At 29.9% G+C, this 115,343-nt stretch carries 99 protein-coding genes and 1 pseudogene (2 of these 100 cut by a window edge); 83 read left to right on the top strand and 17 right to left on the bottom strand.

What is annotated here, in order from left to right:
- The 5 genes from OCU47_RS12275 to OCU47_RS12255 all read left to right on the top strand — a co-directional run.
- Positions 1-871, top strand: the 3' portion of a protein-coding gene (locus OCU47_RS12275; RefSeq protein WP_261828890.1) for an ROK family transcriptional regulator. It extends 275 nt beyond the left edge of the window; 871 of the gene's 1,146 nt are visible here — the last part of the coding sequence; the start codon falls outside the window, past its left edge; it ends in the stop codon at positions 869-871.
- A gap of 58 nt (positions 872-929) precedes the next feature.
- Positions 930-1,577 (top strand): fructose-6-phosphate aldolase, encoded by a 648-nt coding sequence (fsa, locus tag OCU47_RS12270; RefSeq protein ID WP_261828889.1) that lies wholly within the window; start codon positions 930-932, stop codon positions 1,575-1,577.
- A 69-nt stretch (positions 1,578-1,646) separates the two neighbouring features.
- The gene (gene tkt, locus OCU47_RS12265) at positions 1,647-3,635 is read left to right on the top strand and encodes a transketolase (protein ID WP_261828888.1); all 1,989 of its coding nucleotides are present in this window, start codon (positions 1,647-1,649) and stop codon (positions 3,633-3,635) included.
- Positions 3,636-3,754: 119 nt separating this feature from the next.
- Positions 3,755-4,381, top strand: coding sequence for a DUF4867 family protein (locus OCU47_RS12260; protein ID WP_261828887.1), 627 nt, complete (start codon positions 3,755-3,757; stop codon positions 4,379-4,381).
- 88 nt (positions 4,382-4,469) lie between these two features.
- The gene (locus tag OCU47_RS12255; RefSeq protein WP_261828886.1) at positions 4,470-5,951 is read left to right on the top strand and encodes an L-fucose/L-arabinose isomerase family protein; all 1,482 of its coding nucleotides are present in this window, start codon (positions 4,470-4,472) and stop codon (positions 5,949-5,951) included.
- A 288-nt stretch (positions 5,952-6,239) separates the two neighbouring features.
- On the opposite strand, the gene OCU47_RS12250 is transcribed toward OCU47_RS12255, so the two are convergent.
- On the bottom strand, positions 6,240-8,252 hold the full coding sequence (locus OCU47_RS12250; RefSeq protein WP_261828885.1) for a methyl-accepting chemotaxis protein: 2,013 nt from the start codon (positions 8,250-8,252) through the stop codon (positions 6,240-6,242).
- Between the two features lie 733 nt (positions 8,253-8,985).
- Here OCU47_RS12250 and OCU47_RS12245 point away from each other — a divergent pair.
- The 4 genes and pseudogenes from OCU47_RS12245 to licT all read left to right on the top strand — a co-directional run.
- Positions 8,986-9,309, top strand: a pseudogene (locus tag OCU47_RS12245) (fucose isomerase); the annotation flags it as partial.
- A gap of 314 nt (positions 9,310-9,623) precedes the next feature.
- Positions 9,624-11,516 (top strand): beta-glucoside-specific PTS transporter subunit IIABC, encoded by a 1,893-nt coding sequence (locus OCU47_RS12240; protein ID WP_261828884.1) that lies wholly within the window; start codon positions 9,624-9,626, stop codon positions 11,514-11,516.
- Between the two features lie 49 nt (positions 11,517-11,565).
- Entirely contained in the window at positions 11,566-12,981 is a 1,416-nt protein-coding gene (locus OCU47_RS12235) for a glycoside hydrolase family 1 protein (RefSeq protein ID WP_261828883.1), read from the top strand.
- 114 nt (positions 12,982-13,095) lie between these two features.
- On the top strand, positions 13,096-13,929 hold the full coding sequence (gene licT, locus OCU47_RS12230) for a BglG family transcription antiterminator LicT (protein WP_261828882.1): 834 nt from the start codon (positions 13,096-13,098) through the stop codon (positions 13,927-13,929).
- 150 nt (positions 13,930-14,079) lie between these two features.
- On the opposite strand, the gene OCU47_RS12225 is transcribed toward licT, so the two are convergent.
- The gene (locus OCU47_RS12225) at positions 14,080-14,211 is read right to left on the bottom strand and encodes a hypothetical protein (RefSeq protein WP_261828881.1); all 132 of its coding nucleotides are present in this window, start codon (positions 14,209-14,211) and stop codon (positions 14,080-14,082) included.
- A gap of 235 nt (positions 14,212-14,446) precedes the next feature.
- Between OCU47_RS12225 and OCU47_RS12220 the strand changes: the two genes are divergently transcribed.
- The 14 genes from OCU47_RS12220 to OCU47_RS12155 all read left to right on the top strand — a co-directional run bounded on the left by OCU47_RS12220 (position 14,447) and on the right by OCU47_RS12155 (position 28,957).
- The gene (locus OCU47_RS12220) at positions 14,447-15,364 is read left to right on the top strand and encodes an ABC transporter ATP-binding protein (RefSeq protein WP_261828880.1); all 918 of its coding nucleotides are present in this window, start codon (positions 14,447-14,449) and stop codon (positions 15,362-15,364) included.
- Positions 15,365-15,366: 2 nt separating this feature from the next.
- Positions 15,367-16,254 carry an ABC transporter permease gene (locus OCU47_RS12215; protein ID WP_261828879.1) on the top strand — a complete coding sequence of 296 codons (888 nt, stop codon included), beginning with the start codon at positions 15,367-15,369 and terminating at the stop codon, positions 16,252-16,254.
- An 88-nt stretch (positions 16,255-16,342) separates the two neighbouring features.
- The gene (locus OCU47_RS12210) at positions 16,343-16,780 is read left to right on the top strand and encodes a LytTR family DNA-binding domain-containing protein (RefSeq protein ID WP_261828878.1); all 438 of its coding nucleotides are present in this window, start codon (positions 16,343-16,345) and stop codon (positions 16,778-16,780) included.
- Between the two features lie 11 nt (positions 16,781-16,791).
- Positions 16,792-17,232, top strand: coding sequence for a DUF3021 domain-containing protein (locus OCU47_RS12205; RefSeq protein ID WP_261828877.1), 441 nt, complete (start codon positions 16,792-16,794; stop codon positions 17,230-17,232).
- 264 nt (positions 17,233-17,496) lie between these two features.
- Positions 17,497-18,456 (top strand): AAA family ATPase, encoded by a 960-nt coding sequence (locus OCU47_RS12200; RefSeq protein ID WP_261828876.1) that lies wholly within the window; start codon positions 17,497-17,499, stop codon positions 18,454-18,456.
- An 8-nt stretch (positions 18,457-18,464) separates the two neighbouring features.
- The gene (locus OCU47_RS12195) at positions 18,465-19,586 is read left to right on the top strand and encodes a DUF58 domain-containing protein (RefSeq protein WP_261828875.1); all 1,122 of its coding nucleotides are present in this window, start codon (positions 18,465-18,467) and stop codon (positions 19,584-19,586) included.
- Complete coding sequence (locus tag OCU47_RS12190; RefSeq protein ID WP_261828874.1) at positions 19,583-20,857, top strand: hypothetical protein; 1,275 nt, start codon at positions 19,583-19,585, stop codon at positions 20,855-20,857. The genes OCU47_RS12195 and OCU47_RS12190 overlap by 4 nt, the downstream gene beginning before the upstream one ends.
- 67 nt (positions 20,858-20,924) lie before the next feature.
- Complete coding sequence (locus OCU47_RS12185) at positions 20,925-22,211, top strand: hypothetical protein (protein ID WP_261828873.1); 1,287 nt, start codon at positions 20,925-20,927, stop codon at positions 22,209-22,211.
- A 29-nt stretch (positions 22,212-22,240) separates the two neighbouring features.
- Positions 22,241-22,585: a DUF3784 domain-containing protein gene (locus OCU47_RS12180; RefSeq protein ID WP_261828872.1), complete on the top strand. Its 345-nt coding sequence runs from the start codon at positions 22,241-22,243 to the stop codon at positions 22,583-22,585.
- A 224-nt stretch (positions 22,586-22,809) separates the two neighbouring features.
- A complete protein-coding gene (locus tag OCU47_RS12175; protein WP_261828871.1) occupies positions 22,810-23,757 on the top strand; it encodes an ABC transporter ATP-binding protein in 948 nt (315 codons plus the stop codon).
- A 10-nt stretch (positions 23,758-23,767) separates the two neighbouring features.
- Positions 23,768-24,511 (top strand): ABC transporter permease, encoded by a 744-nt coding sequence (locus tag OCU47_RS12170; protein ID WP_261828870.1) that lies wholly within the window; start codon positions 23,768-23,770, stop codon positions 24,509-24,511.
- Positions 24,512-24,529: 18 nt separating this feature from the next.
- A complete protein-coding gene (locus OCU47_RS12165) occupies positions 24,530-25,486 on the top strand; it encodes an ABC transporter permease (protein WP_261828869.1) in 957 nt (318 codons plus the stop codon).
- A gap of 87 nt (positions 25,487-25,573) precedes the next feature.
- The gene (locus tag OCU47_RS12160) at positions 25,574-28,141 is read left to right on the top strand and encodes a LuxR C-terminal-related transcriptional regulator (protein ID WP_261828868.1); all 2,568 of its coding nucleotides are present in this window, start codon (positions 25,574-25,576) and stop codon (positions 28,139-28,141) included.
- Positions 28,142-28,156: 15 nt separating this feature from the next.
- Positions 28,157-28,957 carry a RelA/SpoT domain-containing protein gene (locus OCU47_RS12155; protein ID WP_261828867.1) on the top strand — a complete coding sequence of 267 codons (801 nt, stop codon included), beginning with the start codon at positions 28,157-28,159 and terminating at the stop codon, positions 28,955-28,957.
- An 83-nt stretch (positions 28,958-29,040) separates the two neighbouring features.
- On the opposite strand, the gene OCU47_RS12150 is transcribed toward OCU47_RS12155, so the two are convergent.
- Positions 29,041-29,613, bottom strand: a complete 573-nt coding sequence (locus OCU47_RS12150; protein ID WP_261828866.1) for a hypothetical protein — start codon at positions 29,611-29,613, stop codon at positions 29,041-29,043.
- A gap of 175 nt (positions 29,614-29,788) precedes the next feature.
- Entirely contained in the window at positions 29,789-30,631 is an 843-nt protein-coding gene (locus OCU47_RS12145; RefSeq protein ID WP_261828865.1) for an AraC family transcriptional regulator, read from the bottom strand.
- Positions 30,632-30,766: 135 nt separating this feature from the next.
- Between OCU47_RS12145 and OCU47_RS12140 the strand changes: the two genes are divergently transcribed.
- The 7 genes from OCU47_RS12140 to OCU47_RS12110 all read left to right on the top strand — a co-directional run bounded on the left by OCU47_RS12140 (position 30,767) and on the right by OCU47_RS12110 (position 37,928).
- On the top strand, positions 30,767-32,236 hold the full coding sequence (locus tag OCU47_RS12140; RefSeq protein WP_309297469.1) for a UDP-N-acetylmuramoyl-L-alanyl-D-glutamate--2,6-diaminopimelate ligase: 1,470 nt from the start codon (positions 30,767-30,769) through the stop codon (positions 32,234-32,236).
- 62 nt (positions 32,237-32,298) lie between these two features.
- Positions 32,299-33,534, top strand: coding sequence for a dicarboxylate/amino acid:cation symporter (locus OCU47_RS12135; protein WP_376778037.1), 1,236 nt, complete (start codon positions 32,299-32,301; stop codon positions 33,532-33,534).
- Between the two features lie 171 nt (positions 33,535-33,705).
- On the top strand, positions 33,706-34,179 hold the full coding sequence (gene msrA / locus OCU47_RS12130) for a peptide-methionine (S)-S-oxide reductase MsrA (protein ID WP_261828862.1): 474 nt from the start codon (positions 33,706-33,708) through the stop codon (positions 34,177-34,179).
- 177 nt (positions 34,180-34,356) lie between these two features.
- On the top strand, positions 34,357-35,028 hold the full coding sequence (locus OCU47_RS12125) for a Crp/Fnr family transcriptional regulator (protein WP_376778036.1): 672 nt from the start codon (positions 34,357-34,359) through the stop codon (positions 35,026-35,028).
- A 34-nt stretch (positions 35,029-35,062) separates the two neighbouring features.
- Positions 35,063-35,389 (top strand): rhodanese-like domain-containing protein, encoded by a 327-nt coding sequence (locus OCU47_RS12120; protein ID WP_261828860.1) that lies wholly within the window; start codon positions 35,063-35,065, stop codon positions 35,387-35,389.
- Between the two features lie 195 nt (positions 35,390-35,584).
- Positions 35,585-36,133 (top strand): TetR/AcrR family transcriptional regulator, encoded by a 549-nt coding sequence (locus OCU47_RS12115; RefSeq protein WP_261828859.1) that lies wholly within the window; start codon positions 35,585-35,587, stop codon positions 36,131-36,133.
- An 88-nt stretch (positions 36,134-36,221) separates the two neighbouring features.
- Complete coding sequence (locus tag OCU47_RS12110) at positions 36,222-37,928, top strand: MFS transporter (RefSeq protein ID WP_261828858.1); 1,707 nt, start codon at positions 36,222-36,224, stop codon at positions 37,926-37,928.
- An 81-nt stretch (positions 37,929-38,009) separates the two neighbouring features.
- On the opposite strand, the gene OCU47_RS12105 is transcribed toward OCU47_RS12110, so the two are convergent.
- The 3 genes from OCU47_RS12105 to OCU47_RS12095 form a co-directional block, all read right to left on the bottom strand.
- The gene (locus tag OCU47_RS12105; protein ID WP_261828857.1) at positions 38,010-38,909 is read right to left on the bottom strand and encodes an Atg14 domain-containing protein; all 900 of its coding nucleotides are present in this window, start codon (positions 38,907-38,909) and stop codon (positions 38,010-38,012) included.
- A 36-nt stretch (positions 38,910-38,945) separates the two neighbouring features.
- Positions 38,946-39,197 (bottom strand): hypothetical protein, encoded by a 252-nt coding sequence (locus OCU47_RS12100; RefSeq protein ID WP_261828856.1) that lies wholly within the window; start codon positions 39,195-39,197, stop codon positions 38,946-38,948.
- 353 nt (positions 39,198-39,550) lie between these two features.
- Positions 39,551-40,429 carry an aldose 1-epimerase family protein gene (locus tag OCU47_RS12095; protein ID WP_261828855.1) on the bottom strand — a complete coding sequence of 293 codons (879 nt, stop codon included), beginning with the start codon at positions 40,427-40,429 and terminating at the stop codon, positions 39,551-39,553.
- Between the two features lie 185 nt (positions 40,430-40,614).
- Here OCU47_RS12095 and OCU47_RS12090 point away from each other — a divergent pair, with 185 nt between their 5' ends.
- The 9 genes from OCU47_RS12090 to OCU47_RS12050 all read left to right on the top strand — a co-directional run bounded on the left by OCU47_RS12090 (position 40,615) and on the right by OCU47_RS12050 (position 49,589).
- Positions 40,615-41,943: a TolB family protein gene (locus OCU47_RS12090; protein ID WP_261828854.1), complete on the top strand. Its 1,329-nt coding sequence runs from the start codon at positions 40,615-40,617 to the stop codon at positions 41,941-41,943.
- A gap of 382 nt (positions 41,944-42,325) precedes the next feature.
- Positions 42,326-42,757 carry a DUF6323 family protein gene (locus OCU47_RS12085; protein WP_261828853.1) on the top strand — a complete coding sequence of 144 codons (432 nt, stop codon included), beginning with the start codon at positions 42,326-42,328 and terminating at the stop codon, positions 42,755-42,757.
- 18 nt (positions 42,758-42,775) lie between these two features.
- Positions 42,776-44,209 carry a DUF6179 domain-containing protein gene (locus OCU47_RS12080; protein ID WP_261828852.1) on the top strand — a complete coding sequence of 478 codons (1,434 nt, stop codon included), beginning with the start codon at positions 42,776-42,778 and terminating at the stop codon, positions 44,207-44,209.
- Positions 44,210-44,265: 56 nt separating this feature from the next.
- Positions 44,266-45,333 carry a MerR family transcriptional regulator gene (locus OCU47_RS12075; RefSeq protein ID WP_261828851.1) on the top strand — a complete coding sequence of 356 codons (1,068 nt, stop codon included), beginning with the start codon at positions 44,266-44,268 and terminating at the stop codon, positions 45,331-45,333.
- 363 nt (positions 45,334-45,696) lie between these two features.
- Positions 45,697-46,611, top strand: a complete 915-nt coding sequence (locus tag OCU47_RS12070) for a CAP domain-containing protein (RefSeq protein ID WP_261828850.1) — start codon at positions 45,697-45,699, stop codon at positions 46,609-46,611.
- A gap of 418 nt (positions 46,612-47,029) precedes the next feature.
- A complete protein-coding gene (locus OCU47_RS12065) occupies positions 47,030-47,317 on the top strand; it encodes a CD3324 family protein (RefSeq protein WP_261830627.1) in 288 nt (95 codons plus the stop codon).
- A 234-nt stretch (positions 47,318-47,551) separates the two neighbouring features.
- Entirely contained in the window at positions 47,552-48,373 is an 822-nt protein-coding gene (locus OCU47_RS12060; protein ID WP_261828849.1) for an AAC(3) family N-acetyltransferase, read from the top strand.
- A 149-nt stretch (positions 48,374-48,522) separates the two neighbouring features.
- Positions 48,523-49,170, top strand: a complete 648-nt coding sequence (locus tag OCU47_RS12055; protein WP_261828848.1) for a TetR/AcrR family transcriptional regulator — start codon at positions 48,523-48,525, stop codon at positions 49,168-49,170.
- A 14-nt stretch (positions 49,171-49,184) separates the two neighbouring features.
- The gene (locus OCU47_RS12050) at positions 49,185-49,589 is read left to right on the top strand and encodes an FMN-binding protein (RefSeq protein ID WP_261828847.1); all 405 of its coding nucleotides are present in this window, start codon (positions 49,185-49,187) and stop codon (positions 49,587-49,589) included.
- A 132-nt stretch (positions 49,590-49,721) separates the two neighbouring features.
- Here the strand turns inward: OCU47_RS12050 and OCU47_RS12045 are convergent, their stop codons facing one another.
- The gene (locus OCU47_RS12045; RefSeq protein WP_261828846.1) at positions 49,722-50,582 is read right to left on the bottom strand and encodes a PHP domain-containing protein; all 861 of its coding nucleotides are present in this window, start codon (positions 50,580-50,582) and stop codon (positions 49,722-49,724) included.
- A gap of 221 nt (positions 50,583-50,803) precedes the next feature.
- Between OCU47_RS12045 and cooS the strand changes: the two genes are divergently transcribed.
- The 5 genes from cooS to OCU47_RS12020 all read left to right on the top strand — a co-directional run bounded on the left by cooS (position 50,804) and on the right by OCU47_RS12020 (position 59,309).
- Complete coding sequence (gene cooS, locus OCU47_RS12040; RefSeq protein WP_261828845.1) at positions 50,804-52,714, top strand: anaerobic carbon-monoxide dehydrogenase catalytic subunit; 1,911 nt, start codon at positions 50,804-50,806, stop codon at positions 52,712-52,714.
- A 320-nt stretch (positions 52,715-53,034) separates the two neighbouring features.
- Positions 53,035-54,669 (top strand): sensor histidine kinase, encoded by a 1,635-nt coding sequence (locus OCU47_RS12035; RefSeq protein ID WP_261828844.1) that lies wholly within the window; start codon positions 53,035-53,037, stop codon positions 54,667-54,669.
- A gap of 430 nt (positions 54,670-55,099) precedes the next feature.
- A complete protein-coding gene (locus OCU47_RS12030; RefSeq protein ID WP_261828843.1) occupies positions 55,100-55,939 on the top strand; it encodes a linear amide C-N hydrolase in 840 nt (279 codons plus the stop codon).
- A 371-nt stretch (positions 55,940-56,310) separates the two neighbouring features.
- Positions 56,311-57,174 (top strand): P-loop NTPase family protein, encoded by an 864-nt coding sequence (locus tag OCU47_RS12025; RefSeq protein WP_261828842.1) that lies wholly within the window; start codon positions 56,311-56,313, stop codon positions 57,172-57,174.
- Between the two features lie 101 nt (positions 57,175-57,275).
- Entirely contained in the window at positions 57,276-59,309 is a 2,034-nt protein-coding gene (locus OCU47_RS12020) for a thioredoxin domain-containing protein (protein ID WP_261828841.1), read from the top strand.
- A 235-nt stretch (positions 59,310-59,544) separates the two neighbouring features.
- On the opposite strand, the gene OCU47_RS12015 is transcribed toward OCU47_RS12020, so the two are convergent.
- Positions 59,545-60,774, bottom strand: a complete 1,230-nt coding sequence (locus OCU47_RS12015) for an NAD(P)-dependent oxidoreductase (RefSeq protein ID WP_261828840.1) — start codon at positions 60,772-60,774, stop codon at positions 59,545-59,547.
- Positions 60,775-61,010: 236 nt separating this feature from the next.
- On the opposite strand from OCU47_RS12015, the gene OCU47_RS12010 reads away from it, so the two are divergent.
- The 16 genes from OCU47_RS12010 to OCU47_RS11935 all read left to right on the top strand — a co-directional run bounded on the left by OCU47_RS12010 (position 61,011) and on the right by OCU47_RS11935 (position 78,615).
- On the top strand, positions 61,011-61,682 hold the full coding sequence (locus tag OCU47_RS12010; RefSeq protein ID WP_261828839.1) for a response regulator transcription factor: 672 nt from the start codon (positions 61,011-61,013) through the stop codon (positions 61,680-61,682).
- Between the two features lie 2 nt (positions 61,683-61,684).
- Positions 61,685-62,929 carry a sensor histidine kinase gene (locus tag OCU47_RS12005; protein ID WP_261828838.1) on the top strand — a complete coding sequence of 415 codons (1,245 nt, stop codon included), beginning with the start codon at positions 61,685-61,687 and terminating at the stop codon, positions 62,927-62,929.
- A 137-nt stretch (positions 62,930-63,066) separates the two neighbouring features.
- Positions 63,067-64,026 carry an efflux RND transporter periplasmic adaptor subunit gene (locus tag OCU47_RS12000; protein WP_261828837.1) on the top strand — a complete coding sequence of 320 codons (960 nt, stop codon included), beginning with the start codon at positions 63,067-63,069 and terminating at the stop codon, positions 64,024-64,026.
- Positions 64,027-64,040: 14 nt separating this feature from the next.
- Positions 64,041-64,712, top strand: coding sequence for an ABC transporter ATP-binding protein (locus OCU47_RS11995; RefSeq protein WP_261828836.1), 672 nt, complete (start codon positions 64,041-64,043; stop codon positions 64,710-64,712).
- A 2-nt stretch (positions 64,713-64,714) separates the two neighbouring features.
- Complete coding sequence (locus OCU47_RS11990) at positions 64,715-65,878, top strand: ABC transporter permease (RefSeq protein ID WP_261828835.1); 1,164 nt, start codon at positions 64,715-64,717, stop codon at positions 65,876-65,878.
- Positions 65,879-66,057: 179 nt separating this feature from the next.
- A complete protein-coding gene (locus tag OCU47_RS11985) occupies positions 66,058-67,227 on the top strand; it encodes a sensor histidine kinase (RefSeq protein WP_261828834.1) in 1,170 nt (389 codons plus the stop codon).
- A gap of 54 nt (positions 67,228-67,281) precedes the next feature.
- Complete coding sequence (locus OCU47_RS11980) at positions 67,282-67,935, top strand: response regulator (RefSeq protein ID WP_261828833.1); 654 nt, start codon at positions 67,282-67,284, stop codon at positions 67,933-67,935.
- A gap of 97 nt (positions 67,936-68,032) precedes the next feature.
- Positions 68,033-68,695 (top strand): ABC transporter ATP-binding protein, encoded by a 663-nt coding sequence (locus OCU47_RS11975; RefSeq protein WP_261828832.1) that lies wholly within the window; start codon positions 68,033-68,035, stop codon positions 68,693-68,695.
- Complete coding sequence (locus tag OCU47_RS11970) at positions 68,695-69,813, top strand: FtsX-like permease family protein (protein ID WP_261828831.1); 1,119 nt, start codon at positions 68,695-68,697, stop codon at positions 69,811-69,813. The genes OCU47_RS11975 and OCU47_RS11970 overlap by 1 nt, the downstream gene beginning before the upstream one ends.
- The gene (locus OCU47_RS11965) at positions 69,814-70,929 is read left to right on the top strand and encodes an ABC transporter permease (protein ID WP_261828830.1); all 1,116 of its coding nucleotides are present in this window, start codon (positions 69,814-69,816) and stop codon (positions 70,927-70,929) included.
- Between the two features lie 138 nt (positions 70,930-71,067).
- Positions 71,068-72,945 (top strand): S8 family peptidase, encoded by a 1,878-nt coding sequence (locus OCU47_RS11960; RefSeq protein ID WP_261828829.1) that lies wholly within the window; start codon positions 71,068-71,070, stop codon positions 72,943-72,945.
- On the top strand, positions 72,932-74,647 hold the full coding sequence (locus tag OCU47_RS11955; protein WP_261828828.1) for a S8 family peptidase: 1,716 nt from the start codon (positions 72,932-72,934) through the stop codon (positions 74,645-74,647). Before OCU47_RS11960 ends, OCU47_RS11955 begins: the two co-directional genes overlap by 14 nt.
- A 219-nt stretch (positions 74,648-74,866) precedes the next feature.
- A complete protein-coding gene (locus tag OCU47_RS11950) occupies positions 74,867-75,760 on the top strand; it encodes an NUDIX hydrolase (RefSeq protein WP_261828827.1) in 894 nt (297 codons plus the stop codon).
- 18 nt (positions 75,761-75,778) lie between these two features.
- Positions 75,779-76,576: a ribose-phosphate diphosphokinase gene (locus tag OCU47_RS11945; RefSeq protein WP_261828826.1), complete on the top strand. Its 798-nt coding sequence runs from the start codon at positions 75,779-75,781 to the stop codon at positions 76,574-76,576.
- Between the two features lie 18 nt (positions 76,577-76,594).
- Complete coding sequence (locus OCU47_RS11940) at positions 76,595-77,149, top strand: cysteine hydrolase family protein (protein WP_261828825.1); 555 nt, start codon at positions 76,595-76,597, stop codon at positions 77,147-77,149.
- Positions 77,146-78,615: a nicotinate phosphoribosyltransferase gene (locus OCU47_RS11935; RefSeq protein WP_261828824.1), complete on the top strand. Its 1,470-nt coding sequence runs from the start codon at positions 77,146-77,148 to the stop codon at positions 78,613-78,615. Before OCU47_RS11940 ends, OCU47_RS11935 begins: the two co-directional genes overlap by 4 nt.
- An 83-nt stretch (positions 78,616-78,698) precedes the next feature.
- On the opposite strand, the gene OCU47_RS11930 is transcribed toward OCU47_RS11935, so the two are convergent.
- Positions 78,699-79,907 (bottom strand): FprA family A-type flavoprotein, encoded by a 1,209-nt coding sequence (locus tag OCU47_RS11930; RefSeq protein WP_261828823.1) that lies wholly within the window; start codon positions 79,905-79,907, stop codon positions 78,699-78,701.
- A 281-nt stretch (positions 79,908-80,188) separates the two neighbouring features.
- Between OCU47_RS11930 and OCU47_RS11925 the strand changes: the two genes are divergently transcribed.
- From OCU47_RS11925 to OCU47_RS11905, 5 genes are all read left to right on the top strand, one after another.
- Positions 80,189-80,344: a hypothetical protein gene (locus tag OCU47_RS11925; protein ID WP_261828822.1), complete on the top strand. Its 156-nt coding sequence runs from the start codon at positions 80,189-80,191 to the stop codon at positions 80,342-80,344.
- Between the two features lie 1,130 nt (positions 80,345-81,474).
- On the top strand, positions 81,475-84,339 hold the full coding sequence (locus tag OCU47_RS11920) for a cohesin domain-containing protein (RefSeq protein ID WP_261828821.1): 2,865 nt from the start codon (positions 81,475-81,477) through the stop codon (positions 84,337-84,339).
- Between the two features lie 183 nt (positions 84,340-84,522).
- The gene (locus OCU47_RS11915) at positions 84,523-86,100 is read left to right on the top strand and encodes a glycoside hydrolase family 9 protein (protein ID WP_261828820.1); all 1,578 of its coding nucleotides are present in this window, start codon (positions 84,523-84,525) and stop codon (positions 86,098-86,100) included.
- A 125-nt stretch (positions 86,101-86,225) separates the two neighbouring features.
- Positions 86,226-88,442 carry a glycoside hydrolase family 48 protein gene (locus OCU47_RS11910; protein WP_261828819.1) on the top strand — a complete coding sequence of 739 codons (2,217 nt, stop codon included), beginning with the start codon at positions 86,226-86,228 and terminating at the stop codon, positions 88,440-88,442.
- Positions 88,443-89,112: 670 nt separating this feature from the next.
- Positions 89,113-89,256 (top strand): cyclic lactone autoinducer peptide, encoded by a 144-nt coding sequence (locus OCU47_RS11905; RefSeq protein WP_261828818.1) that lies wholly within the window; start codon positions 89,113-89,115, stop codon positions 89,254-89,256.
- Between the two features lie 22 nt (positions 89,257-89,278).
- Here the strand turns inward: OCU47_RS11905 and OCU47_RS11900 are convergent, their stop codons facing one another.
- A complete protein-coding gene (locus OCU47_RS11900) occupies positions 89,279-89,755 on the bottom strand; it encodes a GHKL domain-containing protein (protein ID WP_261828817.1) in 477 nt (158 codons plus the stop codon).
- A gap of 409 nt (positions 89,756-90,164) precedes the next feature.
- On the opposite strand from OCU47_RS11900, the gene OCU47_RS11895 reads away from it, so the two are divergent.
- Entirely contained in the window at positions 90,165-90,464 is a 300-nt protein-coding gene (locus OCU47_RS11895; protein ID WP_261828816.1) for a hypothetical protein, read from the top strand.
- A gap of 139 nt (positions 90,465-90,603) precedes the next feature.
- Here OCU47_RS11895 and OCU47_RS11890 read toward each other — a convergent pair whose 3' ends face one another.
- Together OCU47_RS11890 and OCU47_RS11885 are read right to left on the bottom strand one after the other, a co-directional pair.
- Positions 90,604-91,338: a LytR/AlgR family response regulator transcription factor gene (locus OCU47_RS11890; protein ID WP_261828815.1), complete on the bottom strand. Its 735-nt coding sequence runs from the start codon at positions 91,336-91,338 to the stop codon at positions 90,604-90,606.
- A gap of 19 nt (positions 91,339-91,357) precedes the next feature.
- Entirely contained in the window at positions 91,358-91,957 is a 600-nt protein-coding gene (locus OCU47_RS11885; protein WP_261828814.1) for an accessory gene regulator AgrB, read from the bottom strand.
- A gap of 197 nt (positions 91,958-92,154) precedes the next feature.
- Between OCU47_RS11885 and OCU47_RS11880 the strand changes: the two genes are divergently transcribed.
- The 4 genes from OCU47_RS11880 to OCU47_RS11865 all read left to right on the top strand — a co-directional run bounded on the left by OCU47_RS11880 (position 92,155) and on the right by OCU47_RS11865 (position 97,707).
- On the top strand, positions 92,155-92,697 hold the full coding sequence (locus tag OCU47_RS11880; RefSeq protein WP_261828813.1) for a CPBP family intramembrane glutamic endopeptidase: 543 nt from the start codon (positions 92,155-92,157) through the stop codon (positions 92,695-92,697).
- A gap of 99 nt (positions 92,698-92,796) precedes the next feature.
- Complete coding sequence (locus OCU47_RS11875; RefSeq protein WP_261828812.1) at positions 92,797-94,059, top strand: HD domain-containing phosphohydrolase; 1,263 nt, start codon at positions 92,797-92,799, stop codon at positions 94,057-94,059.
- Between the two features lie 302 nt (positions 94,060-94,361).
- Positions 94,362-96,272 (top strand): ribosomal protection-like ABC-F family protein, encoded by a 1,911-nt coding sequence (gene abc-f / locus OCU47_RS11870; protein ID WP_261828811.1) that lies wholly within the window; start codon positions 94,362-94,364, stop codon positions 96,270-96,272.
- Positions 96,273-96,372: 100 nt separating this feature from the next.
- The gene (locus tag OCU47_RS11865) at positions 96,373-97,707 is read left to right on the top strand and encodes a C40 family peptidase (protein WP_261828810.1); all 1,335 of its coding nucleotides are present in this window, start codon (positions 96,373-96,375) and stop codon (positions 97,705-97,707) included.
- A gap of 61 nt (positions 97,708-97,768) precedes the next feature.
- Here OCU47_RS11865 and OCU47_RS11860 read toward each other — a convergent pair whose 3' ends face one another.
- On the bottom strand, positions 97,769-99,085 hold the full coding sequence (locus tag OCU47_RS11860) for an aspartate kinase (RefSeq protein WP_261828809.1): 1,317 nt from the start codon (positions 99,083-99,085) through the stop codon (positions 97,769-97,771).
- 242 nt (positions 99,086-99,327) lie between these two features.
- On the opposite strand from OCU47_RS11860, the gene OCU47_RS11855 reads away from it, so the two are divergent.
- From OCU47_RS11855 to OCU47_RS11795, 13 genes are all read left to right on the top strand, one after another.
- Complete coding sequence (locus tag OCU47_RS11855) at positions 99,328-99,933, top strand: TetR/AcrR family transcriptional regulator (protein ID WP_261828808.1); 606 nt, start codon at positions 99,328-99,330, stop codon at positions 99,931-99,933.
- Between the two features lie 306 nt (positions 99,934-100,239).
- Entirely contained in the window at positions 100,240-100,605 is a 366-nt protein-coding gene (locus tag OCU47_RS11850) for a P-II family nitrogen regulator (protein WP_261828807.1), read from the top strand.
- Positions 100,606-100,842: 237 nt separating this feature from the next.
- Positions 100,843-102,174: a type I glutamate--ammonia ligase gene (glnA, locus tag OCU47_RS11845; protein WP_261828806.1), complete on the top strand. Its 1,332-nt coding sequence runs from the start codon at positions 100,843-100,845 to the stop codon at positions 102,172-102,174.
- A 15-nt stretch (positions 102,175-102,189) separates the two neighbouring features.
- Positions 102,190-102,750 carry an ANTAR domain-containing response regulator gene (locus tag OCU47_RS11840; RefSeq protein ID WP_261828805.1) on the top strand — a complete coding sequence of 187 codons (561 nt, stop codon included), beginning with the start codon at positions 102,190-102,192 and terminating at the stop codon, positions 102,748-102,750.
- A gap of 181 nt (positions 102,751-102,931) precedes the next feature.
- On the top strand, positions 102,932-103,573 hold the full coding sequence (thiE, locus tag OCU47_RS11835; protein ID WP_261828804.1) for a thiamine phosphate synthase: 642 nt from the start codon (positions 102,932-102,934) through the stop codon (positions 103,571-103,573).
- Positions 103,574-103,632: 59 nt separating this feature from the next.
- A complete protein-coding gene (locus OCU47_RS11830) occupies positions 103,633-104,046 on the top strand; it encodes a DUF3785 family protein (protein WP_261828803.1) in 414 nt (137 codons plus the stop codon).
- 345 nt (positions 104,047-104,391) lie between these two features.
- Complete coding sequence (locus OCU47_RS11825) at positions 104,392-105,960, top strand: hypothetical protein (protein WP_261828802.1); 1,569 nt, start codon at positions 104,392-104,394, stop codon at positions 105,958-105,960.
- A 484-nt stretch (positions 105,961-106,444) separates the two neighbouring features.
- A complete protein-coding gene (locus OCU47_RS11820) occupies positions 106,445-108,163 on the top strand; it encodes a peptide ABC transporter substrate-binding protein (protein WP_261828801.1) in 1,719 nt (572 codons plus the stop codon).
- 84 nt (positions 108,164-108,247) lie between these two features.
- Positions 108,248-109,201 carry an ABC transporter permease gene (locus OCU47_RS11815; RefSeq protein WP_261828800.1) on the top strand — a complete coding sequence of 318 codons (954 nt, stop codon included), beginning with the start codon at positions 108,248-108,250 and terminating at the stop codon, positions 109,199-109,201.
- 10 nt (positions 109,202-109,211) lie between these two features.
- A complete protein-coding gene (locus tag OCU47_RS11810; RefSeq protein ID WP_261828799.1) occupies positions 109,212-110,129 on the top strand; it encodes an ABC transporter permease in 918 nt (305 codons plus the stop codon).
- A 13-nt stretch (positions 110,130-110,142) separates the two neighbouring features.
- Positions 110,143-111,183, top strand: a complete 1,041-nt coding sequence (locus tag OCU47_RS11805) for an ABC transporter ATP-binding protein (protein WP_261828798.1) — start codon at positions 110,143-110,145, stop codon at positions 111,181-111,183.
- Complete coding sequence (locus OCU47_RS11800; RefSeq protein WP_261828797.1) at positions 111,183-112,160, top strand: ABC transporter ATP-binding protein; 978 nt, start codon at positions 111,183-111,185, stop codon at positions 112,158-112,160. Before OCU47_RS11805 ends, OCU47_RS11800 begins: the two co-directional genes overlap by 1 nt.
- Before the next feature lie 26 nt (positions 112,161-112,186).
- Entirely contained in the window at positions 112,187-112,543 is a 357-nt protein-coding gene (locus OCU47_RS11795; protein WP_261828796.1) for a hypothetical protein, read from the top strand.
- Between the two features lie 227 nt (positions 112,544-112,770).
- Here the strand turns inward: OCU47_RS11795 and OCU47_RS11790 are convergent, their stop codons facing one another.
- The 3 genes from OCU47_RS11790 to cdr form a co-directional block, all read right to left on the bottom strand.
- Complete coding sequence (locus OCU47_RS11790; protein WP_261828795.1) at positions 112,771-113,568, bottom strand: TPM domain-containing protein; 798 nt, start codon at positions 113,566-113,568, stop codon at positions 112,771-112,773.
- Positions 113,565-114,131: a LemA family protein gene (locus tag OCU47_RS11785; protein ID WP_261828794.1), complete on the bottom strand. Its 567-nt coding sequence runs from the start codon at positions 114,129-114,131 to the stop codon at positions 113,565-113,567. The genes OCU47_RS11790 and OCU47_RS11785 overlap by 4 nt, the downstream gene beginning before the upstream one ends.
- Positions 114,132-114,238: 107 nt before the next feature.
- Positions 114,239-115,343 carry the 3' portion of a CoA-disulfide reductase gene (cdr, locus tag OCU47_RS11780; protein WP_261828793.1) on the bottom strand. The gene runs 1,382 nt beyond the window's last position, so only the last 1,105 of its 2,487 coding nucleotides appear in the window; the start codon falls outside the window, past its right edge — the gene reads right to left on this strand; the stop codon is at positions 114,239-114,241.

Raw genomic sequence — 115,343 nt, 5'->3', positions numbered from 1 at the left:
AATATCCCTAGTAAATTTAAAAAAGAAGATAGTAGAAAGCATGAGGGTTAGACATAACAATGAGGGTATGGAAAATATCATAAACCTTATTAAAGAAAATATAGAACAAATGTTAAAGGAAAAAAATATTAGTACAGATAAGCTATTAGGAATTGGTTTTTCCATTCCTGGTATAGTGGATTCAGATACGGGAGTAATAAAATATTGTTATTTCCTTGGAATAAAAAGCTTTGACTTAAAGCAGCATTTTGAGTATTTGAATACTCCTATATATGTAGATAATGAAGCAAATCTATCAGCTTTTTATGAGTTTTTAGATAAGAAACATGTTCAAGACAATTTGCTATATGTATCAATTACAGATGGCTTAGGTCTCGGTATAGTAATAAACGGTAAGATTTATCGTGGTAATAATAATGCTTCAGGTGAAATGGGACATATGAAAATAGAGATTGATGGTAAGCAGTGTAAATGTGGTTCCAGAGGATGCTTAGAAGGATATGTTTCTAAAAATGCTTTAGTAGAGGGTTATAATGAAGCTGCCAAAATTAAAATTTTAGATATAGATGATTTTGAGCAAAAGTACTTAAGTAAAGATGATTTAGCAATAGGCATATTACATAAATACTTAAAGAATTTAGCCCTTGGAATATCAAATTTAATAATGATTTTAGATCCTAATAGTGTAATTATCGGTGGAGACATTAATGATTTACTTAAAGATAATATGGATGATTTAAGAAAGTTTATTTACAAGGACAATCTTTTCACAAACGAAAGTAATTGTAATATAAAGGTGGCAGATTTTACTGAATCTTATCTATTAGGAGCAGCAATGTTGCCTATAGAAGAATTCCTAGAAATAAAGTAGGACTGGGATTTATAAGATTCTTCAAAATATATAATGTAATTAATAGGAGATGTTAAAAATGAAATTATTTTTAGACACAGCCAACGTTGAACATATTAAAGAGGCAAATGAAATGGGAGTTATTTGTGGTGTTACTACAAACCCATCACTTATTGCTAAAGAAGGCAGAGATTTTAATGAAGTTATAAAGGAAATTACTGATATAGTTGATGGTCCTATAAGTGGAGAAGTTATCAGCGAAGATGCAGCAGGAATGATCAAAGAGGGAAGAAAAATTGCTACTATTCATAAGAATATGATAGTAAAGATTCCAATGACTGTAGAAGGATTAAAGGCAGTTAAAGTTTTATCTAAAGAAGGAATAAAAACAAACGTAACATTAATATTCTCAGCTACACAAGCACTTTTAGCAGCTAATGCTGGAGCTACTTATGTAAGCCCATTCTTAGGAAGAATTGATGATATATCAATGGATGGTATGGAGCTAGTAAGAGTTATAGCTGAAATATTTGAAATTCATGGAATAGATACAGAAATTATTGCAGCTAGCGTAAGAAATCCAATCCATGTTATAGAAGCAGCAAGAGCTGGAGCACACATTGCAACAGTTCCTTATAACTTAGTACAACAAATGGTTAAGCATCCACTAACTGATCAAGGATTAGAAAAATTCAAGAAAGACTGGGAAGCAGCTTTCGCTAAATAGGGTATATCTTAGTAGATAAACCTATAGAAGAATTTATAAGCATATAAACATAAAAAGGTGAGGTAGAAAATGAGTAGAGAATTAGATAAATTATCTATAAATGCAATCAGAGTTTTATCAGCAGATGCTATAGAAAAATCACAATCAGGCCACCCAGGATTACCACTAGGTGCTGCAACTATGGCATTTACGTTATGGACAAAGATGAATCACAATGGAAAGAATCCTAAATGGGATAATAGAGATAGATTTATATTATCAGCAGGACATGGTTCAATGTTAGAGTATTCATTATTACATTTATTTGGATATGGAATTACTGTTGAAGATATAAAGAATTTTAGACAAGTAGGTAGTTTAACACCTGGACATCCTGAATATGGTCACACTAAAGGTGTTGAAATCACAACAGGACCACTTGGACAAGGTATCTGTAATGCTGTAGGTATGGCTATGGCTGAAGCGCATCTTGCAGATAAATTTAACAAACCTAACTATGATGTAGTAGATCATTATACTTACTCAATAGTAGGTGATGGATGTCTAATGGAAGGTATTTCAGGAGAAGCTTCATCTTTAGCAGGTACTTTAGGTCTTGGTAAACTTATAGTTTTATATGATTCAAACAATATTTCAATAGAAGGAAATACTGATATAGCTTTTAGGGAAGATGTAGCTAAGAGATATGAAGCTTATGGATGGCAAGTATTAAAAGTTGCTGATGGAAATGACATAGATGCAATATCAGAAGCTATAGAAGCTGGAAAGAAAGAAACTTCAAAGCCAACTCTTATAATCGTTAAGAACCAAATTGGCTTTGGATGTCCTGCTAAACAAGGAAAAGCTTCAGCTCATGGAGAGCCTCTAGGTGCTGATAATGTTAAGGAATTAAAAGAAAACTTAGGTTGGAAGGTTGAACCTGCTTTCTATGTACCAGATGAAGTATATTCTAACATGGATGAATATGTTGAAGCAGGAGTTAAGAAAGAAGAAGCTTGGGACAAGTTGTTTGATGAATATAAGAAGGAATATCCTGAATTAGCTGAAGAATATTCAAAATGGTTAAGTGGAGAAGTTGATAAGGCAGCTTTAGATAGTGAAGAATTTTGGAGTTTTGATAATAAGTCAATGGCTACAAGACAATCTTCAGGAGAAATAATAAACAGATTAGCTGATATAATACCAAACTTCTTTGGAGGATCTGCAGACCTTGCACCTTCAAATAAAACTCACATGAATAAGAGAGGAGATTTCTCAGCAGAGGATAGAAGTGGATCAAATCTTCACTTTGGAGTAAGAGAACATGCTATGGCAGCTATTGTTAATGGTATCTGTGCTCATGGTGGATTGGTTCCATATTGCTCAACCTTCTTTGTCTTCAGTGATTATATGAAGGGTTCTATGAGATTATCAGCTCTAATGAACTTACCTGTAACTTATGTTTTAACACATGATAGTATAGGTGTTGGAGAAGATGGACCAACTCATCAACCAATAGAACAATTAGCTGCTTTAAGAAGTATGCCAAACATGACAGTATTTAGACCAGCTGATTCAAAGGAAACTGCTGCAGCATGGTATTATGCAGTAACTAATGGAACTACACCAACATCTTTAGTGCTAACAAGACAAAACCTACCTCTATATGCTGAAAGCGGTAGAGAAGCATTAAAGGGTGGATACATTCTTAAGGATTCTAAGAAAGCTCAACCAGATGTAATTCTTATGGCTTCAGGTTCAGAAGTAGAGTTAATCTACAAAGCAGCTGATGAATTAGCTGCTAATGGAGTAGATGCTAGAGTTGTAAGCATGCCATCATTAGATTTATTTGATGCTCAATCATCAGAATATAAAGAAAGTGTATTGCCAAACTCAGTAAGAGCTAGAGTTGCTGTTGAAGCTTTAACTTCTTTTGGATGGCATAAATATGTAGGTCTTGATGGAGAAGTTATTTCTCTAGATACATTTGGAGCGTCAGGAAATGCTAGTGTATTATTTAAGCAATATGGATTTACCGTAGAAAATGTTGTAAACAAGACATTAGCTTTATTAAAGTAATTAAGCCTTAAATGATTAATGATAAGGTGAAAACTTCACCTTATCATTAATTTAAAATATCAAATCAATATTCTATATTAAATAAAATAAAACTAAAATTTAAGAGAGGTGTGCTTATTATGGTTATAAAAAAGGTCACAGATCCAGCTTTCAAAAAGTATGGACAAATTCTTAAAAGCTATGATTGTTCCGAAATTATAGAAACAATGAAGAACTCTACACCATTACCAAGTGATGTTGTGTATGAACCTTCAGTTAAGGTGTTAGAATCTTTAGATATATTTAATGAACTACAAAATAGAGAATATGGTGGATTACCAATACAAATAGGATATTGCAATGGTAATAACTATATGTTAAATGCAGTAGAATATCATCGTTCATCTGAAATAAACATTGCAGTGACTGATCTTATACTACTTATAGGTTCTCAACAAGATATTGAAGACGATTACTCATATGCTACTTCAAATATAGAAGCATTCCTTGTACCAGCAGGAACTGCTATAGAAGTTTATGCAACTACTCTTCACTATGCTCCATGCAATGTAGAAGATACAGGATTTAAGTGTGTAGTTGTTTTACCAAAATATACCAATCTTCCTTTAGAAAAATCAGTGGAGAAAACTGGTGAAGATGCATTATTATTTGCAAGAAACAAATGGTTAATTGGACACAAAGATACTGATTTAGGATCACAAGGAGCCTTTATTGGATTAGTTGGAGAAAATATATCTCTTAAATAATGTTTATATATTTAAATATAAAACAATTAATATATTCAAATATGAGGTGAACAACCTATATAAAATTAAAAAAATGGAGGAATTAATTATGAATAATATACCAGAAGTTAAAATAGGAATTGTTGCTGTAAGCCGTGATTGTTTCCCAATGTCACTATCAGTTAATCGTAGAAAGGCTGTAGTTGAAGCTTACAAAGCAACTGTTGGTGATATTTATGAATGTCCAACTGCTGTAGAAAATGAAAAAGATATGGTAAAAGCTTTAGCTGAAGTTAAAGAAGCAGGAGTAAACGCATTAGTAGTTTACCTAGGAAACTTCGGACCAGAAACTGCTGAAACTCTACTTGCTAAAGAATTTGGTGGCCCAGTTATGTTTGTTGCTGCAGCAGAAGAAGCTGGAGATAAATTATTAGATGATCGTGGAGATGCTTACTGTGGAATGCTTAATGCAAGCTACAACTTAGCTCTTCGTGAAATCAAAGCTTACATCCCAGAATATCCAGTAGGAACACCAGCAGAAGTAGCAGAAATGATTGGAGAATTCATTCCAGTTGCAACTACTTTACTTGGATTAAAAGATTTAAAGATAATTTCTTTTGGACCTCGTCCACAAGATTTCTTAGCTTGTAACGCTCCAATTAAACAATTATATAACCTAGGAGTAGAAATTGAAGAAAATTCAGAACTAGATTTATTTGCAGCATTTAATGAACATGCAAATGATCCAAGAATTCCAGAAGTTATAGCTAGTATGGAAGCAGAACTTGGCGAAGGAAACAAGATGCCAGGAATATTACCAAAGCTTGCTCAATATGAACTTACCTTATTAGATTGGATGGAAGCTCATAAGGGATCAAGAAAGTATGTAGTATTTGCTAACAAATGTTGGCCATCATTCCAAACACAATTTGGATTTGTTCCTTGTTATGTAAATAGTAGATTAACAGCAAGAGGAATTGCAGTATCTTGTGAAGTTGATATATATGGAGCATTAAGTGAATACATTGGAACTTGCATAAGCAAAGATGTAGTTACTTTACTTGATATCAACAATACAGTACCAGCAGATATGTACAATGAAGAAATCAAAGGTAAATTTGACTATACATTAAAAGATACTTTCATGGGCTTTCACTGCGGAAATACAGCAGCATGTAAATTATCTTTCTGTTCAATGAAGAACCAAAAGATTATGGCAAGAGCTTTAGAGCCAAATCAAGAGCCAAACATTACTCGTGGAACATTAGAAGGAGATATAATGCCAGGAAAAATTACTTTCTTCCGTCTTCAAAGTTCTGCAGATGCTAAGTTAAGAGCTTATGTAGCAGAAGGAGAAGTTTTACCTGTAGCTACTCGTTCTTTTGGAGCAATAGGAGTATTTGCAATTCCTGAAATGGGAAGATTCTACCGTCATGTATTAATTGAAAGAAACTATCCTCACCATGGAGCAGTTGCTTTTGGACACTACGGAAAAGCAATCTTCAATCTATTCAGATACTTAGGAGTAGAAGAAGTTGGATTCAACCAACCAAAAGGAATGTTATATAAAACAGAAAATCCATTTGCATAAGAATTTAATGTAAACAGCTAAAAACAAATAGAAAGTTCAAATATTTATTAATAGGTGATATCAAACTGAATATAAAGTTCGATATCACCTTGTTTTTTATTTGTATACAATTTTATTCACTTTAAGCTATTAAAGGACATTGTTAAAGATCTTGTTGCCCATAAGGTAAAACGATTTGCAATATTTGTTGTATGAAAGTATGATGTAATTTCAACTTTTAAAGTTAGGATTATGCATATTGGTTATTTCTAAAATATAAAAATATACGAGGTATTTGATGTTTGATTGCTATAGGTTAAACTTGTTTACTAAGTCAGACAACTTAGAAGATTTGCTCCTATTTTCTGCAGAGTTATTTAATATAGATTCTTTCTTTGAATTAATGTTGTTCATATTTTCTGCTATAGTGATTGAAGATTCAGAAACAACAGAAATAGCTTCTGTAAGTTCTTCAATATTAGTAGCAATAGTGTCTATTGAATCAGAAATTTCACCTGAAATATCTGAGAAGTCTGATGCCATATGTTTAACATTAATTCCTGCTGATTTGTAAGATAATGCAACATCACTCAATTTTTTATAATCATTTAATATATCTTTTTCTACTACTGATAACAACTCTTCTGAAGTGCTAGATAGATCTTTGACAGCATTTAAAGCTTTATCTACATTTTGTTGTATGTTGATAACAGTAACAGATGATTCCTCAGCTAATTTTCTTACTTCATCTGCTACAACAGCAAAACCTTTTCCATGCTCTCCGGCTCTTGCGGCTTCTATTGATGCATTAAGAGAAAGCAAATTAGTTTGTTCTGAAATATCTAATATGCTATTTGTCATTGAGGATATATTCTCAACGATTGAGATTTTATCTAATGCCTCTTTTAATTTCATACTGCAATTTTTGTAGGTTTTTTCAATATTCTCTTTTGATATAGTAGTTTCAGAATGGATGAGAGTTGCATCCTCTTCAATTTTTTTTGCCAGTTTAACACTTTCATTAGCTTTGTTTACCATAATTTTCGTGTTATTACTTATTAACTGTGAAGTTGAGTTAACCTCATGCAAGGAGGCATTACATTCTTCCATACTAGCTGATATTTCTTCTGTTGTTGCTGCTGATGTTTCTAGTTCAGAGGAAATTTCAGATAACATCAAATCTATTTGTTCACTGCTAGAGCATATTTCATTACTGTTAAGCTTAACTTCTTTGATTGTTGAGTTTAATGTTTCAACCCCTGAATTTAAAGCCTCTATAACTTGTCCGAATTCATTATTAGTTTTTACTTTTCCTCTATAAGACAAATTATATGCAGATAATTCTGATGAATACTGTTTTACATTATTTATTTCTGACGAAAGATATTTTCTCATAAATATAGAAATTACTATGCCAACAATTATAAATAGAATTGTCAAAATTAATTGTTGCACTGCAATTTCACTAATTCCACTTAAAATATCTTTTTGAGAAACAACAAGGCATACTGACCAAGGTGTATTTTTTACTTGAGTATGAGAGATAAAAATACTAGAGTCTTTTAAATTAAGTTTTTCAACTGATGTTGTAGTAGAATTTATTTTACTTAAAATATCTTGAAGATTTTTACTGATTGTTTTATCTGAATTTTTATTAAAATAATTTGTGAAATTAGTTCCGTTTATGACAACATCCATTTTTTGATGTGCAACAAAATTACCAGAACTATTTAATAAAAATGCATATCCATCATTGCCCATTTTTACAGACTGAACAATTTTATTTATATCATCTAATTTTATAGTACCACATAGATAACCAACTATAGCATTTTTATTATTTTTAATTGGGGTAACAATGGTTGTTATAGATTCTTTCTGTTCTTTCCTAATAAAAGGTTCAGTAATAAAAGATCCTTTTTCTTTCATTGTTTTAAAAAAGCTGTCTTTGGATTGATCTTTGATTTCAGATGTTGCAGCGTAATATCCCTTTCCATTAGTATCCATAATGAACATTCCATCATAGTTCCACTTTTTTATTTCATTTAATAGTAGTGGCTGTTGTAAACTCCAATTCATTGATTGTATTTCTGATAATGAAGCAATATAATTTAATTGTTCTTGTCTATGATAGAATTCTCTTTCTATTGAAGATGCACTATCTTTTGTTCTCTCTATTAATGTATCATTCATAGTATTCAATATATTTGTTTTTGTTTTGTAGTATGATAGTAGAGAGGATATGCAACATATACTTACTACCAAGGCTATTATTTGGAGCATTATTTTATTTCCAACACTATAAAGTTTTCTTATTTTCATATTTTGTTTCCTCCTGATTTATGTATTTTATCTTATGTGTTAAAATGGCAGTTTTCTTATGAATTAAACTATAAAATATTTAGTGATATAGTAGTGGTGTAAGTGTTTATTTCTTACAATTCATATGAATAACTTAATGGTTATAAATAATTTTAATTGATTGTGCTATATATAGATAATTTTCATATGGTTTAATTGGATACTTATGGGCAATATCACAAGAGCTACAAGCCAATATGTTATAGTAATTTTGAATCATAAATATTTCAATGAACTTTAAGATAGTTTTTATATTTTAAGTTTCTATAATAGCTAAGTAAAAGTTGTTTAAATGTTTAGATGAGTTTTAATACTTATCTTCTTAAACAATAAGGTTAAAAAGCTAATTATAGCATAATTACTTGGACATAAGCCTTTAATAAAAGCATAAGTATAGCGAATAATTTTGTTATAGAGTCTGTTATTATTAAATAGCACAACGAATAAAATTATAGTATATATATCGATACATTCATGAGATTCTTTATTCAATTTTAGAAAAGGAAAGTTTTTCAATGGTATATGATTGTAATAACAAATTTTCTTAGCTTGTAACGCTCCAATTAAACAATTATATAACCTAGGAGTAGAAATTCAAGAAAATTTAGAACTAGATTTATTTGCAGCATTTAATGAGCATGCAAATGATCCAAGAATTCCAGAAGTTATAGCTAGTATGGAAGCAGAACTTGGCGAAGGAAACAAGATGCCAGGAAAGATTACTTTCTTCCGTCTTCAAAGTTCTGCAGATGCTAAGTTAAGAGCTTATGTAGCAGAAGGAGAAGTTTTACCTGTAGTTACTCGTTCTTTTGGAGCAATAGGAGTATTTGCAATTCCTGAAATGGGAAGATTCTACCGTCATGTATTAATTGAAAGAAATTATCCTCATCATGGAGCAGTTGCTTTTGGATATTATGGAAAAGCAATCTTCAATCTATTCAGATACTTAGGAGTAGAAGAAGTTGGATTCAATCTACCAAAAGGAATGTTATATAAAACAGAAAATCCATTTGCATAAGAATTTAATGTAAATAGAATCACAGCATAAATATATCTATCAAGAGTAAGTCCTAGAATTAATCTAGGACTTTTTTTGACATAATGCACATTAAAAAAATAAAATTCTACAAAATATATTGCATGTGTAGATAAAGTATGATATTATTCATATATAGAAGTAAATGTTTTCAATTAAATATGTTTTAACACATTTTGTTAAGGCGTGTTACTGGTAATGCAGGCAAGACCTAAATAAAAGTGCACTTATCTAATTATGATAGGTTCATTTTATTTAGGTCTTTTTTATATTAAAAAATAGGAGGAGTGATAAAAATGGATTATAAAAAAGTAGGACTTCAAATTTTACAACTTGTGGGTGGAGGTGAGAATATAAGACGGTTGACTCATTGTGCCACAAGACTTCGATTTGAATTTAATGATATGTCTAAAGTTGAAGTGAAAAAAATTGGTGAGTTACCTGGAGTAATTAGCGTTGTTGATAAAGGTGGACAATTTCAAGTAGTTATTGGAAATGAGGTACAACAAGCTTATAGAGCAATAATTCATGAAACAGGAAATTTAGAAGGAGCTAATAAAGCATCAAATAAAGATGAAAAAAAAGAAGGGATAGTATCTCATTTAATTAGTATAATATCTACTACATTTACACCAATGATTCCCGCTATCACTGGGGCAGGTATGATAAAAGCTCTTCTTGCAATTTTAACATTAACTGGTGTAATGACTGATAAAAGTCAAACTTATCAAATATTAAATATGATTGCTGATTCAGCATTCTATTTCATGCCAGTATTATTAGCTTATGGAGCAGCAATAAAATTTGAATGTAGTCCAATTCTTGCAATGACATTAGCAGGAGTATTATTACATCCAACTTTAGCTAAGTTCATGGCAGCAGGAGGTCCAGTTCATTTATTTGGTATCCCTGTAACTTTAGCTGATTATTCAGGCTCAGTATTACCTATTATTATAACTGTATGGGTGATGTCTTATATTGAAAGATTTGCAGATAAAGTATCACCATCAATTATAAAATTTTTCACAAAACCACTAATAATATTATTACTTACAGCACCACTAGCATTAATTGTAATCGGACCAATTGGAACATATCTTAATGATTTAGTAGCTGCTGGAGCAGAATTCATAAACTCAAGAGCTAGCTGGTTAATTCCTTTATTAATGGGTGCATTCCAACCACTACTAGTAGTAACAGGAACAGCTTGGGCAATGACACCAATTGCAACTATGCAACTTTCAACTAAGGGTGCAGAAATGATCAACGGACCAGGAATGTTAGCTTCTAACATAGCACAAGGTGCAGCAACAGTATGTGTAGCTGTTAAATCTAAAAATAAGAACCTAAAACAATTAGCAGGATCAGCAGGTATTACAGCACTTATAGGTATAACAGAACCATCACTTTACGGAGTAACTTTAAAACTTAAAAAGCCGTTAATAGCATCTATGATAGGTGGTGGATGTGCAGGTATTTATGCAGGAATTACAGGGCTTGTACGTTATGCATTTGTATCACCAGGGCTTGCAGCACTTCCAGTATTTATAGGTAAAAATCCGATGAATATTGTTCATGCATTAATCACTTGTTTAATTGCTTTTGTAGTTACTTTTGCACTAACTTGGATTTTAGGATTTGATGATCCTATAGAAGAAAATCAATTAGCTAATGAAGATAGAGATTCAATTGATCTATTTACAGAAAAAAATTATGATGCTACTAAAGCTATAAATGAAACATTTGAAGTAGTTAGCCCATTATCAGGTGAGATAATTTCTTTAAGTGAAGTAAATGATGATGTATTTGCAAGTGGATTGCTAGGACAGGGAGTAGCTATAATTCCAAATGAAGGCATAGTATGTGCACCAATTAATGGTGTAGTTGCTACAGTACTAGAATCAAAACATGCAGTAGCAATTAAGGGAGATAATGGTGTGGAAATGTTAATACATGTAGGTATTGATACTGTGAATCTTGAAGGAAAACATTATAAAACTTATGTTAAAGAAGGAGATAGAATTAATATAGGAGACAAATTATTAGAATTTGATGCAGATGAAATAAAGAAATTAGGATATGATACTGTTACTCCAGTAATAATTATTAATTCAGATAAATATGAAAGCATAGTTGGAGAAAAAAATAAATATATATCATTTGGAGAAAAGATTATTACAGTTAAATAAATAATTATTTCATGATAGAATATTTAACATAGAAAGAGGAGATTTAAAGATGATTTATACTAATACAAAAGATTTTCCTAAAAGCTTTTTATGGGGAGCATCAACTTCAGCATATCAAGTTGAGGGGGCATGGAATGAAGATGGAAAAAGTCCTTCAATAATAGATATGTGTAATCATCCTGAGGGAACAGCAGATTTTAAAATAGCAAGTGATCATTATCATAGGTATAAAGAAGATGTGAAATTATTTGCAGAAATGGGATTAAAGGCGTACCGCTTTTCAATTGCATGGACCAGAATTATCCCTTATGGAGTAGGAGAAATAAATGAAAAAGGAATTAATTTTTATAATGATTTAATTGATGAATTAATTAAAAATAACATAGAGCCAATAGTTACTATGTATCATTTTGATTTACCATATGTGTTAGAGCAAAAAGGTGGATGGGGCAATCGTGATACCATTAATGCGTTCTTAGGATATGCTAAAGTTTTATTTGAACGTTTTGGTTCCAAGGTTAAGTATTGGCTAACAATAAATGAGCAAAACACAATGATTCTTCATCCAGGAGCTATAGGAACTCCAAAAGGTTCTACATTACCTAGTAAAAAAGAGTTGTATAAACAAAATCATCATATGCTCTTAGCTCAAGCATTGACTATGAAGTTATGTCATGAAATGTGTGCTAATGGGAAAATTGGTCCAGCACTTAATACAACAGCGATGTATCAAGATACATCTAATCCGGATGATGCTATAGCTGCTCATAATTGGGAATCTATACGATGCTGGAATTTTTTAGATGTTGCAGTAAAAGGAGTATATAATCCTTTAGCATGGAGTTATCTAGTAGATAGAAAATTAGCTCCAACTATACAAGATGGGGACATGGAAATTTTGAAAAATGGGAAACCAGATTTTGTAGCTATTAATTATTATTCCACAGCAACTATAGCTGCAAGTAAAAACGATGCGTCTGATGTAAGTGCGAGAGCAGGAGATCAGCAAATAATGCTAGGAGAGCAAGGTGTTTATCGAGCTACTGAAAATCCATATGTAGGAAAAACAAAATATGGATGGGTTGTGGATCCAGTAGGTTTAAGAATGACTCTTAGAAAAGTATATGAAAGATATAACTTGCCTATTTTAATTACTGAAAATGGAATAGGTGCACCTGATGTATTAGAAGAAGATGATATAGTAAATGATGATTATAGAATTGAATACATAAAAAAGCACTTAGAGCAATTACAGTTAGCTATAACAGATGGCGTTGACGTGATGGGATATTGCCCTTGGTCAGCAATTGATGTTGTAAGTACACATCAAGGTTATGGTAAGCGTTATGGGTTTATTTATGTAGACAGAGATGAATTTGATTTAAAGGATTTAAGAAGAATTAAGAAAAAGAGTTTTTACTGGTATAAAAATGTTATAGTAACTAATGGTAGTGATTTAGCTTAATATTTTATTTATGGCTTTGTTTAATTAAAGGTATTTGGGATTAAACGATGTATCTTAATACTAAAAATAGCAAAGCCTAATTTATAAGGAAAATAATATTGGAGTGAATAAGATATGAACATAAGAAAAATACTTAATAATAGCCTGATTTTAGCAGAAGATGAAAATAAAAAAGAAATTATTGTTATGGGAAAAGGGCTTGGTTTTAATAGTAAAGTAGGAGATGTCTTAGAGAAAGAAAAAATTGAAAAAATATTTGTTCTTAAAAATGAAACTACTATGAAAGAATATGTTAGACTTATTGAACAAACTCCAAGTGAATATGTTGAAATAACCAATTATATTATAAATTATGCAAATAGAAATTTAGGTAAAAAGTTAAGTGACCAGCTTTTTATTACATTAATAGATCATATTTCGTATGCAATTGAGAGGTATAAAAAGAATATTACTATACAAAATCGTTTAATATGGGAAGTTAAAAAGTTTTATCCCAAGGAATTTGAAATTGGTATTTATTCAGTAAAGTATATCAATGAAAAATTAAATATAGAATTATTAGAAGAAGAAGCTGCCAATATAGCTTTTCATATAGTAAATGCTCAAACAGACGAGGGAGAAATGCAAAATACCTTACTAACTGTAAAACTTTTGAAAGCTATATTTAATATAGTTCAATATAATTTAGGAATAAAAATTGATAAGGACTCAATAAATTATTCGAGATTTTTAACTCATCTTCAGTTCTTTATACAGCGGTTGCTTGATGGAAAAATTATTGAATCAAGAGATAGTTTCATTTTCAATCAAATTACTAAGGAATATCCTGTAGAATTTAAGTGTGCAAAATTAATTGAAGAATATATTAAAAATGCATTAGATAAAGAAATTTCTTATGAGGAATTACTTTATTTAACAATCCATATAGTAAGAATAAATCAGAAATAAAAAACTAACAAAAACAAATGCTGTATAAAACAGATAACCGATTTAAATAAGAGCATCCTAGAGATATATTAAGCACTATGAAATTATAAATAATATTGTTTATAGAATTCATAGTGCTTGAAAATCTCTAGGACTTTTTTAATAGAATAGTTATTTCTTTTTATCATCTGGTTCTACAGCTAACAATATAAAGTCCTTACCAGTTTCAGCTTTTAATGATTCTTCAGCTTTTTGTATTGCTTTAATTTCTGCTTCATTCATATCTGCCATTTTATAGTTCATTTTGTTCATCTCCTTTAATGCTTTGGTTAAAAATTAGTTTTTCAATTATAGATAAATAATATGCAATTTCAGATATGTAAAATAATAAGATAAAAATCAGTAACATATATGCTTATATATGTAACTCACACACTCACTAATGCAACCTACAATAAATGGTATTGTAGGTTTTTTGTTATGCAAATATACTTGATTTGTAGCCAAGGTTAACAAAGAAAAAAGGAGAATATAGAGTATGGAAACTATAATAAAGGTTAAAAATTTGAGTAAAAGTTTTGGTAATGTAAAAGCAGTTAATGATATTAGTTTTGAAGTACAAAAAGGAGAATTGTTTGGCTTCTTAGGGGTTAATGGTGCTGGTAAATCTACAACCATAAATATGATCTGCACCCTAGCACAAAAGACTTCAGGCAATGTACAAGTGTGTGGGATGGAACTTGGAAAGAAAGATAAGGAAATAAGAAATAAAATAGGAGTGGTGTTTCAAGAAAATTCTTTAGATGGATTATTAACTGTAAAACAAAATCTAATTTCAAGAGCCTATTTATATGAAAGCAATACAAAAAAGATAAAAAAGAATTTGGACAACGTATGTGAGATATTAAAAATAGGAGATTTGTTAAATAGACCTTTTAAAGAGTTATCTGGTGGACAGAAGAGAAGTTGCGATATAGCAAGAGCACTTATGAATACTCCAGAAATTTTGTTTTTGGATGAGCCAACTACAGGGCTTGATCCTAAAACTCGTCAGAATTTATGGAATAGTATAGAGTATTTAAGAAAAGAAATGAAAATGACTGTATTTTTAACAACTCACTATATGGAAGAGGCAGCAAAAGCACAACATATTTCTGTTATGGATGCAGGGAGAATTGTAGCTAGTGGAACTCCGTTTAAATTAAAAGAAGAGTATTCTATGGATAAGCTAAAAGTGGAACCAGCTAATAAGGAGACGGTAAAAAGTATTTTGAAATCAAATAGCATTAAATATAAGGAAGACACTAATAGATTGAATATAGAGATCCCTAATAGCCTATTTGCAATATCTTTGCTTGAAAAACTTCAACAGCATATAAATTCTTTTGAGGTAGTACAAGGAACAATGGAAGATGCATTTTTAAATATTACAGGAAAGTCATTAAGGGAGGCTTAGAAATGAAAACAGTAATGATGTTAACAAAAAGAAATATACTTCTATATTTAAAGGATAAAACCACTGTATTTTTTTCTCTATTATCAATGTTTATAATTATAGGACTAATGGTGATTTTTTTAGGAAAAATGAACGTAGATAATGTTTTAGGATTAGTATCTGTTGAAAGAGTGAAGGCAACATTTCTAGTGAATTCATGGGTTATGGCTGGTATAATTGTTGTGAATTCTGTAACTGTTACTCTTGCAGTAGTTGGAATTATGATAGAAGATGAAGATAAAAAGAGAATGGGTGCTTTTTGGGTTTCACCAGTAAGTAAATTTAAGCTTACATTAGGATATATATTAGCTGCCTTTGCTATGGGCTGTGTATTATGCTTCATAACTATAGGAGTATCAGAAATATATATAGGATTAACGGGAGGATCGTTATTATCATTAAATGCTGTATTTAAAGTTATAGGTATTACTGTAGTAAATGTTTTTGCCTCATCTTGTTTTATATATTTTATATGTGTTTTTATTCATACATCAAGTGCATTTTCTGCAATGAATACTATAGTTGGAACATTAGTTGGATTTATTTCTGGGATGTATCTTCCTATGGGAATGTTACCAGAACTTGTTCAGAAAGGTGTAAAACTCTTTCCTATAGTTTATGGAACATCTTTAATGAGAGAAGTCTATGTTAAGGATGCCATAGATGTTGTTTTTAAAGGCGCTCCTGCAAGTGCTATAAATAAGTATAAAGAATATATGGGGATATCAGTATCATGGGGAAGTAATTCAGTAGATAGTTTTGAAAAAATATCAATATTAATAGGAAGTAGTTTTTTATTTATATTATTAGCACTTTTAGTATTACAAAAGAGAAGGATAAGAGATAGATAGCAATATAATCAATAAATAGTGGAATAGTTATTAAGTTACATTTAAAATATAAGATATAGTATTGTTGTTATTGTGTATGGGGGGATATATGAAAATAGTCATAGAAGATGTAAAAGAAGGACAAGAAGATGAGATTATAATTCGCTGTAATAGATTAGATGAGTCTTTGCTACAAATGATTTATGGTGTGAAAATGCAGCAAAAGAAGTTGGTTGGAATAAGTGATGGTCAAATGCATATGATAGATGCAAATGATGTATATTATTTCGAAGCTGTGGATAATAAGATTTTTATTTATTGTGAAAAAAGAGTATTTGAATCTAAGTTAAAACTTTATGAAATTGAAGAAGAGTATAGTAATACTGATTTTTTTAGGGCCACTAAATCAACAATCATTAATTTAGCCAAGATTCAAAAATTAAGTCCTGCATTTAATGGGAGATTTGAAGTACTTCTTAATAATAAAGAAAGGGTAATAATCTCAAGACAGTTTGTACCAGAATTGAAGAAAAAATTAGGTCTGTAGGAGGAGTATGAATGAAAAAAACATTTAAAGAGTTTGTTGTTTTATTTTGCACTATAAATACAGGTGTTATGTTTGCAACTGCAATCTATATATCATTATTTGAAAAAGAAGCATCTTTGCATGTAAGCATTTTGTGGCAAATGTTATTGGTTACATTCCTTACATCTCTATCGGATTTATTATATTATTCAAAGAAAGAACTTAGTAAAAAACAAGCTATTATTAGGACATGCATTCAATTTATTTTAGTAAGTACTATAGTAATAGTATGTGCATATCTATTTGATTGGATAGATCCAACTAAACCGTTGTATTATATAGTATCTCTTATAGTTCTCATAATCATAGTGTATATTTTAGTTAAAATTATTTCATATAAGAAGGATATGAAGATGGCTGAAAAGTTAAATGAGAAGATAGCAGAATACAATAGAATTAAAAAAAACAACTAAGGTTGTATTTATATTTTGAAATAAAGATGGGAAGCTAACCTAATTTTTAGGTGCTTACCATCTGTTTTTTATACTATTTATATTAAATTACCATTTTACAATAGTATAAGGGAGTAAAAAAAACTACATAATGAATTTTATAGTATTTTTATAAAGATTTAAGAAAATTTAGTGAGAGAAAACGTTTTGATTTTCGTGAAAATGAGTATATAATATAGTTAAACAATTAAATGGTAAAAAGTACTGAGAATGGAGAGAAAAGTTATGGAAGTAAAAGTATTAGCTGAAAAAATTAAAACAAATGTACAAAAGGTTATTATAGGAAAGGATACAGTTATTAATATTATAACTACATCACTAATTGCAGGTGGACATGTTCTACTTGAAGATGTGCCAGGTACAGGTAAAACAGTATTGGCGAGAAGTTTAGCTAAATCAATAAATTGTGATTTCAAAAGAGTACAATTTACACCTGATTTGATGCCTTCTGATTTAACTGGTATAAACTACTACAATCAAAAAGAAGGAGAATTTACATTAAGAAAAGGACCAGTTTTTACAAACATACTATTAGCAGATGAAATTAATAGAGCAACTCCAAGAACTCAATCAAGTTTATTAGAGTGTATGGAAGAAAAACAAGTTTCTATAGATGGGACAACCTATAAGTTAGATAGTCCATTCTTTGTAATTGCATCTCAAAACCCTGTAGAATCTCAGGGAACTTTCCCATTGCCTGAAGCACAATTGGATAGATTTTTAATTAAAATAAACATGGGACATCCAACTTTAGAAGAAGGAAAGCAAATCTTCAAACGTTTTATTGAGGATGATCCGCTAGAAGAATTACAAAGTGTATGTGGCAAAGAAGAAATAATTGAAGCAAGAAAAGTGTGCAGAAAGATTTTTGTCAGCGATGATGTTCAAGAATTTATATTAAAGATAGTTGAAGCTACTTTGCATGATGATAATATAATTTTAGGCGTAAGTCCAAGAGGATCTCTTGCTATGCTTAAGGCAGCTCAAGTGTATGCAGCAATAAATGGAAGGGATTTTGTAACTCCTGATGATGTTATAACTTTAGCACCATATGTATTTGGACATAGACTTATAGTAAAGAATGCACTAAAAATTAAAGGAAATTTTAGTTGTGAAGAGATAGTTAGACAAATAGTTAGAACAGTTGAAGTACCAACAGAGTCTTGGGGTAAAGAAAGAAATTAGGTGAGAATATGGAAGTAATATTGATTATAGTTATAATCCTGATATTCTTTAAATTGCAAAATAAATTATATTTAAAACATGCTTTCAAAGATGTAGAATTCCTAATGGAATTTCAAGATGAAGCTATATTTGAAGGTGAAGAAACAAAGTTAAAACGTACCTTTATTAATAGAAAATTTATGCCTCTATGGTGGCTTAGAACACAATATGTGCTATCAGCTAATCTTGAATTTGATGAAACTCAAGATGATAATAATATATCAAAATTAGATCATAGAAGTGAAGAATTATCTTTATTTGGACATGAAAAGTTAGAGAGAGAGATAGCTATAAAGGGAAAGAAGCGAGGTTTTTATACAATAAACAATGCAGAATTAATAACTACAGATTTGTTTGTTACCAATAAATTCGTTAAAAGATTTGATGTTGCAAATGAGTTATATGTGTTCCCTAAGCTATTATCAAACCTAATAATAGATGTTAAGTTTGAAAAACTTTTAGGTGAAGTTATTACGAGAAAGCATTTAGTTTATGATCCATATGAGAAGAAAGGAATTAGAGATTATTCCACATATGATAGCATAAAAGATGTAAACTGGAGTGCTACAGCAAGAACTGGAGAACTAAAAGTAAATGTTTATGATTATACTTCAAGTCAGGAAGTTATTATATTCTTAAGTTCCCAAAAAGATAACTCGTGGGTAAGTGATGATGTTATTGAAGAAGGAATAAGAATAGCTGCCACACTATACAATGAATTCACTACACAAGGAATAAAAGTTGGGTTAATAACTGATTCAGTAGATCGTGAAACTAACATTAATATTTCACAAGAAGCAGGATGTGAAGGAGATCATGGCATTTTATTTAATAGGAATTTAGCTAGAATTAGTATAACTGAAAATAATGAGAACAATATTGGAAGTTATATTAATGAGGAAGTTTTAAAAGGTGAAAATCAACCGTTATGGATTGTAATTTCAAACAACAGGGGGAAAGATATTGTAGCATCAATTGAAAATGCTAAAGCAAACAAATTTGATGTGCAATGGATAATTCCTAAAGAATATGATGTAGATGCATTAGTGGAAAATTTAGATGAAGTAATATTATGGGATGTGAACTTATGAGTGAGAGAGTAGATATTTGTGAAATTACAGAAGAGTATATAAGTCATAAGTATGTAAAAAATTTAATGCATGAGTTAGCAGAGGATGTTTTACACTACTTGTGTATATATCCTTTGGTTGCCTTTTTCAATAGAGCTTTAACTGGAAATTCATCAATGACTTATTTGGGATTAATGTTACTAATCCCTATATTAATTATGACATGTTTTAGAGTGAAAATAGCAAGAAAAAGTAAATTTCTTTTAGGTGTGCTAGGAGTATTTTTAGTATCTACACTGATATTAATATTAAGTAAACAGTATTTATTTGAAATTCTTTTACTTTTGTGGACGTATATTTGCTTTAATAAAAGTTCTAAAGTGCAGTATTTTAAGTTTACAATGGGAAAGGTATTCCAGTATGAATTTGGATTGATGTTTCAAATCTTGCTTCCAGCAGTTTTCGGTTTAGATGACATACAAAATCTTACATTGATAGTGGCTATACTAATTATGTTAGTTGGGATTACTTATGTATGTAAGGCAAGAAATACAAAGTTATTTTTGATTACTAAGGAGGGTAAAGGATATAAGAATAAGAATGGTAATATATTCTTAATTCAAATAGCTGCGTTAATAATTATAAGTATGATTTCTTTATTCGGACTTGGAGTATTTGAAAATGCACATTATATAACTCAAGATTTAGCTAAAGGGGCAATGACCATTTGGCAAAGAGCCAATCCTAATGATACTTCATCTAATAATGCTAAGAAGAAAAATGAGGTGCCTAAATTAAATCTTGCAAAAATTGATATAAATAAGTATGCAGGCAAGCAGTCAAAGGTATTTCTTGTATTAGGATATATATTTAGTTTCTTATTTAAAGTTATAGCTATTCTAATTTTACTGGCTATAAGTTATATGGTACTAAACGGATTTTTATTATATATAAAGAAGTTCATGAACGATGAAAAGGTAACTTTTGTTTTTGATAAAGTAGATAATGGGGAAGATACGAAAAAAGCAGTGAAAGAGAGAAAGAGAATATTACCGACTTTCCGTCCAGATGAAAAGGGTAAGGTAAGAAGGGCGTATAGGAATAGAATCTTAAAGTATAGAAAGAAGAATGTATTTATTAATGAGTTTTATACTGCAAATGAGATAAGACAGGAAATATTTAATACAACTGCAGATAATCTGGATAAAATAACGGCTATTTATGAAAAAGCTAGGTATTCAAACAATAAAGTTACAAAAGAAGAGATAGAAATAATTAAGGGCAGTAAATAGAGAAGAGTTATAGTTTATTAATTTAGATTATTTTATATTGTTAAGATATATTAATATGGGTGAAATTATGAAAGATGAAGTAGAAGTTTGCTTAGTTAATGAAGGATATATGATGCATGATTATGTAAAAACATTATATCATGAATGGGTAGAGGATTTATTAATGTTTTTTTGTATATATCCGAGTGTAGCTTTATTAAATAGAGCATTTAATATGAATTCATCAATGACTCTGCTGGGATTTTTGCTAATTATCCCTATTTATGTGATGACTTATTTGAGGGTTAAAATAAGTAGGAAAAATACATTATATATAGGCCTTTCTATAGTTATGTTAATTTCAACTATAGTGATTGTTGGGATAGGAGGACAATATCTGCTAGAATTTGTATTGATTATTTGGGCAATACAATGTATTAGAAAGAGTAGGCATAAGCAGAATTATATATTCGATGTTACTAATTTGATAACTTATGAAGAGGCGTTAGTGCCTCAGTTAATACTTCCAGCTGCTTTTGGATTTAAGGATATACAGCTAATGGTATTAGTGAATGCTATTGTTATAATGATTGTTTCTACAATATATATTTGTAAAGCTAGGAACATGAAGCTAATTCTTGATAATAAAAAGAATGGTAGCTATAAAAGTAAATCAAGTAATATTTTTTTAGTTGAGATTATTGTATTGATAGGAATTAATTTGTGTATTCTGTATGCTTTAGGTGTGCTACAAGAAGCTTGTTATTTAACCCAAAAGTTTTCAGCGTGGGGAATTAATTATTGCTTCGAGTTAACAAAGATGCAAGCTCCAGGTTCAGTAGTAGAAGCAGCGAATGCTGCTTCAGGTGGAGTGAGATCGCCTTTTGGAATGGCTAATTCTTCAAATGGTGGATTTCTAATGAAATTATTAAGCATACTTATTTTCGCTGGAATAATTATAGTTATAATGATAGTTGTGGGAAGTCTTTTAGCAGCAAGCTATTTTATTATTAATTATATATTCTTAACAATAAAGATATTTAGGAATAAAGAAAAGGTAACTTATGTTTCCAATAAACCTAATGAGGATGAGGAAAAGCAAAAAGTATCCATGAACAAATGGCATATAAACAGAATTATTTTTGTGAATGATAAAGACAAAGTTAGAAAGATATATAAAGACAGAATATTAAAATATAGAAAAAAGAATATATTTGTTAATTCTAGATATAGCGCTAATGATATTAAAAATGAAATTTTTAATGTTACTACGGATAACTTAAGTGATATTACAAAAATATACGAAAAAGCCAGGTATTCAGATCAAATTATTACTAAAGAAGAGTTGAGATTAATTAAAAAGAGTGATAAATAGGTGTAAGGCATCTTAGGAAGTGAAAATTAGTGAGAGAGTATAGTTGGACAATTTTGGGATTTGTTATATCATTTATTTTTGGATTACTTGGAATGATATTTTTAATTTTTAAAGAAAAATCATGTGTGCTTATATCAGGATATAACTCTAAGACAAAGAAAGAGAGAGAAGAATATGATGAAGTTCGTTTAAGTAAAGATGAACGTAATTTTTTCTTTAAATGTGCAATTGTTAATTTGAGTGGAGCCATATTATCCATATTTATTGGAGCGGCATCTGTTTGGATTGCTTTTGCAGTGTGGATTATATATTTTTTAAAGAATTTACATTTTGATGCTGAAAAAACATTTGCTAAATATAAAAAACAAATATAATTTTTAAGGGGCTGTCGCACAACTAATTATAAATTAGTTGTGTTATAGCTCTTTTTTGTACAAAAAAATAAATTATTGAAAAATAAACAAGAAGAGGAGCTTGACGTAAGCAGTTTTTAACTGCTTATGCGACAGCCCCTTTATTTTTGTTTAAAACAAATCAACCTTTTGGTTGATTACTTCTCCTAAGACTAGAGAGTAATATAGTGTTTGAGGTGATGGATATGGAAAAAATATTAGAAATTAAGGATTTAAAGAAATATTACAAGGATAATAAGGCTGTGGATGGATTAAACTTTGATTTATATGAAGGAGAGATATTGGGACTTCTTGGACCTAATGGTGCAGGTAAAAGTACAACTATAAATATTTTATCCACTATTTTAAAAGCAGAAGGGGGAACAATAAAATATTTTGGGAAAAGTCTTGATAGCAATAGAAAGTATGTAAAATCCCAACTTGGCATAGTTCCTCAAGACTTAGCTCTTTATGAAGACATAGCAGCATATAAGAATGTGGAGTTTTTTGCATCATTGTATGGAATTAAAGGAGAAGAACTTAAATGTAATGTTTTAGAAGCATTGAGATTTGTAGGACTTGAGGATAAGAAGGATAGCAAGCCTAAAACCTTTTCAGGTGGAATGAAGAGAAGGCTTAACATTGCTTGTGCTATAGCCCATAAGCCAAAGATTTTGATTTTAGATGAGCCTACTGTTGGAATAGATCCCCAGTCAAGAAATCATATTTTAGAGTCAATAAAAAAACTTAGAAAACTTGGCACTACTATTATATATACAACTCATTATATGGAGGAGGTTGAGGTGATATCAGACCGGATAGTTATAATGGATAAAGGTAGAAAGATTGCAGATGGAACGATCTTAGAGCTTTTAGAAAACTATAAGAACACAAGGGTTTATAAGATATTTATTGACAATAAAAGTGGTCAATACAATGGAAAATTTGATTTTTTATTTAAAATCGAAGGCATTCAAAAGGTAAGTAAGGAAGATAATGCTCTTTGTATAACAACAATAAAGGATATAGATAATTTAGATAAAATTATACTAAAGCTTATTGAGAATAAGATAAAAGTAAGTCATATGACCAGTGAAGAGGGAAATCTAGAAATGGTATTTTTAAAGCTAACTGGCAGAAACTTAAGAGATTAGGAGGTAAAAAATGAATATAGGAGTATTGATTAAACAAGATTTTAAGAACTTGATTACAAATGTTAATATTGATTTTTTCTGCTTTGTTTATCCATTTATTGTTGTTGGATTATTCGGTTTTTTATTTTCAGGTATTTACGGTTATCATGGCGTGACATCTTATGATTATTACGGGGTATCAATGATGATATTTTTAATTATCAGTGCAGCAACTATAACCCCAAACACTTTTATGGAGCAAAGAATAAAGAGTGCTAACTTAAGAATAGCTTATTCTCCAATATCAAGGTGGGAGATATATGCTTCAAAGCTTTTATCTTCATATTTGTTTATGGGAGTTATATTTTCATTAGATTTAATAATATTTAATGCATTAGGGATAGTGAATTATGGAGGGAAGAACTTTATTTATGTATTAATATTATTTATGGCGTTGCTACTTTTTTCTACAACCTTTGGTGGAGCAATCTGTGTAACCTTAAAAAGTGAAGAATTAACAAATAAAATAATATCTTTAATAATGAATTTATTTGCATTGCTATCAGGCTTATTTTTTCCTATTGATGGTTTAGGAGACTGGGCAAGCAAGGTTGCTAATTTATCACCATTAAAATGGGTATTAGATAGTATATTCAAAATAATATACGATGGAAATTTTCAAAACTTCAGTTTAACAATAGGATCTTTATTAGGAATATCACTTTTGCTAATTGTAGTGGTTCATGTGAATTATAGAACAGAGGATTATATTTAGAAAGGAGGATATTAAACTATGCTTAGAATGATAAAAGGAATATTATATAGAATGATTAATAATAAAGTTTATCTAGTTGTACCAATTATATTAACACCTATTATGATATTTGCTGCAATTTATTTTAGTAATAATTTAAGCATTAAAGGAAATATAGCAGTGGTTGGAATGGATAATGTTAATCTAGCTATAAAAGAGGTTAAGGTAACAAAATTAAAGACAGTACCTCAATTATCAGAGTTAGTACAAAATAAATATGATGGTGTAGTTATATACAAGAATGGAAAGTTTAAGGTAGACACGGTAAAGGGTAATGAATTCAAAGAAAATATAGAAGCTTGCATTAATGGCAAGACTCCAAATTGGGACAGGGAAGCTAAGAGAGGAGTTGCAGCGAACATTATAGGATATATTACTATGTTTGTATTGTTTCTTGGGATGATGCTGTATAGATTTTATTATGAAGAAAAAGGTGGGATATCAAAGAGAATTTTGAGCGGTAGCATCAGTTATGTGCAATATGCAACAGCACATGTTATTTCAGTATTTTTAATGATATTTGTACCAACTACAGGAATAACTCTAATTACTAAAGAAGTTTTAAATATAAATACCAAGGTAAGCAGCTTAGAAGTAGCATTTATATTATTTGTACTTTGTTTATTTGCTTCTGCTTTTGGTTTTTTAATATCTTCAATAATCAAAGAAGATGAAAATGCAACTTTGGTAGGATCAATGACAATTTTAGTAACCACTTTGTTATCAGGAAGCTTTTTTTCCGTAACAAAAAATGGATTTATAGATAAGATTTCTAATTTATTCCCACAGAAATACTTATTAGATTTTACAATATCATTAGAAAATAATAATAGTGCAAATTATATGAAAATGGGAGTTGTTTTAGTTATAACGGCTACAATATTAACTTTAGGTATATTTATTGGCAGCAGAAAACTTAAAGGAAATAATTGTTGATTCTCAATTAATAGAGTAAAATTATATTATGATGAATAAATTATTATAATAAGTTTAATGTTAATAATATTTCCTAAGGGGAAGAGTATGAAGAATATTGTATATACAAGATTGATAAGACCAAAGAATAAGAAAAATAATATAGTTAGAAATCTGCTTAATAATAAAATAAAAGAGATAGTAAACAGTAGAGTTACTATTGTAAAGGGTGGACCAGCAGCAGGCAAGACCACCCTCATTTCTGCGTATTTACAAGAAAAGACTAATTATAGCTGGATATCTTTAGATGAAGAAAGTGATGATTTAACTTATTTTTGGGTTTATGTTGTACATGCATTGAAAAGTAAGTTGAAAAACTCAGAACTATATATAGACATGTTAAAGCCGCTAGTTAATAGAGAAGATATATTTAATATTATTGGTTATATAATAAATGAACTTATGAATGAAGAAGAGCTTATCTTTGTTTTGGATGATTTTCACTATATAAAAGATAAGTTTTTATGTTCAACTATAGAATATTTTATTAAAAATTCTTCTGAATCTATTCACTTTATTCTTGTATCTAGAGAGGAGATACCTATTTATCTAAGTGATATTATGATGAATGGAGAGTTAATAAATATAGAAGCAGATGAGTTTAAATTATCTTTAGATGAGGCATCAGAGTTTATAAGAGTTTCATTGAAAAAGAATATAGAAGATAATATAATACAGCAAATATATGAAAAAACTGAAGGCTGGATAGGTGGTATTCAATTAATTTTAACAATAAGTAAAGAGCTAGATAGAATTATATCTATCCCTAAGGAAAATAAGTTTTTTATAGACTATATAAGTAAAGAAATAATTTCATGGTTAAGTTCAGAAGAAATAGAACTGTTAGTTAAAACCTCGCCTTTAAATTATGTAGATCAAAATATATGCACCCTACTAGTTGGAGATAATGGAGCAAAATTAATTCAAGGTCTTATTGAAAAAAATATGCTTATTATAACCATAGATGAAGAAAATAAAATCTATAGGTATCATAACGTTTTAAGGGAGTTCTTGTTAAAACTTTTTAATGAAATATCTGGAGTAACACAAAATGAAATCATAAAAAGACTAATAGATTATTTAATTCAAAAAGAAGATTATGATGAGGCTTTAAGATTAGCTATTGAATGGAGATTATATGATATTGCCTTAAAGCTTATTGAAAAATACGCTCATCTTATTTCTTCTACAAAGATATTAGGAAAAATACCGTTGGAGTACTATAGAAAAAGTATAGATTTAGCTTTTATAGCAGCATTTAATTATTATTTCAATTTTGATTATGAGCATGGGGCTGAAATTATCTCAACAATCGCAGATAAATTGGAAGATGGTAATTGGAGATGTATGAAAATATATAAAATGATAACAGAAGAGGATATAATTGATTTAGGTGAAGATGATATTAATTTTGAAATGATTGGAAATATGAATCCGTTGACTAAGGTAGTGTATTGTATAATAGCAGCTTGTGGATATAGATTTATAGGGGATTATAGAAAGTCTTTGGAGATTGTTGAGTACGCAGATAAGGTTAATAAGCAGCTTAATAATAGATATATAGATATATTTTGTATATATAATAAAACAGCGAATTTAGAGGATATGGGAAGATTAAAAGAAAGTGAGCAGGGATATATTAAATTAAAATCTATTACTCATAATAAAGAGTACAATATGTATTTTTCTATTTTTGGAGAGATAGGACTTCCTGGCATATACATAAAAAAAATGATGTTAAATGAAGCAGAAAATCTTTTGATAATGGCTGAAAAAAATTCAGAGCAATTTCGTGATAAGAGTGTATTTATTACTCTTAATAGAGGAATAAAATATAATTTGGCAGAAGTAAAGTTTCTTCAAGGCAATTTTAAAGAGGCAGAAAATATGCTAAGTGTATTAGTAGAAGAGAATAAGGATAATGTAACATATCTATCCATGGTGGCCCTAAAAATTAGATTATTATCAGTAGAGGACAGAATAGAGCCAGAAGAATATACTTATTTTATTCAACAATATAAGCAAGAATATAAAGCTAATTTTGATCTTGCAGAAATGACAAAGATAGCTTATGTTATTTCACTATTTAAACTTGAGAAATATGAAGAATGTGAAGCCTTAATTGATGAAATTATCTTTATATGCAGGAAAAATCTTATAGGGTATAGTTTAATTTATGCATTGCTATGGAAGATTATAATCATGCAGAATATAAATAAAAATCAAGATAGAGAATATATAAATTATTTGAAAGAAGCAGTTTTTTATAGTAGAGATGATGATATTGTATTACCATATTATCTTCATAGAAAATACTTAAAAGATATTTTGTTAAAGTATGAAAAAGATTTATCTAAGGATGAAGGAAATGAAGAATTTTTAAGAAAGGTGCTTGATTTAATTTCTGAACAAAAAAAGATGGATGTTCTCAGTGGAAGAGAAATTGAGGTTCTCACAGAGATTTCTAATGGATTAAGTAATAAAGAAATTGGAGAAAAGTTATATATTTCAGTATCTACAGTTAAAACTCATATTATTAATATCTATTCTAAGCTTGGTGTTAAGAATAGACTTGAGGCTGTAAATAAGGCTAAGTTAGATCAGATTATTTCTTAGGATAGGGGGATTTAGATGCAAAAAAAATTTAATATAGAAGATTTTTTATCAAGATATTCATATGTGGAAGAAGAAATTGAAAAAAATTATATTGATGTACAAAACCTTAAGGAAATATATGAGGATTATATAGAATACAGAGATTCTTATGAAAATCAGGCAAATTTTATTTCAAACATTTTACGTTCTCAAAAGATGGTTCATTCTGTAAAGTCAAGAATTAAAGATGTAGACAGATTAATTGAAAAGATTATAAGAAAAACCCCAGAAAGGCGAGAAAAATACGGCAAGGATTTTCAATTTACTAGAGATAATTATAAGAATGAAATAAATGATTTAATAGGTATAAGAGTTATTCATATATTCAAAGATCAATGGCAGGATATACATGAATTTATAATTAACACTTGGAAGGTAATTGAGATTACAGCGAATGTCAGAGAAGGGGACGATACTAAAGTCTTTAATGAGCTTGATATAGAAGTAAGAAGAAGGGTATCTGGATATCGTTCAGTTCATTATTTGGTGGAGTTTTATCCTACAAACCAAAAGGTGATCGCAGAAATTCAGGTAAGGACAATATTTGAAGAAGGCTATGGAGAGATAGACCATAGGTTGAGATACTCTCATAATGAGATACCTGAAATACTTAAATCTAACCTTCTATTATTTAACAGAATAGTTGGTAGTGCTGATGAAATGGCATCACTTATAAATAACTTAAGTAAGGAATGGGGAGATAAAGAAAATAAGTATAAGGAAATAATAGAGGAGCAAAGAGAAGAAATTTCTAGGCTTAAAGAGAAAAATTATTAGAAAATAAGAGTGTCGTATTAGGTGAAGACTGCTAATGCGACACCTTATCTATATAAAGTGCGTTTATAATTCATACAAATAACTTAAAATATAGGCTCAAGTATATTAACATTAAAATGGATATCTTTTTTGCCACTATTATCTTCATATGAAAGAGTGAAGCTTTCTGAGCCGGATCTATAAGCATCAAAATATATATTTTCTCTATCATAGCTTTGATCAGTATTATTTTTTAAGAATATAGGGTTAGGAATATCAGTTTTTGATTTTTTCATGAAAGCCAAATAATTTTCAGAGAGTCCTTCTACATTCCATGAGGAATCTGTTTTTGAAATTGCAGGTAAAGAAATAACTAGTTGAGAGGTTTTGTTAATAAGCAAATCAATGTTATCGTTTTCTTTTATAAGGTATTGTTGTGCTGAAGCTTTTTGATTTCTATAAACTATAACTGTAATATACTTTTTATCTGTAGCGGTAGAATAAGAATATTTTTGTTTGCTTAGCTTAGCGTCTAATTTCTCTACATTTTTGACAGTAAAATCATAATCTTTAATGCTATCTTTACATTCATTAATATAAACTTGCTTTGAGAATAAAATCATAAGGATTGAACCAACAAGCAAAAGAATAACAGAGCCTAATATTATTTTTTTCACTTACACCACCCCTTTTGATGAGTAAACCAAAGGTTACTAATATTATATTTTTCACTTAGTACTTTAGTTACTTACCCTTTACTATATTATATCAAGTTAGTGTTAAAAAAAGTATATAATCCTATAATATAGATATTTATTTTGAGATATAATATGACAAGTTTCTCAAGATACTTTATGAAAAATCTCTAGGAGGCATATTGAATAATTTCTTAAAGGAACGTAGGAAGCTTGAATAATCTTTAAATCCACAATCAATAGAAGCTTTTATTATAGGTTCTCCAGTTTTGATAAGGTCTCTTGCTGCTATAAGCCTTTTTTGAAGCACATAATTGTGAAGAGTATAACCTGTTTCCTTTTTAAACTTATGCATAAGATAGTACTTGCTAATATAAAATTTTTCAGCAAGGGTTTCAACTGAAAGATTTCCTGATATATTAGAATTTATATATTTTAATACTTCTTCTATTTGTCTATCATATCTTAGTGAATCTTTATCTGTAACATACATATTGTTAAGATGTATTCTGTTTAAATAAATGATCAATTGTATAAACAATGAATTACTTAAAAGTCGGCTTGCGAATGCAGAGGAGTTTAAAGAATCCTCTAATGAAGCAATAATAGATTTTAATGAATTTTGCAGTTCAGCTTCAAGTCTTATGAGATTGAAGCTTTTTTCGTTTGCTAGTTTAAAGCATGTAGACAAGTCGCAATTATTATAATTATGTTTTTCTATAAACTCAGAATTGGCCCATATTATAATTCTTTCATAAGTTTCAGAAGAATTTATAATAGGTCTGTGCACATCATGATTATTCACTAGTAGAATGTCCCAAGGTTTTAAATAATAAGCTTTTCCTTCAATTAAATATGTTACATTTCCAGAAAGAAAGATAATGATTTTATTAAAGTCATGGTAATGAAATTCAAATTCCTTATTAGTTTTATCTTTTATATGAAATAGCTGAAAATCAGTATTTAAATATCCAGACTTATTTCCATAATTATTATTCATTTTGCAATCATCCTTTTCTATTAATTGATAAGAGTATAAAGCACTTTTTGCAATATAGCAAGCAATTTATGCACTATTTATAGCAAATACAATGTATATAATAATATCATCAGGATTATTTTGGAGGGATAAATGATGAAATTAAACAGATTATTAAGAGATATACAATTTGCATTATTAAAGGGGAATATAGATAGAACGGTAAGTGGAATATGTTATGATTCAAGAAAAGTAAAGCCTAATTATTTATTTGTATGCGTAAAAGGTACCAAGGTTAATGGTCATAGTTATGTGAATGAAGCTATAAAAAATGGGGCCACTGCAGTTGTCATAGAAGAAAATATTCAATATGAAAATTTAGAGCAGGATGTAACAGTTATTATGGTTAAAAATACTAAGGCTGCTTTGGCTTGCACAGCTAATATATTTTATAATGAGCCTTCAAAGGAAATTAATTTAGTTGGAGTAACAGGAACCAATGGAAAAACTACAGTCATACATTATATAAGAAATGTGCTAGAAGGATACGGAAGAAAAGCAGGACTTATCGGAACTTTAGGGTATGAACTTCAGGGAGAGAAGATTGAGATAGACAAAACAAATCCAACTACTCCAGAATCTTTAGAATTACAGGAGGTATTGAGAGAGTTTATAAATAAAGGAGCAGAAGATGTGGTTATGGAGGTGACTTCTTCAGCTTTGGCAAAACATAGAGTAGATTATTGTGATTTCAATATTGGTGTATTTACAAATTTATCTCAAGATCATCTTGAAGAGCATGGCACCATGGAGGCTTATAAAAATGAGAAGATGAAATTATTTTATAAATGCAATATCGGCATAATTAATGCAGATGATAAGATTTCCAAGGAAATAGTGGAAAAGGCCACCTGTGCTATAGTTACCTATGCTATTGATACAGAGGCAGATATAAAGGCTTTTGACATTCAATATAGTAATAATTCAGTTAGTTTCAAGGTAAACATTAAGAGTTTTATAAGATCAGTTACAGTTAATATACCAGGTAAATTTTCAGTTTATAATGTGTTAGCTACAATAGGAACTTGTTATGCTTTAGGGTTAAATATAGATGAAATTTTGAAAATAATTGCTGAGGTTAAACCAGTCCCAGGAAGATTGGAGATGGTTGAAAATAATGTTAACAGGCATGTAATAGTTGATTACGCACATACTCCAGATGCTTTGGAAAAGTTGCTATTAATGGCAAAAGAAATAACTAAAGGAGGGTTAATAACAGTGTTTGGTTGTGGAGGTGACAGGGATAAGACAAAGAGGCCAATAATGGGAAGAATAGCAGGAAGCATTGCAGACCACTGCATTATAACATCTGATAATCCAAGAACTGAAAATCCTAAGTCTATTATAGAGGATATAGAAATTGGCATAAAGCATACAGCTGTTTCTTATGAAAAGATTACAGATAGAAGGATGGCTATAAGCAAAGCGTTAGAACTATTAGAAGAAGAGGATTTATTAATTATAGCAGGAAAAGGACATGAGGATTATCAGATAATAGGAAATACAAAAATACATTTTGATGATAAAGAAGTAGTAAGTGAAATTTTGAGCCGAAAAGTTATTTGAAGCAATGTTTGAGAGAAAGTAAATGGAATTTGAATAAAGAAATAAATTGGGAGAGGATGTTATTGAAAGTAAAGTTTTTAAATAATTATAAGTCATCCATAATTTTATTAGTGTCTATTTTACTAGGTGGAATTATAGGATTAATAATGGGAGAGAAGGCAAAGGTATTTGAGCCTATAGGAAACCTATTCTTAAATTTAGTATTCACCATATTAGTACCAATAGTGTTTTTTAGTATATCTTCAGCTGTATCTAACTTAGAAAATTCAAAAAAACTAGGAAGAATACTTGGGATATCAGTAATTGTTTTTGCTGTAACAGCTATTATTTCAGGTTTGATTGGAGTAATAAGTTTTAAATTGTTTAACCCAGCTAGTGGATTAGATCCAGCAGCGATTGGTAGTTTATTAAAGGATAGCACAGTTAAAGGAGCAGAGGGAGTAGGTGTTTTAGATAAGATAGTATCTGGTATTACAGTAGGCGATTTTTCGCAGCTTCTATCTAGAAGTAATCTGCTAGCATTAATGGTGTTTTCAATATTGGTTGGACTTGCTACTATGTTATGTAAGGAAAAAGGTAAAGCTTTCTCAGAATTTTTAAATAGTGGTACTGCAGTATCAATGAAGTTGATTAGTTTAATTATGTACTTGGCACCAATAGGATTGGGAGCTTATTTCGCAAATGTAGTTGGACAATTAGGTGGACAGATTATAAAAGGGTATGCAAAGATCTTTGGATTATATGTGGGAGTATCTATAATATATTTCTTTGGATTCTTTACAATATATGCTTATGTTGCAGGAAGAAAGGAAGGAGTATTGACTTTTTGGAAGCATTCAGCTGAGCCATCATTAACTGCTTTGGCTACATGTTCTAGTGCAGCTTGCATCCCAGTTAATATTGAATCGGCAAAGAAAATGGGAGTATCAGATTTAATTGCCAATATAGTAATGCCAATAGGTGTAAATATTCATAAAGATGGATCTGTTATTGGTGGTATATATAAGATAATGTTTCTATTTGCTATTTTTGGCAGGGATTTTGGTGATTTTGGAGTGTTGATAAGTATTTTAGCAGCAGGTTTATTAATTGGTGCAGTAGTTGGTGCGATTCCAGGAGGTGGAGCTATAGGAGAGATGCTTATATTAAGTATCTTTGGTTTTCCGCCAGAAGCTTTAGCCATGATGCTAGTGATAGCTACAATAATTGATGCTCCAGCAACTGTATTGAATTCAGCGGGTAATACAGTTTGTACAATGATAATTTCTAGATTTGCTGATAAGAAAAAGTATGACTAAAGCGATATAGTATCTATTAATAATCTAGTATTTTGATAGGAATATAATAAAATGTATCATTACACTTGAAAAGTAAATAAAATAAAGTATAATTAGCATATAAACCTTGGTATATATGCTGATTTTTTTATATTAAATTAGTATACGGCAAGGAAAAAAGGATGTGGAGTTATGAAGAAAATAGTTTTTGGCGGCGGTTGCTTTTGGGGAGTTGAAAAATTCTTTTCTAGAATCCCAGGAGTAACTGAAACAGAAGTTGGATATGCAAATGGAATAACTGAAAATCCAACTTATGAAGAAGTTTGTAAGGATGATACTAATTTTGTAGAGGTATGTTATATTACATATGATGAAGCAGTGGTTTCATTAGATACTATATTAGATAGATTTTGGGATATAATCGATCCTACAACATTAAATAAACAAGCTGGAGATGAGGGAACTCAATATAGAAGTGGAATATATTATATAGATTCAGCTGATTTAGATACAATTCTTGAAAGCAAGAAAAAGATTCAGGAACAATGTACTCAACCTGTAGTAACTGAAGTAAAACCACTTGAAAAATATTATTCAGCAGAAGAATATCATCAAAAGTACTTAGAAAAGAACCCTACAGGATATTGTCATATACAATTTGATTAGTAAGTAGTTATTATAAAAATAAATAGTAACATATATTAAAAAGACGTAGAGATATTTATCTAATATCAGTTTAGAAGCATATCTCTATGTCTTTTTGCATAATTTTATTATTATGTGATTAAGTCACATAGTATGGTTTAGAAATAATATATAATATACTATATGAAGGAGAGAAAGATGAACGAATCCAATAAAAAAATATTTTTAGATGATTTATATAAACAGTATCCAATATTAAAACATATTGATGAAAAAAATAATGGATTAGTTAGTGAGAAAATGATTCTTAGAAAGTTAGCTGCAGATGAATATTTAAATTCAGCGGGAGAAGGCTGTAATGGAATTATCTTTGTAATAAAAGGAACAATTAAAATACAAAGAATTAATGAAAATGGAGAAGAAACAAATCTTTATAACATAAGTCAGGGTGAATTATGTCACGAGGCTTTGAGTTGCATTGTCAGCTCTAAATCGTTAAATATTATTGGCAAGGCTCTTCAAGATTCAGAGGTTGGTGTATTTCCCTTAAATTTAGTAAAAAAGTTTTTATTAAAAGATGTAGATTTTTTAGAAGTTATGTATAAAGATTTATATAAAAAATTTGCATCAATTATAGACAATAAAGAAGAAAGAATTCATGAATCTTTAGAAAATAGACTTATTAATTTGCTAATAAGTAAAAATAGTAATGTAATTTATGCTACTCATAGTCAATTAGCTTTTGAAATTGACTCAGCAAGAGAAGTAATTAGCAGAAAGTTAAAAAGTCTTGAAAAAAGAGGATATATAACAATAACAAGAGGAAAGATACAAATAAATAAAAATTTAAAAGAGTTAATAGAAAAATAATAACTATAAAAAATAAATACATAGGAGGAAATAGATGCTTAATTTTTTAAAAAGAGATAATGCCAGTGTAAAAGTTATAAGTGTAAATGATATGGATAATTTAATTGGAAAGGTGGATTTAATAGATATAAGGGAGCCTTATGAGTACAATAGTGGAAGTTTAAAGAGCGCTAAAAACATTCCTATGAATGAGCTTTTAAATCAACCAGATAAATATTTAAATAAAGATAAAGAATATTATATTATGTGTCAATCTGGAGGAAGAAGTTCAAAAACTTGCAGTAATCTCTCTAAGCAAGGGTTCAAGGTAACAAATGTAGCAGGTGGTTATGGTTCTTATGTAGGAACTCAAAGGAAGTAGAAATATAAGTGAAGTTTATTGTCACCGTATTAATATTAAAAAATATATTACTTAGTGACAATAAATTTCTTAATTACCATATTGAATTTTTATATAAATAGTATATAATTAATAATGATGATAAGTTAATAATCATTATTGATTGTACGACGTTTATCTAATCTATAGATAGATATTTTAAGAGAAGGAGAAGTTATGCCTAAGATTTTAATTAACCCTAGAGAGTTAATATTACAGGAAGCAGTAGAATTGTTGAAAGAAAAAGGTTATAAAAACTTTAGCATTAGAGAATTAGCTTCTAGATGTAATATCGCCACTGGAACAGTGTATAATTACTTCACAAATAAAAGAAACATAATAAGTGTTATTTTCAAAGAGCGATGGGGAAAGTTGCTTTCAGAGGTGAGGCAGATTAAGTCTCAAGATATTTCTTTTGAAGAAAAGATTAGATTGATATATCTAGAGTTAGAGGAATATTTAACTTTTCATAAGGAGATATTTTTAGAGCTATATGGAGAAGAAAATTGCAATAAATCACACTCAAGAGAACAGCTTTTAGGAGACTTATATACTATAGTTGATGATATAATTGATTTTCATAGAGAGAACAAAGAAATAATGATGCCATTAGAAACAAGAACACTTACTGTATTTATTATAAGTAATATGATTTTAATTATAGTAGGAAAAGATTATTTTACATTTGATGACTTACTAATTGTCTTAAAAAATAAATTAAATTAATCCACGTGTAATTTTTATGAATTTATATGAACAAGGTTCATATAAAATAAATAAGCTTATTTGAACAAAGTTCAGAAAGGAGAAAAGTATGAAAAATAAATCACAAAACTTTATTTTAATTATGTTTTTATTAGGAATTTTCATTGGTGCTATGGATACAGGAATAGTGTCACCAGCTAGAGCGGTAATAGGAAGTGGACTTGGTATTGATGCTAGTGTATCCATATGGATTATTACAATTTATACTTTAGCATATGCTGTAATAATGCCTATATCAGGTAAGTTATCTGATAAGTATGGTAAGAAGAAAATATTTATATATTCTATAATTATTTTTGGGATAGGATCAGCACTTTGCGGTATTTCAAATTTTTATGGAGGATTTAATTTAATCCTTATAGGAAGATTAATTCAGGCTGTGGGTGGTGGTGGAATAATGCCGATAGCCACAGCTTATATTGGAACTAGCTTTCCTGTTGAAAAGAGAGGAACAGCATTAGGCATGGTAGGTGCAACTTATGGTATTGCAACCACTATAGGACCAACTATAGGATCAGCACTTTTGAATTTTGTTGGAAATGAAAATTGGGGCACAGTATTCTTTATAAATGTGCCAATATGCATAATTGTTGTATTGATGTCATTAAAATTCAAGGATGATGAAGTTGAATTATCTAGTATAAAAATGGACATTAAAGGAAGTATAGTTATTTCAGGAATGATTTTATCATTGATGTATGGTTTAACTAATCTTAAGTTCCACGACTTTATTAATTCAATAAAAAGTATAGAGGTATATCCTTACCTAATTATTTTTATAGTTTTATTGCCAATATTCTTATATATAGAAAAAAGAGCAGAGAGCCCAGTGTTAAACTTAAATTATTTTAAGGATAGGAACATTGCTATAACATTGCTACTTAGCTTTATAGTAGGGGCTGGACTTATGGGAATTGTATTTGTACCACAGTTTGCCGAGAATGTATTAAGGATAAAAGTTGGTACAGGTGGATATCTAGTTACTTTAATGGCAATATTCTCAGGTATAGCAGCTCCTATTGGAGGAAAAATTATAGACAAGTATTCAGCTAAGCTAATATTGCTTTTAGGGTTTGGTTCTACTATTTTAGGAACACTAACCTTAGGGTTATGTGTATCTCAAAACAATAATAAAGTAGCTTTATTTATTGGTCTTGCATTGATGGGAATAGGAATGGGATTTACAATGGGAACTCCACTAAATTATTTAATGCAAACTTATGTTGATCCAAGTGAAGCTGCCACAGCTCAATCAACCTTATCATTAATAAGAAGTATAGGTGTTGCTATATCTCCGAATATATTAGTTAATTTTGTTTCAGAAGCTGGAAAAGAATTGCCTACAAAACTAATGAATGTAATGCCACCTGTTCAAGGAGCTCCATCTAATATTATGAGTGGAGGTGGTTCACTGCCAGCAGATACATTAGCATCTCTTCAAAGCGCTGATGTTACTTCTATAGTAGATGTATTAAAAAAGTTTGCATCCACAATGTTTAATAAATTTTCACCAATGCTTGAAAAAAGTATAGGTTCCAAATTACCACCACATACTTCAGCTTCAACAGTAGTAAATGGTATTAAGGATAAATATTTGACTAGTGTAGAGGCATCACGAGGTACTATAGAATCTACATTTCAGCAAACTATGAATAATGGATTTGCAAAACTATTTATTGCAGCAGCAATAATTGCTTTAATAGGCTTTGTATTTTCAATTTTAATTAAGAAAGGCAAAACTGAAACAGCGAGATAAAAACAAACAGCAGTGAGTAAATCCTCACTGCTGTCTTTATAACTAAGAAAATCTAAGGCGACTAATAATTTATTAGTTGTATTAAGGGTTAGTTGTAGTGTCAGTAGTTGGTGTAGTAGTACCAGTACTTGGAGTAGTTGTAGTGTCAGTAGTTGGTGTAGTAGTACCAGTGCTTGGAGTAGTTGTAGTGTCAGTAGTTGGTGTAGTAGTACCAGTGCTTGGAGTAGTTGTAGTGTCAGTAGTTGGTGTAGTAGTACCAGTACTTGGAGTAGTTGTAGTATCAGTAGTTGGTGTAGTAGTACCAGTGCTTGGGGTAGTTGTGCTATCAGTAGTAGGTACAGTTGCTAAATTAGCAATTTGAAGTGCTGAATCTAAATCAGCATTTAATTTATTTAGAGAATCTAATCTTGCTTGCATTTTAGCAATAACTTTATCCATAGCTGCTAGTGCATTAGTATAATCTGATGCTTTTACTTTTCCTAAAGCTTTTTCTACATCATCACTTACTTTTGCAGTTGTTTTAACTTGGTATGCATCAGTTTTGATTTTATCTGATAGTGCAAGTAATGAAGTTAGCATATCTTGGGAAAGTGTCTTTTTACCTGCTTGTATATCATTTAAAATTGATGTAAGCTTATCCTTCTTTTGTCCAACTAGAGGCTGAACTTTTTTGATTTGGGCCTTTATTTGATCTAATTGACTTTGCTTAGCTTTCATTTGAGCTTTAAAGTCTGCTATTTTATCTTTCTTAGCAGCTATTTGTTGCTTCTTTTCTTCTTTCTTTACTTCTTTTTGTGTGTTTTTAGCTTTTGTTGCTACAGTACTTTTTTTGTTTTCAGTCTTACTTTTAGGAGTCTCCACTTTCTTTGAAACAGTTTTAGTATCTTTCTTAGCAGTAGTAACAGGTTGTTTTGCTAATGCTGTTGTAGATGTTAAAACTAAAAGTGATAGTGTAATTGATAAGATCTTTTTGCTTTTCATAAATAATCCTCTCCTTAGTATATACTCTATTTATTATTAATTTATAGAATCTACATTAATATCACTAGGATCTTGAAGTGATTTTAAGGCGTCATCTATATCATTTAAAGCTGGTTTTATTTTTGATTTAATTTGATTTTTTTGTTGAGTTGATAATTCAGGAATAGGCTTTTTGTTTGAGTTTATGGAACTTCTAATATTATTTTCAACGTTATTACTAACTTTACTTGAACACCCGTAAAGGAATATTGTTGAAATAATAATCAGTCCAAGTAGTAACTTGTTCATAAAGCAATCACTCCTTCATTAAAACTAAGATTTCAATTATATTGTCGAAAAATGTAGTAAGAACTTTAATGATTTTTTTAAAGAAATTAAAAAAAATTTTTTCTTTTTAGAAATGCTGACATAAAGAATATGTTTAATATGCCTTGAATTCAAGTGCTGAGTTGAATTGATGAAAGAAAATGAATAAAGGGTATATATGGAAAAATGCAATAATGTTCGACAAATGTTGTTGAACATTATTGCATTTATGTTATATGTACTATAGTGAGTTTGCTTTAATTAAACAAACACGTCTAAAAAATAGAAAAGGTTAAATAAAACCTTTTCTAGCAACAAGTATAATATGATTATCTTTACTCAGTAATAGTAATGGTATAGCTACAGTTAAATTCTTTGTTGGTTGGCAGGCTAATTACACCTTCCTTGTCTTTAAATTCACCATGAAAATCTTCATAATCTGCATGTCCAAACCAAGGCTCTATACAGATAAATGGTGCACCAGTAGGGGGAGCCCATATACCTAGATAAGGGAAGTCTCCAAATTCTACTGATAAAGACTTGGTGCAATTTCTAGATTTTATAGTGATTTTGTTAGACTTCAAATTATCAAATATCAAAACATCATTTTTGAATGTGTCTTTTGATAGCTTAATTTCAGCAGAATTATTTAGATATTCATTCTTTTCATGAGTAAGAAAAACTTCTTTTGTTGGAACAAAAATTGAAGATGTTTCTTTTTCATTAAATTGTAGATAATAATCATCTAAGGACTCGTTTTGGTTTATAGGACACATAAATGCAGGATGTGCTCCTATAGAAAATAGGATATCTGTAGTGTCTAGATTCCTAACCTGATAATTTACAGTAAGTGAATTATCAGAAAGCTTATAAGTGCTTATCAATGAAAATTTAAATGGGTATACCATTAAGGAGTCATCTGAATATTTTAATTCAAAGCTAATTGAGTCTTCAGTTTGAGATAATAGATTAAATTCTGAAGTTCTTGCTAGGCCATGTTGAGGCAGTTCATAGATTTTGCCATCTACTTTGTATTTTAAATCTGTTACCTTTCCTATAATAGGGAATAGTATTGGGGCGTGATACTTCCAATATGTTGGATTACCATCCCAAAGGTATTCGGTACCAGTATCTTTGCCTGTTATTGAATGAAGTTCTCCACCATGAGTACTAGCGGTAATTTTAATCTTAGAATTTTCTAAGCTATAAATCATTTATATCATCCTTTCGTTAAATAATTATTTTCATAGATAAATAGTAGCATAAAATAGAATATATTACAGCTAACAAAAATTTTTAAATTGTTAAACGTAAAATTATTAACGAATATATGTGTTTTAACAGGTAAGAATAAATTTATATTTAATAGAAAGTGTTTTTAATGATGTGGAGGTGGCTTATGAAAAAGATAAATATGTTTATATTGACTGTTATATTATTTTTTATACCTACAAATATATTTGCTAAAGACAATAAATTAGATTCATCACTTAATGAGGATGAATTTGTTGTATATGTAGCAAAAGACGGTTTATATATTTCAACACTTCAAGAGAATTCAATAACTATGCTTGATAAAGGAAATAAAATTAAGAACCCCTTAATATCTAAGAATGGGGATAAGGTGGCATATATAAAGAATGATGATTTATATGTATGTGATATAAAAAAAGCAGATATAGTAAAGGTAGACTCTAGTGCAATGTCATACACTTGGAATAATGCAGGAGAATTAGTGTATTCTACAGAAGATAAAGGTATGTCATTATATAATTCAAATACAAAGAAATCTGAAAAAATTATTAATAATGAGTACTATTATTATAATATTAATTTTAATAGTAAAGATTTAATTTATGCAAACAAAAGGCCAGAGTATGGAGCAAAATCTACATCTTTACAGGATATGGGCATAATTAGTTACAGTTTGAGTAATAAGGAAGAGAAATTGTTGCTTTCAGGTGTACCAACAACCATTATTGCAATAGGGAGTACGCCAAATATATCTAGGATATCAAGGGATGATAAGTATATTTATATATGGAATAAACCAAACTCAGCATCTATGTCAGCTGATGTTAATGAATTTGCCGTATATGACGTTGTAAATAATAAATTTATCCAATTTAATAGTGGTGAGAAAAATTTTGATTTAGATAATAATAAAAACATGAATGCTTTAGCATATAAAAATAATATTTCTCCTAACCCAGTAGATAGCAATATAATTGCTATTATAAAAGGTGGGGGACGAGAAATGTTTGCCGATAAGACTTTAGGAATATTAGATATTAAGACGGCTAAATTTACGGAAGTACCATTTAAAGATAAAGTTGAAATGATGCCTTGTTATTCTGAGGATGGGAAAAAAATATTATTTTCTGTAACTAAAAGTTTAGAGTATGATATGGAAAAGGGTAATGTACCAATCTTAAGAATATGGCAAAATCAACCTCATTATATTTATGAGGTTGATGCAGAAACACTTAATAAAAGACAAATAACTAGTAGTAAATACTTTGATTTCATGCCAAGATATATAAAGTATGATGAGATATTATTTGTAAGAGCGATTGGAGATTCATTTAGCTTATGGAAAACTAAAAATGGTATTGAAACAAAACTTGCGGATAACTTAAGTTTTGGTGTAGAAGATTATACAAGTAGCTGGTACTATGGACATTACAAAACAGAGAAAGTTATAGATTTATTTATTAAGGATAGATAATGACAGATTTAACAAATTACAATTAACTATATCTTAGAGTTAGTGCCCACTCAGATTTGAAAATAGAATAGATACATTGATTTTTACTGCTAGTATTATTGGTAATTAGAATTTTATAGTATTTTAATTATAGTACTAATTTCAATGAAGTGCACATAAAATGGCAATAATTTTATAGAACATTAGTGGTAACTAAAAATATATAAAAAATTAAGCATTTGAATAACAGAAAAGGCTGTATGAAAATCATACAGCCTTTTGAATTTAAAAAAATTGACAAATTTATAGAATTCCTTTAATATATTATATCTAAACTATAATATTTTATTATATCATACATTGGATGAAAAGTCAATAAGAATATTTCGAAGGAGAGAAAATTATGAATTTGCCTAATATTTTTAATTTTGATCTAACAAGATTAAGTGAACCCTATGCTAATGAACTGCTAAAAATTAATGAGCAAATAAATGAACAGGGGTTAGTAATAACTTTAGAGGATGCAAAGCAAATAATTAATACAAGAGATAAGGTATTGAATAATTATGGAAGAGTTGAACTGAGCTTGCAGGCTACAGAAAAAATAATGAAACTTTTTAGTTATTCATCATTTATAAATCAAAATAATTATGTAAGGAGTATAAATGACTTACAAGAAACGTTCTACTATTTGCGAAATGAAACTAAAGACAAAATTTCTGATGATAAACTTATTGAATTGATGAAAGATTTGTTTGAAAATTCTTGTGAAGGATCTATAGAATTATTAAACAGTTTGTTAGAAGAGTTTTCTGTTAATTATAGGAAAGGTTAGAATGGAGAGGTATTAGTTATGAATTTAAGTGATAAAAATAATCTTTTAGAAACTAACAAATCAGAAGTAAATTTAAAAGCAGTGAATAAAAATCAATATCTAATCTCGATTATTAATGAAGGAAGAAAAAGTAGGCTAATTAGTGAGGAGGAAATATTCAATATTCAATTGAAATTAACGGAATTATTAAAAGAGCTGATTCTGAGATATACAAAGGGAGAAAGTACTTCTGTTACTGTTGAAACTACTGAGAACTTACTTAACTCCATTCTATATGCTATAGATTTTCATTTACTTGAACTTAATAGTGTAAAAGCTGCAATTGGTGAGCTAAAGCAAAAAGAATTAAAGCATATATATGAAGCAGGGATAGAACAAATAAGAATATGTGTTATTGAAACTAGAAAACTGTACAAAAAAATAAATAAAAATAGATTGCAGTTAGATTTAGAGTCGTATAATATTACTCTTGATGAGGGCATACCATATTTTTTCGAAAAATATAATATAATTTTTGAAAATCATTATGCATTAGCTAGCATTGATTATCCTTTAGTTTTTGATGATATGAAGGTAAGAGGTGTTTCATATATAAAAAATTATCTGGAGCATTTAGATATTGAGACAGAGTTTTGCAGGTTTTTCTTAATTGAGAACATAAAAAAGCTTTTAATAGGGTATGAAAAAATGTGTAGATTAAATCACAATATAGAATTGATAAATATATTTGAAATAGTAATAAATAATTCTATTTTTTCTGTTCTATCAGGGAATAAAGCAGCTGAACTTTTTATCAATAAAAATCAATTTAAGTTCTTAGAAGAAAAGTTAGGTGTTAATAATAAGAAAGCCATATATTCTTTTATTAATATAGCAGTCCAAACAGTTATTGATGAGTTGAAAATTATTAATCCTTTTCTCTTAGATTATATAGATAAATATAAAGAGCAGTTGAAAAAAAGGGTGATAAATGTTGTAGATAATAATTGTTTAAGAAGCATTATGGTAGTTGAAGAGGAAGAAGTACAAAAGTTTAATTTTACATTTGATGAAGGGAAGAGGATGAGTGAACAAGATTTTAATTTGATTATTAGTAAAATAATAGAGAAATCAGATGTTAAAGATAAAGTTGAAATAATAAAAACACAAGTTTATTCTCTACAAGATTTTATAGATATTCTTAATTCAGACTGCCTTTTTGGTGAAGAGTATAAATTTATATTTGAAACATTAGGAGAAATTGAACTTACAATAATAGTGAAACTAGTATTTTATGAGGAACTTAGAGATGGTGAAGCAAATCTATCAGAAATTATTGAAAGTAAAAAAGAAATGGAGTTTGAATGGCAGGAATATTTTATCCAGTTTATAGATAGTTTAAATAAGCAAAGAAAGGATATAATTGCAGGATTACTTAATGAAGTTGACTATGAAGAGATTAAATTTTATTAGATAAAGTATTGACTCTACCCAAAGGGTAGAGTTTATACTTTTATTGGGGTGATTTAATGAATACGAATGAGGTATGTAGAAATCTTAATTTAACAGTTAAGTCCTTAATTGTTTATGAAAGTTATGGAATAGTGATCCCTAAAAGAGAAAAAAATAATTATAGAAATTATAGTGAAGAAGATTTAAATAAGTTAAGAACTGTAATCTTACTTAGAGAATTAGGATTCTCATTAAAAGATATAAAAAAGCTTATGGATAAAAGTGATAATGAAAATCAAGAATTTACTAGGGGACTGTACCTTCAACTTAAAGCAGTAGAGAGAAAAATTTTTGAATTGAATAATGTAAAAGATACACTGATAAATAATATAGATAAATTATTAGAAGCTGATACAGAGACAGATAAGAAATCCTTCCTAGATAATGTTGATATAAGTATAAAAGACAATAGGACAGAGAGAATAAGGTGGATAAATATGTTGGAATTTGATAATAAGGCAGTTAAGTTTGACAAAATGGTTAGAGATAGGTTAGATGATGAGCTTGGTTTATTTGAGAAATATGATGAAGTGCTATCCTTAGTAAGAGAGAAGATAACTAAGAGTAAAGCTAAAACTGTAGTTGATATAGGCTGTGGCACAGGAAATCTATGCGGTGAATTAAGCAGTGAAATAGATATACTAGGAATTGATCAGAGTCTAGAGATGATTTTGCAGGCAAAAAAGAAATATAAACATTTAAAATTTAAATTGGGTAATTTTTTAGACAAACCTATAGAAAAAAGTTATGTTGATGTGTTAGTTTCAACATATGCTTTTCACGGCTTAACTTCCGATGAGAAGAAAGAGGCATTGGAAAATATGATGGAGTATATAAAAGATGATGGGAAGATAATCATTGCAGATTTTATGTTTTCTAATAATGAAGAAAGAGAAAAGTGTAGAAAGAATCTTTTGGGAAAAGGTAGGCAGGATTTATGGGAGGTAATAGAATCTAAGCATTATACAAACTTAGTTGAATTAAAGGCATATGTATATTCATTAAATTATAAGATTTACAGTGAACATATAGTTAATTTTACATGGATAGTTGAGATTGAAAAAAATAAAGAGCAGAAGGATTAATTTTATGCGTTTATCATTATTAAAAAAGTATTAGAATTTGGCTTTAGATAAGGTCTCCAATAATAGTGAGATTGAATTTGATGAAAAATCTTAATATTCTGAACAAGTATCTGATGGATTTAGTGGTTTAATTTACTAAGAAATTAGGCCTAAAGTTTTGCTCAAAATATACGCGTAATGTATTGATATGTAATGGTTTTGAAATGTTTTTCTATAATTTGGTTTCCTATAATTTCCTTAGATAATTTACGAATTGAGGAAATATAATTCATATAGTACCAATAAACTCCTTTGAACTCATGCATAATTCTATGTTAACTTATAGGCACAGGCTATTAAAACAGATCTGAGGAGGAATTAATTATGAAAAATAATAAAATCATAAAAGTATTAGCTACATCAGGAGTAATTTTAAGCCTAGGTATGGCTGCTTTCGGAGTTTCCAAGGTTAATAATACAACAGCAGCTAATTCAGCTGTGCAAACGAAGGCACAAGCTCTAAATGCAAATAATACAAATTTAGTTGGTACAACAGCAAATACAAAAGATATTAAAGATTTAAATATAGCCCAAAATTCATCAACTAAAAATGGTACAAGCAATTGTCCAGCATCTTCAAATGCAGCAACAGTAGCTAATAATTCGAAAGTTGGTGTACAAGCTGCACCAAATAATGGAACAGCAAATAAGGTTACAATATTTTCAAATGATCAAGCAGGAAACTGTAGTAATTCAGCAAGTAATTGGACAAGTTACTTTAAATCAAATACTACAAAACAAACGACTAATGGTTCTACTGCAAAATCACCAAGTACTAGTACATCAACTGCTACTAAACCAAGTACAACAACTCAAAGTACAGCTTCAAGTGATAAATTTATAGCAGAAATAGAACAACTAATATTTAATAAGGTTAACCAAGAAAGAGCAAAAGCAGGTGTTCCACAATTAAGTTACAATTCAACAATGGAGCATTATGCAAGAATTAAATCTCAAGACATGGGGGATAGAGGTTACTTTGACCACAAAAATCCTGAAGGTAAACTTATGGCTGACATAATGAAGGCTGATGGAGTTAATTACATGGCTTGGGGAGAAAATATAGCTTACATTGGTGGCGTGACAGGAAACTCTACTTTAGCTGATAACTTTATGACAAACTGGATGAACTCACCAGGACATAGAGCTAACATATTATCAACAAACTTTAGTAGTATAGGAATTGGAGTTTATAAGATAGGCGACACATACTATGCAACTCAGGAGTTCTATAAATAATTAAATTAGGCTTTAAAAAAGTATAATATGAATGCCATAGAGGTGAGATATTTTGTACGAAAGTGTGAATTTTGTATGAAAATCTCAATTTCTATGGCTTTTCAATTTTGTGAATAATTACAGGATTTATTTAAGCATATACTTATTTATGATATAATAAATTTACCAGATTATATTAAAAGATATAATTACTTTAAAATATAATTACAAATATTACAAGTGTAACATAAGGGGGAAAATATAATGTTTATACATAAGTGTTCTGCACCAAAAATGCTCCATGCAAAGACTATGATAAATAGTAAGTAATGTTTTGTTTGGAGCCTAATCTATTAAAAATATTTAGGTAGATACATTTGCTTGCTTTATAATAGTCTTTGCCTCAAATGAAAAAGGATTTGAGGAGGGGCAATACATGATGAGGTATGTTAAGGCAAAAAAGGTGTTACCAAAAGAAATAATTGAAATAATTCAGGAATATGTTGATGGAGAATATATTTATATTCCTAGAAAAAGTGGCAATGAGAAGGCTTGGGGTGAAAAGAACGGTACAAGAAGTAGCCTAAAGCAACGGAATTCTGAGATTTATATCAAATATATAAATAATATTAGTATTAAAGAACTTGCTAGATTATATTTTCTTTCAGAACATAGTATACGAAGAATAATAAACCAAGAAGGTTCATTGCGTACAAGTTCTATATAGAATTGTTTTTGAAATTGAAAGTTTAAAGTTGTCATGTTATGTTTATATTGTCAGAGTTTTGATAATATATACATTTATGAATCAGTAAAGTATAAATATAGATAGTTTTTAATTTGTATTTAAGAATGTTTTATCTTATCAGAGAAATGATGGGTAAAGCATTTTTTTTGCAAAATATAGGGAATAGCATAGAATCGAAATGAATTATTTATGCAGATATAAAGGAGTATGAAAATGGGACAAAAAGAATTAATAGATAATACGCCAATACTAAGAACAAGAGAAAGCATAGTTGAAGATTTGAGAAAATTAGGATTGAAGGAAGGAATGACAGTTATTGTACACTCATCATTAAGTTCTATGGGGTGGGTTTGTGGAGGCTCAGTTGCAGTCGTCCAAGCCTTAATGGATGTTGTTACACCAAATGGTAATATAATTATGCCAGAGCACTCAGGGGAGTATTCAGATCCATGTGATTGGTGTAATCCACCAGTTCCTAAGGAATGGTGGCAGGCAATAAGAGATACAATGCCAGCCTTTGATCCAAAGTATACCCCTTCAAGTTTTATGGGAGTGATAGCAGAAACTTTTAGAAATTTTCAAGGGGTAGTTAGAAGTAATCATCCAGCTGTATCATTTGCAGCTTGGGGGAAGGATGCGCAGTTTATTGTTGAAAAGCATTCTCTAGATTATTCACTTGGGGAGAATTCTCCTTTGGCAAGAATTTATGACTTAGATGGATATGTACTATTACTAGGAGTAAGTTATGAAAATAATACATCTTTTCATTTGGCTGAGAATAGAGTGATAGATAAAAAGATTTGTAAAGCAGGGGCACCAATAATAGAAAATGGGAAAAGAGCATGGAAAGCCTATGAAGATATAGATTTTGATACTGATTTATTTGAGGATATAGGGAAAGATTTCGAAAATAAACATAAAGTTGATATAGGAGCAGTTGGGTCAGCTAAATGTAGAATTTTTAAACAGAGAGCTGCAGTAGATTATGCAGAAGTGTGGATACAAAATAAGAGACAAACAATGCATATAGAATAGGTAATCATAAAAAAGTTATCTTATTGCTTTTAATGAGCGATAAGATAACTTTTTTGCTAATATTGTATTGACATTTGCTTAATTGTAATATACTCTAGGTTTATAAAGTAAACTATTAGTATAATACATAAACTAGAGGTGAATTTATTGTGGGGATAACAGAACGTAAAGAAAAAGAACGATTATTTAGAAAGAATCTTATATTAAGGGCGGCAGAAGATATCTTTGCAGAGAAGGGATTTGAAAACTCTACAATGGAGGATATTGCAAAGGCAGCTGAATTCACTAAGAAGACTGTGTATTCATATTTTAATAGCAAAGAAGAATTATATTATGAAATAATGTTAGAAGGATTTAAATCGTTAAATACTATGCTTGATGAGGCGATAAATCAGAATGAAAGTTTAAAAGAAACAGAAAAAATCAAGAAACTTGGTCAAACTTTTATTGAATTTAGTAGGGTATGCCCTGCATATTTTAGGGCAATTTCAGATTATCAAAATAGAGAATTTGATTTTTCTCACAATACTGATAATGAACTAATTAAGGAATGTTATGTAGCAGGGCAATATTCCTTTGAACTTCTTAATAAGTGCTTAGCTGATGGAATTGATAGAGGAGAAATATCAGATAAGGTTGATGTTACTACTGTTTCGTTAATACTTTGGGCAAATGTACTGGGGATTATAACATTGATAAACAAAAAGCAAAAATATATAAGAGAATACTATCATATAGAAATTGAACAGTTAATAGAAAATGGATTTGAAATGTTATTTAGTACAATCAAAAAATAAATGGGGTGAATATTATGTGGAATGTAAAAAAGGTAGTAATAAGTGCAGGGTGCATAGCAGTATTGGCTATAGGAATGTGGGCAGGAAAGTATTTGATTACTGTACAAAAATATAAGGATACTATAAAAAAATTAGAAATTGGTACTGTGGATCTATCAAAGGTTTCTGATGGCAAATATACAGGTGGATGTGATGCATTATTAATATCTGCTAAAGTTGAAGTTACAATTAGTAATAAAAAGATTAAAAATATTGTGTTGCTAAATCATAAAAATGAAAGAGGAAAACCAGCTGAAGTTATTACAGATAGAGTTGTAGAGGCTCAATCACTTCAAGTCGATGCAATTTCAGGGGCAACAAATAGTAGCAAAGTAATATTGAAGGCTATTGAGAATGCACTAAAAGCAGGACAAGCGTAATTAATAATATATTTAATATAGAAAGTTATCTGAAAATAAATAAGTAAGTCCAAATATACGTGAAATATTTGAACTTACTTATTTTGCGAAGATGACTTAATATTCGATTAAAGCAATAAGATAGCTTTTTTACTAAGATGAATAGGCTGGTTTTATGCTAGATGAATAAAGTCCATTTAAGTTTAGTTTTTCAATAGGTATATTCATTTGACCAATTTCTGTAGATTGAAACTCTCCATGACAATCTGAACCACAGGTTATAAGTAAATTCTTATCTTCACAAACTTCAATACATATTCTTGTAATATCTTCTGTATGAGCTGGATAATAGCATTCTATACCATCTATACCAAAATCAATTACTTCTAATAAGTCTTCTTTAAAAATATCCATATCATTTGTAGGAATAACTTTACCTGGATGAGCTAAAACAGCCTTTCCTCCAGCCTTATGAATATAATCTGTAATTAGCTTTATTGAAGGAAATTCTACACAACTATGAGGTGTTTCATATTTATCATACAATTGGAGTCCTTCAAATACATCTTTAGCTATTCCCTTTTCAATTAAGTAATGAAGAGTTTTCCAACCACCTAATTTTCTGTCATAAGTATAATATAAGTAATCTTCTAAAGATATGTTTTGATAGTCCTTAGACATTTTTTCAATAAGAGTTATATTAACCTTTTCTAATAGAATGCGATTTTGTTTTATAAAATTGGAGAAAACCTCATCATTTAAATTTACTCCATAAGCTAAAATATGATAATTCAGTCCATTATGAATTGCATCAATCTCAACACCAGAAATACACTGAATATTTTTGTTTTCACAAAGCTTGACTAGTTCAATTGAACCATCAAGCATATCATGATCAGTTATAGCTAAAAGACCTATATTTCTATTAATTGCTTTTTCTAAAATTTCTTCTGGAGACATTGTTCCATCAGAATAAAATGAGTGAATATGTAAATCTGCAATTTTACCAAACATCAAGATATCCTCCTATTATTATCATGTAATTATTAACTGCCAGTTTATTATCTAGTAATGTATATAAATATATTCATAATATAACATGTTTTGATAACTTACAAGTTTATAGTGTATTTTCTAAATAAATAATTTATATGCTTATAAATAAAAAAATGAATATCTTAATCCAATTTAGGTAATTTTATTATTGATATCTATAATTAAAGGAGCGAAGTTTTATGAGTGAAAATAAACTTGAAGGTAGAGTAAGTTATCATGATTCTGTAGAGGAAATGCTTAAGAGAATCAGAGAAGATGGAATGTCCAATGTATTTGATAGATTTGCTCTACAAGAAAAAATCAGATGTAAGTTTTGTCTTGAAGGATTGAGTTGCCAATTATGCTCAAATGGACCTTGTAGAATTAGTGAGAAAACTGGTCAAACTAAAGGGGTATGTGGTATAGCAGCTGATGCTATGGCAATGAGAAATTTCCTTCTAAAAAATATAATGGGGGCAGGTACATATAGTCATCATGCTTATGAAGCTTTTAGAACACTAAAAGCTACAGCAGAAGGAAAAACTCCATTTCAAATTAAAGATGTAGAAAAACTTAAATGGATGTGCGAAAAAGTTGGAATCAATGTAAGTCAAGACACAAATAAGATGGCCATTGAATTAGCAGATTTACTTGAAGAGCAACAGAAAATTGATGTTGAAGATAAAAATATTATGGTAGAAGCTTTTGCGCCTAAAAAGAGAAAAGAACTTTGGAAGAAGCTAGCCATATATCCAGCTGGTACCGTGCATGAAGAACAAAATTGTGTAGCTAGTTGCCTTACAAATGTAGATGGAAGCCATGTTTCTTTAGCTATGAAAGCTCTTAGACTTGGTATAGCTACAATTTATAATTCTCAAATAGGTTTGGAAATGGTTCAAGATATTTTGTTTGGAACTCCAAAACCACATGAGGTTAATATGGATTTAGGAATTATGGATCCAAACTATGTAAATGTAGTATTTAACGGTCATCAACCTTGGCCAGGGGTTGCTACAATATTAAAAGCAAGAACAGCAGAAGTTCAAGAAAAAGCGAAAGCTGCAGGAGCTAAAGGTCTTAGAGTAGTGGGATCAATAGAAACCGGTCAGGAATTACTTCAAAGATTTGAAATGGATGATGTTTTTGTAGGTCATATGGGAAATTGGCTTACAATAGAACCATTACTAGCCACTGGTACAGTTGACGTGTTTGCCATGGAAGAAAACTGCTCACCTCCAGCTATAGATATGTATGCAGAAAAATATCAAGTAACTTTGGTATCAGTGAGCACGATCATCGATTTACCAGGACTTGATGCGAAGATTCCATATGATCCATCTGAAGTGGATGCCATGGCAGATAAATTAATTGAACTTGCTATAGAAAATTTTAAGAAGAGAAAAGAAAGAAAAATAGAACCTAAGGTTCCTAATAAGTTACAGAAGGCTATAGCAGGCTTCTCAACAGAAGCAGTTTTAGCTGCTCTTGGGAACAAACTTGATCCTCTAGTAGATGTAATTGCTGCTGGCAAGATTAAAGGGGTAGTAGCACTTGCAAACTGCTCAACTCTAAGAAATGGACCACAAGATTCTATGACAATAAATCTTACAAAAGAACTTATAAAGAAGGATATACTAGTAGTTGCTGGTGGTTGTGGAAATCATGCTCTTGAGGTTGCAGGGTTATGTACTGTAGAAGCAGCTAATGAGCTTGCAGGAGAAGGTTTGAAAGAAGTGTGCAACATGCTTAAGATTCCACCAGTATTAAGCTTTGGAACATGCACAGATACAGGAAGAATTTCAATGCTTGTTAGTGCTTTAGCAGATCATTTAAATGTAGATGTATCTGATCTTCCTATAGCTGTTACAGCCCCAGAATGGATGGAACAAAAGGCAACTATAGATGGAGTATTTGCTTTAGCATATGGAGCATATACTCACTTATCACCTACACCATTTATGACAGGAGCTCCTCAACTTGTAGAATTATTGACTCAAAAAGCTGAAGATGTAACTGGCGGTAAGATTGCATTGGGTGATGATCCTGTTGAGGTGGCAAATAATATAGAAGCTCATATAGTTAAAAAGAGAAAAGGCTTAGGATTAAGTTAATTTAAATAAAATAGAAGCAATGAAGTGCAACACATATCATTGCTTCTATTTATATGAACTCAATACATTATTTTAGAAGGTATTAAAAATATAATAATTGTATAGAATAGTTGCTTAATTTAATAAAATATATAGTTGTATTTTAATGGAAAATCAAAAAATGTGGACATGTTGTTTCAAATTGAAGAGATAAGCAGAATAATTGTTATGCAAATATAGAATTTAAGTAAAATTACATATATAATGTATATTGGTGTCGAATGGGTTAGAATAAGATTCATTTTGTATAAATACATTGTGTAGGAAGTGGATAGTTGGTTATGGATTTAAGTAATGAATTTTGGATAGATGAACTTCAAAAAATTGGAAAGGTAGGAATATTCAGTTTTGATATGAGAAGTCATACAGTGACTGCTTCAGAAAAAGGATATGAGTTGTTTGGAATTAGCGGTAGGAAAATGGAAGGTACAAAGGATTGGTTAGAGGTAATTCATCCAAGTCAAAGACAAGAACTAAGTTCATATTTCATGGAAGCAATTAAAACAGGCAAAGACTTTGATAAGGAGTTTAAAATAGTAGAGGAAAACAACGAAACAGAAAGATGGGTAGAATTAAAAGGCAAGGTTTTTTATGATGATCAAGGTATGCCGGAAAAATTGTCAGGCACTATTCACGATGTGAGTGAAATTAAGAAAAGTGAGGAAAAATATAAAAAACTTTATATTGAATTTCAAGAAAAGGAATCACTTTTAGTCTCTCTTATTAATTCAATCCCAGATTTAATTTTTTATAAAGATATTAACAGTAGATACTTAGGCTGCAACAAAGCGTATGAAAACTATTCAGGAATGAAAGAAGAAGATATTGTTGGACATAGCGATTTTGATATTTTTGATGAAGAAGAAGCATCATTTTATAGGGAAATGGATGCGAAAATGATTGAAAAAGAAGAGAAAGTTAGCTATGAACAGTGGATTAAGTATCCAGATAGTAGAGAAGCGTTGTTAGATACAATAAAAACACCGTATTATGATTCAGAAGGTAATATTTTGGGGATTATAGGAATATGTAGGGATATTACTGAAAGAATAAAAAAAGAAGAGCTACAAAGAAAAATGGAAGAGGAAACAATAAGGTTAGATAAATTAAAGGAAAATGATAGAATTAAAACTGAATTTTTTGCTAATATTTCTCATGAGCTAAGAACTCCAATAAATGTGATTTTTTCCGCCTTACAGATGCAAGAAATTTTATTTAAAGAAGATAAAAATGAGAATGCTTCTATAGATAAATTTAAATATATAAAGATGATGAAACAAAATTGTTATCGTCTGCTACGACTTATTAATAATTTAATTGATATAACAAAGTTTGATAATGGTTATTTTAGTATAAATGAAAGGAATCAAGATATAATACAATTAGTTGAGGATGTAGTTTTATCTGTAGCGGACTACATTGAGAAGAAAGGGATTTCAGTTACTTTTGATACTGATGCTGAAGAAAAAGTAATTGCAGTTGATACTGAAAAAATGGAAAGGATCATTTTGAATTTATTATCAAATGCAGTAAAATTTACTCCTAGTGGAGGAAAAATAGATGTTTATATAGAAGATAACGATAGTGATGTATGTATAAGAATAAAAGATACAGGAATAGGCATACCACAAGAAAAATTAAATATGATATTTGAACGTTTTGTACAAGTCGATAAGTCACTTACCAGAAATCACGAGGGAAGTGGCATAGGTTTATCAATTGTAAAGTCATTGGTTGAACAGCATGGAGGAAACATATCAGTAAAAAGTGAAGAGGGAAAAGGTACTGAATTTATAATACATATTCCATGTAAACTTGCTGTATGGGAAGCGTCTACTAAAAATACAGGAAATACTCAAATAAGTGATGATTTTATTGAAAAAATTAATATAGAATTTTCAGACATATATAACTAAGAATTAAATAATTCAATTTAAATGGCCAAGTATCCCAATATTCTATAAGCGGGAGACTTGACTATTATTATTTTATGTTTCAGACACAAAAAGTAACTTTTTTATAAATTACTTTTATGTATGAACTTATATTTTTATAGGGTTATAGACAAAATAAAATTATCTAATTTAATCTACTGAATTATAATAAGGTGTATAAGCAAAACAATTCAAACAACACGTCAAGAAGTTACTCTACTAATTTTGTAAAACTAGTGGCGCATTTTTGATTCTGAAAAATGTTGTAGGTTGAACCATCGAGATGTCTGGTGATATCATTTAAATATAAGTTTAAGAAAGTGGTGAAACCAATGGTAAAATAGCTAAATGATTCTCTAAATACTCTAAGCATATTATATGTCAAAATTATAAATTAAAAGGAGATTCTAAAATGTGTACAAGTTTTGCAGTATACGGTCAAGAAAAAACTATTTATGGTATGAATTTTGATACTGATGAAATTGATTTAAAACTGAAAATTAATAGTTATAATGATAAAAATATTTTTAATTTTTCAGCCTTAATGGAAAATAAATACGTTGATATCGCTGGTGTTAATAGTGATGGTCTTTTTATTTGTACTCAAGCAGTAAAATATGGTCCAGGTTTTAAATCAACTTGTGACGAAAATGATTGGTTTGCTTTTGATATTTTTGATGATGCGCTAAAGAAAACAAGAAAAACATCTGAATTTTTTGAAATTCTTAATAAAAGAGTAATCGCGTATCCTAGAAATCCATTATTTCCAGATTTAGGGCTACATACTATTATCGCTGATAAAAGTGGTGATGCATTTATTCTGGAAGAAGGAAATGGTACAAATATAGTAAGTCCTATTCATAATGATTTTATTATAATGACTAATTTTCCAAATGGGGATTTTAAGGAAACAAATTATAATAATGTATATGGTATAGGTGCTGATAGATATATTTGTGCTCATGAATATATCTGTAATAATATTGATAACTTTGGAATAAATGAAGCTTTTGAGGTTTTAAAAAGAACTTCTCAGGATACAACTTCTCAGTGTCCAACTTTGTGTTCAATAGTATATGAACCATTAAAAAATGAAATTTATATTAGTTTTAAAAAAGATTTAAGCAAAAGATGGAAAATTTCTATTATGGAAAAAACAATCCAATCATTGGATGGATTTTTAGGCAATAATAAAATTCAATTTACAAATGAAGAAATACTTGTGAATGACCTTATTAGCTTATATAAGTGAAAACCATTTAAATTGAGTATATAGACTATAAGTATGTTGAAAATAGTTTGATGATTGAGATTAAGTTTAAATAAAATTTAGTGACTATGTGGTGTACATAGTCACTTTTTATTTGGATATAACAAGGATGTATTATTAATATGCCTGTTGGTATGAGTTAGTGCTTTAGTATCTATTTAACAATAATGAGTTGTGTGTTACAATATTTAGGCGATACCAAATTAAGGCATAGGTTAGTATATTGAGCGTGCCGAACGTGACACGGTCAAAACTTTATGGACAAGTAACATGTGCTTTATGTAGAGAAAATAAAGAATTAGAGCTAAGTAATATAGATCCAAAATTCGTAATTGTTGAAGGAGGGAAAAATAATGAAGACAAGATTCATTGATTTTGAAGGTATTCACGGTAGTGGGAAGTCCTCATGTGCATGGAATCTGTATAACAACTTAAATGAACAAGGGAAAGATGTTAATGTATATTTTGAATATGATTTGGATAATGCAAAAGAAAGTCCTTGTGACCTGAAATTCCTAGCAGTGTTAAAGAAGAGTGAATTAGATTTTATATTAGAAAAGTTTAAAGAGCATAGAGAACGTATCATGAGTAGTATTAAACAATATGGAAAATATTATTGCATTTTCTTTGCTGCTTTTAAGGATGTGCCAGAGTTATTTGATGAGTTGCAAGAATACGAAGCTTATGAAGGAAGATTGGATGCTGATGATTTCATACAATTGGTTAAAGGCCGAATACAGCATTTTGTTAATATTGCATTGGAGAATGAATGTATTTATGTTTTTGAAAGTGTGATATTCCAACATATTTTAAATGAGTTAGTGCGATTCTCTGATTGCACATCTGAGTATATTGTTGACTCTATTTTAGAAATAGAGAAAATCTTAAGGCCTCTTAATCCTATGATTTTTTACTTAAAACCTTATGATTTAAAGGCACAAATTGATAAGGTTGCAAAGGAACGTTTATCAGACAATTATGAGCTTTATCCAGATTGGATTGATTGGATGGTAGAATACGTTAAGAAATCAAAATATGGAGAACGGAATCATATAAAAAATCGAGTAGATTTAATGAAATACTTTATGTATCGAAAAGAAATTGAAGAAAGTGCATTTAAATCATTAACAATGAACAAACAAGAAATTATTGTAGAACATATAGATTACGAAGCTGAAAATCATTTCATATATAAAGAAGTAGTTATGCATATATAAAAAATTTACAATCCCTAACCTCACTAAATTTTGTGGGGTTTTTATTTTTAGAAAAATGAGCATACTAAGTATAACTTAATTATGAAAGGAAGGCGATGCCTGTGCCTACTATTAATAAAGTAGCAAATAGACTAATAAATGAAAAGTCTCCATATTTGCTCCAGCACGCTAACAATCCTGTGAACTGGTACCCTTGGGGAGATGAAGCTTTTAACAAGGCAAGATCAGAAGATAAGCCAATTTTTTTAAGTATAGGCTACAGCACTTGTCATTGGTGTCACGTAATGGAGCACGAATCATTTGAAGATGAAGAAGTAGCTCAATTAATGAATGATAATTTTGTGGCAATTAAGGTGGATAGGGAAGAAAGACCTGATGTGGATAGTGTCTACATGACTGTTTGCCAAGCATTAACTGGTCATGGTGGATGGCCATTGACTATAATAATGACTCCAGACCAAAAACCTTTTTATGCAGGAACTTATTTTCCTAAATATTCTCGCTATGGAATGCCAGGTGTTATGGATATTTTACATTCTGTATCTGAACAATGGGAAGGTAATAAATCAGATATTTTAGATTCTACAGAAAATATAGTATCTCAGCTTGGTAACTACTTTAATATAGGTACAAATCAAAATAGGTTGAATCCCAATATATTAACTAATGGATTTACTCAACTTTGGGATAATTTTGATGAAAAGTACGGTGGTTTTGGAAGTGCACCCAAGTTCCCAACTCCTCATAAATTAATGTTTTTGCTTAGATACTATGATGAAAATGGCGAGAAGATAGCTTTGGATATGGTAGAGAAAACTTTAGAATCTATGTATAGAGGTGGATTATATGATCATGTAGGTTTTGGATTTTCAAGGTACTCTACAGATGAGAAATGGTTAGTTCCTCACTTTGAGAAGATGTTATATGATAATGCATTATTAGTTATGACTTACTTAGAAGCTTATGAGGTTACCAAAAAAGAATTATATAAAACTATTGCGGAGAATGTATTAGACTATGTTTTTAGGCAAATGGTAGGAAAAGAAGGTGGATTTTATTCAGCAGAAGATGCAGATAGTGAGGGAGAGGAAGGCAAATTTTATGTTTTTAATCCTGTAGAAATTAAAAGAACATTAGGAGATGAAGAGGGGGATATATTCAATAAATATTTTGATATAACTGAAGAAGGCAATTTTGAAGGCAAGAATATTCCTAATCTAATTAATAACAAGAATTTTCAAAAATATGATTCTAAGATAAATGAATCACGAAAAAAAGTTTTGGAGTATAGAAATCTTAGAATGAATTTGCATAAAGATGATAAGATTTTAACAGCATGGAATGGATTAATGATTGCAGCAATGGGAAAAGCTTATAGAATTACTGGTGAAGAAAAGTACATTGAATGTGCAGATAAGGCCGTAAATTTAATATTTAATTCATTAGTTGATAAAGATGGCAGATTGCTTGCCAGATATAGAGATGGAGAGTCATTATATAAAGGATATTTGGATGATTATGCATTTTTAACTTGGGGGCTTATAGAGTTATATGAAGGAAGTTTTAAATTAGAATATTTAAAAAAAGCTATAGAATTAAACAGAGAAATGATACGGTTATTCTGGGATGATGATAAAGCTGGCTTTTTTATTTATGGTAAGGATGGAGAAAAATTAATTGCAAGACCTAAAGAACTATATGATGGAGCTATGCCATCAGGCAATTCTGTTGCTGCATATAATTTAATTAAGCTTTCTAGATTTACTGGACAGAAAGAGTTAGAAGAGTTAGCTGAAAAACAACTTGATTTTATCACAAGTAATTTGTATGGAGGAGAAATAAATCACAGTTTTTATCTTATGGCAGCATCTTTTGCATTGAGCAAATCTAAAGAATTGGTATGTGTTGTTGAAAATGATAATGATTTAGAAAATTTAAAAGTCCAATTAAGAAAAAAGCCTAATTTCAATTTAACTGTTTTAGTTAAAACAAATAAAAATGAGAAAGAGTTAGAAGAAATAGTTCCTTTTAGCAAGGATTATACGACTATAAATAATAAAAGTACTTATTATTTATGTGAGAATAATACCTGCCAAGCTCCTGTAAATAATTTTGAAGATTTGTTTGATAAATAAATTCATATAAAGTTTTTTTTTTGAACACAACTTATTCATAATTATTTTTTATAATAAAAATGTAGAGTGTGTGTGAAAAAAATAGTTTCAATTAAAATATTAGCTTTTAATATTTGCATCCCCCTGTGAATATTAAAAGTCAGTTTATTTTATTGTGTGAATTAATAAAGGCTAAAGGATATAGATTTATACCCTTTAGCCTTTTCTTTTACATGTTCGAAATTTTATACTTTTATTAATTGTTTAAGCAGTATTCTTCCATAGCATCAGCTACAATCTTAGCTTTAGCTACAGCTTCTACTACAGTTTTTCCGCCAGTTACTACATCACCAGAACTGAATACACCCTTTTTTGAAGTAGTACCTTTTTCATCAATTATAACAAAACCGCGGTTGTTAGTTTGCAAATCAGCAGAAGTAGAAACTATATTAGTTTTAGGTAATTGACTTACTGCTATAATGGTTGAAGTACATGGAAAGAATTCTTCTTGTCCTTCTAATATTTTAGTGGATACTCTACCATTTTCATCAATTACATTTTCAGTGTAAGCAAGCTTTATTCCATCTTCAGTGATTTCAAGAGGAGCTCTAAAGAATTTGAAGATAACTCCATCTTCTCTCGCTTCTTTAATTTCTTCTCTAGTAGCACTCATATCAGCTTCACTCTTTCTGTATATTACGTAAACTTCTTTTACTCCAGAACGTTTAGCAGTTCTAGCAGCATCCATGGCTACATTTCCAGCACCAATAACAACTACCTTATTACCTAAATTATAAACTTCAGGTGATTTTAAATAATCAATGGCGTAATGTGTAGTGCCAAGAGTTTCACCTTTTATATTTAAAGGTTGAGGATTCCAAACACCTGTACCTATGAATATAGATTTATAACCATCACTTAATAGTTTGTCTAAAGTTATAATTGGTCCAATAAGAGTGTTTGGCCTAATTGTTACTCCAAGTTGTAGAAGTTTATTTTCGATATCATCAATAAGCTTGTTAGTCAATCTATATTCTGGTATACCATATCTTAAAACACCACCTATTTTAGGATTAGCATCAAAAATAGTTACCTTGAAGCCTTTTCTTGCTAGTATAAGTGCGATTGTAATACCAGCTGGACCGCCTCCTATAATAGCAATTTTATCTTTGTCCTTAGGTGTATTTTCAAAATGAAGTTTCTTAAAATAATCCTCAGAAATTTCAGTTTCTATATCATGGAATCTAATTGGTTCCCCTTTTAAGCCTCTTACGCAGTTGCCTTTACATTGATTTTCATGTGGACAAACTATTGAGCAAACTAAAGAAAGAGGATTGTTTTGGAATAAAACTTCGCCAGCTTTTTCTATTTCTCCATTTCTATATAAACTTATTATCTCAGGAATAGGAGTATTAATTGGACAGTTTTGCTTGCATCTTGGAACTTTACATAATAAACATCTTTCTGCCTCATCTAAGAATAGCATATTCACACCTCATTTTTTTGAATTTTATAGGGTATCTCTCACTTAAAAATTTATGAGAGAAAAATTAATATATTTCATAAATTTATTATAAAATTATTATTAGATTAATACAAATTGATTAAAAATACAAGTTTTAAATTTGTAAGAACTCATATATAGTAATATGATACAATTATGTAATAACAACAATATTACATAATTGTACAGTAGTAGTTCTAAAATCAGGAGGTAGTAATTTGAAAATTCTTATAATTGAGGATGATAAACTTTTAAGTGAGTCAATAGCAAAAGGACTAAAGGATGATTTTAAGTGCGAACATGCATATGATGGAGAAGAAGGATTGTATTTAGCACAAAGTGGAGTATATGATGGAATAATTTTAGATATAATGTTGCCAGAATTAAATGGCTATGAAGTACTTGAAAGATTAAGAAATAGCAAAATAAATACCCCAGTATTATTATTAACTGCTAGAGACAGCATAGACGATAAAATTAATGGATTTAAAAAAGGTGCAGATGACTATCTTGTAAAACCATTCTATTTAGAAGAATTAAAGATGAGGATTTTTTCATTATTGAAGAGAAATGGAGCATTCGAAGAAAATGAAATATTAAGTTTTAAGGATTTAAAGATTAATTTAAAAACTCATGAAGTAACAATTAGGGATGAAAAACTTATGATAAAGGGGAAAAATTATGAACTTTTAGAATATCTAATGAATAATAAAGGTGCTATTCTTACAAAAGATCAAATTTTTGATAGATTATGTGGATTTGATTCTGATACAGCAGTAAATGTAGTGGAAGTTTACGCAAGCAATTTAAGAAAAATATTAAAAGATTATGATTATGATAAGTATATAAAGACCATGAGAGGTTTTGGATATATGTTGGTTGAGGTGTAAATATGGTTAAGCACAATAAGTTTAGACTGATAGTAATAAATGCTACTATAATTATGACTCTTTTTTGGATATTTTCATTTGCCATTTTCAACTTAGTTAAATCTGCTCAATACAAAAGTGTTGATAAAGAACTTCTAAATGTAAAGAATCGTATGACTAATGGATTTTACCTAAATAGAATTAGGATAGCCCCTAGGATGACTGTACTTATTAAAGATTCTGATGGAAAAATACTTAATAATAATAGTGTGCCTAAATTTTATTATGAAAACCAAGATATATTAAATGAAAAAACACTGAATGAAGTAAAAACTATAGAGGTTGATAGGAATTATTTTAGAACTATTTGCTTTAATGTAACCAGCGCTGATAACAAAACTAGAGTGATTCAATTATTGGTGGATATAAATTCTACAGAAGAAGTAATAAATAATTTACTTTATATGCTTTTGACGGGTGGAGCTATTATGGTAATTGTATCAATTGGTGTTAGTTGGTTTTTAGCAGGAAAAAGTATGGAGCCAATTATGGAGTCGTGGAAAAAACAAAAGCAGTTTGTAGAGGATGCTTCCCATGAACTTAGAACTCCACTAACCACTGTAAAATCAAGATTAGAATTACTTCTTAGAGATCCGGAAAGTAAAATAATTGATAAATATGATGATATAGAACCTGCTTTATCAGAAGTTAATAGATTAAACAGATTGGTAGCTGATTTATTAACCTTAGCAAGATCTGATTCAAATGTTATAGAGATAGAAGAGAATACAATAGATATAAAGTCTATAGTTGAAAATATAATAGAACCTTATGCAGAGATTGGAGAAATGCAAGAAAAGAAAGTATATACTGAATTATCTCCCGCAATAATTTGGGGAGATGAAGGTAGAATAAAACAATTGATAATAATACTTTTAGATAATGCAATAAAGTATACTCAGGCTGGTGACTACATTAAGATTTCAACATTAGAAGTAGATAATAAGGTCCTTTTGTCAGTAGAAGACAGTGGAATTGGAATTAAGCAGGAGAATAAGGCGAAGGTATTTGAAAGATTTTTTGTAGAAGATAAATCAAGAACAAAAGCAAATGGGGGTACAGGATTAGGATTATCTATTGCACAATGGATAGTGACCAAGCACAATGGAACAATAGAAGCAAAAGATAATATGCCTAAAGGTACGAAGTTTATAGTTACAATACCAATTAAGGCATCTTCAAAAAGAATAGATAAGTCTGCATACTAGTTTATTTGAAACTGCTAACTACTTTAGGTGTTTAAAAATAAATATTTAACGCAAAAAGCTTAAAATCATTTTTAAGCTTTTTTTAAGGTTCATATAATATCATCTAACTGTAAATTAGATTTGAAAGGGATGGTATTGTGAAAAAGAAAGTAATTAGTGTAATTTTAGCAGTTGTACTTATAGCAGGAGGGATAGGAGCAGCTACTTATTTTTATAAAAAATCAAATAAGAGTAATGTTTCAGCTGTGCAATATACATCAATAAAGGTTACAAAAGGATCATTAGAGAATGCAATAACAGGTTCAGGTAGTGTGGAGTCAGCTAATGTGTACACTATAAGATCTGGTTATAAAGATACAATAAGTGAAATTGATGTTTCCAATAATTCTATTGTTAACGCAGGAGATACATTGATAAAACTAAGTAGTGGAAATGTAATAACAGCAGGACAAGCAGGGATTGTATCTAATTTAAGTCTTTATGTTGGTGAGAATATAAATATTAACCAAGAATTGATGAATATAACTGATAATAAGACGTTAACAACAAAAATACAAGTAGATGAAACTGATTTACCTAAGATAAAATCTGGGCAAGAAGCGACTATTACTTTGACAGCTTTTCCTAAAGAAACTTTTAAGGGAAAGATTTCTCAAATTAGTAACATTGGAACTTATAGTAATGGGGTAACTACCTTTGATGTTACAATATCTTTTGATGATATAAAGAATATAAAAATAGGAATGTCTACTAATGCAAAGATTGTTATTGAGAAAAAAGATAATGTGAATATGCTACCAATAAGTACAGTAAAGAGTAATAATAGAGGAAAGTTTGTAATGGTGAGAGATGCTAATGGCAGTGTAACTATGAAAAATATAGAAACAGGAATAAGTAACGAAACTTATGTGGAGGTAACAAAAGGACTTGAAGAAGGCGATGAAGTATTAATTGCAAAGGTTGCAACAAATACTAGCAACAATTCAATGAAATCTATGATGCAAGGTGCAGGTGGAAATAGAGGAAGCTTTGGTGGAAGTGGTTATGGAAGAAATGGAAATGGTGGAACACAAAAATCTGGTTCATCATCTAAATAGTGAGGTGTTAGTGTATGATTGAAATAAAGAATGTTATTAAACACTATACAATGGGTGATGAAATAGTTAAGGCTTTGGATAATGTATCTATAACCATAAAGGACAATGAATTTGTATCCATTGTAGGACCATCTGGTTCAGGAAAATCTACTTTAATGAATATCTTAGGATGTTTAGATACACCTGATAAAGGAGAGTACATTTTTGGTGGTGTTAATGTAGAAAAATGTAAAGAAAATGCTTTGGCAGAAATAAGAAACAAGAAGGTTGGCTTTGTTTTTCAGAATTTTAACTTGCTTTTAAAGCTTACAGCCTTGGAAAATGTGGAGGTTCCCCTATTATACAGAGGAATTAGTGCAAAAGAAGCTAGAGAAAAAGCAATGATATATCTAAAAAAGGTAGGATTAGAGGGTAGAGAGAACCATAAACCAAATCAGCTCTCAGGTGGACAGCAGCAAAGGGTTGCCGTTGCAAGAGCGCTGGCTGGAGAGCCAGAAATAATACTAGCAGATGAACCTACCGGAGCTTTAGACAGTAAGACATCTGCAGAAGTAATGGAAATGTTAAAAGAAATCCATAAAGGTGGGCAAACAATTATATTGATTACCCATGATAACAATATCGCTAACCAAGCTGAGAGAGTAGTCAAAATAGTAGATGGAAAGCTATATGAAGAGAGGGGATAACTGTGAGATTTTTACAAATAATAAAGATAGCATTGAAGAATATTAAAAGTAATAAATTAAGATCTTTGTTGACTATGATTGGGATCGTAATAGGTATTTCCTCAGTAATTGTAATGGTGGCTATAGGAAATGGTTCATCTAAATCCATAATGAGTCAAGTTCAATCCTTAGGAAGTAATTTAATAACATTGAGTGTTAATGCGTCAAAAGGGGTGACTCCAGAGGATATTACAGCAATTAAGGCTATGGATGGAGTGAAAAATGCGTCTCCTATAATTTCTGCAAGTGTACAGGTTAAAACAGGAACTCAAACAACAAATTACTCTGTAAATGGAGTAAATGAAGATATTTCTGAGATAAGGCAGCTAAACTTGAATTATGGAAGATTTATTTCTCAAATTGATGTGGATAATAGAAGTAAAGTAGTTGTTATAGGAGATACAGTTGCTCAAGATATATTTGGAAGATTAAATCCAATAAATCAATATATAAAGCTTAATGGTGATGAATTTATGGTAGTCGGAGTACTTAAAAGTGTAGGTTCATCTATGGCTGGAAATATAGACAATACTATAATTATGCCAATTTCTACTGCACAGTTCATAGCACAAAACACTAAAATATCTACAGTATATATAGAAGCAACCAATGAAAGTTCTGTAGATAGTGCAATGGCTTCTATAGATTCCTATATGACAGGCAAGCTAAGCAAGTATGGCGCAAAACCTTATAATCTAATGAGTCAACAACAGCTATTAGATACAATGAGTTCAATTACTAAAACATTAAGCTTATTGCTTGGAGGAATTGCAGGCATATCATTAATAGTTGGTGGTATAGGAGTTATGAATGTAATGCTTGTATCTGTAACAGAAAGAACTAAGGAGATAGGTATAAGAAAAGCCCTTGGAGGTAAGCAAAAAGATATACTAAAGCAATTCTTGATTGAAGCTCTTGTATTAAGTTCAATCGGTGGAATACTTGGTGTAGCTTTGGGAATTGGAGTTGGAGATTTATTAAATTCCTTTGGTGTTTCAGCAGTATTCTCACTAAATATTATTTTGATTGCTTTTGGATTCTCGATGGCTATAGGAATAATATTTGGATTGTTCCCAGCTTATAAGGCTTCAAAATTAAAGCCTATAGATGCGTTAAGATATGAATAGAAAATCTGCTTAAAGCTATAAAAAAGAATTTTTAACTGTTAAGGTTAAGAATTCTTTTTTTTTGTATATAAAGTTATATGTATTGTAAGATATAATAAATATTAAGGCATATAGACTTATGTATTTTTAGATGCCGAATGTAGCATCTAAGGCAAATTCTATGATAAAGGTGAAATAAGATGGATAAATTAAAGGATAGAGCATTTAATGCAAATTATATGATTTTAATTACTATTTTTATTATTTCTGCATTACGAAATATAGATAATCCGTTTATACTCATGTTCCTTAATAGCATGTTGATATTTTCAATATGCATAAAGGATATATATTTTTTTAGAGAAGATAACCATAAAAAATGGCTGTTTTTATGGTTGTTAGGAGATATTATATTTAGTATATTTATTAATTACAGCTATAATGGAGTTGTGCTAAAGTTATATTACTTCAGCATAATTTTTCTAATAAACATGTATTATACTAACTTGGCAGCACTTATTTTCACTGTGATTATTGCTGTAAGTGATGGGATTTTTGTAGGTGCATATAAAAATCATCAGAATTTTGGAGAGTTTATTAATTGGTTAATTATTTATGTAGTATTTTTTCTTTTGCTTTATATTTTAAGACAAGCTATTGAACAAAATGATAAAATAAATGAGATAAAAGAAAGTCTATTAATGAAAACTGTTGATGGTGTAAATTATAATAGAAAATTAACTAAGGCATATGACAAAGTTGAAGAATTGACAAGAGTAAATGAAAGAATTAGTATATCTAGGGAAATCCACGATACTGTAGGACATACTCTAACCACAGCTTTGGCAGAATTGCAAGCTGGGCTTTTGGTAGTAGATGGGGATTTGAATGGTGGGAAACAAAAAATATCTGAAGGAACTGAGCAGGTCAGAAAGGCTCTTAGAGAAATGAGAAAGGCTGTGAGAAGTTATTCAGATGAAGAGAGATGCAATTATTATGATGAATTATTTTTGTTAATAGAAGAAACAAAAAAGTTATGTGATTTAAAAGTTATTGCATCAATTGAAGATTTCTCTAGAGAATCTAAGATAATTCAAAAAACTGTATATAGAGTAATTCAAGAGGCATTTACTAATGGAGTGAAGCATGGTAAAGCTAGTAGTTTTATAATAACCGTAAAATATGTACATGAAGTTTTAAACTTATTTATTGGAAACAATGGTGAAGGTGTATCAGTAATAAATAAAGGATTTGGCTTGTCTTCCATGGAAGAAAGAGTGAAGATAGCTTCAGGTGAAATTAGTTTTGAAAGCTGCAAGGGTGAAGGTTTTAATATTTATGTTAAGTTTAAAGCTTCTGAAAATAAATAACAATGGCAAAAAGATATAAAGCTATTTGTTTTTAGGTGTCTAATGGAGGGAAATATGATTAAGGTAGCTATAATAGATGATCAAGGATTAATGAGAGATGGGTTAAGTACAATCTTATCTACAGATGAAGATATTAATGTGGTGGCCTGTGGGAAAAGTGGAGAAGAAGCTATAGAGATTGTAGAAAAGTATAATCCTAATGTACTACTTATGGATGTGAGGATGACAGGTATGGGAGGTATTGAAGCAACAAGAATTATTAAAGAAAAGTATTCAGATGTAAAAGTACTTATCCTTACTACCTTTGATGATGAGGAATACATTTTAAAAGGACTAAGCTATGGAGCCTCTGGATATGTATTTAAGGATATAGAAAGTCAAAAATTAATTAGAATAGTGAAAGAATGTTATGAAGGCAATCTTATGCTAGAGAATAAGGTTGCAAAGGTTTTAGCTGATTCTGCAATTAAGAATAGTCATATTAGAGAAATGCAGCCCTATGACTTTAAGCAGGAAGACAAATTAAATATGCTTTCAGAAAGGGAAAAAGAAATTGCAAGACTTGTAGCTGAAGGGTTTACTAATAAGCAAATTGCTCAATCATTATTTATTTCAGATGGAACTGTTAAAAATTATGTATCATCTATATATAGTAAGACAGGGATAAATGATAGAGCAAAGCTAGTTGTGTTCATAAATTCTAAGTAATAGTAACCATGGTCATATAAACATATGACTGTGGTTACTTAATTTTTTTACTTAATCAATATAAAATAGAATCAATGAACGAAGAGGAGTGAAGATAATGTTAAAAGGTGAAGGATTAAATTATATATTTGATATAGGAAAACCATCAGAGTTTCAAGCTTTGAGAGATGTTAGTGTACAGTTTGGAGATAAGAAATTATACGGTATTTTAGGACCATCAGGAAGTGGAAAGAGCAGTTTGTTGTATTTATTAAGTGGTCTTAGGAAGCCTACAAAAGGAAGGGTATTATTTGACAATAATGATATATGGAGTTTAAAAAGTAATGAATTAGCTGAATTTAGAAATAAGAATTTTGGTTTTGTTTTCCAAAGACATTTTCTAATTAATTATTTAACAGCTCTAGAAAATGTATTGGTTCCTGTTAATAAGGACTTTAAGAAATATGAGGGGAGAGCTAAAGAATTATTATGTGACTTAGGTCTTGAAAGCTGCATAAAAAAGAAGCCTTTTGAAATGTCAGGAGGTCAACGCCAAAGAGTTGCTATTGCAAGGGCTCTCATTAATGAGCCTAAAATAATTTTTGGGGATGAGCCTACGGCATCTTTAGATCATGAAAATGCTATTGCAGTAATGGAATTTTTAAATAGTTATAAGAATCACGCTACTATAATTGTAGTTACTCATGATCAATCAATATTAAAAGAGGCTGATGGTCAGATTCGTATTATAGATGGAAGCTTAAAGGAAGGTGACTTATAATGAGTCCTCTAAGTGTATGGAAATATCTAAAGACTCATAAGAAAAAAGCTATCAGTTCTTCAATTGTTATTGGACTTTGCATATTTATAGTTTTATTTATGCAGCTTATTGTAAGGAATATGGTAGATGGATTTAGTTTATCTACTGGAAGATTAAATTATTTTTCAGAGGCTATAAGTAAGGATGATAAAATACTAGATAAGGTAGTAAATGATTTGAATAAAGCTGATAGTATTGAAAAAATAATTCCATCAATCATTATGACCAGCAGCACAAAAAATACTATTGGCATGGATTCAGGATTTGTAGTATATAAGATGGAAGAAAAGGATATCAACTTTACTATGAATAAGTTAGGATTATCTTTGCAGGAAGGAAAAATTGACACTTCTAAAGAAAATTCAATAATTTTGAGTGACATGGTAGTTAGGAATAAGAAGTTAAAAGTTGGAGATAAGATATCTAAAGATACAGATCCATATTTTAAAATATCAGGTGAGTATGTTTTAACTGGAGTAATTAAAGGAGATATTAACTTAGGTTTTGTTCCTATGCAGTCAAATAAACATAATTTAACTTCAGCTAAAAATTATCTATTTTTTTGGAAAGATGGCTTCAGAAAAGAGCTAGACTCAGAACTTTTACAAAATAGAAGTAAGAATTTTGATGTTACAAATTATGATATAGATTGGAGTGATAGTCAAAATTTTAATTCTTCTTTTACCTTCATGTGTAATCTGTTAATTATCATTATAGTTCTAGTACAAGCAGTTATTATAGGTTTTACAAATTATTCAGAATATTTTCAGAGAAAGGAAGAGTTTGGTATTGAAAAGGCATTAGGTTTTAAGGTGAAGAACATTTTAGCTAGAGTCTTCAATGAGATATTCGTTATTAATATATTAGCGTTTGTGGTTGGTATAGCTTTAATTGTATTATTTATAGGAATAGAAAGTTTTAGAGTTACTGCAAGAGGAGTTCCGGGGTATAGACTAATAGTATCAGATGTTTTAAAGGTAGCTATATTTCCTGTTGTAACCACTATATCTTCTGTTTTTCCTGTAGCCAAACTTATAAGAAATGCAGATACAATAAATATAATAGAGGGGGGACATTAGATGGAACCATTAAGCACATTGAAATATATAAAGAATAATTCAAATAAGATAGTGGCTCAAATTATTTCATTATCTTTAGGAGTAGCTATAATATATTTTTTCTTTGCTTTTGGTGGGGGCTTTATAAAAAATATTAATAGATTGATGCATTCCCCTTTTGAAAACAAAGCAATATATATGGCCAATAAACCTGAAACAGCACTAAAGGATTTAAAACAATGCCGAGAAGAAATTGAAAATGCAGGTGGTGTAGAAAAAGTTTTAGATGCAAGTATAAACTCCACTTCTATGAAAACTGTTTTAGGTACCGTTGGATGTAGGGCAGTAGGGCTTAAAAAAGATGATATTAAATATATTTTTAAAAATGACAATCTAAAGCTTACACAAGGCAGGATGCCAGAAAATGATGGAGAAATATTAGCAAATGAGGATTATGCTAAATCTAAAGATTATAAACTTAATCAGTATATAGGTAATGATATAAATATCTTGGAAGGTATAGAAGGTAAAAAGAAAATAGTTGGTTTATTCAAAGCAGATGAAATTATGGTATTTTACGTTGATAAAAGCCTTGAAGATAAACAGAATGTTAGGGGATTTATTACAATCTTCAATGACTACAAACCTGTAAAAATAGTTGATGAAAAATACAAAAAATCAATAACTATTATGGATGTGGCATGGACAGAAACTTTTACTAAATCTTTTGAAGCAGCTTTTATAGGGTTTGGAATATTTATTGTGTGTGTCATGATAGCTATAGAATGGGTTATTTTAAATAACTTGATTTATATAAACTTAATATCTAGAAAAGAATCAATAGCATTGATGTGTGCTGTGGGAATGAGCCAGAAAGAAGTTAAAAAAGTTGTACTAAGAGAGCAGTTAGCTGTAATAATTATTGGATTTATTTTAGGAACAATAGTTGGTATTTTAGGAGTAGAAATATTAAACTTTGCTTATTTGGATCCTCATGGACAGACTATAAATATATTCGAACCAATATATTTATTAGGCTCCATATGCTTATCTATAGTAGTATTTTTAACTTCTAGAGTGCCTCTTAGGAAATTCTTTAACAGAACTGATATAATGGCAATATTAGAAGGAAGATAAACAATTTTTTGGAGGCGTATGCCTCCATTTTTCATGTGTTGAGATAGTTAGAATTTATAATTCAATATGTTTCTTTTTATGAATAATTTGCATAATCCTTAAATATTACTAAGTATGAGTAATATTTAGGGGTATATGGTGGCGAACTTTAAAAATTGTAAGCTTTATTATACAGATTCACCTGATTTTTTAGTAGAATACAGAGGTAATTTTAAAGAAGAAATATCTAAAATTACTTATGCTTGTGGTGACGTACTTACTAATACATTAGCTGTTATTTCTACGCCTTATGAAAACTTAGCTAGGCTCCAACAAGATGTGCCATCAATTATATATATAGATCAAAGACGTATGTTTATTGCCCAAGATATATCGCCTTCTGATGTAGACAATATAAATAATATTAAAATTAATCCATATTTAAATTTAACAGGTAAAAATGTATTGATTGGAATGGTTGATACTGGTATAGATTACTTAAATCAAGAATTTATAAGAGAAGATGGTACTTCACGGGTAGAGAACTTATGGGATCAATCGATTGAAGATTATAAAGATACTTCAGTATATGTAGGTGTTACGTATACTAATGAGCAAATCAATAGTGCTATTAATGCGAAAAAAAATAATCAAGATCCATATGCAATTGTTCCTTCAAAGGATATAGAAGGACACGGAACTAAAATAGCAGGGATTATAGGAGCGAGGGGGTATAATGGCCAATTTCAAGGAATATCTATAGATAGCAATTTTGTTATTGTAAAATTGCTAGAATCAACTAATTTTAAGAATAGATTAGCAGCTAATGGAGTTGATTATGTTCCGATTTATAACAATTCTGAAGTTGTAGCAGCAATAGAATACTTAAAAAATTACTCCATAAAGGTTCAAAAGCCTATGGTAATATTTATAGGAGTTGGAACTACAGAAGGTAGCCATGATGGGAATAATCTGGTGTCTAGATATATAACAGCTATAGGAACAATTAGGGGAATAGTTGCAATATCAGGAACAGGAAATGAAGGAGCTTCAGAAGGACATGCTTCGGGATCTATCTTGAATCAAGGCGATATTTCTACTGTGGAATTAAGAATATCCAAAGAAATGCAACTTTTTACTTTTGACGTGTGGGTGAGAATCCCTAATACTGCTTCAATAAATGTAATTTCTCCTAATGGGGAGGAATCTAAATTTATTAAGTCTAAAATAGATAAGACAGTAACAATCAAATTTATTTTTTTGAATACCACAATGACCGTAGCTTATTTCACACCAGAGCACTATACAGGACATGAGATGATACAGCTTTCTTTTACTAATATGAGACCCGGTATATGGGTGTTGCAATTAAGAGGAGAGTATATAACAGATGGAAGATATGATATATGGCTCCCTCCTGCTAAAACTCTACCACCAGGCACAAAATTTCTAAATTCGGATCCTAATACCACATTAACAATTCCATCCACTGCAAGAAAGGTTGGAACCATAGCATACTTTGGGAATAACAGTGCTCTCATCCCTACATCAGGAAAAGGGTTTAATGCAGATGATGTTATTATCAATCCTGATATTGCAACCTTGGGTGTAAATATATTGACAACGCAGCCTAGTGGAGGAGTTACTACAGTTACTGGAAGTTCAGCAGCAGCAGGCATTGTGGCGGGAGCTTGTGCATTATTGCTTCAATGGGGAGTTATAAATGGAAATGACACCACTATGTATTCTACAAAAGTAATAACATATTTAATTCATGGAGCTGATAGAAGTAATCCAGCGTATAGATATCCAAATAGAGAAATTGGATATGGAAAATTTGATTTGGTAGGAACCTTTGATATAATAAGCAGAAATTATAGGGTGGATAAATCATTAAGTGGAGAGAGTAGGCAGAGTGTAGATGATTTGATATCTTGGAAGGATGAGAACCATTGTCGTTATTTTGAATTTTATTTTAATAATTTATTTATAAGAATTCCAAAAGAAAATATGGAGGAGTATTATGAAAAAAACTAATGCACCAAAGGATATATTTGTGAATAGAAATTTGGATCATTATATGGTTCAATACCAAGGTGATATTGAAGCAGAAATTTCTAAAGTTCCTGGTTATTATGTAACAATAATAAATGATAAATATGCTATTGTATCTGTGCCTAAGAATGTTGAAATAAATATTGATAGACCATATATAAAATCAATTGTATATGTTATGCCAGCAGATATGCTTACTTTACAGGAAATTTCACCAGTTCAAGCTACTCAAGTTGATTTTTTGCAGCAACAGCTACCTCTAAATTTAACTGGAGAAGGTGTAGACGTTGCTATTGTTGATTCAGGGATAGATTATTTAAGTGATGAATTTATGAATGAAAATGGAGAAACAAGAATTCAATGTATTTGGGATCAAAGTATTTTAGCGGAGCCGCAAGAAGATGAAATTTACGTATCATTTGGAGCCATTTATAGAAAACCTAGCATAGATCAAGCAATCAAGGCAGGTACACAAGGAAAATCACCTTATGATATTGTGCCTACAAGAGATACTATTGGCCATGGTACTAATATGGCTGGAATAATTGGAGCTGCAGGGAAAAATCCAATGCTGAAAGGAATGGTACCTAAGTGTGATTTTGTTGCAGTTAAACTAATAGAGGATTATTCATATGAAGCTCAATTTAATATAAAAATACCCATTTTTAATGTAACATCAATTTTTGCTGCTTTAGAATTTTTATTTGAATATGCACTTACAAGTAAAAAGCCAATGGTAATTTATCTTCCGCTAGGAAGCTCTTTAGGAAATCATAAAGGCAACGGGATTTTAGAGGAGTTTATTGAACAAATTGCTGGAACTAGTGGGATTTTAGTAGTTTCAGGAGCAGGAAATGAAAGAGATACAGGTGGACATACTTCTGGTATTATTACAGAACCTAATGCAGTTACTGCAATGGAATTGCAGGCATCACCAGAGCAAAAGTACTTATGGATAGATGTATGGATTGATTTACCTAATATTATGACTATTGATATAGTATCTCCTTCTGGTGAAAGTAGTGGGGTTTTTCCTATTGTTATTAACGAAGTCAAAACTCATACCTTCATTTTTGAGCAAACCTCATTAAAAATTAATTATTATTTTCCAGAAGAAAATACTGGGGATGAATTAATAAGAATTAGATTCTACAATTTGCAGCCAGGCATTTGGATACTTAGATTACATGCAAACTATATTTTAAACGGAGTATATAATGCTTGGCTGCCACAGCGTGGAATAACTGTAGGAAATACAAAATTTAGTGCTTCAGATCCCTATGGAACTTTAACAAACCCTGGAAACTCTGTTTATGTGATAACTGCAGCAGCCTACAATCAAAATAATAATAATGTGCTCGATTATTCTGGAATGTCTTTTCGAGAAAGATTTATTGGTAGAGTTGATGTAGCAGCAGGTGGTGTAAATGCCTTAACTGTGGCACCTAATAATACTACAGCTGTTGTAAATGGTACAAGTGTTTCAGCTGCTGTTGTAGCTGGAGCCTGTGTGATGCTATTTCAATGGGGTATGGTTCAGGGGAATAATCGTAATATGTATTCTCAAACTGTTAAGGCATATCTTTGTAGAGCAACAGTTAAAAGAATAGGAGACATTTATCCAAATGCACGGTGGGGATACGGAATATTAAATGTGCTTCAAATGTTCGAGAGTATGATATGAGTGTTAAGTAAAAAAACTATACAACAAAAATTAATTAAAAGTCCTGGCTAAGAGTCATGGGCTTTTTATCTGTTAATTCAAAAGAAATTCTTTGTTTTTTATAGGTGTATATTTTAAATTTGAGGTTTTTTATAAAAAGGCTTTACAAATAAATACAGATGATGTATTATAAATACATAAAATCAAATTGATAATATCTATTTGAGAGGAAGTATAACGATGAATCTAAAAGAAAATGAAAAAAGTGAAAAAGAATTTTTGGAAGACTACAATATTGAAAAATATGAAAGACCAAGCATTACAAATGATGTGATTATTTTCACTACAGATGATATAAAAGAAGATAATCTTCGTAAAGTTCCCAAAAAGGGAATGCAGATATTGCTAATAAAGAGAAAAGAGCATCCTTGCAAGAACAAGTGGGCAATTCCAGGAGGCTTTGTTCAAATGGATGAAAATCTAGAGGATGGTGCTAGAAGAAAGCTAAAGGAAAAAACAAGGATTGAAAATGTGTATATAGAACAGTTGGGGACTTTTGGTGATGTGAAGCGTGATCCTAGAACAAGGGTGGTTAGTGTGGCTAATTTGGCGCTAATAGCTAAGGAAAATATAAAGTATACACAACCAGAAGCTAATAAAGAAACTCAATGGTTTTGGATAGAAAAGAAGGTAATAGAATCAAATTCTTTGAAAGGCAGTGTTGAAAATAGATATAAGTTAACCTTTACATCTGAAAATGAAGATATCAAAATGGAATATGAAATTATGGAGAATATTAGAAAGACAATTTTACGAGAGCGGGAAGTTACTTATAAATTATTAGAAGGAAGTAGTGCTGAATTAGCTTTTGATCATTACAAGATAATAGATTATGCTCTTGATAGGCTTAGAAACAAGGTGGAGTATACACCTATAGCTCTAAATTTATTGCCAAGATTATTTACAGTTAAAGAACTTCAAAATGTGTATGAAGCAATTATGGGGAGAGAAATATTAAATTTTAGAAGAAAGATGGATAATATGATAGTTGAAACGGATGAGAAAATAGATGGGAAGCCATTTAGACCAGCTAAGGTATTTAAGTTTAATGCAAATTGGGAACATAATTTTTAATTTATGAGGTGAATAAAGATGATTAGTTTAAATGATAAGAAAGTTGAGATAATTAAATTCCCAAATGGGGAGTCATTAATTAATAGTAATACGCTTAATATGCAAGAAAATAATGAGATAAAACTTAAGTTTGAGAATGATGAAGATTTAACTCATCTAATGTTTTTAAAAAGTCATTTAGATGAATTTAGACTAAAAGCTAGTTTGATATTTACTTACATGCCTTATAGCAGAATGGATAGGACAGAAGGAATGACAGTTTTTACTCTAAAATATTTGTGCAAATTGATAAATAATTTGGATTTTCAGCAAGTGGTTATATATGAACCGCATTCAGAAGTATGTGTAGCACTTTTAGATAGAGTTAAAGTAATAAATATGTCTGCAGAAATTACTAAGAGTTTGTTAGAAGAATTTAAATCAGCAAAAGAGGAAGTATATTTAATATATCCAGATGCAGGTGCTGCAAAGAGATATGGAAAGCAAATTCATTACGAAAATATTTTAACTGCCACTAAGGAAAGAGATTTTAAAACGGGCAATATAAAAAAATTAGAGCTTAATGGAACAGTGAGCAAGAAAGGCTTCAAAGCTATTATAGTTGATGATTTATGTTCTAAGGGAGGAACTTTTATTCTAACTGCAGAAAAGCTTAAAGAAATAGGTGCTTCAGAAGTTTATTTAGTGGTAACCCATTGTGAGAATACTATCTTTGAAGGTGAAATTCTTAAGAATGATTTAATCAAAAAAGTCTACACAACAAATAGTATTTTAAATGAAGAACATCAGAAAATTAATATAACAAAAATTATATAAAAGGGAGAGAGATAGGTTATGAAAAAATTACTAGTAGTTATAGATTATCAAAAGGATTTTGTAGATGGTGCATTAGGCTTTAAGAAGGCTGAAACTTTAGAAGAAGGAATTTATAACAAGGTAAAATCTTATTTAGATAGAGGAGATAAGGTGGTATTCACCTATGATACTCATTTTGAAAATTATTTAGAAACAAGGGAAGGCAGAAATTTACCAATTCCTCATTGCATTATAAATTCTGAAGGACATGATTTATACGGAAGATTAAAGGAGTTCAAAGGCGTAAAAAACACATTTCATTATCAGAAAAGATCTTTTGGTATAGATCCAAGCACAATGTTAAAGATTACTGAAGAAGTTGGAAATGATATAGAAGAAATAGAGTTAGTAGGAGTAGTAAGCAATATATGTGTAATAAGCAATGCTGTAACATTTCAGTCTCAATACGTAGAGTCAACTATAGTTGTAGATGCAAGTCTTTGTGCTAGTTTTGATCCTTGTTTACATGAAGAAGCATTAGATGTTTTGGAATCATTGCAGGCAAAAGTAATAAATAGAGGTGAAAGATTATGATAAACCCACTATTGCTAACAGATTTTTATAAGACTATACATCATATGTGTTATGCACAAGGCTTGACAAAATTAGTAAGCTATTGGACCCCTAGAATGTCAAGAAAAGAGGATATGGATAAGGTAGTCATGTTTGGACTTCAGCCTTTTATAAAGAAATATTTGATTAGTTATTTTAATGAAAACTTCTTTAATAGACCTAAAGATGAGATTATAGCTGAATATAAAAGGATTATTTCTAGAGCTATGGGAGAAATAGCAGCAGATACTGAGCATATAGAAAAATTGCATGATTTGGGATACTTGCCTATACAAATTAGAGCTGTGGAAGAAGGGACAAGGGTTAATATAAAAACTCCAATGATTGAAATTACAAATACTCATGAGGATTTTGCTTGGCTTGTTAATTATCTAGAAACTTTTATGAGCTGTCATATTTGGCAACCAATGACCAGTGCTACTATTGCCTATAGATATAGAGAGATTATTGAGAAGTATTTTGAGTTAACAGTAGAAAATGGTGAGCCTGCTAAAGCTTGTGGTGACTTTAGTATGAGAGGATTTAGTTCCTTAGAAAGTGCAGAATCTAGTAGTGCAGGACATTTGTTGTCCTTTACTGGAACAGCTACAATACCTGCAATTGTGTATTTAGAGGAGTATTACAACTGTGATATTGAAAAAGAAACTGTGGCTCTTGGTACTCCATCTACAGAACACAGTGTAATGTGTAGTTATGGACAAGATGAACTTTCTGCATATAAAAGATTGATTAATGAGGTATTTCCAACAGGAATATTGAGCATAGTTTCTGACACCTATGATTATTGGAATGTTATAACGAATTTACTACCAGTTCTAAAGCAAGATATTTTAAATAGAGATGGTAAGATTGTTATAAGAGGGGATAGTGGAGATCCAGTGAAGATTATTTGTGGGGATAATGAAGCATCAAAGGATAGTCCAGCCTATAAGGGGACTGTAGAATTACTATGGGATTTATTTGGAGGATCAATAAATTCAAAAGGATATAAGGTTTTAGACAAGCATATAGGAACAATTTATGGTGATAGTATTACAGTAGAAAGATGTGATGAAATCTGTAAACAGTTGGCTGATAAAGGTTTTGCTGTAAGTAATTGTGTATTTGGAATAGGCTCTTACACTTATCAATTTAATACAAGGGATACCTTTGGATTTGCATTGAAGGCAACTCATGCTGTGATTAATGGAGAGGAAAAATTTATATTCAAAGACCCTAAAACAGATACAGGAAATTTCAAAAAATCTCAGAAGGGTATGTGTTATGTATATAGAGAAGGAGATGACATTTTATACAAGGATCAATTAACTATTAAAGAGCAGGAAGCTTATACAGATAACTTGTTGATTCCTGTATTTAAGGATGGAAAACTTACAAGAGAATATTCCTTGAAAGAAATAAGAAATAGATTGAATAAGAAATTTTAATTAAATAAAGTAAGTAAAAATAATGCCTTGAGGTTAATATTTAATCTCAAGGCGTTTATCTTATATATGAATTATGTGAAATGCTATTGCATTGATTTTACAAATTCTACACCAAAGTCAAAAGCCTGTTGTAATTCCTCATCACTTGGATTGAATTTTATCTTTAATGGCTCTAATGGTGTTTTAAATTTAAGTTGAACAAATCTCTGTTGAATATTTTTTGTTGCCTCTCCACTCCAACCATATGAACCAAAGCAGGCTGCATATTTTCCTTTATGGATTGCAGGGTTTAGAGTATAAAGTAAAGATAAAACAGGTGGAAGAGCATCTGCAAGTATAGTTGGAGACCCTATTAGAAGGCCAGATGCTTGTTCTATTTCTTTGATAACTTCATCTTGTTTTGCAATGCTTAAATCATAGACTAAAACCTCATATTGATCATTTGTAGATTTAATTCCTTCTGCTATTTTGTTAGCCAGTTTTTCAGTAAAGCCATAAGCAGATACATAACCTAAAATTATACTTGGAGTTTTTCTCTTCTCAACAGTTGACCATTCTTTATATAAAGCTTTGTATTTATCTATATATTCTCCGCTTAAAACCATTCCATGTCCTGGGCAAATATATTTAATATCTAGGTCGTTAATTTTTGTTAATGCAGTAAGAACAAAAGGTTTAAATGGTCCTATTATCATGTCAAAATAGAACTTAAAGGCCTTAAGATATTCAGCATCTTTTTCTTTTTCAAGATCATTTCTAAAAATTTTATCTGAGCAATAATGAGCTCCAAAGGAGTCGCAAGTAATAAGTGTTTTTTCCTCTTCAACATACGAATACATTGTATCCGGCCAGTGTAAGTTAGGTGCTGAAATAAAGCGAATAGTTTTATTTCCAAGATTTAATGTTTCACCTTCCTTAACAACTTGACTTTTAAAAGGTTTGTTTACAATTTGTTGAAGAAATAGTATTGCTTGAGATGAACCAACTACTGTTGCATTTGGTGCATATTCAAGCAATTTGGCTGCTGAACCGCTATGGTCAGGTTCAGTGTGGTTTACAACAATATAATTTATAGTACTTGGATCTACAAGAGATTTAATTTTTTCAAGATAATCATCAAAAAATTTATCCTTTACAGTTTCAAATATAGCAGTTCCTTCGGTACCTTTTAATAAATATGAGTTATAGGTAGTACCAAACTCAGTTTCCATTATAACATCAAATACTTTAAGGTTTGGATCTAAAGAACCAACCCAAAATAAATCAGGTGAAATACTTTTAACATTTTCCATAATCAACACTCGCTTTCAACAATAATTACTATTAATTAATAACAATTATATAATTTTTAACTTTAAAAGTCTATACTCTATTTTTGATAGTTTTTAGTTTTATATTCTTAAAATACAATAAAAGTTAGGTATATATTATTATTATTTTGTAAAAATAAAATTAGGATGCGGTAATTTATTAACGGAGTTATAAAATAAAACTATTTTAGGCATTTGAAAATAAACTAGCAGATATACTTATTTATTTTTTCAAGATGCCTTATTTGAAAGGAATGATGAATATGAGATATCGTAATCAGAGAGAACATACAAGGGAAGAATCACTAAGAAATGAAACTAAAACAGATCAATCTATGTCAAAAAATAGTTTTGTAACTACCATAGAAGAACCAGCTCTAAATGAAAGTGGTGTAATAGCAAAGAAAAAAGGATTCTAATACAATAAAAAAGCTAGAGAATGTTTCTCTAGCTTTTTTATTTTTATTAAAGGTATTAAATATTGAGTGTGTTGGTAAGTTAATAATACAATATAAACTTCTAATTTTATATAGATTTTCACAAACCATCAATATCTGCTCGTAAAAGCTGAAAAAGCTTGTCAACATACTTCATGATAAAAAAATAGTGTTTAAGGATATTTTGTAGAAAATAAAAAAAAGCCGGAGAATTATCCTCCAGCTTTTTTTTATTTTATTAAAGGTATTAAATATTGAGTGTGTTGGTAAGTTAATAATACAATATAAACCTTTAATTTTATATAGATTTTCACAAATGGCCAATATTTGCTCGTGAAAGTCATAAAAGCTTGTCAACATATTTCACGCTTAAAAAAACGGCTTTTAAGAATATTTTACAAATGATGGTTAAAGTTATAAGAATAATCTTCAAAGTTTAAAAGGAAATTTTGAGTTTTATTAATTATCAAGTGAAACTTGATTCAGGTGGGGTTTGATCCCCGTCTGAATCTTAGTTGAACTTATCCAGGAGCGTGCAGCCGTTATCTCCAACTTAAAGAAGTTGGAGTGTTACGGATGCTAGCTATCGGATAAATAAATTATTAGTAATGAATAAGCAAAATCCTTAGATGAAGCAAAGATTTCAACTAAGGATTTTTTTGAATGATATTATATCATGAAAAATAATTAAATGCAACAAAACTGTCATTTTGTACTAGGTATTATAGCATAAATGAATTTTTGAAATAAAAATTTACTTTGAGATTATTATTGGTATAATTATGAAAAAATGTAGAATTTGCTCTTGAAAGGATAGATAATTGAGTTATAAAACGAAATGCAAAGTAAGAGAGAAAATTGATATTCAAATAATGATTGAAATTATTAAAAAATGACTTAATTTCAATCATTATTTGAAAAGGTATACAGAGGCAGATAGATAAAATTAAATATAATAGAGCTGTTTATTAAATTACAAGCTCTTATTATAAATTAAAGAATTCTTATTAAGGTTTTAAGTATCCCAAATCATAATTTATTTTGTGGAGGTGAAGAAGTAATCTAATTATAACTTAACTGGTTTTATTAAAAATAGGGAGGAAATAATTTAAATGAGAAGATTAAAACTTTTTGCTATTATTGCAGCAGTATTAGTTACTGTAGGAATTCAACAAACTAAAGTTGTTTCAGCGGCAGAAAAGGCTAACTCAAAGGTACAAATGGATAATGTGGATACACGAAATTTGGACAACACAGTTGTTTTAGGCGCAGAAAATAAAGTGAATGGAGTTGCTCAAGATAAAAAAGCAGACGCTAATAAAAATTTAAATGCTGCAGTAGATGTTAATGCTCATGTAAAAGTGGGAATGTTTAATGGAAGTACAAGCTCTTCATCAAATTCTATTAACCCTAAATTTAAAGTTACAAATACAGGAAGTTCTTCAATCAAGCTATCAAATCTAAAGTTAAGATATTATTACACATCTGATGATAATAAGGAACAAAGCTTTTGGTGTGATTATGCTGCTACCACCAGTGGCACATATTCAACTTTAACTAGTAATGTAACAGGAGTCTTTGGTAAATTGAATCAAGCAGTGACTAATGCAGATAGTTATTTAGAAATAGGATTTAACGAAGCTGCAGGAACCTTAGAAGCTGGTCAAACAATGGAAATTCAAACTAGAGTTTCAAAGGTTGATTGGTCAAATTACACACAAAGTAATGATTATTCCTTTGATAGTAAGGATTCAAATTATGTTGAAAGTGATAAAGTTACAGCAACTTTAAATGGGACAACTTTATGGGGAGTTGCACCAGATGGAAAAGTAACAATTGATCCAGTTATTACCACAGAGTCAGCAACCTTTGACAAATATGTTAAAAAAGCTGCTGATATAAATATAGGAATTAAATTTAATGATAATGTGTTAAAAGCATTAAGCTATTATAATGGAACTTCATATGTTCCTATGGTAAAAGAAAAGGATTACATTGTTACGGATGCAGGAGTTACTTTAAGTAAAGATTTTCTTTCAACTTTACCTTTAGGCAAAACTACAATTTCTTTTGATTTTGATAAAGCAAGTTCAAAAATTGTTACAATTGAAGTTATTAATTCAACTCCAAGTTCAGTTATAACTCCAGCATCTTCAGTATACGATCAAAGCAAAAAGGCAGATATTCCAGTGACAATAACTTTTAATGACAATACTCTTGTAAGCATAAATGATGGTAAAAAGGATTTAACTGCAGGAACAGATTATATATTAAAAGATAATGTAGCAACATTAACTCAAGCATATCTTGATACATTGCCAGTAGGAGATTCAGTGCTAACCTTCAAGTTTAGTGCTGGAGATGTACAAAAACTTACAGTGACTGTAAAACCTGTAGTAATGAATTTAAATGTTGTAATAGGAAATGCAACAGGTAAAGCAGGAACAACAGTTGTAGTGCCTGTAACTGTTAAAGGAATCACTAAGAATGGAATGAATGCATGTACTTTCACTTTAAGCTATGATAAGAATTTATTTGAAAATGTAAAAGTTACTCCAGGAGATATATGTGTAAATCCAGATGCAACATTTATACCAAGTGTAGATGCGGCAAATGGTTTAATTAATATTTTCTACTGTGATTCAACAGGAGAAGAATTAGAAGCAATATTAAAAGATGGTTTATTCTTTAATATAAGCTTTGATATAAAGAATGGATTAAAGTCTCAAAGCAGTGATGTAAAAGTAAGCGATTCAGGTAACTTTGTAGATACAAAAAGCAAGGCTTATAGCTTAAATTACACAAATGGTTCAATATCAATAGTTGGAGAACAAGTTGTAAATTCAGCTATAACTCCAGCATCTTCAGTATACGATCAAGGAAACAAAGCGGATATTCCAGTAACAATAACTTACAATGGAAATACTCTTGTAAGCATAAATGATGGTAAAAAGGATTTAACTGCAGGAACAGATTATATATTAAAAGATAATGTAGCAACATTAACTCAAGCATATCTTGATACTTTACCAGCAGGAGATACAGTGCTAACGTTCAAGTTTAGTGCTGGAGATGTACAAAAACTTACAGTGACTGTAAAACCTGTAGTAATGAATTTAAATGTTGTAATAGGAAATGCAACAGGTAAAGCTGGGACAACTGTGGTAGTGCCTGTAACTGTTAAAGGAATCACTAAGAATGGAATGAATGCATGTACTTTCACTTTAAGCTATGATAAGAATTTATTTGAAAATGTAAAAGTTACTCCAGGAGACATCTGTGTAAATCCAGATGCAACATTTATACCAAGTGTAGATGCGGAAAATGGATTAATTAATATTTTCTATTGCGATTCAACAGGTGCAGAATTAGAAGCAATATTAAAAGATGGTTTATTCTTTAATATAAGCTTTGATATAAAAGCAGGAGCTAAAGAAGGAACCACTGATGTAAAAGTAAGTGACCCAGGGAACTTTGTAGATACAAAGAGTGCAGCTTATAACTTAAATTATACAAATGGTTCAGTAACAATAGTAGGAGTACCAGTGGATAAGTTTTCTACTAATATAGGAGCAGTGGAAGGAAAGGCTGGGGATACGTTAGTTATTCCAGTTTCACTAAAAAATATTCCAGTATCAGGCATATCAAGCCTTGATTTGAAGTTTAAGTATGATTCTAACTTAATTGATATAGTAAGTGTAGCACCAGGCAGTATAATTGCTAATCCAAAGGCTAACTTTAGCTACTATGACAATAAAAATAATAATTTATTGAGTATGTCATTCTTAGATTTTGAAGCAACAGGTAAAGATTTGATCAAATCCTCAGGAGATTTGGTATATATAACAGTAAAAATTAAGGATACAGCAACTCCAGGTGTAACAAAGTTATCAGATAATGGAGAAACTAATTTTGGAGATGCTGATGGAAAAGATTTAATCTTTGTATTAAACAATGGAACAATAACAATTCATTAATAAATAATTAGTATATTTCAGTAATACTCAAAAATTAACTATTGATAATTACCCTTAATATAGAATAAGAAATTCTTAAGCTCAGAGTTAGTTTATTTAAAGGAAGTTCCCCTCCTTCTCTGAGCTTAAGGGTAACTTACATTTTAGTACATATTAAAAATTAAAGTGAGAGGAGAAATATTTATGAGAAATAAAAAAAGGTTAGCCTTGGTTGCATTAACTACAATGATATTTTTAACTTCAATCACACCAGCAAGAAAAATAAAAGCAGATGAGAATTTGGATTATTCTACAGCGTTAAAAGACTCAATTATTTTTTATGATGCAAATAAATGTGGAAAGGATGCAGGAGTAAACAATTATTTTACCTGGAGAAGTGCATGCCATATTGATGATGGAAAAGACAAGGGTCTTGATTTATCAGGTGGCTATCATGATGCAGGAGATCATGTGAAGTTTGGCTTGCCACAGGGGTATGCAGCTTCAGTTATGGGATGGGCATTATATGAATTTAAGTCTGGTTTTGATTCATCTCAAAATACTGACAAACAGTTGCAGCAGCTTAAGTATTTTACAGATTATTTTCTAAAGTGTCATCCTAATACCAATACATTTTATTATCAAGTTGGAGATGGTGATACAGATCATGGTTATTGGGGAGCACCAGAAAAACAGACCACTTCAAGACCAACATTATATGTAGCTGATTCCTCAAATCCAGCATCAGATGTATTAGGTGAGACTTCAGCAGCACTTACTCTTATGTATTTAAATTATAAGAATATAGATTCAAATTATGCCGCAAAGTGTTTACAGGCAGCAAAAGAATTATATGCTATGGGAAAAACAAATCAAGGATGCGGAAGTGGTCAAACCTACTATAAATCAAACTCATATGGAGATGATTTAGCTTGGGCTGCCATTTGGCTATATATAGCTGAAAGTAATAATCAGTATTTAATGGATGCAAAACAATTTATAATGTTGAATTCCATATCACTTAATGATAATTGGACAATGTGTTGGGACAGCATGAAATTGCCAGCTGTTCTTAAATTATCAGATGTAACTGGGGAAAAACAATATAAAGATGCAATGGATTTTAATTTTAATTATTGGAAAAACACAGTAAAGACTACTGCAGGAGGATTAAAATATTTATCTGACTGGGGAGTGTTAAGATATGCAGCTGCAGAGTCAATGCTAGCTTTAGTATATTACAAAAATAATAATGACGAATCTTTGAAAACATTTGCTAAATCACAAATTGATTATATATTGGGCAAAAATCCAGCCAATATGTCCTATGTTATAGGCTTTGGAAGTAAATGGCCTAAACATCCACATCACAGGGCTGCAAATGGATATACAAATGATAATCATGATAATGAAAAAGAAGCTAAAAATCTAATTTTAGGAGCATTAGTTGGAGGACCTAGTTCCAATGATACCTATGTAGATGATATAAACCAATATCAGTATACAGAAGTAGCCATCGATTATAATGCAGGTTTGGTTGGAGCACTAGCTGGTATGGTTCAATATACTAACAATATTTCAAAAAAATTAGGAGATGTCAATTCAGATGGGAATATTGACATCAACGATTATGTGGCAATGCAAAAATATGTATTAGGAAAGGATGTTAACATTAACAAAATCAACGCAGATGTCAATTCAGATGGCAATGTAAATTCTAAGGATCTTTTGATATTAAGAAAATATCTATCAAAGCAAATACCAAGTTTTCCTGTTCAATAAATATTAGATATTAATTTGATTGTTACCGGTTTGTTTTAATTTATTTGAAGGGAGGATAGTTTAGTAAAAAATCATAGAACGACTGGTTACTAAAATAAATTATAAGAATTAGGGGGAAATATAAAATGGCAAAAGCAAAGTTTAAAGTGACCTTAGCTTCAGTTCTTTGTGGCACACTTTTTTTGACACCAATACTTTCATCTAATAGTGCTAGAGCAAATACAACTGGTGATCCTGCTAAAATTGATGAATATCAACAACGTTTTCTAACCATGTGGAATAAGATTCATGATTCAAAGAATGGCTACTTCAAAGATTTTACTTCTGATGGAAAAACATTAAAGGTTCCATATCATTCAGTTGAAACTTTAATGTGTGAGGCACCAGATTATGGGCATGAAACTACTAGTGAAGCTTATAGCTATTATATGTGGCTTGAAGCTATGTATGGCAAGTTTACAAAAGACTGGTCAAAATTCAATGATTCTTGGGATTCTGCTGAAAAATATATTATACCTCAATCTAAGGATCAGCCAGGAATGTCAAAATATAACCCTAATAGTCCAGCAACTCTAGCTAATGAATATTTAACAACAGATAAATATCCAAGTAAATTACAGTTTGGAGCTCCAGTTGGACAAGATCCTATTAGTGATGAACTTAAAAATGCTTATGGAACCTCAGAAATGTATGGAATGCACTGGCTTTTAGATACAGATAACTGGTATGGTTTTGGAAATCATAATGATGGAACTAATACTAGCCCTTCATATATCAATACTTTCCAAAGAGGACCATCTGAATCTGTATGGAAGACTGTACCTCAACCATCTTGGGATGAATTTAAATTTGGTGGAAAGAATGGTTATTTAGATTTATTTACTGGAGATAATAGTTATTCTAAACAATGGCGTTATACTGATGCGCCAGATGCAGATTCTCGTGCAATTCAAGCCACCTATTGGGCTGATGAATGGGCAAAAGAACAAGGTGCAAGTGTTAGCAATGATGTAACTAAAGCATCAAAGATGGGTGACTATTTAAGATATTCTATGTTTGATAAATATTTTAAGAATATAGGTGTAGGTTCTGGACAACCATCAAATACTAGTGAGCATTATCTATTGTCTTGGTATTATGCATGGGGAGGTGCAGCTGACGGTGGTTGGTCATGGAAGATTGGCAGCAGCCATAATCATTTTGGATATCAAAATCCTATGGCTGCTTGGGTAATGTCTAAAGATAGTGATTTTAAGCCTAAATCAGCTAATGGAGCATCAGATTGGGATAAGAGTTTAACTCGTCAATTAGAATTTTATCAATGGTTACAATCTTCAGAAGGAGCTATAGCAGGAGGAGCAACTAACTCTGTTACTACAGAAAGTGGTAGTTACAGTCAATATCCAGCAGGAACCCCAACCTTCTACGGAATGGCTTATGATTGGCAGCCAGTTTACCATGATCCACCAAGCAATAATTGGTTTGGTATGCAAGTATGGTCAATGCAGCGTGTAGCAGAGTATTACTATCAAACTGGAGATAAGAGGGCACAAGCTGTACTTGATAAATGGACAAAGTGGGTAAAAGATGTAGTACAACTTAATTCAGATGGAAGCTATGCAATACCATCAAATCTATCTTGGTCAGGTCAACCAGATACTTGGAATGGAACTTACACTGGAAATCCAGGTCTTCATGTAAAGGTATCAGACTACACTCAAGATGTAGGTACAACTTCTTCTTTAGCAGATACATTACTTTACTATAGTGCTGCTACTAAGAAGTACTCTCAATATGATGATGCTTCAAGACAACTTGCTAAGGATTTGTTAGATCGTATGTGGAATCTATATAAAGATGATAAGGGTGTATCAGTGCCAGAGGCACGTGCAGATTATAAGAATTTCTTTGATACAGATGTATTTGTTCCACAAAGCTATTCAGGAAAAATGCCTAACGGAGATGCAATTAAATCAGGAATTAAGTTCATAGATATCAGATCTAAATATAAGTTAGATCCAGACTTTAAGAAAGTAGAAGATGCTTACAAGAATGGCACTGCTCCAGTATTTAATTATCATCGTTTCTGGGCACAATCCCAAGTTGCACTTGCTAATGGAACTTATTCAATCTTATTTAAGCCAAGTGTATCTCTAAAAGGAGATGTAAATGACGACAATAAGATAGATATTAATGACTATGTTCTATTACAAAAGGTTGTATCAGGTAAAGCTCAAGATGGTTATGATAAAGATAACGCGGATGTTAATAGCGATGGCAAAATAAATTCAAAAGATTTATTAGCATTAAGACAGCTTATTACAGCTAAGCAAACTAAATAGAAGATAGATATTAAGAAAAAATAGAAATAGTAATTGTAGGACTGAGTCTTATGATTACTATTTCTAGCTTATAAAGAGGAAAATATAAGCATATATTTATATAAAAGTATAAACAAATGTTTATAGAAAAATATAAAAATATATAAATATTTATAGTAAAAATCAGGGATTGGAGAAAAAAAGTCTATTTTAGGATTAGCTTGATATTAATATAAAGCATCAAAATATTTTATAATATGAAAGAAAAAATTTAGATACCATTAAATTTTAGAATAACTTACTAAATTAATAATATATATGTAATAATCAAAAAAGATATTGTATAATATATCTAAATTGGACTTAAAATTACAAGTAATATTTTATTTATTAGAGAATTATGTGGAAGGCGATAAAGCTTATATAGTAGCCGAAGGGTGCATAGTGCCACCTATTATCTATGTAGAAGTATTTCATAATAATGCTGGTAGACAAACTATAATGCATCAAAATTTAAGCGGGATGGTTCTATACACATTTTTATAAACATATAAGACATTTATAGTTACATAGGTATTTTATGTATGTTTTTTATAATAGAATTATTTTATAAATTAACTAGAACTAATAGCTATTGCTTATAATTTGGGTTCAATAAACATATAGTTTTACAAGGGGTGTGATGGGCAAAATGAAATCAAAAGAATTTAAAAAATCTTTAGCTCTAATTCTTTCATCTATAGCAATGATGGTTGCAGCAACTGCAAGTTCAATGTGTTTTTATTGGTGGTATGAAGAACCAAGTATGCCAAAATCTTTATATAAACAAGATTAAATAAAAGAAAACGATAACTAATTTAGTTGTCGTTTTCTTTTATTATTAATTCTTGTTTAAATAATCCATCTTCAAGTTTTGTATTTAGAAGAATATTATTGTAATCATTGTTAATAATATTTCTAATTGTTTTTAATCCTATACCATGATTTTTTCCTTTGGTAGAATAATTATCTTCATATAATTTGTAGATAGGAGGAATATTATTAATACAAGAATTATTTATGATGAATATAGTCATATTGTTATTTTTAACTATAGCAAAATGCACTAGTTTCTTTTCGCATAAGAGAGATGCCTCTATTGCATTATCAAGAAGAATTCCAATTATTCTACATATATCTATGGTTTTTATGTTTATTTTTTCTATATTTTCTATTAATTCAATTTTTGTTTCGATTCCTTTAGATTGTGCATAAATTAATTTTGATGAAACGAGCGCTTTTAGTGGAATTATTTTGATATATTTCAATAGTGCTAAATGTTTATCTTTAGACATAATTTTATAGCTCTCGGGTAGTATTTCTTTATTATAGTATTCTTTTAGACCGTTAATGTCCTCAGTGTCAATAAAATCTCCCAGAGTAGAAAGAATGTTCAAGTAATCGTGTTTAAATCGTCGCAAGTCAGTGTATAAGTTTTCTAACATGTTGGTATAATTTTGTAATTGAGAATATTCTTTGTTAAGATATTCTTGTTTTAATACATTGACAATTATTTTAGTAAAACTGTATAAGAAAACTAATATCATTGTAAAAAAGGTTAACATTAATAATTCATGAAGAAAAACATCAAAGTTACTGAAATAGATATTAAGGTGTTTGTATATAGTTAAATATTCTAAAAGTAAAGCTAAAGTAATGATTACACTTGCTAATAGGTATTTTAATTGTTTGTGTTGGTGAATTTTGATATATTTAAAATTGAGTTTAAAGAGCAGTTTACTTAATATTTTGCTAATAATAGTACTAAGAATAAGTATAATTACTCCTATAATAGAATATAATTTTATATTTGAAGATACTGCTTTATATTGTATGTTAAGTAATGTTGAGCAGATTAGTCCAGTAAGAGTGTCACTAATTATAACAATAATAATACTAAACAAAACAGTTATTATAGAATATAATATGTTTTTACTATTAATATATAAATATATACTTGAACTAAAAACAAACAGAAATAATGAAATAGTGGCAAGTTTGTAGAAAAATAAAATTGCAAGAATTAAATAACTAATTAATGAAAATAAAAGTAAGCTTTTTTTACTTAATTTTATAAGGCTTAAATTAAGCATAGGAATTAACATCATTAACATTAGAATTAATGGATAAAACAAATAGAAAATTACTTCAGACATTTCTGTAACAACCCCTTTAGGTACCTTTGAGCCACATAGCAAGTTTCACCATTCACCATTTCTATTATTAAATTATCTTTATCGATGGATCTTATTTTTTTGGTATTCACAAGATAAGACCTATGAGGCTTATAGTAAGCTGAGCTTACTTTTGTTTCAATTTCTTTTAAAGAACCATAAAATTCTGAATGTCCAGTTTCAGTATGTACCCTGATTTTATGTTCTTTACTTGAGGTTTCAAAGAATAAAATTTCATCTAAGCTAAAGAATATAAGGTTATTACCTATTTCTAAAGATATAGCATTGGTATCCTTTATGTCCCTATATTTTTTAAGTTTAATCACTTCTGATATACATTCATCAAATTTTTGTATTAATATTTTTTTATCAGCCTTTAATATATAATCCAAAGCTTGTACTTTATATTGGAAAGTTAGTAGAGTTAATTCAGTATGAGAAGTTAAGAATATAATAAATCCATTTGGATCTATAGTTCTCAAGGTTCTTCCAAGAGCTAAGCCGTCCATAGTATTCTCTAAATCGATATCAAGTAAGTATATATAGTTATCCTCATCTGAGTTTTCTACAAACCTAATTACTTCATGTGGATCACTACAAGATAAAGCAATGCTTATGTCCTTACATTCTATATCTTCCATAAGAATATTTTCAAATTGTTTTCTTTGTTGATTATTATCTTCACAAAGTATCAGTTTTAGCATATTATTTTCCCCCTTAAATTTATTTCACACTTAGGTAATTTCTATAATTTTTTTTAAAAAGCATATATGCCATTGGCGTAATCATCATACATTCCTCGAAAGTAGCAAAGGTAATGAGACTCGCATACACTTCATTTTTTATTAACATAGCTATGCAGAAAAATAAAATTAAAGTTATAATAGAATTTATTTTTAGTGATTTTCGTAACTTTTTGCTTACAAGAGGTCTCTCTGCGGTATCTGCAGGAGCATATAAACATGTAAGTATAAGATTTACTGCAAAAAATATAATTATTACTACCTTATTAAAAGGAAAGTATAAAGATAGATATACATTTCCTAAAAATGCAATGTAGTTTATAATAACGCACTGGAAACTTGAATTAGCATGAACTCCACATGCAAATGTTCTTAAAATAGCAAAAAATATAAATGCAATAAATGTATAATACAGTACATTTAAAAAATAAGCTGTAGCAAATAAAATAATCATTTTAACAATGTTTATAAAGATAACTTGTACACCATAATTGATTTTCTCTAAGTCTTGTTCCGACGTATCTGTATTTTGTTTTATGAAGTTAGTGCATTTCTCACTTAAAATAGCACTAATACTCATAAGAATTCCCCCTTTAAATGATAAAAATAGATATTAATTCAATATAATAATATACTGTTTTAATTAATTTTACCATATAATTAAGAGATATTTTTTTATAAATATTATAAACATGTTAAAATATATATTATACTTGATAGCGAGTGGAAGCTTATGCTAAAGTAATGAGATGAAATGTAAATTAGAAAGGAACAACGATGCAGAATAATATAAGTTTATTTTTAGGCACAGGATTAATTTATTTAGTAATTTTTATACTACCTATTTTTATTTATTTAAGAGTAAAACATAAAGTTAAGCCTTTAACATATCTGAGACTTAAAGGAAATGTTAGAAAAGGTATATTATCTGGAGTATTAGTTAGTATTTTATTTATTATTTTATTAATTATTAAAAATTCAATTATTGGTTGGAAATCAATAAACTTCAATATAGGTTTACTTTGGATAAGTGTAATATGTGTAGGTATTTTTGAAGAAATACCTTTTAGAGGATTTTTGCTGCAACAATTAAGGAAACATATGAGTTTTTGGAGCGCTAACATAATAACTAGTATAGTTTTTGTTGTATTTCATTTTCCAACATGGATAATTTCACATGTTAATATTGTAAGTGCATCTATTCCTATTCTTATGGGAAGTTTAGCATTTGGATACTTATTTGAGGAATATAAGTCTTTGTGGTCTCCAATAATATGTCATTCTGTGTTTGATCTATGCACATGGATAGGACTAGCTTAAAAATAGTTATAAAGATTAAATACTTTTATTAACTATTGTATAAACAAATTTGATAAATTAACGAAAAATAAAGTGTAATAATTTTATAGGAGAAAACATATGACGGAAAGTAATGTTACATTAAAGCAAGTAATAAAACTTATACAAAAGGTATTGAATTACATGGACCCAAGATTATTGGATCATGGTGAAAAGGTAGCATACATTTTATATAAATTATTGAAAGTGCATAAAGGATACACAGATGAAGAGATTTATAAATTATGTACTATAGCTATATTTCATGATATAGGAGCATATAAAGTAACTGAAAGAGATGAACTTTTAGATATAGAAACTAATACCCCTATAAACCATGCTGTTTATGGAGCTCTATTTATTAAATATTTTTCGCCTTTAGGGGATTTAAATGAAGTTGTTTTAGGGCATCATTTGGACTCGAGTTATTTTGAAAAAGAAAGGGAAATAGTAATTCCAAAAGAGGCTTTGATGCTAGGATTAGCTGACAGTATAGCTTTGATTCATTTAAAAGATAATGCGATTAAACAATCATGGCTGGAAACAAAGAAAAAAGAGTATTTAGAAGAAAATGTGGGCTTATTTCAGAAAGTTAATAAAGATGATTTTATTAGTACAAGATTGAGTGATAATACATATAAGGAAGAACTCTATAGTTTCTTTGGAAGAAAGGTAGTTTATAGAGATGAAATAATTGCCTATGCAAAGATGTTGGCGTACTCAATAGATTTTATGAGTGAATCTACTCTGAAGCATACAATTGTGGTTGAAGCTGTTAGCTATGAAGTTGCCAAGCTATCTGGTATGAGTGAGGAAGATGCCATAAGAATTAAGATAGCAGCAACTATTCATGATATAGGTAAGATTGCAATACCAATAGAAATCTTAGAAAAGCCAGGGAAATTGACCACTGAAGAGTTTGAAATAATAAAGAGTCACGCAATAATTGGATATAAAATTTTAAGTGATTTAAATATTGATGATATAAGAGATATTGCTAGTGCACACCATGAAAAGCTGGATGGGACAGGCTATCCGTTTGGATTAAAGGGAAATGAAATATGCAAAGAAGCTAGAATAGTGGCAGTGTCAGATATATTAAGTGCATTAATGGGTGTGAGAAGTTATAAAAATGAATTCAATAAGGAAAAGATTATACAGATCTTAAGAAACATGGTAGAAAACAATAAAATAGATACTCATATAGTAAATTTGGTCATAGAGAATTATGATGATATTATAGAAAAAGTAAATTTTCAAACTGACGAATTAATGAGTAGATATGTTACTATGAAGAAACAGTATAAGATATTGTTAAGTAAGTTGGATAGTAATAATTTTTAATGTATTTTTAGAAAATGTAAATAAATAAAAACAATAAACAGAGTATTTAAGGGGGACTTAAAATACTCTGTTCTTTCATATTTTATACGGGGATATAAAATGTTATCAACTACTTTACATGTTTTATTATAAGGTTGTTATATGTCAATTCTGTGTCATATAATAAAATCACATGTTAATAAACTGTAAAGTATGTTTACTATATAAGAAAAAATTGACATTCATTGATTGATATGATAAAAAAGTAATGTTATTAATCTTATGTAATTGTGCGGCAATAAGCATAGAAAGAAGGTGGAAATATGTTTGAATTATCATTTAATAATGTAAAAAAGTATTTAGATGCAACCTTAGTATTGGAGGATATTACTTTTAATATATATGACGGGGAAAAGGTAGGTATAGTAGGAGCAAACGGAAGTGGTAAAAGTACTATACTTAAATTAATGTCAGGAATTTATTCTATGACTAGAGATGATGAGGGGTATATTATTATGCCAAGAAAGGCTTCTGTAGCATATCTAGAACAAGTTCCTAAGTATCCTGAGAATATGAAAGTGATAGATGTATTAAATATTGCGTTTGAAGAGTTGAAAATTATAGAACAAGATATGAAAACTTTAGAATATAAAATGAAATTATTAAAAGGTGAAGAGTTAGAAAGAACTTTGCAACAATACAGTGCAGTTCAACATAGCTATGAGGTTAAGGGCGGCTATGATATAGAAGAAAAGTTAAGCAAGGTATGTAATGGACTTAATTTTGGTAAGGAGTTTTTAGAAAAGGATTTTGACATATTAAGTGGAGGAGAGAAGACCACAGTAATCCTTGGCAAGATATTATTACAAAATCCAGATATATTATTGCTAGATGAACCTACAAACCATTTAGATATGGCAGCAGTTGAATGGCTTGAAGGATATTTGAAATCATATAAGGGAATTGTTATTGTGGTATCCCATGATAGATATTTCTTAGATAATGTAGTGACAAAGATCGTTGAAGTGGAAGATGGAGTCTGTGAAACTTACAATGGAAATTACTCTTCATATGTAAAACAGAAAGAAGAGAACATGCTTTTACAATTTCAGGCTTTTAAAGAACAACAAAAAAAGATTGCAGCAATGGAGAAGGCAATTAAGGATTTAAGAGATTGGGCAATAAGAGCAGATAATAATAAGTTTTTTAAAAGAGCTGCAAGTATGCAAAAACAACTAGATAAGATGGATAGAATCAGTAAACCTAAGCTTGAACGCACCAATATGAAATTAAACTTTAAAGAAGCTGATAGGTCTGGAAAAGAAGTTATAAAGGCTGAGAAACTATGTAAAAGTTATGAAGAAAAGCAACTTTTAAAAAATGCAGATTTATTAGTGCTATTTCAGGAAAGAGTAGCTTTGTTAGGGTCCAATGGTTGTGGTAAAACCACTTTTTTAAGGATGCTTCTTGGGGAAGAGGTACCTGATTCGGGAGTAAGTAAAGTAGGAGAAAGCGTCAAGGTTGCTTATTTGCCACAAAATATTAAATTCAAAAATGAAGAAGCCACAGTATTAGATGTTTTCAGAGAAGATATATCAATTCTAGAAGGAAAAGCAAGAGAATACTTATCTAAGTTTATGTTCTTTGGTGGTACAGTATTTAAAAAGGTGAAACATCTATCCGGAGGAGAGAGAATTAGGTTAAAGTTAAGCAAATTATTATATGAAGATGTAAATTTATTGATTTTAGATGAGCCTACAAATCATTTAGATATTGATTCAATAGAAACTTTGGAAGAATCTTTAGAAAATTTTCATGGAACAATATTTTTCATTTCTCATGATAGATATTTTGTAAATAAAATGGCTGATAGAATAGTTGAAATTGATGAAGCAAAATTCAAAAGCTATTACGGTAATTATGATTATTACAAAAGTGAAAAAGAAAAGTTTAAAGTACAGGTAGTAGAGGAAAAAGTCAAAAAAGAAAAGATAAAGACAGTGAAACCTGTAGATATCAATAAGAAGATTCTGGCGAAAATTCAGAAACTAGAAGAGGAAATAACAGAATTTGAATTATGTATTCAGCAAATTGAAGAACAAATGTTAAGTCAAGGAACAGATTATGATAAACTTAATGACCTTTGTAAAGAAAAAGAGGAAATGGAGAAAAATTTAGAATCAGCCATGGAAAAATGGGAAAAATATAACGAGGAATTGGATAAAAGTTCATAAAATTGGATTACTTGACTTGATAAAGAATTTTTTAGGGGCTATGATATATATAGAGACAATTATGTTTAAAAATTCTTTATTAAATTTGGGAGGCAGAATTTTGAATGGGAGTAAAATATCTAAAATAATAATTGGTGCTGCTATTTCTAGTGCTATTATTATGCCAGCAAAACATGCATATGCAGCAACTGCAGCTAATAACTTAGGAAGTGTAAATAATACTTCTGGTAAGGGAAAGGTTATTAATGTTAGTACTAGCTTAAGAGTAAGATCAGAAGCAAGCATAAATTCTAACATAATAGCTTATCTAAAAGAAGGACAAGCTGTAAATATAATTAAAAAATGTGGAAGTTGGTACAATATAGAGCTAGATGGACAAAAGGGGTACGTATACCAAGATTACATTGAATTTATTCAAAATAGTAATAATATTAGTAATAATACTAGCAATGTAGAATCAAAATCTAAGAGAGGGGAAGTAACCAATGTTAGTTCCAATCTTAGAATGAGAGTTGGGCCTAGTACTAGCACTAATGTTATAACTTATTTAAATGATGGACAAGCATTAACAATAACAGGTGAAAGTGGTAATTGGTATGAAGTAGAGGTTGATGGAAAGCGCGGGTATGTATCTAAGGATTATGTAAAATTGCTTGATTCAACAAGTAAAAATCAAAAACCACAAAACGAAGAATCCAACGATACAAAATCTAGTGAAAAAACTATTAAAAAGCTAGGAACTACTCAAAATGTAAGCGTAAACTTAAGAGTAAGAAAGAATCCAAGCACAAATAGTGCAAGCACAGTGTTAGCTTACATATATCCAAATGATACATTTGAGATATTAGCTGAAGTTGGGGATTGGTATTCAATAAAATATAAAGATACAACAGGGTATGTTTATAAAGAGTATGCTAAAATTATTCAAGATTCTAATAATACTAATTCTGGTAATAAAACAGAGGATTCAAATGAATCACAGTCATCAGTTTACAGTAAGGTATTATCTCTTATGAAGCAGCAAATTGGGTCTCCATATGTTTATGGGGGAGCTGGAGAACCATTAACAATGAGTCTTATAAATAGGCTTAAGAATATGTTCAAAGACTATGCAGCAGAAGGAAAATATGATAGAGCTGCACAGGAAGTTAACAAAGGATATAAAGCCTTTGACTGCTCAGGATTAATGTATTGGGCATTTCAACAAGCAGGTATAGGTTTAGGCAGAACTACATATGATCAAATTGAGGATGGAATGGAAGTTAGTGTTAATGATTTGAAACCAGGAGATTTACTTTTTTATAAATCTTTAGGTCATGTGGGAATGTATATTGGAAATGGTCAGTGGATAGAATCTCCTAATCACAATGCTTGCGTAAGAATTTGTAATGTACCTTGGAGCAGTATTGGAAGAGCTAGGAGAGTAATTAAATAATAGTTATTAGATGACTAATAAAAAATACCTAAAGGAATGGATTCCCTTTAGGTATTTTTTGTTATATAAATTCTCTATAAATTGCTTTTATACTGGCTTCAAAATCGTTACTTTCAACTCCAGTAAGAATATTTATTTCACTTGAGCCTTGATCTATCATTCTAATATTAATATTTTCTTTTGCAAGAGCAGAAAATATTCTTCCTGCAGTTCCTTTTGTTTTAGTCATACCACGACCAACAGTAGCTATAAGTGCCATGTTAGGATGGATTTCTATAGAATCAGGGCTGCATTGGCGCTTAATTTCTTCTACTACTTTATCTAACTTACCTTGTAGCTCAGAATCTGCAATAACTAAAGATACTGAGTCAATTCCAGAAGGCATATTCTCAAAAGACACATTATACATCTCTAATATAGATAAAAGTCGTCTGCAGAATCCAATTTCTGAGTTTAAAAGAGCTTTTTCTATTGCTATTACTGTAAAGCCCTTTTTACCAGCTATACCAGTTATAGTTCTGCTATAACTTATAGGGCTTAAATCATCAACAATTAGAGTACCCTTATCTTCTGGTTTGTTAGTATTTCTAATATTTATAGGAATTCCAGCATCTCTTACAGGGAATATGGCTTCTTCATGAAGTACTGAAGCACCCATATAAGATAGCTCTCTAAGTTCCTTATAAGTTATTTTTTCTATGCTTTTTGGGTTTTCAACAATTCTAGGATCTGTCATTAGAAAACCAGAAACATCAGTCCAGTTTTCATATAGGTCTGCCTTAACTGATTTTGCAACTATAGAACCAGTTACATCAGAACCACCGCGAGAAAAAGTTTTTATCTCACCATTATCTTTTGCACCGTAAAATCCAGGGATAACAATTCTAGAACTATTACCTAATTTTTTTGTCATTGCAGCTTGGGTCTTTTCTTCATCATAAACTCCAGATTCATTAAAGATTATAACTTCAGCAGCATCAACAAAGTCAGCATTAAGAAAATTTGCAAGGATTAACCCATTTAGATATTCGCCTCTACTAGCTGCGTAGTCATCAGAGGCTCCTTTAGTTAATGTGTTTTTTACAATGTCAAGATGTGATTGTATATCAAAGTTAAGATTTAATTCCTTTACGATACCAAGATATCTTTCAGAAATTAATTTGAATACATCATCAAAGGGAATACGTTGTTTTACATGAGTGTTGCAAAGATATAATAAGTCAGTAATTTTATAGTCATTAGAATCTCTTTTACCGGGAGCGGAAGGTACGATATATTTTCTATTACTATCCGCCTCAATTATGTTTTTTACTTTCTTAAATTGTTCGGCACTAGCTAAGGAGCTTCCACCAAACTTAGTAACAACAATTTTATTCATTTTTTACCCCACCTTAATACTTATTGCTAATATTTTATCTAAGACATCTTCAAAAAAAGTAAGTTCATATACGTTGACTTGTTATTTATTGAAGATGTTTAATTTTATATAAATAATATCAATATTTTATAGTATATGCAATGTATATGTTAATAAACCGTCAAAGTAGTGACATTGACTATGAGTCATAAAATTATTATAATTAATTATAATGACTTAGAGTCATTTGTGAAGGAGTAGAGATGAAAGTGGATATAGATAAAAGAGAAGATAAGAAAAAGATTAAAGAAGATAAGTTATATAAATCTGCTTATGAGTTATTTACTACTAAGGGTGTAAAAAATACGGCAATAGATGATATAGTAAAAAAAGCTGGAATTGCGAAGGGAACTTTTTACCTTTATTTTAAAGATAAAAGAGATATAATCAATAAATTAATTCTGCTTAAAAGCAGGAATGTATTAAATGAAGCTATAATAAAAACAAAAGAAGCTAATATAGATTCTTTTCAAAATGAATGCTTATATTTTGTGGAATATATCATTAATTATTTCAAAAAAAATACGTTAATGTTAAATCTAATTGATAAGAATTTTTCTTGGAGTGTTTGCAAATTTGAGGTTAATAAGACTGATAAATATGAGAATATAAAAGCTGCAATAAAAAAATTTATAGATAACATGATGGTCAAAGGTATGGAACGAGAAGAAGCTGAAATTACATTATTTATGGTTATGGAACTTGTGGGCAGTGTTTGTTATACTTCTATTATAAATAATGAGCCTACAGATATTGATACTATCAAACCAGTTTTATATAAGAAAATAATTAGAATGGTTAATGTTTAGAGCTATTGCCTAAAACTCAAAATATTAATGGTTTTATTGATAAATAATTAAGTAATGAAAAATAATTAGAATAATTTATGAAAAAACTATTGACATAATTGATAAATATTATATAATTAATATTGTAATAAATAATTGATTGAGACGACGGGGTCTTAGCAAAATGGGTTGCTAACACTACGGCGTTTTTTTATTATTATTTTTACAAATCATTTCTGCAGAATGAGAAATTTACATTAGAAGTAGAGCACAGAATGTTTTTTAAAATACTGTGGTATAATAGTAGTAAAAAGGGGGCTTTGTATAATGGATTATAAAATAACAAAGATTGATATTTTTACTAGGAAATCAAAGTTTGAAGAACTAAAAGAGGCCATGAACGAGATAGGTGTTACAGGAATGTCTGTGACACAAGTTATGGGATGTGGTATGCAAAAAGGTGACATTCAGTATTATAGAGGTGTTGCTGTAGAACAAAAACTATTACCTAAAATAAAGGTTGAAATAGTAGTATGTGAAGTTCCTGTAGAGAAAGTTATCGAAGCCGCTGAAAGGGTTTTAAGAACTGGAGAAATAGGAGACGGAAAGATTTTTATATACGATGTTCAAGATGCGGTAAAAATACGTACAGGTGAAAGAGGAGCAGATGCTCTAATAGATAAAAATAAATAATATTTTTCAAGAGGGTAAAATAAAAACTATATATAATACGTAAGAAATAAGAAGTAATAATTAGTAGATTTAATGGGGGCAATAATTTATATAAATTAAGAATATAAATGGGGAACTCATTGACTTCCTAAAATGAATAATATAGAATATAAATAAGTAAAAGTTGGGCAAAGGCGTTCAATAGAAAAGTATTTTTCTGTTGTGCGTCTTTTTCTACTAAATAGAGGGAGTGAGTCAATGAGTAAATATTCTAAGCAAGATATAATAAATTTAGTTGAAGATAATGGAGTCAAGTTTATAAGGTTACAGTTCACAGATATTTTTGGGGCACTTAAAAATGTGGCAATAACAGATAAGCAACTTCAAAAAGCATTAAACAATGAGTGTATGTTTGATGGTTCATCAATAGAGGGTTTTGTAAGAATTGAAGAGTCAGACATGTATTTAAGACCAGATTTAGATAGCTTCGTGATTTTTCCATGGAGACCACAGCAAGGTAAGGTTGCAAGATTAATTTGTGATGTATACAGTCCAGATGGAACACCGTTTCTTGGTGATCCAAGAAATGTTCTTAAAGATGTTATAAAGGAAGCAGAGGAACTTGGATATACATTAAATGTAGGACCAGAGTGTGAATTCTTCTTATTTGAAACTGATGATAAAGGTCAGCCTAAGTTAGAAACGCAAGATCAAGGGGGCTATTTTGATTTAGGACCTGTAGATTTAGGGGAGAATGCAAGAAGGGACATGAGTTTAATGCTTGAAGAGATGGGATTTGAGATAGAAGCATCTCATCATGAAGTGGCTCCAGGTCAAAATGAAATTGATTTTAAGTATAGTGATGCATTAACTACAGCTGATAATATAATGACATTTAAATTAGTAGTAAAGGCAATAGCTCAAAGGCATGGCTTATATGCAACCTTTATGCCTAAGCCTATATTAGGAATTAACGGTTCTGGAATGCATATAAATATGTCTTTAAACAAAGATGGAAAAAATGCTTTCGTTGATGAAAGTGATAAGTTAGGTTTGAGTGAGACTGCATATTATTTCATAGCAGGCTTAATGAAACATATTAAAGCTATGGCAGCTATAACAAATCCTATAGTAAATTCTTATAAAAGATTGGTAGCAGGATACGAAGCGCCTGTATATATAGCATGGTCAGCAAAAAATAGAAGTCCGTTAATTAGAGTGCCTGCAGCAAGAGGAGCTGGAACCAGAATTGAATTAAGATGTCCAGATCCAAGTGCAAATCCATATTTGACACTAGCTTGTTTGTTGAAGGCAGGATTAGATGGAATTAAAAATAAGTTACAAGTACCAAATAGTACTGAAAAAAATATTTTTGAAATGTCAGAAGAAGAGAGATTAGAATTAGGAATTGAAAATTTACCAAGTAGCTTGGAAGAAGCTATAAATTATATGAAACAGAGTGAATTAGTAAAAGAAACTTTAGGTACGCATATTTTTAATAATTATGTAAAAGCTAAACAACTAGAATGGGATCAATATAGAACTCAGATTAGCCAATGGGAAATAGACAATTACTTGAAAAAATATTAGGATGGAGCGGTTGCTATGAATATTCAAAGGGGAGTAATAGTAGCACTAAGTAATGTAGAAACAGCACAAAAAGTTAAAATTATGCTGTGTGACGAAGGCTATGATGTGTTAAGTATATGTAATACTGGTGGTGAACTTATAAGAAAAGCCATTCAGTATGCACCAGAATTAGTTGTTACAAGTTATAAAATGCCGGATATGACGGTATTGGATATTTATGATGCTTTAGCAGATCAATGTAGTTTTCTAGTGGTTGTGAATGAATTATATCGTTCTTACATCAAAGAAGAAATGGATGTATATTGTATTAATAGCCCAATTTCAAAACCTGTACTTATTAATGCCGTGGATTTGATTTTTCAGAGTAAAAGGAAGATTTTGAAATTAAGAGAACAGGTTGAAAAGTTAGAAAATAAGATGGAAGAAAGAAAGCTTATTGATAAGGCTAAAGGAATTTTGATGTTGAATAAAGGTCTTTCAGAAATGGAAGCTTTTAGATATATACAAAAGATTAGTATGGATAGTGGACATAAGATGAGTGAAATTGCTGAGAAAATTCTTTTAAGTGATTTTTAAGATGGAAAATAACCCCACAAATAAATTTAATTTCCTTTCATTGACGGGTGTAACTGCCCGTCCTTTTTTTTATCTATATAATAAGGAAGGGATTTTTTTGTTTTGGAGAAATACTGGAGTTTTTTTGTATTAGGATTTAAAATAGAGATATAAATAAAATTATATTTAAGGAGAATTAAATATGTCATTAGATAAGAAAAAAATTGATTATAGTTTTTATATAATAACAGATGGTGGAGATAACATTATAGATACAACTAGGGAATCTATATTAGGTGGAGCTACTGTGGTCCAATATAGAGAAAAGCATAAGCCTTATAAAGTTATGTTAGAAGAAGCAAAGAAATTAAAGGATTTATGTGATGAGCATGGTGTGCTTTTAATAATTAATGACTATATAGATATTGCTAAAGCAGTAGGGGCAGATGGTGTGCATCTTGGTCAAGGAGATGAATCTATAATTAAAGCAAAGAAACAACTTGGAGAAGGAAAAATAATAGGTATTTCAGCAAAGACCTTTGAGCAAGCTAAGATTGCATACGAAAATGGCGCAGATTATATTGGTTTTGGTGCTATGTTCCCAACTCAATCAAAAGCAGATGCTGAGTATGCTGATATAGAAGAGTTTAAAGCAATAAAAAGAAACTTAAATATTCCTGTAGTACTAATTGGAGGTATTAATCTAGAGAATGTAAAAGAAATAGATCTAGATTATGATGGGGTTTGCGTGATTTCTGCAGTGTATTCATCCAAAGATCCTAAAGGAGTTTCAGAGAAATTTTGTGAAATAATCAAAGAAAGATTGGAAAAAAATAAAAAATAGAGCTTTTTATATTTATTTATATTTAGTAAAACTGTATAATATGCTTGAGGTGAATAGTAATGTATAAATTTGATTTTGAAGGAAAAACATATGAGTTAAATGAAGAAAAGTTCCAATATCTTATTGGAGATGATCAAATAGAGGTTCAAGGGATTGATTTACATAAAATTTTAAATCTACTAAGTGAAAGTAAAGAAGTAGGATTTACAAGACAATATTATAAAGACCCTTGTGATGTTTGTATCAAAGAGGATTCTGCTAAAGAGAAGTACTACGGTTTTTTAGAATGCCATTTTTATATCTTCACTAAAAATAATGAATACGTAGTGAGCAGCATCTCAGAGAAATATGAGCCTAATTCTTATGGCAGACTAGTTAGGCTTGGAAAGCTTGATAATAGTTTTCTAGTAAGTGTAATAGTTTGTGCTAATTGTGGAGCTTTCGAAATTGAAATTGAACAAGTTGATATGTAGTATGAACTTATAGCTTTTATAACATAAAATAATTAAATTTTAGAAGAAGTTTATTGTGATGATGTAAAACAAAACAATAAACTTCTTTTTTTCTTTGTGAATTAATAAAATTAGGAAGGAATAATTAAATTATAACAACACAAAACGTTTTCATGAGGGCAAAAATTTTTACTTTAACAGATTTATCTAGTAAATGTAAAAAGTATAAAAAATATGGTACAATTATGTATATGTTGCAAGTAAATTTTAAGTTACTTTTATATTATATAAATTATTATATGTATAGATGAAAAATTAATAAAATGAATTTCTATAATTACATCTAAAGAATTAGGGGGACAGAATATGAAAAACAAAGCAAGCAAGGCAAGATGGATACTGAGAGGAGTTTTTCTTTTACTCTTCATTTGTTCAATATATTTAGTTTACGATATGTATCATAGTTACTTTAGAACTGCACCATCAGAAAAATGGGCTAAAGCAGTAAAAATAGCTGAGGGAATAGATATAGATAAGGCTAAGGTACTTAAGTTTAATGATAAGAATATTGTTGTTTACAATGAAAAAGAGAATGTTAAGGTACTATTGATAGATAAACTAGGAAAAGTAATTAAAAATTCAACTATTAGAACAGAAGATGATTTTATTATAAATTTAAATCTTGCTACAGATGGTAAAAGTATTTATGTTTCTTGGATAAAGACAAAAAATAGTGAAAAATATATGGAAACTCATGTGCTAGATGAAAACCTAAATGACATTAAGAAAATTGTTGAGATAGGTGTTCAATCTATAAAAACGCTTAATTCTCAGGAGATGCTATTAGAATATAAGGACAAACTTCAAATTAAGAATGTAAAGGAAAATAAGAGTATAGAGGTAAATGTCCCTTCTGATATAGTAGGAGCTATTAAAACAAAGGATGGCTATATTATTACGAGTTTTCATGATTATCGCTTATCTTATATAACAATAAAAAATGGAAAGATAAATATTAAGAGTAATATAGCGAGATTTACGAATGACGGTAAAACAGTTTATAGTGATTTAAATATAAATGCAGATGGAAAGTTTATGTATGTATTGTTACAGAGGGGAGTAGATGGAACTGTATTAAAGATTACTTATGATTTAAATACAGATAAAGTGGTGGATAGGGCAGATTTTCAATATCAAGATATTACTACATTTAATAGTGTAGTGACTATACCATATATTAATGATGTCAGATTTTTGATGGTAGTAAATAAGATGTCTGATGTTGAAGAAAAGTCTGAATCACAAGTTGTGGAACTGACTCTTAAAGATAATGTGGTGAAAAATATGGCAAGTGTCAGCAAGAATATGGGGTTTTCACAAGTCCCAGATATAAATGGCGATACTGTGGTTTTTAGAAATATTAATGGAAATAAGAAAACCTTATATATTACAGCAAGTAATGATGAATTTATAAAGGCAAATAATATAGATAGAAACGAGGAAAAAATACTTTCAAGGGATTACACCACAAGTAAAGTAATAACTTCCATATTAAGCGGTGTGCTTATGGGAATAAAGTGGATTATTGCAGGAATTATATTAATGGCAATAATGATATTTGCTTTTTTAGATAGATATTATGATAAATATAAGAAACCATACTATATTATAAGCTATGCAGTAGTTTCACTGATAAAAATATTTACAATATACAATGTTGTTTATAGCAAGGGAATGGCAAAGTTACCGAACGTAATAGAGAGTCCAATAATAGGTGTTTTTTTATTAGCTTTAATTAGTATACTATGTGGCACTTATGCTTATATAAAATATACAAAGGATTTAGACCAACTTTCAATCATAAGCTTTATTGAAGGGGTAGCAATTGATACTGTTTTAACTGCAACATTTTTTGTTTCATATATACAGTTATAATTCTAAAAAATGTTATTAGATTCTATTCTTGCAGCATGTTTTTATGTAAAGTAGCATTTTATGTATATTTAAAATATTATAAACATTTAGAACATTTTGTTTTACAAGTTTTATGTAGGGATTAATAATTGATACCATTTTGACCTTAATATTATTCATTCCATATATTTGAACTAGTATTTTTGAAAAAAAAGAAAATAATATTAGAAAAATATGAATTAATTGCAAAAAAAATATTGACAAAAACAAGAAATGAATATATACTGATTAACATATAATAAATTAATAAATTAATTTATTCGAATAAAGCAAATAGATAAACCTAGATAAGTTAAAACAATAAATTAGCAAATTACTGTCCGATACAATGAAAAGTTAACAATTAATAAAATAACATTTTTACAAAATGAAGTGTTTTTAATATAGAAACATTAATATGTTTCTATGAAAATATATAATAAATTAATCTAAGGGGGCAATATTTATGAAAAAGAAAAGATGGTTAGCATCAATTTTAGCAGCAGCTATGCTAACAACAACAGCTGTAGGTTTAGTGGGTTGTGGAGACTCAAATAGCAATTCACAAGGAAATTCAGCTAGTGATAAGAAGGACTCAAAGCAAGAACTAAATATAATCTATTTTGATCCTCAAACATTAGACACTAATAATTGTTCTGATACAGATTCAGCTACTATCATTGGTGCAGTACAAGAAGGTCTTTTAAGAATTCAAAATACTGGAGGACAAGATAAATTAGTTGACGCTGGTGCTGAAAAGCATGAAGTATCTACAGATGGTTTGACATACACATTCAAATTAAGAGATTACAAATGGTCAGATGGAAAGCCGGTTACAGCTCAACAATTTAAAGATTCAATAATAAGAATATTAGATCAGAAAAAAGCTTTTCCATATGCTTTCTTCGCATATAATATAGTTAATGGACAAGCTTATAATCAAGGAAAGGCGAAGGCAGAAGATGTTGGGGTTACAGCTAAAGATGATAAAACTTTAGAAATAAAGCTAGCGAAAGCTGATCCTACATTCTTAAGTAAGATAGCATATCAATGCTTTATGCCAGTAAGACTTGATGTTATAGAAAAAGGTGGAGAAAATTACGAAACAGATATAACAAAACAAGTATACTGTGGACCATATAAGATTTCTGAATGGAATAAAAATAATAGTATAAAGCTTGTAAAGAACCCTGATTACTGGGATGCAAAGAATGTTTTTATAGAAACTGTTAATAGTACAAACATTAAAGAGTTCTCAACTCAAGCACAAATGTTTGAAGCAAAACAATTAGATGTAACAGGTTCAACTACAGAGTATCTTGATAAATGGACTAAGGAAGCAGAACAAGGTAAATTTAAGGCAATAAAGGCTGGGGATCCATCTACTGATTACTTATCATTCAATTTAAAGAATGCTCCAAGTGGTATTTTATCAAATGTAAAAGTAAGAAAAGCTTTTGCTATGTCAATTAATAGAGAAAATTACTTAAAGGACGTATTTGGAAGATATACACCAGCGTATGGAGTAGTTCCAACAACATTAAGTTTAGGAGATAAAGAATATAGAAGTATAGTTCCAGAACCTCTTAAAGATGAAGTTTCTAAGTATGCAGGTAAACCACAGGAAATCCAAAAACTTTTACATGAAGGTTTAAAAGAACTTGGTAAGGACAAGGATAACTTAAAGGATATCCATTTAACATATTTAGTTTATGGAGCAACTTCTTTACAAAAGCAATCAGCAGAATGGTGGCAACAAGAACTTCAAAAGAATTTAGGAGTTACAATAGACTTAAAGGTTTATGGAGAAAGCAAATTATACTATAATGATTTAAAAGCTTATAAATATGATTTAACTCTACAAGGTTGGCATGGTGACTACAATGATCCTATGACATTTATAGATTTGTTCTCAAATCCAGATATGCAACCATACACTGGTGGATATAGCAATGAGGATTACAATAAGATAGTAGATTCTTTAGCTGGAGTTACAGATCAAGCTAAGAGAAAAGATATCTTTGCAACAGCTGAAAAGAAGCTAATTACAGAAGATTATGGTGTAGTTCCTGTTGATTATAGAGATAAGAGAACATTCATGCAAAATTATGTTAAAGATTTTGAAATGCCAATGTTCGGCTCACTTTATGAGTGGAGATGGGCTTACATTTCAGGAAAAGAATAAAATTTATATATAGAGGATATTCTTATGGAAATGCACATCAGATAGCTGGTGTGCATTTTAAAAATGAAGGGAGAGTGGCAAAAAATGTTAAGGTATTTAATTAAAAGAGCTTGTGCAATGATTGTTACATTATTTATAATAATGACAGCTACATTTTTTCTTTTAGCAGCAGTACCAGGAGATCCGTTAACAGAGAAAGTTTCAAAATTACCACCAAATATAAGGGCAGAAATGTATAAAAAATATGGTTATGATAAACCTGTTTTTGAAAGATATCTTAAATCTATGCAAGGAATAATTACAAGATTCGATTTTGGGCAATCTATAGTATATCCAGGGCAAACAATTCAAAGTGTAATGAAGGAAAAGGCACCTATATCAGCTAGATTAGGTATTCAACAAATTATTCTTGGAATTGGGATAGGACTAATTCTTGGAGTTATTGCAGCTGTAAAGAGAGGAACTTGGGTGGATTATGGTATAGTAACAATAGCTATGATATTTGTATCAGTACCATCTTTGGTTATAGCTCTTATTTTGCAGATTACATTAGCAGGAAACTATTTTCCTATAATAGGATGGCCTACAAAAGGAATGTCATTTATATCAGGTTTTAAGTACACAGTGCTTCCTACATTAGCAGGAGCGTTTGCGTATATAGCAGGTTATGCTAGACTTATGAAAACTTCAATGCTTGATAATATAAGTCAAGATTATGTATTGACAGCAAAATCAAAAGGATTATCTAGAGTACAAGTAATAAGTAGACATGTATTCAGAAACTCTTTTCTTCCAATAGTTACAAATCTTCCATTGACAATAGCATTTGTAATTACAGGATCATTTTTTATTGAAAGAGTATACTCAATACCAGGAGCTGGTCAATATTTTGTAGATGCAGTTACAGGTAGAGATGTACCTATGATAATGGGACAAACACTATTAACTACAATTTTATATTTAATTGTTCTTTTTTTGACAGATATTTTATATACTGTAGTTGATCCAAGAATAAGAATTTCTGGTGGAAAGAGATAGGAGGCTAACTATGTTGAAATTGACAAAAGAAATGATGGAACCCGTAGATGCGGAACAACTTAATGCTGATTTAGTAGTTAGACCTAATATTAGCTACTGGCAAGATGCATGGAGAAGACTTAAGAAAAATCCTATGGCAATGTGTGCATTAGGAGTATTGATAATAATAATAATTTTAGCAATTGTAGGGCCAAGTATTAAAGGGCTTGATTATGTATCAATAAACTCATCACAAAAGAATATTAAACCAAATGGACAGTATTGGTTTGGAACCGATAATTTTGGAAGAGACTTATTTTCTAGAATATGGATTGGTGCGAGAATTTCTATAGCGATAGCCTTATCAGCTACAGCAATTAAGGTAGTTATAGGTTCTTTATATGGAGCAGCAATGGCTTATTTTGGGGGATTTGTTGATCAACTTTTAATGAGAATTATTGAAATTATAAGTAGTATACCAGACTTAATTTTAACAATGTTAATTATGATTGTTTTAGGTAATGGTAAAGTATCACTTCTTATTGCATTATGTTTTACTGCATGGATTAATACAGCAAGAATGTTAAGAGGACAAATCATGCAATTGAGAGAATGTGAATATGTTTTGGCGGCAGAAGCACTAGGAGCTTCACCAGCAAGAATAATTACAAAGCATTTAATTCCAAACACTATTGGACTTTTAATTTTGGACATTGCAACAGCAATACCAGGTATAATATTTGCAGAATCATCCCTTTCTTTCTTGGGAATAGGACTTCAAACACCTGACTTTAGTTTGGGATCATTGTTAGCATCAGGACAATCAGCAATGGCTTTTTATCCATATCAATTGGTTTGTCCATCTATAGTATTATGTTTAATAGTTTTATCATTTAACTTGTTTGGAGATGGATTAAGAGATGCCTTAGATCCAAAATTACGTCAATAGGAGGAATTGTAAAATGGAAAAGATACTAGAAGTAAAGAATTTAAGAGTATCTTATCACACTTATGCAGGCGAAGTGCAATCTGTAAGAGGTATCTCCTTTGATGTAGAAAAGGGAGAGGCATTAGCTATTGTTGGAGAATCAGGTTGTGGTAAGAGTGTTACATCAAGAGCAATCATGTCAATAATAGAAAAACCAGGTGAAATTAAAAAAGATAGTAAAATTATATATAAAGGTGAAAATATTTTAGAATTTAATAAAAAGCAACTTCAAAATTATAGAGGTGGAGAATGTGCAATGATATTCCAAGATGCACTTACTTCATTAAATCCAACTATGAAGGTTGGAAAGCAAATAGCAGAAAATTTAGTCATCCACAGAGGAATGAATAGGAAGCAGGCGATGGAAGAAGCCGTTAAAATGCTTAAGCTAGTAGGAATTCCTAATCCGGAGACAAGAGTAAATCAATATCCACATGAATTTTCAGGTGGTATGAGACAAAGAGTTATGATAGCTATAGCCTTAGCATGTAGTCCAAAGCTTTTAATTGCTGACGAACCAACTACAGCATTGGATGTAACTATTCAAGCTCAAATTATTGAACTTATAAAGGATCTTCAACAAAAAATAGGCTCATCAGTAGTTATTATCACTCATGATTTGGGTGTTGTTGCAGATATAGCTGATAGAGTGGTTGTAATCTACGCAGGTCAGATTGTTGAAAAGGGAAGAACAGAAGAAATATTCTATAATCCTAAGCATCCTTATACTTGGGCGCTACTTAATGCAGTACCAAGACTAGATTTAGAAAATAAGCAAGAGCTTTATACTATAAAGGGAACACCACCAGACCTAATTGCCCCACCAAAGGGTTGCGGATTTGCACAACGTTGTAAATATTGTATGAAGATATGTTTGGAACAACAACCAGAAAACTTTACATTTGAAGATGGACATGAGGCAGCTTGCTGGTTAAATCATCCAGATGTACCAAAGGATAATATTGAATTCTTTAATAATGATAATGTTCAATCCTTAGATGGAGGTGCAAAATAATGAGTGAGGCTAAAAAAGGTGATGTTATATTAGAAGTTAAGAATTTGAAAAAGTACTTCAAAGTAGGACCTAATGCCATATTAAAGGCTGTTGATGATGTTTCTTTCGTATTAAGAGAGGGAGAAACATTAGGTCTTGTTGGTGAATCAGGTTGTGGAAAGACTACTTGTGGAAGAACTTGTATAGGAATGTATGATAAGACAGATGGAGAAGTAATATATAAAGGGCAAAAAGTTCATGAGCTAAAGGGAAGAGATAAAACAAATTTTGCCAAAGAAGTTCAAATTATTTTCCAAGATCCTTATGCTTCTTTAAATCCAAGAATGACTGTAGCTGATATTATAGCAGAAGGTATAGATATCCATGGGTTAGCAAAGACTAAAGAAGAAAGAAATCAAAAGGTTTATGATCTTTTAAAGTTAGTTGGCTTAAATAAGGAACATGCCAACAGGTTCGTTCATGAATTCTCAGGTGGACAAAGACAAAGAATAGGTATTGCGAGAGCACTTGCAGTAGAGCCAAAGTTTATACTTTGTGATGAACCAATATCAGCTTTAGATGTGTCAATTCAAGCACAAATTGTTAACTTACTAATAAAATTACAAAAAGAAATGGGATTAACTTATTTATTTATTGCCCATGACTTATCAATGGTTAAGCATATTTCTGATAGAGTTGCCGTTATGTACTTAGGCTCAATGGTTGAATTATCAACTTCAGAAAAGTTATATGCCAAACCAATGCATCCATATACTCAAGCTTTATTGTCAGCAATTCCAATTCCTGATCCAGAAATTGAAAAAAATAGACAAAGAATAATGCTTGAAGGGGACGTACCAAGTCCAATCAATCCGCCAGAAGGATGTAGATTTAAGGCAAGATGTAAGCATGCTACAGACATATGTGGAAAGGTGACTCCTAAGTTAGTTGAAGTAGAACCAGAACATTTTGTAGCTTGTCATTTATTTGATAAATAATTCAATTATTTATGTAGGGAGCACATATGAGAACTAAAGTTAAACAAATTATATTTGATATAATTAAAGTTATTAAGATTGCTACTATTACATTTTTATGTATTCTTGTAATCATTGGAGGTATCTCATTAATTGTTTATAAGGGAAAGTTTGTTCCTTCCTTGGATATTGTTAGAGCAGTATTATTTTTTGGTGCAGGTATAGGTCTTATAATTACAGCGGCACTTGTTCTAAAAAGAAATACTGATGATGCAATTGAAAAAAGACCAGAGTGGCAAAATAAGTTTAAAAGCATCAGTTTTAGAACTTTTATAGCTACATTTAGTGTGACCATAATAATCTACGGTTGTATAATTGATTATATTAGATATGCTTTAAAGTAAAAAATATAAGGGATAGATTTTTTAATCTATCCCTTATATTTTTTTTATTAATAATAATTTATAGAAGGGATTAAATTGTATTGTATATAATATTATAATTATAGATCCATTTATGTGAATTATCATTGAGGTAAGCGACTGAGTTTTATGAAATTTTCCATAGATCTATAGAGTGTTAACGAGTAAAATATAGTAAATATGTAATTAGTAATGGAATAAGTATGAAGCTACCAGCGTCCACTTGAACCTCCACCACCGGAAGAACCTCCTCCAAAACCACCAAAACCACCACTACCAGAAGAACCATCTCTAGGACCATGATTCCTAAAAAAGCTATTTAATAGTAAAAGTTGAAAGAGCGTAGAAGAAATTCTTCCTTTATTAAATATTAAATCTAGAAAAAATAGAAGCAAAAAGATTCCTAAACCAATCTTTCTTACGGCAGAATTTGAATTAGAAGTAGTTTGTTCAGGTAAAGATATATTTAGTGATTTATCTAGTTTAACGTTGTATTCAGTGGCAATATAGTCACTAAATTTACTATAAGCGTTAAGCAAGCCTTCTCCATATTTTCCTTCAATAAAGCTTGGTTTTGCTAAGGATTCCATTACTCTGTTACTTAATATATCTGGTATTGCTCCCTCAAGTCCACGTCCAACCTCCACTCTCCACGTTCTATCATTTTTAGCTAGGAGAATTAATAAACCATTATCCTTCCCTTTTTGACCAATTCCCCAAGCTCTAAAGAGGTTAATAGCATAATCTTCAATTGGAATATCATTAGTAGAGTCTATTATCACTACAACGGCCTGAGCGCCAGTCTTATCTTCTAATTCTTTTCCTATAGAAATAATTTTATTTGCTTCTTCACTTCCCATAAGATTGATATAGTCATTTACATACTTATAAGATGTAGACTCTGGAATTTTGACTTCAGCTTTTACAGGGAAGCTCAGGAATAAGTTTACTAAAAGAAGAATTAATGAAAAGAAAGCAAACTGCTTTCTTTTACTGTTTATATTCACTTAGTAAAATCTACAGAAGGAACATTTTGAGCTCCCTCGCTAGCCTTATAAAGTGATTTTTCAGGAAAACTAAATATGGAAGCTATTATGTTATTAGGGAATGTTCTTCTTTTAGTATTATAATAATTTGCAGCAGTATTATAATCTTGTCTGGCTACTGCAATTCTATTTTCTGTTCCTTCTAATTGAACAGATAAGTCCCTAAAATTTTCATTAGATTTTAAGTCAGGATATCTCTCAACAACAACTAATAATCTAGATAAGGCTCCAGAAAGCTCAGCATCAGCGTTGGCTTTGGCAGTTGTAGTGGAAGCACCAGCTAGTTTGCTTCTAGCATTGGCTATGTCTGTGAATATGGTCTTTTCTTGAGCTGCATATCCTTTAACTGTGTTAACTAGGTTTGGAATTAAGTCTGATCTTCTTTGTAATTGAGTATCGATATTAGATGAGGCAGCATTAACATTCTGCTCAAGAGAAACCAAATTATTGTAGCCACTAATAGGAATAAATAGTAAGACTAACACTACAGCTACAATTATACCTATTTTTACACTTTTTCTCATAAAATCAATCCTCCTTATATACTAAGGTTATTATATGCAAATTAATTAAATTTATAATAAAGGTCTGCAAAGAGAGTATCCTCATTTACAGACCTTCATTATACAGATTATATAAATAAATTTAATCCAGCTTGATCTGCTGCTCCTAAGTAAGATGCAACACCACCAACTTCTACTCCATCAATAAATTCTTCTTTCTTGATGCCCATTAAATCCATACTCATTGAGCATGCAACTACCTTAACTCCCATATCAATTGCATTTTTAATCAATGTTTCAAGAGTGTCAACATTATGCTTTTTCATAATTTTTTTTATCATTACAGGACCCATTCCCATCATGTTCATCTGAGATAGTCTTAACTTTCCAGGATGACTAGGTAACATAACGTCAAACATCTTTTCCATAGTATCCTTAATTACTTTAGGCTTATTCTTATTTTTCAATATATTAAGTCCCCAGAAGGTAAAGAATAAGGTAACCTTTTTACCCATAGAAGCTGCACCTGTTGCTATTATGAAGGAAGCGATAGCTTTATCTAGGTCTCCACTAAAAACTACTATGGTGGCTCCATCTTTAGTTACGGCTGTTGTAGATGAAGTTTGAGAAACTGAAGTTTCAGTATTTCCTTTCTTTATATATGCAACGAAAGCTTTTTCTTTATTATTAAATTCAGCTTTCATTAAAGTATTGCCAGTTGAATTGCACCAAGAACCAATGTCTTTACTGAAACCAGGATCACTGGCTTTTACCTCTAGAATGTCGCCATTATTCATTTTTTGGACTTCTTCAAATACTCTTTTTATTGGGCCGGGACATTGAAGACCACAAGCATTTAAGGTTACTTTAGCATTTATTTCAGTTATATCTAAATCATCTAATTGCATAGCTGCTACCTCTTTTTCCTTATCATTTTCATTACTATTTGGGTTGTTAATGTTTTGGTTAGCTCTTTTTACATAAAGGTAGGTTTTTAATCCACCATCTATGTTACTGCATTTAAATCCACGTTGTTCTAACAATCTACATGCTACATAGCCTCTTAACCCAACTTGGCAGGTAGTGTAGATATGCTTATCTTTTGGTAGCTCACTTAATCTATTTCTTAACTGTCCTAAGGGAATATGAATGAAATTATCAAAGGTTCCAGTGCTTAATTCAAAATCTTCACGGACATCTAAAATTACTGAAGTTTCTTTGTCTAATTGCTCA

Source organism: Clostridium sp. TW13 (assembly GCF_024345225.1).
Lineage (GTDB): Bacteria > Bacillota > Clostridia > Clostridiales > Clostridiaceae > Inconstantimicrobium > Inconstantimicrobium mannanitabidum.
This window is presented reverse-complemented; position numbering and strand designations above follow the sequence as displayed.

Excerpts from the sequence above, each read along its gene's own strand:
- fsa (WP_261828889.1), top strand. The coding sequence starts at position 930 with ATGAAATTATTTTTAGACACAGCCAACGTTGAACATATTAAAGAGGCA.
- tkt (WP_261828888.1), top strand. The coding sequence starts at position 1,647 with ATGAGTAGAGAATTAGATAAATTATCTATAAATGCAATCAGAGTTTTA.
- OCU47_RS12260 (WP_261828887.1), top strand. The coding sequence starts at position 3,755 with ATGGTTATAAAAAAGGTCACAGATCCAGCTTTCAAAAAGTATGGACAA.
- OCU47_RS12255 (WP_261828886.1), top strand. The coding sequence starts at position 4,470 with ATGAATAATATACCAGAAGTTAAAATAGGAATTGTTGCTGTAAGCCGT.
- OCU47_RS12250 (WP_261828885.1), bottom strand. The coding sequence starts at position 8,252 with ATGAAAATAAGAAAACTTTATAGTGTTGGAAATAAAATAATGCTCCAA.
- OCU47_RS12240 (WP_261828884.1), top strand. The coding sequence starts at position 9,624 with ATGGATTATAAAAAAGTAGGACTTCAAATTTTACAACTTGTGGGTGGA.
- OCU47_RS12235 (WP_261828883.1), top strand. The coding sequence starts at position 11,566 with ATGATTTATACTAATACAAAAGATTTTCCTAAAAGCTTTTTATGGGGA.
- licT (WP_261828882.1), top strand. The coding sequence starts at position 13,096 with ATGAACATAAGAAAAATACTTAATAATAGCCTGATTTTAGCAGAAGAT.
- OCU47_RS12225 (WP_261828881.1), bottom strand. The coding sequence starts at position 14,211 with ATGAACTATAAAATGGCAGATATGAATGAAGCAGAAATTAAAGCAATA.
- OCU47_RS12220 (WP_261828880.1), top strand. The coding sequence starts at position 14,447 with ATGGAAACTATAATAAAGGTTAAAAATTTGAGTAAAAGTTTTGGTAAT.
- OCU47_RS12215 (WP_261828879.1), top strand. The coding sequence starts at position 15,367 with ATGAAAACAGTAATGATGTTAACAAAAAGAAATATACTTCTATATTTA.
- OCU47_RS12210 (WP_261828878.1), top strand. The coding sequence starts at position 16,343 with ATGAAAATAGTCATAGAAGATGTAAAAGAAGGACAAGAAGATGAGATT.
- OCU47_RS12205 (WP_261828877.1), top strand. The coding sequence starts at position 16,792 with ATGAAAAAAACATTTAAAGAGTTTGTTGTTTTATTTTGCACTATAAAT.
- OCU47_RS12200 (WP_261828876.1), top strand. The coding sequence starts at position 17,497 with ATGGAAGTAAAAGTATTAGCTGAAAAAATTAAAACAAATGTACAAAAG.
- OCU47_RS12195 (WP_261828875.1), top strand. The coding sequence starts at position 18,465 with ATGGAAGTAATATTGATTATAGTTATAATCCTGATATTCTTTAAATTG.
- OCU47_RS12190 (WP_261828874.1), top strand. The coding sequence starts at position 19,583 with ATGAGTGAGAGAGTAGATATTTGTGAAATTACAGAAGAGTATATAAGT.
- OCU47_RS12185 (WP_261828873.1), top strand. The coding sequence starts at position 20,925 with ATGAAAGATGAAGTAGAAGTTTGCTTAGTTAATGAAGGATATATGATG.
- OCU47_RS12175 (WP_261828871.1), top strand. The coding sequence starts at position 22,810 with ATGGAAAAAATATTAGAAATTAAGGATTTAAAGAAATATTACAAGGAT.
- OCU47_RS12170 (WP_261828870.1), top strand. The coding sequence starts at position 23,768 with ATGAATATAGGAGTATTGATTAAACAAGATTTTAAGAACTTGATTACA.
- OCU47_RS12165 (WP_261828869.1), top strand. The coding sequence starts at position 24,530 with ATGCTTAGAATGATAAAAGGAATATTATATAGAATGATTAATAATAAA.
- OCU47_RS12160 (WP_261828868.1), top strand. The coding sequence starts at position 25,574 with ATGAAGAATATTGTATATACAAGATTGATAAGACCAAAGAATAAGAAA.
- OCU47_RS12155 (WP_261828867.1), top strand. The coding sequence starts at position 28,157 with ATGCAAAAAAAATTTAATATAGAAGATTTTTTATCAAGATATTCATAT.
- OCU47_RS12145 (WP_261828865.1), bottom strand. The coding sequence starts at position 30,631 with ATGAATAATAATTATGGAAATAAGTCTGGATATTTAAATACTGATTTT.
- OCU47_RS12140 (WP_309297469.1), top strand. The coding sequence starts at position 30,767 with ATGAAATTAAACAGATTATTAAGAGATATACAATTTGCATTATTAAAG.
- msrA (WP_261828862.1), top strand. The coding sequence starts at position 33,706 with ATGAAGAAAATAGTTTTTGGCGGCGGTTGCTTTTGGGGAGTTGAAAAA.
- OCU47_RS12125 (WP_376778036.1), top strand. The coding sequence starts at position 34,357 with ATGAACGAATCCAATAAAAAAATATTTTTAGATGATTTATATAAACAG.
- OCU47_RS12120 (WP_261828860.1), top strand. The coding sequence starts at position 35,063 with ATGCTTAATTTTTTAAAAAGAGATAATGCCAGTGTAAAAGTTATAAGT.
- OCU47_RS12115 (WP_261828859.1), top strand. The coding sequence starts at position 35,585 with ATGCCTAAGATTTTAATTAACCCTAGAGAGTTAATATTACAGGAAGCA.
- OCU47_RS12110 (WP_261828858.1), top strand. The coding sequence starts at position 36,222 with ATGAAAAATAAATCACAAAACTTTATTTTAATTATGTTTTTATTAGGA.
- OCU47_RS12105 (WP_261828857.1), bottom strand. The coding sequence starts at position 38,909 with ATGAAAAGCAAAAAGATCTTATCAATTACACTATCACTTTTAGTTTTA.
- OCU47_RS12100 (WP_261828856.1), bottom strand. The coding sequence starts at position 39,197 with ATGAACAAGTTACTACTTGGACTGATTATTATTTCAACAATATTCCTT.
- OCU47_RS12095 (WP_261828855.1), bottom strand. The coding sequence starts at position 40,429 with ATGATTTATAGCTTAGAAAATTCTAAGATTAAAATTACCGCTAGTACT.
- OCU47_RS12090 (WP_261828854.1), top strand. The coding sequence starts at position 40,615 with ATGAAAAAGATAAATATGTTTATATTGACTGTTATATTATTTTTTATA.
- OCU47_RS12085 (WP_261828853.1), top strand. The coding sequence starts at position 42,326 with ATGAATTTGCCTAATATTTTTAATTTTGATCTAACAAGATTAAGTGAA.
- OCU47_RS12080 (WP_261828852.1), top strand. The coding sequence starts at position 42,776 with ATGAATTTAAGTGATAAAAATAATCTTTTAGAAACTAACAAATCAGAA.
- OCU47_RS12075 (WP_261828851.1), top strand. The coding sequence starts at position 44,266 with ATGAATACGAATGAGGTATGTAGAAATCTTAATTTAACAGTTAAGTCC.
- OCU47_RS12070 (WP_261828850.1), top strand. The coding sequence starts at position 45,697 with ATGAAAAATAATAAAATCATAAAAGTATTAGCTACATCAGGAGTAATT.
- OCU47_RS12065 (WP_261830627.1), top strand. The coding sequence starts at position 47,030 with ATGAGGTATGTTAAGGCAAAAAAGGTGTTACCAAAAGAAATAATTGAA.
- OCU47_RS12060 (WP_261828849.1), top strand. The coding sequence starts at position 47,552 with ATGGGACAAAAAGAATTAATAGATAATACGCCAATACTAAGAACAAGA.
- OCU47_RS12050 (WP_261828847.1), top strand. The coding sequence starts at position 49,185 with ATGTGGAATGTAAAAAAGGTAGTAATAAGTGCAGGGTGCATAGCAGTA.
- OCU47_RS12045 (WP_261828846.1), bottom strand. The coding sequence starts at position 50,582 with ATGTTTGGTAAAATTGCAGATTTACATATTCACTCATTTTATTCTGAT.
- cooS (WP_261828845.1), top strand. The coding sequence starts at position 50,804 with ATGAGTGAAAATAAACTTGAAGGTAGAGTAAGTTATCATGATTCTGTA.
- OCU47_RS12035 (WP_261828844.1), top strand. The coding sequence starts at position 53,035 with ATGGATTTAAGTAATGAATTTTGGATAGATGAACTTCAAAAAATTGGA.
- OCU47_RS12030 (WP_261828843.1), top strand. The coding sequence starts at position 55,100 with ATGTGTACAAGTTTTGCAGTATACGGTCAAGAAAAAACTATTTATGGT.
- OCU47_RS12025 (WP_261828842.1), top strand. The coding sequence starts at position 56,311 with ATGAAGACAAGATTCATTGATTTTGAAGGTATTCACGGTAGTGGGAAG.
- OCU47_RS12015 (WP_261828840.1), bottom strand. The coding sequence starts at position 60,774 with ATGCTATTCTTAGATGAGGCAGAAAGATGTTTATTATGTAAAGTTCCA.
- OCU47_RS12005 (WP_261828838.1), top strand. The coding sequence starts at position 61,685 with ATGGTTAAGCACAATAAGTTTAGACTGATAGTAATAAATGCTACTATA.
- OCU47_RS11995 (WP_261828836.1), top strand. The coding sequence starts at position 64,041 with ATGATTGAAATAAAGAATGTTATTAAACACTATACAATGGGTGATGAA.
- OCU47_RS11985 (WP_261828834.1), top strand. The coding sequence starts at position 66,058 with ATGGATAAATTAAAGGATAGAGCATTTAATGCAAATTATATGATTTTA.
- OCU47_RS11980 (WP_261828833.1), top strand. The coding sequence starts at position 67,282 with ATGATTAAGGTAGCTATAATAGATGATCAAGGATTAATGAGAGATGGG.
- OCU47_RS11975 (WP_261828832.1), top strand. The coding sequence starts at position 68,033 with ATGTTAAAAGGTGAAGGATTAAATTATATATTTGATATAGGAAAACCA.
- OCU47_RS11970 (WP_261828831.1), top strand. The coding sequence starts at position 68,695 with ATGAGTCCTCTAAGTGTATGGAAATATCTAAAGACTCATAAGAAAAAA.
- OCU47_RS11965 (WP_261828830.1), top strand. The coding sequence starts at position 69,814 with ATGGAACCATTAAGCACATTGAAATATATAAAGAATAATTCAAATAAG.
- OCU47_RS11955 (WP_261828828.1), top strand. The coding sequence starts at position 72,932 with ATGAAAAAAACTAATGCACCAAAGGATATATTTGTGAATAGAAATTTG.
- OCU47_RS11950 (WP_261828827.1), top strand. The coding sequence starts at position 74,867 with ATGAATCTAAAAGAAAATGAAAAAAGTGAAAAAGAATTTTTGGAAGAC.
- OCU47_RS11945 (WP_261828826.1), top strand. The coding sequence starts at position 75,779 with ATGATTAGTTTAAATGATAAGAAAGTTGAGATAATTAAATTCCCAAAT.
- OCU47_RS11940 (WP_261828825.1), top strand. The coding sequence starts at position 76,595 with ATGAAAAAATTACTAGTAGTTATAGATTATCAAAAGGATTTTGTAGAT.
- OCU47_RS11935 (WP_261828824.1), top strand. The coding sequence starts at position 77,146 with ATGATAAACCCACTATTGCTAACAGATTTTTATAAGACTATACATCAT.
- OCU47_RS11930 (WP_261828823.1), bottom strand. The coding sequence starts at position 79,907 with ATGGAAAATGTTAAAAGTATTTCACCTGATTTATTTTGGGTTGGTTCT.
- OCU47_RS11925 (WP_261828822.1), top strand. The coding sequence starts at position 80,189 with ATGAGATATCGTAATCAGAGAGAACATACAAGGGAAGAATCACTAAGA.
- OCU47_RS11920 (WP_261828821.1), top strand. The coding sequence starts at position 81,475 with ATGAGAAGATTAAAACTTTTTGCTATTATTGCAGCAGTATTAGTTACT.
- OCU47_RS11915 (WP_261828820.1), top strand. The coding sequence starts at position 84,523 with ATGAGAAATAAAAAAAGGTTAGCCTTGGTTGCATTAACTACAATGATA.
- OCU47_RS11910 (WP_261828819.1), top strand. The coding sequence starts at position 86,226 with ATGGCAAAAGCAAAGTTTAAAGTGACCTTAGCTTCAGTTCTTTGTGGC.
- OCU47_RS11905 (WP_261828818.1), top strand. The coding sequence starts at position 89,113 with ATGAAATCAAAAGAATTTAAAAAATCTTTAGCTCTAATTCTTTCATCT.
- OCU47_RS11900 (WP_261828817.1), bottom strand. The coding sequence starts at position 89,755 with ATGTCTAAAGATAAACATTTAGCACTATTGAAATATATCAAAATAATT.
- OCU47_RS11890 (WP_261828815.1), bottom strand. The coding sequence starts at position 91,338 with ATGCTAAAACTGATACTTTGTGAAGATAATAATCAACAAAGAAAACAA.
- OCU47_RS11885 (WP_261828814.1), bottom strand. The coding sequence starts at position 91,957 with ATGAGTATTAGTGCTATTTTAAGTGAGAAATGCACTAACTTCATAAAA.
- OCU47_RS11880 (WP_261828813.1), top strand. The coding sequence starts at position 92,155 with ATGCAGAATAATATAAGTTTATTTTTAGGCACAGGATTAATTTATTTA.
- OCU47_RS11875 (WP_261828812.1), top strand. The coding sequence starts at position 92,797 with ATGACGGAAAGTAATGTTACATTAAAGCAAGTAATAAAACTTATACAA.
- abc-f (WP_261828811.1), top strand. The coding sequence starts at position 94,362 with ATGTTTGAATTATCATTTAATAATGTAAAAAAGTATTTAGATGCAACC.
- OCU47_RS11860 (WP_261828809.1), bottom strand. The coding sequence starts at position 99,085 with ATGAATAAAATTGTTGTTACTAAGTTTGGTGGAAGCTCCTTAGCTAGT.
- OCU47_RS11855 (WP_261828808.1), top strand. The coding sequence starts at position 99,328 with ATGAAAGTGGATATAGATAAAAGAGAAGATAAGAAAAAGATTAAAGAA.
- OCU47_RS11850 (WP_261828807.1), top strand. The coding sequence starts at position 100,240 with ATGGATTATAAAATAACAAAGATTGATATTTTTACTAGGAAATCAAAG.
- glnA (WP_261828806.1), top strand. The coding sequence starts at position 100,843 with ATGAGTAAATATTCTAAGCAAGATATAATAAATTTAGTTGAAGATAAT.
- OCU47_RS11840 (WP_261828805.1), top strand. The coding sequence starts at position 102,190 with ATGAATATTCAAAGGGGAGTAATAGTAGCACTAAGTAATGTAGAAACA.
- thiE (WP_261828804.1), top strand. The coding sequence starts at position 102,932 with ATGTCATTAGATAAGAAAAAAATTGATTATAGTTTTTATATAATAACA.
- OCU47_RS11830 (WP_261828803.1), top strand. The coding sequence starts at position 103,633 with ATGTATAAATTTGATTTTGAAGGAAAAACATATGAGTTAAATGAAGAA.
- OCU47_RS11825 (WP_261828802.1), top strand. The coding sequence starts at position 104,392 with ATGAAAAACAAAGCAAGCAAGGCAAGATGGATACTGAGAGGAGTTTTT.
- OCU47_RS11820 (WP_261828801.1), top strand. The coding sequence starts at position 106,445 with ATGAAAAAGAAAAGATGGTTAGCATCAATTTTAGCAGCAGCTATGCTA.
- OCU47_RS11815 (WP_261828800.1), top strand. The coding sequence starts at position 108,248 with ATGTTAAGGTATTTAATTAAAAGAGCTTGTGCAATGATTGTTACATTA.
- OCU47_RS11810 (WP_261828799.1), top strand. The coding sequence starts at position 109,212 with ATGTTGAAATTGACAAAAGAAATGATGGAACCCGTAGATGCGGAACAA.
- OCU47_RS11805 (WP_261828798.1), top strand. The coding sequence starts at position 110,143 with ATGGAAAAGATACTAGAAGTAAAGAATTTAAGAGTATCTTATCACACT.
- OCU47_RS11800 (WP_261828797.1), top strand. The coding sequence starts at position 111,183 with ATGAGTGAGGCTAAAAAAGGTGATGTTATATTAGAAGTTAAGAATTTG.
- OCU47_RS11795 (WP_261828796.1), top strand. The coding sequence starts at position 112,187 with ATGAGAACTAAAGTTAAACAAATTATATTTGATATAATTAAAGTTATT.
- OCU47_RS11785 (WP_261828794.1), bottom strand. The coding sequence starts at position 114,131 with ATGAGAAAAAGTGTAAAAATAGGTATAATTGTAGCTGTAGTGTTAGTC.